This window comes from Streptomyces sp. NPDC048288, from assembly GCF_043201555.1.
Lineage (GTDB): Bacteria > Actinomycetota > Actinomycetes > Streptomycetales > Streptomycetaceae > Streptomyces.
In genome coordinates this window covers 57,672-173,014 of record NZ_JBICZD010000006.1, presented here as the reverse complement: position 1 = coordinate 173,014, position 115,343 = coordinate 57,672, and the positions used below count along the sequence as shown (strand labels likewise).

Annotated in this window: 97 protein-coding genes and 1 pseudogene (2 of these 98 cut by a window edge); 53 read left to right on the top strand and 45 right to left on the bottom strand. The window is 71.7% G+C overall.

What is annotated here, in order from left to right:
• Nucleotides 1-573 carry the 3' end of an AlkA N-terminal domain-containing protein gene (locus tag ACGFZS_RS22725; protein ID WP_393654811.1) on the top strand. The gene continues 894 nt to the left of window position 1, outside the view, so 573 of the gene's 1,467 nt are visible here — the last part of the coding sequence; the start codon falls outside the window, past its left edge; its stop codon occupies nt 571-573.
• A gap of 10 nt (nt 574-583) precedes the next feature.
• A complete protein-coding gene (locus tag ACGFZS_RS22720) occupies nt 584-1,066 on the top strand; it encodes a methylated-DNA--[protein]-cysteine S-methyltransferase (protein WP_393653659.1) in 483 nt (160 codons plus the stop codon).
• Between the two features lie 239 nt (nt 1,067-1,305).
• On the opposite strand, the gene ACGFZS_RS22715 is transcribed toward ACGFZS_RS22720, so the two are convergent.
• Nucleotides 1,306-1,740, bottom strand: a complete 435-nt coding sequence (locus ACGFZS_RS22715; protein WP_393653657.1) for an Rrf2 family transcriptional regulator — start codon at nt 1,738-1,740, stop codon at nt 1,306-1,308.
• A gap of 129 nt (nt 1,741-1,869) precedes the next feature.
• Here ACGFZS_RS22715 and ACGFZS_RS22710 point away from each other — a divergent pair, with 129 nt between their 5' ends.
• Complete coding sequence (locus ACGFZS_RS22710; protein ID WP_393653654.1) at nt 1,870-2,625, top strand: SDR family NAD(P)-dependent oxidoreductase; 756 nt, start codon at nt 1,870-1,872, stop codon at nt 2,623-2,625.
• 193 nt (nt 2,626-2,818) lie between these two features.
• Here the strand turns inward: ACGFZS_RS22710 and ACGFZS_RS22705 are convergent, their stop codons facing one another.
• The 3 genes from ACGFZS_RS22705 to ACGFZS_RS22695 form a co-directional block, all read right to left on the bottom strand.
• Nucleotides 2,819-3,562 (bottom strand): NAD-dependent deacetylase, encoded by a 744-nt coding sequence (locus ACGFZS_RS22705; RefSeq protein WP_393796676.1) that lies wholly within the window; start codon nt 3,560-3,562, stop codon nt 2,819-2,821.
• 96 nt (nt 3,563-3,658) lie between these two features.
• Nucleotides 3,659-4,153, bottom strand: coding sequence for an NUDIX domain-containing protein (locus ACGFZS_RS22700; RefSeq protein WP_393796675.1), 495 nt, complete (start codon nt 4,151-4,153; stop codon nt 3,659-3,661).
• Nucleotides 4,150-5,283 (bottom strand): ADP-ribosylglycohydrolase family protein, encoded by a 1,134-nt coding sequence (locus tag ACGFZS_RS22695; RefSeq protein ID WP_393796674.1) that lies wholly within the window; start codon nt 5,281-5,283, stop codon nt 4,150-4,152. The genes ACGFZS_RS22700 and ACGFZS_RS22695 overlap by 4 nt, the downstream gene beginning before the upstream one ends.
• 159 nt (nt 5,284-5,442) lie before the next feature.
• On the opposite strand from ACGFZS_RS22695, the gene ACGFZS_RS22690 reads away from it, so the two are divergent.
• Nucleotides 5,443-6,561 carry a glycerate kinase gene (locus tag ACGFZS_RS22690; RefSeq protein WP_393797005.1) on the top strand — a complete coding sequence of 373 codons (1,119 nt, stop codon included), beginning with the start codon at nt 5,443-5,445 and terminating at the stop codon, nt 6,559-6,561.
• A gap of 236 nt (nt 6,562-6,797) precedes the next feature.
• Here the strand turns inward: ACGFZS_RS22690 and pssA are convergent, their stop codons facing one another.
• The 9 genes from pssA to ACGFZS_RS22645 all read right to left on the bottom strand — a co-directional run bounded on the left by pssA (nt 6,798) and on the right by ACGFZS_RS22645 (nt 17,767).
• Complete coding sequence (gene pssA / locus ACGFZS_RS22685) at nt 6,798-7,622, bottom strand: CDP-diacylglycerol--serine O-phosphatidyltransferase (protein ID WP_355719360.1); 825 nt, start codon at nt 7,620-7,622, stop codon at nt 6,798-6,800.
• A gap of 22 nt (nt 7,623-7,644) precedes the next feature.
• Nucleotides 7,645-8,301, bottom strand: a complete 657-nt coding sequence (locus ACGFZS_RS22680; protein ID WP_365684803.1) for a phosphatidylserine decarboxylase — start codon at nt 8,299-8,301, stop codon at nt 7,645-7,647.
• 170 nt (nt 8,302-8,471) lie between these two features.
• A complete protein-coding gene (locus ACGFZS_RS22675) occupies nt 8,472-9,677 on the bottom strand; it encodes an acyl-CoA dehydrogenase family protein (RefSeq protein ID WP_393796673.1) in 1,206 nt (401 codons plus the stop codon).
• Nucleotides 9,678-9,680: 3 nt separating this feature from the next.
• The gene (locus tag ACGFZS_RS22670) at nt 9,681-10,193 is read right to left on the bottom strand and encodes a MaoC family dehydratase (RefSeq protein WP_393796672.1); all 513 of its coding nucleotides are present in this window, start codon (nt 10,191-10,193) and stop codon (nt 9,681-9,683) included.
• A 15-nt stretch (nt 10,194-10,208) separates the two neighbouring features.
• Nucleotides 10,209-11,174, bottom strand: coding sequence for an aldolase/citrate lyase family protein (locus ACGFZS_RS22665; RefSeq protein WP_390976747.1), 966 nt, complete (start codon nt 11,172-11,174; stop codon nt 10,209-10,211).
• A complete protein-coding gene (locus ACGFZS_RS22660) occupies nt 11,171-13,219 on the bottom strand; it encodes a protein meaA (protein WP_393796671.1) in 2,049 nt (682 codons plus the stop codon). Before ACGFZS_RS22660 ends, ACGFZS_RS22665 begins: the two co-directional genes overlap by 4 nt.
• A 17-nt stretch (nt 13,220-13,236) precedes the next feature.
• On the bottom strand, nt 13,237-14,580 hold the full coding sequence (gene ccrA / locus ACGFZS_RS22655) for a crotonyl-CoA carboxylase/reductase (protein WP_393796670.1): 1,344 nt from the start codon (nt 14,578-14,580) through the stop codon (nt 13,237-13,239).
• A 408-nt stretch (nt 14,581-14,988) separates the two neighbouring features.
• Complete coding sequence (locus ACGFZS_RS22650) at nt 14,989-15,801, bottom strand: TetR family transcriptional regulator (RefSeq protein ID WP_355719357.1); 813 nt, start codon at nt 15,799-15,801, stop codon at nt 14,989-14,991.
• Between the two features lie 160 nt (nt 15,802-15,961).
• Nucleotides 15,962-17,767 carry a 3-hydroxyacyl-CoA dehydrogenase family protein gene (locus ACGFZS_RS22645; protein WP_393796669.1) on the bottom strand — a complete coding sequence of 602 codons (1,806 nt, stop codon included), beginning with the start codon at nt 17,765-17,767 and terminating at the stop codon, nt 15,962-15,964.
• Nucleotides 17,768-18,145: 378 nt separating this feature from the next.
• On the opposite strand from ACGFZS_RS22645, the gene ACGFZS_RS22640 reads away from it, so the two are divergent.
• Nucleotides 18,146-18,721 (top strand): adenylosuccinate lyase, encoded by a 576-nt coding sequence (locus ACGFZS_RS22640; RefSeq protein WP_393796668.1) that lies wholly within the window; start codon nt 18,146-18,148, stop codon nt 18,719-18,721.
• Here the strand turns inward: ACGFZS_RS22640 and ACGFZS_RS22635 are convergent.
• The 3 genes from ACGFZS_RS22635 to ACGFZS_RS22625 all read right to left on the bottom strand — a co-directional run bounded on the left by ACGFZS_RS22635 (nt 18,708) and on the right by ACGFZS_RS22625 (nt 22,071).
• Complete coding sequence (locus ACGFZS_RS22635; protein ID WP_393796667.1) at nt 18,708-19,241, bottom strand: GNAT family N-acetyltransferase; 534 nt, start codon at nt 19,239-19,241, stop codon at nt 18,708-18,710. The genes ACGFZS_RS22640 and ACGFZS_RS22635 overlap by 14 nt on opposite strands.
• A 71-nt stretch (nt 19,242-19,312) precedes the next feature.
• Nucleotides 19,313-20,881 carry an alpha/beta hydrolase gene (locus ACGFZS_RS22630; protein ID WP_393796666.1) on the bottom strand — a complete coding sequence of 523 codons (1,569 nt, stop codon included), beginning with the start codon at nt 20,879-20,881 and terminating at the stop codon, nt 19,313-19,315.
• A gap of 152 nt (nt 20,882-21,033) precedes the next feature.
• A complete protein-coding gene (locus tag ACGFZS_RS22625) occupies nt 21,034-22,071 on the bottom strand; it encodes an Rv2578c family radical SAM protein (protein WP_393796665.1) in 1,038 nt (345 codons plus the stop codon).
• A 192-nt stretch (nt 22,072-22,263) separates the two neighbouring features.
• Here ACGFZS_RS22625 and ACGFZS_RS22620 point away from each other — a divergent pair, with 192 nt between their 5' ends.
• The 11 genes from ACGFZS_RS22620 to ACGFZS_RS22570 all read left to right on the top strand — a co-directional run bounded on the left by ACGFZS_RS22620 (nt 22,264) and on the right by ACGFZS_RS22570 (nt 36,747).
• The gene (locus ACGFZS_RS22620) at nt 22,264-22,707 is read left to right on the top strand and encodes an SRPBCC family protein (protein WP_393796664.1); all 444 of its coding nucleotides are present in this window, start codon (nt 22,264-22,266) and stop codon (nt 22,705-22,707) included.
• Nucleotides 22,708-22,854: 147 nt separating this feature from the next.
• Entirely contained in the window at nt 22,855-25,245 is a 2,391-nt protein-coding gene (locus tag ACGFZS_RS22615; RefSeq protein ID WP_393796663.1) for an MFS transporter, read from the top strand.
• Nucleotides 25,246-25,419: 174 nt separating this feature from the next.
• On the top strand, nt 25,420-27,879 hold the full coding sequence (locus ACGFZS_RS22610; RefSeq protein ID WP_393796662.1) for a SpoIIE family protein phosphatase: 2,460 nt from the start codon (nt 25,420-25,422) through the stop codon (nt 27,877-27,879).
• A gap of 139 nt (nt 27,880-28,018) precedes the next feature.
• Nucleotides 28,019-28,744, top strand: a complete 726-nt coding sequence (locus ACGFZS_RS22605; RefSeq protein ID WP_393796661.1) for a class I SAM-dependent methyltransferase — start codon at nt 28,019-28,021, stop codon at nt 28,742-28,744.
• Between the two features lie 148 nt (nt 28,745-28,892).
• Entirely contained in the window at nt 28,893-29,726 is an 834-nt protein-coding gene (locus ACGFZS_RS22600; RefSeq protein ID WP_393796660.1) for a M55 family metallopeptidase, read from the top strand.
• The gene (locus ACGFZS_RS22595) at nt 29,719-31,023 is read left to right on the top strand and encodes a M20/M25/M40 family metallo-hydrolase (protein WP_393653606.1); all 1,305 of its coding nucleotides are present in this window, start codon (nt 29,719-29,721) and stop codon (nt 31,021-31,023) included. The genes ACGFZS_RS22600 and ACGFZS_RS22595 overlap by 8 nt, the downstream gene beginning before the upstream one ends.
• Before the next feature lie 8 nt (nt 31,024-31,031).
• A complete protein-coding gene (locus ACGFZS_RS22590; RefSeq protein ID WP_393796659.1) occupies nt 31,032-32,963 on the top strand; it encodes an LpqB family beta-propeller domain-containing protein in 1,932 nt (643 codons plus the stop codon).
• Nucleotides 32,960-33,883, top strand: coding sequence for an LD-carboxypeptidase (locus tag ACGFZS_RS22585; RefSeq protein ID WP_393653602.1), 924 nt, complete (start codon nt 32,960-32,962; stop codon nt 33,881-33,883). Before ACGFZS_RS22590 ends, ACGFZS_RS22585 begins: the two co-directional genes overlap by 4 nt.
• A gap of 60 nt (nt 33,884-33,943) precedes the next feature.
• The gene (locus tag ACGFZS_RS22580; RefSeq protein WP_355719286.1) at nt 33,944-34,189 is read left to right on the top strand and encodes a DUF1049 domain-containing protein; all 246 of its coding nucleotides are present in this window, start codon (nt 33,944-33,946) and stop codon (nt 34,187-34,189) included.
• A 20-nt stretch (nt 34,190-34,209) separates the two neighbouring features.
• A complete protein-coding gene (locus ACGFZS_RS22575) occupies nt 34,210-34,773 on the top strand; it encodes a GNAT family N-acetyltransferase (protein WP_393796658.1) in 564 nt (187 codons plus the stop codon).
• A 57-nt stretch (nt 34,774-34,830) separates the two neighbouring features.
• Nucleotides 34,831-36,747 carry a DUF5107 domain-containing protein gene (locus ACGFZS_RS22570; RefSeq protein WP_393796657.1) on the top strand — a complete coding sequence of 639 codons (1,917 nt, stop codon included), beginning with the start codon at nt 34,831-34,833 and terminating at the stop codon, nt 36,745-36,747.
• Here the strand turns inward: ACGFZS_RS22570 and ACGFZS_RS22565 are convergent, their stop codons facing one another.
• Nucleotides 36,748-37,098, bottom strand: coding sequence for a VOC family protein (locus tag ACGFZS_RS22565; protein WP_393653595.1), 351 nt, complete (start codon nt 37,096-37,098; stop codon nt 36,748-36,750).
• Nucleotides 37,099-37,234: 136 nt separating this feature from the next.
• Here ACGFZS_RS22565 and ACGFZS_RS22560 point away from each other — a divergent pair, with 136 nt between their 5' ends.
• Genes ACGFZS_RS22560 through ACGFZS_RS22550 form a run of 3 tightly spaced genes read left to right on the top strand, consistent with a single transcriptional unit; the run spans nt 37,235 to nt 41,148 of the window.
• Nucleotides 37,235-38,578, top strand: coding sequence for an NAD(P)/FAD-dependent oxidoreductase (locus ACGFZS_RS22560; protein WP_393796656.1), 1,344 nt, complete (start codon nt 37,235-37,237; stop codon nt 38,576-38,578).
• On the top strand, nt 38,575-40,422 hold the full coding sequence (locus ACGFZS_RS22555; protein ID WP_393796655.1) for a transketolase: 1,848 nt from the start codon (nt 38,575-38,577) through the stop codon (nt 40,420-40,422). Before ACGFZS_RS22560 ends, ACGFZS_RS22555 begins: the two co-directional genes overlap by 4 nt.
• Nucleotides 40,423-40,449: 27 nt before the next feature.
• Nucleotides 40,450-41,148 (top strand): GvpL/GvpF family gas vesicle protein, encoded by a 699-nt coding sequence (locus ACGFZS_RS22550; protein WP_393796654.1) that lies wholly within the window; start codon nt 40,450-40,452, stop codon nt 41,146-41,148.
• A gap of 25 nt (nt 41,149-41,173) precedes the next feature.
• Here ACGFZS_RS22550 and ACGFZS_RS22545 read toward each other — a convergent pair whose 3' ends face one another.
• The 3 genes from ACGFZS_RS22545 to ACGFZS_RS22535 form a co-directional block, all read right to left on the bottom strand.
• The gene (locus ACGFZS_RS22545) at nt 41,174-41,344 is read right to left on the bottom strand and encodes a hydrophobic protein (RefSeq protein WP_393796653.1); all 171 of its coding nucleotides are present in this window, start codon (nt 41,342-41,344) and stop codon (nt 41,174-41,176) included.
• Between the two features lie 48 nt (nt 41,345-41,392).
• Entirely contained in the window at nt 41,393-42,208 is an 816-nt protein-coding gene (locus tag ACGFZS_RS22540; RefSeq protein WP_393796652.1) for a class I SAM-dependent methyltransferase, read from the bottom strand.
• A 129-nt stretch (nt 42,209-42,337) separates the two neighbouring features.
• A complete protein-coding gene (locus tag ACGFZS_RS22535; RefSeq protein WP_393796651.1) occupies nt 42,338-43,825 on the bottom strand; it encodes a bifunctional phosphatase PAP2/diacylglycerol kinase family protein in 1,488 nt (495 codons plus the stop codon).
• A gap of 73 nt (nt 43,826-43,898) precedes the next feature.
• Here ACGFZS_RS22535 and ACGFZS_RS22530 point away from each other — a divergent pair, with 73 nt between their 5' ends.
• From ACGFZS_RS22530 to ACGFZS_RS22520, 3 genes are all read left to right on the top strand, one after another.
• Nucleotides 43,899-44,558 carry a histidine phosphatase family protein gene (locus ACGFZS_RS22530; protein WP_393796650.1) on the top strand — a complete coding sequence of 220 codons (660 nt, stop codon included), beginning with the start codon at nt 43,899-43,901 and terminating at the stop codon, nt 44,556-44,558.
• A gap of 205 nt (nt 44,559-44,763) precedes the next feature.
• Complete coding sequence (locus ACGFZS_RS22525) at nt 44,764-46,383, top strand: ABC-F family ATP-binding cassette domain-containing protein (protein WP_393796649.1); 1,620 nt, start codon at nt 44,764-44,766, stop codon at nt 46,381-46,383.
• 82 nt (nt 46,384-46,465) lie between these two features.
• The gene (locus ACGFZS_RS22520) at nt 46,466-46,723 is read left to right on the top strand and encodes a DUF6158 family protein (RefSeq protein ID WP_365684859.1); all 258 of its coding nucleotides are present in this window, start codon (nt 46,466-46,468) and stop codon (nt 46,721-46,723) included.
• Between the two features lie 40 nt (nt 46,724-46,763).
• Here the strand turns inward: ACGFZS_RS22520 and ACGFZS_RS22515 are convergent, their stop codons facing one another.
• Nucleotides 46,764-47,144 carry a DUF2795 domain-containing protein gene (locus tag ACGFZS_RS22515; RefSeq protein ID WP_393796648.1) on the bottom strand — a complete coding sequence of 127 codons (381 nt, stop codon included), beginning with the start codon at nt 47,142-47,144 and terminating at the stop codon, nt 46,764-46,766.
• Between the two features lie 197 nt (nt 47,145-47,341).
• On the opposite strand from ACGFZS_RS22515, the gene ACGFZS_RS22510 reads away from it, so the two are divergent.
• The 3 genes from ACGFZS_RS22510 (at nt 47,342) to ACGFZS_RS22500 (ending at nt 50,728) form a co-directional block, all read left to right on the top strand.
• Nucleotides 47,342-48,238 (top strand): hypothetical protein, encoded by an 897-nt coding sequence (locus ACGFZS_RS22510; protein WP_393796647.1) that lies wholly within the window; start codon nt 47,342-47,344, stop codon nt 48,236-48,238.
• Between the two features lie 82 nt (nt 48,239-48,320).
• Entirely contained in the window at nt 48,321-49,634 is a 1,314-nt protein-coding gene (locus tag ACGFZS_RS22505; protein WP_393796646.1) for an aminotransferase class I/II-fold pyridoxal phosphate-dependent enzyme, read from the top strand.
• Entirely contained in the window at nt 49,631-50,728 is a 1,098-nt protein-coding gene (locus ACGFZS_RS22500; RefSeq protein ID WP_393796645.1) for an MBL fold metallo-hydrolase, read from the top strand. Before ACGFZS_RS22505 ends, ACGFZS_RS22500 begins: the two co-directional genes overlap by 4 nt.
• An 80-nt stretch (nt 50,729-50,808) precedes the next feature.
• Here ACGFZS_RS22500 and ACGFZS_RS22495 read toward each other — a convergent pair whose 3' ends face one another.
• Both ACGFZS_RS22495 and ACGFZS_RS22490 read right to left on the bottom strand, forming a co-directional pair.
• A complete protein-coding gene (locus tag ACGFZS_RS22495) occupies nt 50,809-51,453 on the bottom strand; it encodes a DedA family protein (protein ID WP_393797004.1) in 645 nt (214 codons plus the stop codon).
• A gap of 5 nt (nt 51,454-51,458) precedes the next feature.
• On the bottom strand, nt 51,459-52,232 hold the full coding sequence (locus tag ACGFZS_RS22490; protein ID WP_393796644.1) for an MBL fold metallo-hydrolase: 774 nt from the start codon (nt 52,230-52,232) through the stop codon (nt 51,459-51,461).
• Nucleotides 52,233-52,316: 84 nt separating this feature from the next.
• Here ACGFZS_RS22490 and ACGFZS_RS22485 point away from each other — a divergent pair, with 84 nt between their 5' ends.
• From ACGFZS_RS22485 to dnaK, 6 genes are all read left to right on the top strand, one after another.
• On the top strand, nt 52,317-52,748 hold the full coding sequence (locus ACGFZS_RS22485; RefSeq protein WP_359214787.1) for a hypothetical protein: 432 nt from the start codon (nt 52,317-52,319) through the stop codon (nt 52,746-52,748).
• Between the two features lie 142 nt (nt 52,749-52,890).
• The gene (locus tag ACGFZS_RS22480) at nt 52,891-54,930 is read left to right on the top strand and encodes an alkaline phosphatase family protein (protein WP_393797003.1); all 2,040 of its coding nucleotides are present in this window, start codon (nt 52,891-52,893) and stop codon (nt 54,928-54,930) included.
• A 183-nt stretch (nt 54,931-55,113) separates the two neighbouring features.
• Nucleotides 55,114-56,175, top strand: a complete 1,062-nt coding sequence (locus ACGFZS_RS22475) for a MoxR family ATPase (RefSeq protein WP_365684871.1) — start codon at nt 55,114-55,116, stop codon at nt 56,173-56,175.
• The gene (locus tag ACGFZS_RS22470; protein ID WP_393796643.1) at nt 56,172-57,998 is read left to right on the top strand and encodes a hypothetical protein; all 1,827 of its coding nucleotides are present in this window, start codon (nt 56,172-56,174) and stop codon (nt 57,996-57,998) included. Before ACGFZS_RS22475 ends, ACGFZS_RS22470 begins: the two co-directional genes overlap by 4 nt.
• A gap of 79 nt (nt 57,999-58,077) precedes the next feature.
• Nucleotides 58,078-58,503, top strand: a complete 426-nt coding sequence (locus ACGFZS_RS22465; RefSeq protein ID WP_355719228.1) for an OsmC family protein — start codon at nt 58,078-58,080, stop codon at nt 58,501-58,503.
• 135 nt (nt 58,504-58,638) lie between these two features.
• On the top strand, nt 58,639-60,486 hold the full coding sequence (dnaK, locus tag ACGFZS_RS22460) for a molecular chaperone DnaK (protein ID WP_393796642.1): 1,848 nt from the start codon (nt 58,639-58,641) through the stop codon (nt 60,484-60,486).
• A gap of 6 nt (nt 60,487-60,492) precedes the next feature.
• Here the strand turns inward: dnaK and narI are convergent, their stop codons facing one another.
• From narI to ACGFZS_RS22425, 7 genes are all read right to left on the bottom strand, one after another.
• A complete protein-coding gene (narI, locus tag ACGFZS_RS22455) occupies nt 60,493-61,215 on the bottom strand; it encodes a respiratory nitrate reductase subunit gamma (RefSeq protein WP_393796641.1) in 723 nt (240 codons plus the stop codon).
• A complete protein-coding gene (gene narJ, locus ACGFZS_RS22450) occupies nt 61,212-61,706 on the bottom strand; it encodes a nitrate reductase molybdenum cofactor assembly chaperone (RefSeq protein ID WP_355719220.1) in 495 nt (164 codons plus the stop codon). Before narJ ends, narI begins: the two co-directional genes overlap by 4 nt.
• The gene (gene narH / locus ACGFZS_RS22445; RefSeq protein WP_393796640.1) at nt 61,706-63,310 is read right to left on the bottom strand and encodes a nitrate reductase subunit beta; all 1,605 of its coding nucleotides are present in this window, start codon (nt 63,308-63,310) and stop codon (nt 61,706-61,708) included. Before narH ends, narJ begins: the two co-directional genes overlap by 1 nt.
• Nucleotides 63,310-66,996, bottom strand: coding sequence for a nitrate reductase subunit alpha (locus tag ACGFZS_RS22440; RefSeq protein WP_393796639.1), 3,687 nt, complete (start codon nt 66,994-66,996; stop codon nt 63,310-63,312). Before ACGFZS_RS22440 ends, narH begins: the two co-directional genes overlap by 1 nt.
• Nucleotides 66,997-67,074: 78 nt before the next feature.
• Nucleotides 67,075-67,890, bottom strand: a complete 816-nt coding sequence (locus ACGFZS_RS22435) for an SAM-dependent methyltransferase (RefSeq protein ID WP_393796638.1) — start codon at nt 67,888-67,890, stop codon at nt 67,075-67,077.
• A 17-nt stretch (nt 67,891-67,907) separates the two neighbouring features.
• Nucleotides 67,908-68,771, bottom strand: coding sequence for a helix-turn-helix domain-containing protein (locus ACGFZS_RS22430; protein ID WP_393796637.1), 864 nt, complete (start codon nt 68,769-68,771; stop codon nt 67,908-67,910).
• A 110-nt stretch (nt 68,772-68,881) separates the two neighbouring features.
• Entirely contained in the window at nt 68,882-69,745 is an 864-nt protein-coding gene (locus ACGFZS_RS22425; RefSeq protein ID WP_365684890.1) for a helix-turn-helix transcriptional regulator, read from the bottom strand.
• A 134-nt stretch (nt 69,746-69,879) separates the two neighbouring features.
• On the opposite strand from ACGFZS_RS22425, the gene ACGFZS_RS22420 reads away from it, so the two are divergent.
• Nucleotides 69,880-70,185: a 4a-hydroxytetrahydrobiopterin dehydratase gene (locus tag ACGFZS_RS22420; protein WP_365684892.1), complete on the top strand. Its 306-nt coding sequence runs from the start codon at nt 69,880-69,882 to the stop codon at nt 70,183-70,185.
• A gap of 728 nt (nt 70,186-70,913) precedes the next feature.
• Nucleotides 70,914-71,561: pseudogene (locus tag ACGFZS_RS22415) on the top strand (class I SAM-dependent methyltransferase); the annotation flags it as partial.
• Here ACGFZS_RS22415 and ACGFZS_RS22410 read toward each other — a convergent pair.
• Entirely contained in the window at nt 71,539-72,006 is a 468-nt protein-coding gene (locus ACGFZS_RS22410) for a hypothetical protein (RefSeq protein ID WP_393796636.1), read from the bottom strand. The pseudogene ACGFZS_RS22415 and the gene ACGFZS_RS22410 overlap by 23 nt on opposite strands.
• Nucleotides 72,003-72,482, bottom strand: coding sequence for a hypothetical protein (locus tag ACGFZS_RS22405; RefSeq protein ID WP_393796635.1), 480 nt, complete (start codon nt 72,480-72,482; stop codon nt 72,003-72,005). The genes ACGFZS_RS22410 and ACGFZS_RS22405 overlap by 4 nt, the downstream gene beginning before the upstream one ends.
• 63 nt (nt 72,483-72,545) lie before the next feature.
• Here ACGFZS_RS22405 and ACGFZS_RS22400 point away from each other — a divergent pair, with 63 nt between their 5' ends.
• Together ACGFZS_RS22400 and ACGFZS_RS22395 are read left to right on the top strand one after the other, a co-directional pair.
• Nucleotides 72,546-73,493: a helix-turn-helix transcriptional regulator gene (locus tag ACGFZS_RS22400; RefSeq protein WP_393796634.1), complete on the top strand. Its 948-nt coding sequence runs from the start codon at nt 72,546-72,548 to the stop codon at nt 73,491-73,493.
• 37 nt (nt 73,494-73,530) lie between these two features.
• Nucleotides 73,531-75,405, top strand: coding sequence for a rhamnogalacturonan lyase (locus tag ACGFZS_RS22395; protein ID WP_393796633.1), 1,875 nt, complete (start codon nt 73,531-73,533; stop codon nt 75,403-75,405).
• Between the two features lie 44 nt (nt 75,406-75,449).
• On the opposite strand, the gene ACGFZS_RS22390 is transcribed toward ACGFZS_RS22395, so the two are convergent.
• Together ACGFZS_RS22390 and ACGFZS_RS22385 are read right to left on the bottom strand one after the other, a co-directional pair.
• Nucleotides 75,450-78,107, bottom strand: a complete 2,658-nt coding sequence (locus tag ACGFZS_RS22390) for a cellulose binding domain-containing protein (protein WP_393796632.1) — start codon at nt 78,105-78,107, stop codon at nt 75,450-75,452.
• A gap of 282 nt (nt 78,108-78,389) precedes the next feature.
• Nucleotides 78,390-81,326 carry a glycoside hydrolase family 48 protein gene (locus ACGFZS_RS22385; protein ID WP_393796631.1) on the bottom strand — a complete coding sequence of 979 codons (2,937 nt, stop codon included), beginning with the start codon at nt 81,324-81,326 and terminating at the stop codon, nt 78,390-78,392.
• 262 nt (nt 81,327-81,588) lie between these two features.
• Here ACGFZS_RS22385 and ACGFZS_RS22380 point away from each other — a divergent pair, with 262 nt between their 5' ends.
• Together ACGFZS_RS22380 and ACGFZS_RS22375 are read left to right on the top strand one after the other, a co-directional pair.
• Nucleotides 81,589-83,064: a cellulose binding domain-containing protein gene (locus ACGFZS_RS22380; protein WP_393796630.1), complete on the top strand. Its 1,476-nt coding sequence runs from the start codon at nt 81,589-81,591 to the stop codon at nt 83,062-83,064.
• Nucleotides 83,065-83,125: 61 nt separating this feature from the next.
• On the top strand, nt 83,126-84,841 hold the full coding sequence (locus ACGFZS_RS22375; protein ID WP_393796629.1) for a glycoside hydrolase family 6 protein: 1,716 nt from the start codon (nt 83,126-83,128) through the stop codon (nt 84,839-84,841).
• A gap of 92 nt (nt 84,842-84,933) precedes the next feature.
• Here the strand turns inward: ACGFZS_RS22375 and ACGFZS_RS22370 are convergent, their stop codons facing one another.
• Entirely contained in the window at nt 84,934-85,698 is a 765-nt protein-coding gene (locus ACGFZS_RS22370; protein WP_393796628.1) for a phytanoyl-CoA dioxygenase family protein, read from the bottom strand.
• Between the two features lie 123 nt (nt 85,699-85,821).
• Between ACGFZS_RS22370 and ACGFZS_RS22365 the strand changes: the two genes are divergently transcribed.
• Both ACGFZS_RS22365 and ACGFZS_RS22360 read left to right on the top strand, forming a co-directional pair.
• Nucleotides 85,822-86,730 (top strand): class I SAM-dependent methyltransferase, encoded by a 909-nt coding sequence (locus ACGFZS_RS22365; RefSeq protein ID WP_393796627.1) that lies wholly within the window; start codon nt 85,822-85,824, stop codon nt 86,728-86,730.
• A gap of 376 nt (nt 86,731-87,106) precedes the next feature.
• On the top strand, nt 87,107-87,805 hold the full coding sequence (locus ACGFZS_RS22360) for an SDR family oxidoreductase (protein ID WP_393796626.1): 699 nt from the start codon (nt 87,107-87,109) through the stop codon (nt 87,803-87,805).
• Nucleotides 87,806-87,886: 81 nt separating this feature from the next.
• Here the strand turns inward: ACGFZS_RS22360 and ACGFZS_RS22355 are convergent, their stop codons facing one another.
• Entirely contained in the window at nt 87,887-88,579 is a 693-nt protein-coding gene (locus ACGFZS_RS22355; protein ID WP_359214861.1) for a glycoside hydrolase family 75 protein, read from the bottom strand.
• A 228-nt stretch (nt 88,580-88,807) separates the two neighbouring features.
• Between ACGFZS_RS22355 and ACGFZS_RS22350 the strand changes: the two genes are divergently transcribed.
• Complete coding sequence (locus ACGFZS_RS22350; RefSeq protein ID WP_393653522.1) at nt 88,808-89,419, top strand: hypothetical protein; 612 nt, start codon at nt 88,808-88,810, stop codon at nt 89,417-89,419.
• 86 nt (nt 89,420-89,505) lie between these two features.
• Here ACGFZS_RS22350 and ACGFZS_RS22345 read toward each other — a convergent pair whose 3' ends face one another.
• Nucleotides 89,506-90,342 carry an aldo/keto reductase gene (locus ACGFZS_RS22345; protein WP_393796625.1) on the bottom strand — a complete coding sequence of 279 codons (837 nt, stop codon included), beginning with the start codon at nt 90,340-90,342 and terminating at the stop codon, nt 89,506-89,508.
• 332 nt (nt 90,343-90,674) lie between these two features.
• Here ACGFZS_RS22345 and ACGFZS_RS22340 point away from each other — a divergent pair, with 332 nt between their 5' ends.
• The 9 genes from ACGFZS_RS22340 (at nt 90,675) to ACGFZS_RS22300 (ending at nt 102,571) form a co-directional block, all read left to right on the top strand.
• Nucleotides 90,675-90,815, top strand: a complete 141-nt coding sequence (locus ACGFZS_RS22340; RefSeq protein ID WP_355717636.1) for a pyrroloquinoline quinone precursor peptide PqqA — start codon at nt 90,675-90,677, stop codon at nt 90,813-90,815.
• Between the two features lie 8 nt (nt 90,816-90,823).
• Nucleotides 90,824-91,579, top strand: coding sequence for a pyrroloquinoline-quinone synthase PqqC (pqqC, locus tag ACGFZS_RS22335; protein ID WP_393796624.1), 756 nt, complete (start codon nt 90,824-90,826; stop codon nt 91,577-91,579).
• On the top strand, nt 91,576-91,830 hold the full coding sequence (pqqD, locus tag ACGFZS_RS22330) for a pyrroloquinoline quinone biosynthesis peptide chaperone PqqD (RefSeq protein ID WP_393653514.1): 255 nt from the start codon (nt 91,576-91,578) through the stop codon (nt 91,828-91,830). Before pqqC ends, pqqD begins: the two co-directional genes overlap by 4 nt.
• A gap of 149 nt (nt 91,831-91,979) precedes the next feature.
• Entirely contained in the window at nt 91,980-93,047 is a 1,068-nt protein-coding gene (pqqE, locus tag ACGFZS_RS22325; protein ID WP_393797002.1) for a pyrroloquinoline quinone biosynthesis protein PqqE, read from the top strand.
• Entirely contained in the window at nt 93,044-94,246 is a 1,203-nt protein-coding gene (locus ACGFZS_RS22320) for a glycoside hydrolase family 105 protein (protein WP_393796623.1), read from the top strand. Before pqqE ends, ACGFZS_RS22320 begins: the two co-directional genes overlap by 4 nt.
• Nucleotides 94,243-95,031 (top strand): heparin lyase I family protein, encoded by a 789-nt coding sequence (locus ACGFZS_RS22315; protein WP_365695521.1) that lies wholly within the window; start codon nt 94,243-94,245, stop codon nt 95,029-95,031. The genes ACGFZS_RS22320 and ACGFZS_RS22315 overlap by 4 nt, the downstream gene beginning before the upstream one ends.
• 11 nt (nt 95,032-95,042) lie before the next feature.
• Nucleotides 95,043-98,276 (top strand): glycosyl hydrolase family 28 protein, encoded by a 3,234-nt coding sequence (locus tag ACGFZS_RS22310; RefSeq protein ID WP_393796622.1) that lies wholly within the window; start codon nt 95,043-95,045, stop codon nt 98,274-98,276.
• Complete coding sequence (locus ACGFZS_RS22305) at nt 98,273-100,525, top strand: alpha-galactosidase (protein WP_393796621.1); 2,253 nt, start codon at nt 98,273-98,275, stop codon at nt 100,523-100,525. Before ACGFZS_RS22310 ends, ACGFZS_RS22305 begins: the two co-directional genes overlap by 4 nt.
• Before the next feature lie 15 nt (nt 100,526-100,540).
• Complete coding sequence (locus ACGFZS_RS22300; RefSeq protein WP_393796620.1) at nt 100,541-102,571, top strand: PQQ-dependent sugar dehydrogenase; 2,031 nt, start codon at nt 100,541-100,543, stop codon at nt 102,569-102,571.
• Between the two features lie 7 nt (nt 102,572-102,578).
• On the opposite strand, the gene ACGFZS_RS22295 is transcribed toward ACGFZS_RS22300, so the two are convergent.
• On the bottom strand, nt 102,579-104,405 hold the full coding sequence (locus tag ACGFZS_RS22295; protein WP_393796619.1) for an AMP-dependent synthetase/ligase: 1,827 nt from the start codon (nt 104,403-104,405) through the stop codon (nt 102,579-102,581).
• A gap of 261 nt (nt 104,406-104,666) precedes the next feature.
• Complete coding sequence (locus tag ACGFZS_RS22290; protein WP_393796618.1) at nt 104,667-106,166, bottom strand: MFS transporter; 1,500 nt, start codon at nt 106,164-106,166, stop codon at nt 104,667-104,669.
• A gap of 113 nt (nt 106,167-106,279) precedes the next feature.
• On the opposite strand from ACGFZS_RS22290, the gene ACGFZS_RS22285 reads away from it, so the two are divergent.
• Entirely contained in the window at nt 106,280-107,257 is a 978-nt protein-coding gene (locus ACGFZS_RS22285; protein WP_393797001.1) for an Lrp/AsnC family transcriptional regulator, read from the top strand.
• Between the two features lie 60 nt (nt 107,258-107,317).
• Here ACGFZS_RS22285 and ACGFZS_RS22280 read toward each other — a convergent pair whose 3' ends face one another.
• Entirely contained in the window at nt 107,318-108,181 is an 864-nt protein-coding gene (locus ACGFZS_RS22280; protein WP_393796617.1) for a LysR substrate-binding domain-containing protein, read from the bottom strand.
• Between the two features lie 162 nt (nt 108,182-108,343).
• On the opposite strand from ACGFZS_RS22280, the gene ACGFZS_RS22275 reads away from it, so the two are divergent.
• The gene (locus ACGFZS_RS22275) at nt 108,344-109,366 is read left to right on the top strand and encodes a bile acid:sodium symporter family protein (protein WP_393797000.1); all 1,023 of its coding nucleotides are present in this window, start codon (nt 108,344-108,346) and stop codon (nt 109,364-109,366) included.
• 86 nt (nt 109,367-109,452) lie between these two features.
• Nucleotides 109,453-109,980, top strand: a complete 528-nt coding sequence (locus ACGFZS_RS22270; RefSeq protein WP_393796616.1) for an isochorismatase family protein — start codon at nt 109,453-109,455, stop codon at nt 109,978-109,980.
• A 4-nt stretch (nt 109,981-109,984) separates the two neighbouring features.
• Here the strand turns inward: ACGFZS_RS22270 and ACGFZS_RS22265 are convergent, their stop codons facing one another.
• Nucleotides 109,985-110,704, bottom strand: coding sequence for an SDR family oxidoreductase (locus ACGFZS_RS22265; RefSeq protein ID WP_393796615.1), 720 nt, complete (start codon nt 110,702-110,704; stop codon nt 109,985-109,987).
• Between the two features lie 142 nt (nt 110,705-110,846).
• Between ACGFZS_RS22265 and ACGFZS_RS22260 the strand changes: the two genes are divergently transcribed.
• The gene (locus tag ACGFZS_RS22260) at nt 110,847-111,671 is read left to right on the top strand and encodes a LysR family transcriptional regulator (RefSeq protein WP_393796614.1); all 825 of its coding nucleotides are present in this window, start codon (nt 110,847-110,849) and stop codon (nt 111,669-111,671) included.
• A 71-nt stretch (nt 111,672-111,742) separates the two neighbouring features.
• On the opposite strand, the gene fdhD is transcribed toward ACGFZS_RS22260, so the two are convergent.
• The 4 genes in view from fdhD to ACGFZS_RS22240 are tightly spaced (at most 7 nt apart) and all read right to left on the bottom strand, a layout consistent with a single transcriptional unit that may run on beyond the window.
• A complete protein-coding gene (gene fdhD / locus ACGFZS_RS22255; RefSeq protein WP_359214905.1) occupies nt 111,743-112,591 on the bottom strand; it encodes a formate dehydrogenase accessory sulfurtransferase FdhD in 849 nt (282 codons plus the stop codon).
• A gap of 7 nt (nt 112,592-112,598) precedes the next feature.
• Nucleotides 112,599-113,459: a 2Fe-2S iron-sulfur cluster-binding protein gene (locus ACGFZS_RS22250; RefSeq protein ID WP_393796613.1), complete on the bottom strand. Its 861-nt coding sequence runs from the start codon at nt 113,457-113,459 to the stop codon at nt 112,599-112,601.
• A complete protein-coding gene (locus ACGFZS_RS22245; RefSeq protein WP_393796999.1) occupies nt 113,456-115,273 on the bottom strand; it encodes an NADH-ubiquinone oxidoreductase-F iron-sulfur binding region domain-containing protein in 1,818 nt (605 codons plus the stop codon). Before ACGFZS_RS22245 ends, ACGFZS_RS22250 begins: the two co-directional genes overlap by 4 nt.
• 5 nt (nt 115,274-115,278) lie before the next feature.
• Nucleotides 115,279-115,343: the final stretch of a molybdopterin oxidoreductase family protein gene (locus ACGFZS_RS22240; RefSeq protein ID WP_393796998.1), read on the bottom strand. 1,855 nt of this gene lie beyond the right edge of the window; the window shows 65 of its 1,920 coding nt (coding positions 1,856-1,920); its start codon lies beyond the right edge, outside the window; it ends in the stop codon at nt 115,279-115,281.

The window sequence follows — 115,343 nt, the reverse complement described above, 5'->3', positions numbered from 1 at the left end:
CTGGTGGACAAGGCGCCGGGGCGGCGGGTGCCGCGCACGGTCGACGAGGCCGAGTTCGCGGTCCGGGCCGTGCTCGGCCAGCAGGTCTCCACGGCCGCCGCCCGCACCCACGCGGCCCGCCTGGTGACTGCCCACGGCACCCCCGTGGACGACCCCGAGGGCGGCCTCACCCACCTCTTCCCGACCCCCGAGGCGCTCGCGCAGGTGTCCCCGGACTCGCTGGCGATGCCCCGCACCCGCCGCACCACCTTCACCACGTTGGTCGACCAACTGGCGGACGGAACACTCCACCTGGGCGTGGAGAGCGACTGGGCGGAGGCCCGCGCCAAGCTCCTCGCCCTGCCCGGCTTCGGCCCCTGGACCGTCGACGTCATCGCCATGCGCGCGCTCGGCGACCCCGACGCGTTCCTCCCCACCGACCTCGGTATCCGCCGCGCCGCCCAGGAACTCGGCCTGCCCGGCACCCCGGCCGCCCTCACCGCCCGCGCGGCGGCCTGGCGCCCGTGGCGCGCGTACGCCGTCCAGTACCTGTGGGCGACCGACAGCCACCCGATCAACTTCCTGCCCGTGTAAGGATCTTGTCGTGAAGAACCACACCGTGACCGACAGTCCGTACGGTCCCCTCACCCTGGTGGCCGAGGACGGCACCCTCTGCGGCCTCTACATGGTCGAGCAGCGCCACCGCCCACCGGAGGAGACCTTCGGCTCCCGCGACGACGACCTGTTCACCGAGACCGAGGAGCAGCTCTCCGCCTACTTCGCGGGCGAGTTGAAGGAGTTCACCCTCGAACTGCGCCTGAACGGCACCTCGTTCCAGCGCAGCGTCTGGGAGCAGCTGCTGCTGATCCCCTACGGGGAGACCCGGTCGTACGGTGAACTCGCCGAGGCCCTGGGCAATCCGCAGGCCTCCCGCGCCGTCGGCCTCGCCAACGGCAAGAACCCGATCGGCATCATCGTCCCCTGCCACCGCGTGATCGGCGCCAACGGCAGCCTCACCGGCTACGGCGGCGGCCTGCCCCGCAAGAAGCGCCTGCTGGACTTCGAACAGGGCGCGGGCCTCTTCTAGTGGGCCCCCGCTTCGGGAGGACGGACAGCACCCCAGAAGGCCCAGAACCACACCGTCCACACCACCGTCGCATTCTTCGCCCACAGCCTCGACAGCCGCTCACGCCGCCAACGCGACGGTGTTGAGCTCGTGGGACACGGTCTCCTCCAGCAGCCGTCTTCGGCGGGGCTGGTTGCCGGGCTGTTCGCCGGCCTCGGCATGGACGGAGATCCTGGTGATGTCAGGGCGTGACGGGGAGGCTATCGCGGTGTCGCGAGTACGTCCCGGAGGACGTTCTCGAGCGTGACGCGGGCCAGCTCGTGTCTCAGGGTCTCCTCGATGCCCTCGTAGATGCCCTGCATCGCCGGCTGGATGCCGTAGCCCACCACGCATTCCTGGTCCGGGGTGGCGCGGTGCATCGCGAACAGCGGGCCGGGTTCCACTGCCTCGTACACGTCGAGCAGGGTCATCGCCCCCAGTTCGCGCGTCAGCGACCAGCCCGCGCCCACACCCCGCCGGGACTCCACGAGCCCGGCCCCGCGCAGCTCGCCGAGCAGCCGCCTGATCACCACGGGGTTGGTGTTCGCGCTGGTCGCGATCTGCTCGGAGGTGGCCACCTCATGGCCTTGGCGCTGGTAGAGACCGATCCAGGCCAGCGCGTGGGCGGCAAGGGTCAGCCTGCTGTTGGCACTCATGTACCCCTCCTCACGGCCGCAACGCTTTATGTTACGACGGCTCAGTCGTAACAGTGATAGTTGCAACCAGCTGTCGTAACAATTAATGTTACGACTGTTGCGAAGGGTCGATCAACGAGGTGAGGAAGAATGAGCAAGCCACTCACGGGCAAGGCCGCCCTGGTCACCGGGGGGTCGCGCGGACTGGGAGCCGCGACCGTACGACTGCTGGCCGAGCAGGGCGCCGACGTCGCCTTCACGTATGTCAGCTCCGAGAAGCGGGCGCAGGCCGTCGTCGACGACGTGCGCCTCAAGGGAGCGAAGGCCATCGCCCTCCAGTCCGACCAGGCAGACATGAGTCAGGCGTCGGCGCTGATCGACGACGTGCTCGCGCACTTCGGCGGCCTGGACATCCTCGTCAACAACGCGGCGATCTCGGTGGAGCAGGGCCGCACGGTGGACGACCCGGACGCCGACACCGCCGCACTGGACCGGATGCACGCCACCAACTACCTCGGCGTGATCGCCGTCATCCGGGCCGCCTCCCGAGTGCTGCGCGCGGGCGGCCGCATCATCACGGTGAGTTCCGGACTGGGCTCCCGGGTCGGTGTCCCGGGCCTCGCCGACTACTCGGCGACCAAGTCGGGGATCGAGAGGTACACCATGGGGGTCGCACGGGACCTCGGGCCCCGGGACATCACGGCCAACGTCGTGGAAGCCGGACTGATGGAGGGCGGCATGGAAGGGCCGGACCCCGAGACCCTGAAGTCCCTGGTCGGCTCGCTGTCCCTGCAACGCGTGGGTCACCCCGAAGAGATCGCTGCGGCGATCGCCTTCCTGGCGAGCCCCGCCGCGTCGTACGTCACGGGTGCGGTGCTGGACGCCCACGGTGGCTACAACGCCTGAACCGGAACCCCCGCCGCGCGCCCCGAAGGAAATCGCGCCTTCGGGGCGCGCACCGGCAACGACCCGCACGTGCGTGGACAGGCCACCGAGAAGCCCGGATCGTGATCGTGTCACGAGCTCCATGGGAGAGGCGGCCCGACGAGGAGAACTCGCGGAGGCAGGGCTCGCTGGTCCGGGTCATGGAATGCTGATGTCACCGAGACGCGTCACTCTTGGCGCTCACCTTGCACAGCAGCTTCGGCAGCGCGGTGCCGATGGGCTCGCGGATCACCTCGTCCGCGAGTTCGTCGTACGGCGTCGGCTCGGCGTTGACGATGACCAGCCGGGCGCCGTGGTCGGCGGCGACGCCCGCGAGGCCCGCGGCGGGCTGCACCTGGAGGCTGCTGCCGACGGCGATGAACACCTGGCAGGCCTTGGTGATGGCGACGGCCTCCCCGAGCACCACCGGATCCAGCCGCTCGCCGAAGAAGACGGTCGCCGACTTGAGGATGCCGCCGCACTCCAGGCACGGCGGGTCCGCCTCGCCGGCCTCGACGCGGGCCAGGGCGTCCCCCATCGGACCGCGCGCGTGGCACACGGTGCACAGGAAACTCCGCGCGCTGCCGTGGAGTTCGAGCACCTTGCGGGCGGGCAGCCCGGCGAGCTGGTGCAGCCCGTCCACGTTCTGCGTGATGACCCGCACCGGAACCCCGGACCTCTCCAGCTCGGCCACCGCCCGGTGCGCGGCGTTCGGCTCCGCCAGCAGCGTGCGGTTCTTCCGCCGCAGCTGCCACGAGCGCCGCCGGATCTCCGGATCGCTCATGTAGTACTCGTACGTCACGAGCTTCTCGGCCTCGGGATCCTTGCGCCACACGCCGTTCGGGCCTCGGTAGTCCGGGATCCCGGAGTCGGTCGAGATACCGGCGCCGCTGAGCAGGGCGACGAGGGGCTTGGTCATGTGTTCGAGGGTAGGGCGGGGTGAGGGTGGGCGGCGAACGGATATCGCCGCCCTGGGAGCGTCACTCGAAGGAGTGAGCCCGGTCCGGGCGGCGGCTCAGCCCACGCGGTCGCCGTTCTCCAGTTCCGCGGCGCCCGAGCCCTCGGCCAGCACGTCCAGGGCGACCAGGACGCGTCGGCCGAGCGCGCCCGGGAGGTGGTCGTGGATCTCCTCGCGGGGCACCAGCCGCCAGGACAGCAGCTCCTCCTCCTGGAGCCTGATCGCCCCGAGGTCGGTGTCGGTGAGGACGCCGCCGTCGTAGACGTAGGCCACGATGGGCGGCCGGCCGGTGCCGTGCACCCAGTCCACCGTGAGCAGCCGGCCCGGCTCCCGGTCCAGGCCGATCTCCTCCAGGGTCTCCCGGCGGGCGCCCTGGCGCGGGGTCTCCCCGTCGTCGGACTCGATGGTGCCGCCCGGCAGCGCCCAGCCCTCCCGGTAGTTGGGCTCGACGAGCAGCACCCGCCCCTCGGCGTCCCGGAAGAGCGCGGCGGCCCCGGCGAGGATGCGGGGGAGACTCGCGATGTACGCGGCGTAGGTGTCGGTGGTGGTCACTCAGGAAGGGTAACCAGCCCGCGCCCCGCGCCCGTCCGGGCGAGCCGCGCGGTGCGCTCCGCCAGGTCGCTGACGCGGGCCCCGTCGAAGCCGAAGACCGCGCTGTGAACCGTGTCCTCCAGCGGGTCCCGCCAGTGCGCCGGGATGCCCGCCGCGCCGGTCAGCACGCCGGCCACCGAGCCCGCCGTCGCGCCGTTGGAGTCGGTGTCCAGGCCACCGCGCACGGTGAGCGTGACGGTCCGGGTGAAGTCGCCGTCGCCGTGCAGGAGGCCCGCGGTGAGCACGGCCGCGTTCGGGACCGTGTGGATCCAGCCGAGGCCGGCCGTCTCCTCGGCGAGGGTGTCGAGGGTGTCCGCCCAGCCCGTCCGGGCCTCGTACAGGGAGACCACCCGGCGTACGGTCCGGGCCAGACGGCAGCTCGCCGGTACGACGGTGAGCGCGGTGTCGATCGCGTCCCGCACGGTCGGCGCGGTGAACGCCGCCGAGATCAGCGCGGCCGCCCACATCGCCCCGTACACCCCGTTCCCGGAGTGCGAGAGCACCGCGTCCCGGCGGGCCAGGGCCGCGGCCCGGCGCGGGTCGGCCGGGCAGGTCCAGCCGTAGACGTCGGCGCGGATCAGCGCCCCGATCCACTCCTGGAAGGGGTTGTCGCAGGTGGCGGTGAGCGGTGGCTTCAGCCCGTTGGCGAGGTTGCGGTAGGCGGCCCGCTCCGCCGTGAACGTCTGCAGGTACGGCAGCCGGAGCAGCCACAGCTCGCCGACCTGCTCGGTGCTGAAGCCGAAGCCGTGGGTCTCCAGGAGGTGCAGGCCGAGGACGGCGTAGTCGACGTCGTCGTCCCGGCAGCTGCCGTGGATCCGGCCGCGTACGCACTGGCGCCACTCGGGGCGCAGGGCGAGGGCGTCGGTCTCGCCGGCGGGCTCGGGGAGGTAGTCGGTGAGGGGGAGGGCGCCGGCCCGCCGCAGATAGCCGTCGATGCGCTCGCGCGTCCACACCTCGCCGCGCTCGACCGGTTTGCCGAGCATGTTGCCCGCGATCCGGCCGAGCCAGCCGCCGAGCACCCGGTCGGAGAGCTCCCGGTCCGCGAGTCCGGACCCCAGGTCGCCCGTCGCTCCTGACCTCAGGTTGCCCATGGCTGTGGTCTACCCGTTTTCCCAGGCGGTTCCCAGCCCTTTCCCAGGCTTCGGGCGGGGAATGACGGGGAGGGCGTCCTCCGGTTAAGGTCACAGCGGCGCGACTGGCCTTGATGTGCGCGAGGCCCGGAGAGCAAGGGGATACAGGTGACACAGCGCGTGCTCATCGCCGCGGACAAGTTCAAGGGCTCGCTGACGGCCGTACAGGTCGCCGAGCGGGTCACGGCGGGGCTGCGGCGGGTGGTGCCCGGCCTCGACGTGGAGGCGCTGCCCGTCGCGGACGGCGGGGACGGCACGGTGGCCGCGGCGGTCGCGGCCGGGTTCGAGCGCCACGAGAGAGACGTGGCCGGGCCGCTGGGGCAGGAGGTCACCGCCGCGTTCGCGCTGCGCGGCGACACCGCGGTCGTGGAGATGGCCGAGGCGAGCGGGCTGCAGCGGCTGCCCCGCGGTGTCTTCGCGCCCCTCACGGCCTCCACCTACGGCTCCGGAGAGCTGCTGCGGGCCGCGCTGGACGCGGGTGCCCGCACGATCGTCTTCGGTGTCGGGGGCAGCGCCACCACCGACGGCGGCGCCGGCATGCTGTCGGCGCTCGGGGCGCGCTTCCTGGACGAGGACGGCGAACCGGTCCCGCCGGGCGGCGGCGGCCTCGCCGACCTGGCCCGCGCGGACCTGTCCGGCCTCGACCCGCGGCTCGCCTCCGTCGACCTGATCCTCGCCAGCGACGTCGACAACCCGCTGACCGGCCCGAAGGGCGCGGCGGCGGTCTACGGCCCGCAGAAGGGCGCCTCGCCCGACGACGTGGAGCTCCTGGACACCGCGCTGGCCACCTTCGCGAAGGTCCTGGAGGCCGAGGTCGGCCCGCGGGCCGCCGGGTACGCGTCCTCGCCGGGCGCCGGCGCGGCCGGCGGCATCGGCTACGGCGCGCTCCTCCTCGGCGCCCGCTTCCGCGCCGGGATCGAGGTCATGCTCGACGTGCTGGGCTTCGCGCCCGCGCTGGAGCGGGCCACGCTGGTGATCACCGGTGAGGGCTCGCTGGACGAGCAGACGCTGCACGGGAAGGCACCGGCCGGGGTCGCCGCGGCCGCCCGTGCCGCCGACAAGGAGGTCGTGGCGGTCTGCGGCCGCCTCGCCCTGCAGCCGGAGGCGATCGGCAGGGCCGGGATCCGGCGGGCGTACCCGCTGACCGAGATCGAGCCGGACGTGGTGCAGTGCATCGCCGACGCCGGCCCGATCCTGGAACGGGTGGCCGAGCAGATCGCGCGGGACTTCCTCTGCTGAGGGCGCTCTGCTGAGGGCGGCCCGGACCGGCGTCAGGACGCCCGTCGAGTCACGGCAGTAGCTGCCGCTCGTGCGGCCCCACACCTTGTGCTTGCCGTGGAGCCACTGGAAGGCGATGTCGCGCACGATCGTCGCGGGGCGCTCCCGGACCACGGAGTGTCCCGCGCCCTTGAACGCGAAACGGGTGTGGCCCGAGCCTCGGAGGCTCGGGCCACACCCGTTTCGCGTGGCGGGGGTCAGGGCAGCTGGGCCGCCCGCGCCTCGCGGCGGTTGTCGCGGATGTTGTTCACCCGGCGGGCCGTGGCGAACAGCGGGATCACCGCGCCCATCACCAGCTGCAGCGCGCAGCCGGTCTGGAGGAGCAGCTGGCCGGCCGGGGCGTCGAAGGCCCAGGCCGCCAGGAGACCCATGGACAGGACGATCCAGGAGAGCATCGCGCCGGCGAGCGGGCCGCGCGGCTTCGGGTACTCGACCCGGCTCACCATCAGCCAGGCGGTGCCGAGGATCGCGAGCAGCGTCGCGAAGAACGGAAGCTCCAGCAGCACGATGGAGACGACCGTCAGCGCGCCGAAGGGGCTCGGCATGCCCTGGAACATGCCGTTCGGCGGGGTCACGCAGGAGAACCGCGCGAGTCTCAGCACCACGGCCAGCAGCACGACGACGGCTCCGACCGCGGCCACCTTCTGGTACGCGTCGTCCGCCACCATGCCGTAGACGAGGACGAAGTACGCCGGGGCCAGGCCGAAGCTGACCAGGTCGGAGAGGTTGTCCAGCTCCGCGCCCATGGGGGAGGAGCGCAGCTTCCTCGCCACCAGGCCGTCGAACAGGTCGAAGACGGCCGCGCAGAGCATGAGGATGACCGCGGTCGCGGCGCTGTGGCGCGCCATGCCCGCGGACTGGTCGTCCCCGGTGAGGTGCGGGATCAGGATCCCGGTGGTGGTGAAGTACACCGCCATGAAGCCGCAGGTCGCGTTGCCGAGCGTCAGGGTGTCCGCTATCGACAGGCGGAGAGAGAGCGGCATCTCCTCCTCGTCGTCGCCGATCTCGTCGGCCTCGGGCACCCAGCCCGCCTGGGTCTCAGGATCAATCACGGTCAATGCGAGTCACCCCAGCCACGGTCTTCTGGCCGACCTCGACCGCGACCTCCACGCCCTCCGGCAGGTAGATGTCGACGCGCGAGCCGAAGCGGATCAGCCCGATGCGGTCGCCCTGCTCGACCTTCGTGCCCTGCGGGACGTAGGGCACGATGCGACGGGCCACCGCGCCGGCGATCTGGATCATCTCGATGTCGCCGAGTTCGGTGTCGAAATGCCAGACTACGCGCTCGTTGTTCTCGCTCTCCTTGTTGAAGGCGGGAACGAAGCCACCGGGGATGTGCTCCACCGACGTCACCGTGCCCGACAGGGGCGCGCGGTTGACGTGGACGTTGAGCGGGCTCATGAAGATCGCGACGCGGGTCCGTCCGTCCTTCCACGGCATGATGCTCTGCACCACACCGTCGGCGGGCGAGATGACACGGCCCTGGGCGATCTCACGCTCGGGGTCGCGGAAGAACCACAGCATGCCCGCCGCGAGCGCGGTGGCGGGCACGGCGACGGCCTTGGCGGCACCGGAGCGACGGGCGCGGAGCAGGCTGACGGCTGCGGTGGCGACGGTCGGGAGAAGCCACGGCGATGCTCCGCGCGCGAGGCGTACGCCGGCCAGGCTGTCTCGATGTGCAGAGGTTTGGCTGTGGGGCATGGATGACCTTCGTAGCGGATGATGCCGCGCTCTAAAGGGGGACGGCGGCTTTCCGGGGATCGTACCGGTCGCGGGCTACAACTGGGCAAGCCAGGAAGCCGAGTCGGCGGCCGAAGACCGTTGACGGGGTGTGATCTTCTTCTCGAAGAAAACACCCCGTACCCGGACAATCAGCCCTGGAATCGATACTCTTCGAGCAACCTGCGCCCGATGATCATTTTCTGGATCTCGGCGGTACCTTCGCCGATCAGCAGCATCGGCGCCTCGCGGTAGAGACGCTCGATCTCGTACTCCTTGGAGAAGCCGTAGCCGCCGTGGATCCGGAAGGCATCCTCCACGACCTCCTTGCAGTACTCGGAGGCGAGGTACTTCGCCATCCCCGCCTCCAGGTCGTTTCGCTCCCCGGAGTCCTTTTTGCGTGCGGCGTTGACCATCATGGCATGCGCGGCCTCGACCTTGGTGGCCATCTCCGCCAGCTTGAACTGGATGGCCTGGTGCTGGGCGATCGCCTTGCCGAAAGTGTGACGCTGCTGGGCGTACTGGACGCCGAGCTCGAACGCGCGCTGGGCGACACCGCAGCCACGGGCCGCCACGTTGACGCGGCCGACCTCGACTCCGTCCATCATTTGGTAAAAACCTCGGCCCGTGACGCCGCCGAGCACCCGATTGGCCGGAATCCGCAGCCCGTCCATGATCAGCTCGGTGGTGTCGACGCCCTTGTAGCCCATCTTGTCGATCTTGCCCGGAATGGTGAGGCCGGGCCGGACCTCGCCGAAGCCGGGCTCCTTCTCGACCAGGAAGGTCGTCATCGACTTGTGGGGGGCCGTGCCCTCGGGGTGTCCTTCGTCACTACGGACGAGGACGGCCACGAGCGACGACGTGCCGCCGTTCGTCAGCCACATCTTCTGGCCGTTCAGGACGTACTCCTCGCCGTCCTTCACCGCCTTCGACGTGATCGCCGACACGTCCGAGCCGAGACCCGGCTCCGACATCGAGAACGCGCCCCGGATGTCGCCGGCCGCCATGCGCGGCAGGAAGTGGTCCTTCTGCTCCTGCGTGCCGTGCTGCTTGAGCATGTACGCCACGATGAAGTGCGTGTTGATGATCCCGGAGACGGACATCCAGCCCCGGGCGATCTCCTCGACGCACAGGGCGTAGGTGAGGAGGGACTCGCCCAGGCCGCCGTACTCCTCGGGGATCATCAGGCCGAAGAGGCCGAGCTCCTTGAGGCCGTCGACGATCGCTTGCGGGTACTCGTCGCGGTGCTCCAGCTCGGTGGCGACCGGGATGATCTCCTTGTCCACGAAGTCGCGGACGGTGGAGAGGATCTCCTGCTGGACGTCGGTCAGACCGGCGGTCTGGGCGAGACGGGCCATCGCTTACTTCCCCTGTTCGTTCAGCTCGGGGCGGCCCGGCTGCTCGCCGCCGCGCTCCTTGATGTACGTCTCGGTCGGCACCATCACCTTGCGGCGGAAGATGCACACGAGCGTGCCGTCCTGCTTGTAGCCCTTGGTCTCGACGTAGACGATCCCGCGGTCGTTCTTGGACTTGGACGGCCACTTGTCGAGCACGGTGGTCTGGCCGTAGATCGTGTCGCCGTGGAAGGTCGGCGCCACGTGCTTGAGCGACTCGATCTCCAGGTTGGCGATCGCCTTGCCCGAGACGTCCGGCACGGACATGCCGAGCAGCAGCGAGTAGATGTAGTTCCCGACCACCACGTTCTTGCCGAAGTCCGTCGTCTTCTCGGCGTAGTTGGTGTCCATGTGGAGCGGGTGGTGGTTCATCGTGAGGAGACAGAACAGGTGGTCGTCGTACTCCGTGACCGTCTTTCCGGGCCAGTGCTTGTACGTCGCCCCGACCTCGAACTCCTCGTACGTCCGTCCGAACTGCATCGCGCTCAGGGCTCCTTAGCTGACGGGGGTCTCGAACTTCGACGTGCGCTGCATGCCGGCGGCCCGGCCCTTGCCGGAGATGACCAGGGCCATCTTGCGGCTGGCCTCGTCGATCATCTCGTCGCCGAGCATCGCGGAGCCCTTCTTGCCACCCGCCTCGGACGTGTAGTAGTCGTACGCGTCCAGGATCAGTTCGGCGTGGTCGTAGTCCTCCTGCGACGGCGAGAAGATCTCGTTGGACGCCTCGACCTGGCCCGGGTGCAGCACCCACTTGCCGTCGAAGCCGAGCGCGGCGGCGCGCTGCGCGACCTCGCGGTAGCCGTCGATGTTGCGGATCTGCAGATAGGGGCCGTCGATCGCCTGGAGGTTGTTGGCGCGGGCGGCCATCAGGATCTTCATCAGGATGTAGTGGTAGGCGTCCGCCGGGTAGCCGGGCGGCTGCTCGCCCACGACCAGCGACTTCATGTTGATGGACGCCATGAAGTCGGCCGGGCCGAAGATGATCGTCTCGACGCGCGGGGAGGCCGTCGCGATCTCGTTGACGTTGTTCAGGCCCTGCGCGTTCTCGATCTGCGCCTCGATGCCGATCTTGCCGACCTCGAAGCCCATCGTCTTCTCGATCTGGGTCAGCAACAGGTCCAGGGCGACCACCTGCTGGGCCGTCTGCACCTTCGGCAGCATGATGCAGTCCAGGTTCTGGCCGGCGCCCTCGACGACCGTGACGACATCGCGGTACGTCCACTCGGTCGTCCAGTCGTTGACGCGCACCACGCGCGTCTTGCCGGTCCAGTCGCCCTCGTTGAGGAACTTGACGATGGTGTGCCGCGCCCCGGGCTTGGCGAGCGGCGCGCACGCGTCCTCCAGGTCCAGGAAGACCTGGTCCGCCGGGAGACCCTGCGCCTTCTCCAGGAAGCGGGGGTTCGAGCCGGGCACGGCCAGGCAGGAGCGCCGCGGGCGGAGCCGGTTGACGGGCGTGGTCATGCGGGGACCTCCAGGGGGTCGAGCTTGTTCGCTTTCCGGATCTCGTCGACGATGCGGCCGATGATTCCGGTGATGTCGAAGTCCTTCGGGGTGAACACCGCGGCCACTCCGGCTTCCCGCAGCTGCTCGGCATCCCCGTTCGGGATGATGCCACCGGCGATCACGGGTATATCTGTGGCACCGGCCACACGGAGTCGTTCCAGGACATCCGGGACCAGCTGCGCGTGCGACCCGGAGAGGATCGACAGGCCGACCGCGTGCACGTCCTCGGCCAGCGCCGCGTCCACGATCTGCTCGGGGGTGAGCCGGATGCCCTGGTACACCACCTCGAAGCCGGCGTCCCGCGCGCGGACGGCGATCTGCTCGGCGCCGTTGGAGTGCCCGTCCAGGCCCGGCTTGCCGACGAGAAACCTCAGCTTGCCGCTGCCCAGGTCGCGGGCGGTGGCGTCCACCCTGGCCCGTACCTCGGCGAGCGCCGAGCCCGGCTCGACGGGGACCGCGATCGGGGCCGAGGAGACCCCGGTGGGCGCCCGGAACTCGCCGAACACCTCGCGCAGCGCCCCGGCCCACTCGCCGGTCGTCACGCCCGCACGGGCGCACTCCAGGGTGGCCTCCATGAGGTTGCCGGTGCCCTTGGCGGCCTCCTTCAGCCGCTCCAGGGCCTTGCAGGGCCGCGGGTGGTTGAACGGCGGCTGGTAGCGCGTGTCGCGCCAGCGCCCGATCGCCGCCACGACCCTCGCCTCGACCGCCGGGTCCACCGTCTGGATCGCGGTGTCCAGGTCCGCGGTGAGCGGGTTCGGCTCGGTCGTCTCGAAGATGTTGACGCCGACGATCTTCTCCTGGCCGGACTCGATCCGGGCCCGGCGCTCGGCGTGCGAGGAGACCAGCTGCGACTTCAGGTAGCCCGACTCGACGGCGGCCATCGCGCCGCCCATCTCCTGGATCCGGTCGATCTCCGCGAGGGAGTCCTCGACCAGCTGGGCGACCTTCTTCTCGACGACGTGCGAGCCCTCGAAGATGTCCTCGTACTCCAGCAGGTCGCTCTCGTGCGCCAGCACCTGCTGGATGCGCAGCGACCACTGCTGGTCCCAGGGCGTCGGCAGGCCGAGCGCCTCGTTCCAGGCCGGGAGCTGCACGGCACGCGCGCGTGCGTCCTTGGAGAGCGTCACGGCGAGCATCTCAAGGACGATCCGCTGGACGTTGTTCTCCGGCTGCGCCTCCGTCAGGCCGAGCGAGTTGACCTGGACGCCGTACCGGAACCGGCGCTGCTTGGCGTTCTCGATGCCGTAGCGCTCACGGGTGATCTGGTCCCAGATGCGGCCGAACGCCCGCATCTTGCACATCTCCTCGACGAAGCGGACGCCCGCGTTCACGAAGAAGGAGATACGGGCGACGACATCGCCCATCCGCTCCTGCGGCACCTGACCGCTGTCGCGCACGGCGTCGAGGACCGCGATGGCGGTGGACATCGCGTACGCGATCTCCTGGACCGGCGTGGCGCCCGCCTCCTGCAGGTGGTAGCTGCAGATGTTGATCGGGTTCCACTTCGGCATGTGGGAGACCGTGTACGCGATCATGTCCGTCGTCAGGCGGAGCGAGGGCCCCGGCGGGAAGACGTGCGTCCCCCGGGACAGGTACTCCTTGACGATGTCGTTCTGGGTCGTGCCCTGGAGCCTGGTGATGTCCGCGCCCTGCTCCTCCGCGACGACCTGGTAGAGCGCCAGCAGCCACATGGCGGTGGCGTTGATCGTCATCGAGGTGTTCATCTGCTCCAGGGGGATGTCCTGGAACAGCCGGCGCATGTCACCGAGGTGCGAGACGGGCACGCCCACCCGGCCGACCTCGCCGCGGGCGAGGATGTGGTCGGGGTCGTAGCCGGTCTGCGTCGGGAGGTCGAACGCCACCGACAGACCTGTCTGGCCCTTGGCTAGGTTGCGCCGGTACAGCTCGTTGGACGCCTCGGCCGTGGAGTGGCCGGCATACGTGCGCATGAGCCACGGCCGGTCCTTCTCGCGTGCCCCGTCGGCGATCTGACGCTCAGTCATCTATGACCTCGGGTGTCTCAGATGTTGCGGAAGCGGTTGATGGCGTCGAGGTGCTTGGCCCGCATCTCCTCGTCGCGCACCCCGAGACCCTCCCCGGGGGCGAGGCAGAGCACGCCGACCTTGCCCTGGTGGAGGTTGCGGTGCACGTCGTAGGCGGCCTGGCCGGTCTCCTCCAGGGAGTAGGTCCTCGACAGCGTCGGGTGGATCTTGCCCTTCGCGATCAGCCGGTTGGCCTCCCAGGCCTCGCGGTAGTTGGCGAAGTGCGAGCCGATGATCCGCTTCAGGGACATCCACAGGTAGCGGTTGTCGTACTCGTGCATGTAGCCCGAGGTGGAGGCGCAGGTGGTGATGGTGCCGCCCTTGCGGGTGACGAAGACCGAGGCGCCGAAGGTCTCGCGGCCGGGGTGCTCGAAGACGATGTCGATGTCCTCGCCGCCGGTGAACTCGCGGATGCGCTTGCCGAAGCGCTTCCACTCGCGCGGGTCCTGCTCCCGCTCGTTCTTCCAGAACTTGTAGTCCTCGGCGTTGCGGTCGATGATCGCCTCGGCGCCCATGGCCCGGCAGATGTCCGCCTTCTGCGGCGAGGACACCACACAGATGGGGTTGGCGCCGCCGGCCAGCGCGAACTGTGTGGCGTACGAGCCGAGTCCGCCGCTCGCGCCCCAGATCAGCACGTTGTCGCCCTGCTTCATGCCGGCGCCGTTGCGGGAGACCAGCTGCCGGTAGGCGGTGGAGTTGACCAGGCCCGGGGCGGCGGCCTCCTCCCAGCTGAGGTGGTTCGGCTTCGGCATCAGCTGGTTGGACTTGACCAGCGCGATCTCGGCGAGCCCGCCGAAGTTGGTCTCGAAGCCCCAGATCCGCTGCTCGGGGTCGAGCATCGTGTCGTTGTGCCCGTCGCTGGACTCCAGCTCCACGCTGAGGCAGTGCGCGACGACCTCGTCACCGGGCTTCCAGGCGTTGACGCCCGGGCCGGTGCGCAGGACGACGCCCGCGAGGTCGGAGCCGATGATGTGGTACGGCAGGTCGTGCCGCTTGGTCAGCTCGCTGAGGCGGCCGTAACGCTCCAGGAAGCCGAAGGTCGACAGCGGCTCGAAGATCGACGTCCACACCGAGTTGTAGTTGACACTCGATGCCATGACGGCGACCAGGGCCTCGCCCGGGCCGAGTTCGGGCAGCGCCACGTCGTCGAGGTGGATGGACTTGCGCGGGTCCTTGTCGCGGGTCTCCAGACCGGCGAACATCTCCGTCTCGTCCTTGTGCACGGTGATCGCGCGGTACGACTCGGGGAGCGGCAGGGCGGCGAAGTCGGCCGGCGTCGAGTCCGGTGACTGGATCGCGTCCAGAATGGCCTGAGTGGTCACGGTGTTGCCTCCGGCGATGCTTGCGCCCCTTGAGGGAAGGGGCGCTGAGGGTTACGTCGGTGCTGCTGAGGGTTTCGGGAGAGATGCCGTCGGTTCGGCGGGGTGGTGCAGTGGCAGCGCTTTGTGGCGCGGGAGGTTGCCTGTGACGCAGGCGTCCGGCGGGGGAGCTGGTGGGCTCACCGGGACAGGCCGGACTCCATCAACGTATGACACCGCGTGTCAGGCCGCAAGGCACTGAGTGCCAGGACTTCGCCTCAGATGAAATCTTTACGTAACAAATGAGCGATGATCGATCGAACGGCTTCGGAAGAGTGCCTGAAAAGGTGCTCTGACATGCCAAAACGGCCACCCGGGCGGGTGGCCGTCATCACAGCGGCGGAGTGTCCGAGGACACTCCGGGAAGGGGGCTCAGCGCTCCTTGAGCGCCTGTTCGATGGTCCGCATGACCTCGTCCAGCGGGGCGTCGGTACGGGCCACGGTCACCAGTACCTCCCCCTGCGAGGCGACCGAGGCCGACGCGGGCCGGCGGGGCTCGGTCTCCCGGCCCGCGCCGATCCCGTTCCCGAAGGTCTTCCGCACGATCGCGAAGGCATGGTCCAGCTGCGTCTCCACGTCCCCCTGCCCGCCCGCCCGCAGCCAGCGCCGCAGCACATGGTTGTGGGCGGTGACCACCGCCGACGCCGCGACCTCGGCCAGCAGCGGGTCGTCGTTGGCGTCGTCCGCGTGGGCGTGCTCGTCGAAGTGGCCCAGGAGATAGCGGGTGAAGAGGCGCTCGTAGCGGGCCACCGAGGCGATCTCGGCCTCGCGGAGGGTGGGTACCTCGCGCGTGAGCTTGTAGCGGGCGACCGAGATCTCCGGCCGGGCCGCGTACATCTTCATGACTTCCTTGATGCCGCGGCACACGGTGTCGAGCGGGTGCTCGTGCGCCGGGGCCGCGTTCAGCACCGCCTCGGCGCGGATCAGGGTGTCGTCGTGGTCGGGGAAGATCGCCTCTTCCTTGGAGCGGAAGTGCCGGAAGAACGTGCGGCGGGCGACCCCGGCCGCGGCCGCGATCTCGTCGACGGTGGTCGCCTCGTACCCCTTGGTCGCGAAGAGCTCCATCGCGGCGGCCGCCAGTTCCCGGCGCATCTTGAGCCGCTGGGCCGCCGCGCGGCTGCCTGCGGCACTCTCCGGCGCGTCGGGCGTGGCTGGTGTTCGTGAGGACCTGGCGGGCTGGGACATGACCCGAACGTACTGCATGTGCGCAGCTTGATGCGCATGTCCGGGGTTTCCCCCGCCCGCGAGGGGCAGGGGAGCGCCGGGCCGGGTGGGCGGGAGCCGGCTGCCCGGGTCGAGCAGTCCGCCCCAGTCGTTCTCGTCCCGGAACCAGTCGCCGACGCCGTCAGCGGCGGGCATATTCGCGGAAGCCACGGCCGGTCTTGCGGCCGAGGCAGCCTGCGGCCACCAGGTGCTCCAGGAGCGGCGCGGGCGCCAGGCCCGGGTCGCGGAACTCCCGGTGCAGCACCTTCTCGATGGCGAGCGAGACGTCCAGGCCGACCACGTCGAGGAGTTCGAACGGCCCCATCGGGTAGCCGCCGCCGAGCTTCATCGCCGCGTCGATGTCGTCCAGCGACGCGTAGTGCTCCTCGACCATCTTGATCGCGTTGTTCAGGTACGGGAACAGCAGCGCGTTCACGATGAAACCGGCCCGGTCGCCGCAGTCGACCGCGTGCTTGCGGATCTTCGCGCAGACCTCGCGGACGGTCGCGTGGACGTCCTCGGCGGTCAGCACGGTACGGACCACCTCGACCAGCTTCATGGCCGGCGCCGGGTTGAAGAAGTGCATGCCGATCACGTCCTGGGGACGCGAGGTGGCGCGGGCGCAGGCGACGACCGGCAGCGAGGAGGTGGTGGTGGCCAGGACCGCGCCCGGCTTGCAGACCTTGTCCAGGGTGGCGAACAGCTGCTGCTTGACCTCCAGGTCCTCGGCGACGGCCTCGACGGCCAGGTCGACGTCGGAGAAGGCGTCGTACGAGCCCGCCGGGGTGATCAGGTCCAGGGTCTGCGCGGCGGCCTCGGCGGTCATCCGGCCCTTGCCGACCGAGCGGTCCAGGGACTTGCCGATGCGGGCCTTGGCGGCCTGGGCCTTCTCCTCGCTGCGGGCGGCGAGGACGACCTCGTACCCGGCCTTGGCGAAGACCTCGGCGATGCCGGAGGCCATGGTGCCGGAGCCGGCGACACCGACCGAGCGGACCGTACGGCCCGGGGTGAGGGCGGAGCCGTCCAGCGGGGTCTGGGCGTCACGGACGACGCTCGCGCTGCCCGGGGCCTCGTAGCTGTAGAAGCCGCGGCCCGACTTGCGGCCGGTCAGGCCCGCCTCGCTGAGCTGCTTGAGGATGGGGGCCGGGGCGTGCAGCCGGTCACGGGACTCGGCGTACATGGCCTCCAGGACCGTGCGCGCGGTGTCGATGCCGATCAGGTCGAGCAGCGCCAGCGGGCCCATGGGCAGGCCGCAGCCGAGCCGCATGGCCGCGTCGATGTCCTCGCGGGAGGCGTACTTCGCCTCGTACATCGCGGCGGCCTGGTTGAGGTAGCCGAACAGCAGCCCGTCCGCGACGAACCCGGGGCGGTCGCCGACCGCGACCGGCTCCTTGCCCAGTTCGAGGGCGAGGTCCGTGACGGTGGCGACGGCGCTCGGCGCGGTGAGCACCGAGGAGACCACCTCGACCAGCTTCATCGCCGGGGCCGGGTTGAAGAAGTGCAGGCCGAGGACGCGCTCGGGGCGCGCCGAGTCGGCGGCCAGCCGGGTCACGGAGAGCGCGTTGGTGCCGGTGGCGAGGATGGTCTCCGGGCGGACGATGCCGTCCAGCTCGCGGAAGATCTGGTGCTTGATGTCGTACGACTCCGGGGCCACCTCGATGACCAGGTCGGCGTCGGCCGCGGCCGTGAGGTCGGTGCCCATGCGGACCCGGGCGAGGACGTCGGCGCGCTCCTGCTCGGTGAGCCGGCCGCGCTCCACGGACCGGGCCGTGGAGGCCTCCAGGGCGGCGAGGGAGCGGGCGGCCTGGGCCTCGCTGACGTCGATGCCGATCACGTCGCGGCCGGCCGTCGCGAGGACCTCGGTGATACCGGTGCCCATGGTGCCGAGGCCGACGACGGCGACGGTCCTGAGCGGGGACAGGGAAGGGTCGGACTGGGGAGTGGCCATCGCGGGACTCCAGGAATGAGGGTGACGACTGGAAACGCGCCCGGGTGCGCCGAGGGGCGCACCGGGTGCACGGAGAGCTGCGTGAATGCGGGTGGTGCCGGGCTGCGAGCGCACACGCCCGGTGCTGCCGCCGCGGGCGCGCACACGCCCGGGAGCGGCGGATTCCGACCGGCCCTGTCCCGGAGCCGTGCCGTACTGCGGTACCGAGGTACCGAACCGACCTGATGCTCACCGCGGTTGCGTCACCAAACCGATGTGAGCGTGATGCGAGTGGGTGACTCGCTCGATTGAGCTTAACCGGCGGGTAACGAGCGCGCCAGCCCCCCGACTTTGTGATGTACGTCCCCCCGTCCCCGCGACCCCTCTACGCTGGGCTTCGTGGACGAAGAGTTGCGATCACTCACGGAGCGTCTGCGCCAGGAGTCGCAGGGAACGGCCGCCTACGAACGGCTCCTGGCCACCGAGGACCACGACGAGTTGGCGGAGGTGCTCACCGCGGCCGGACAGCCCCTGTGGGCCAGGGAGTTGGCGGCGTACCGGCTGGGAACGGCCGGCGACCGGCGGGCCTTCGAGACCCTGGTCCTCCTCCTGAACCACCGCGACCCACCCCGCTGCGCCTCCGCCGCCTACGCCCTCTCCCGCCTCCAGGACCCCCGGACCGCCCGCGCGGCCGCCGCCCTCGCCACCAACGAACTCCGCGTCGCCTACGCCCTGCACCCGGTCCGTCTCCTGGTCGAACTCCGCGCCCCGGAGTCCGTCCCGGCCCTCATCACCACCCTGGAACGCCGGCTGCGCCCCCACGACCCCTACCGCCGGGTCGCCCTCGCCTGCGTTGAAGGCCTCGGCACCCTGGCCGACCCCCGCGCCCGCCGCGTCCTGAGCGAGGCGCTGGCCCACCCCACCCTCGCCCAGGCGGCGGTCCAGGCCCTGGCCCACATCCCTAGGCCGCGCTGACGCCCAGCTCCCTGACGTACCGCACCTCGGGCACGGCCACCCCGTCGACCTCGTACGGCTCCTCGGTGCCGTCGGCCCGGAAGCCCGCGAGTTCGTAGAAGCGCCGGGCGCGCGCGTTCCCCTTCAGTACCCACAGGTACAGGCGCGCGTGCCGGGCGCACTGTTCGAGGACCGTGGCCAGCAGCGTCCGCCCGGCCCCCGTCCCGACGTGTGCCGGGTCGACGTAGATCGCGTACAACTCGGCCGCGCCGGTGCGCACTTCGCCGTCCCGGTACGGCCCGTGCGCCGCCCACCCGACGATCGTGCCGGCCTTCTCGACGACCAGGTCCGTCACCCCGTCCTCGCCGTCCCGGAAGCGGGCCCGCCGCCGCTCGGCGTCCCGCTCGACGCTGAGCCCGTCCAGGAACGGCTGCGGCATGAGCCCCGCGTACGCGTACTGCCAGCCCCGGACACGTATCTCGGAGACCCGGTCGCAGTCGTCGAGGGCCATCGGGCGGATGCGGAGGGAGTCGTCGTTCATGACGGCACCCTAGACAGCGGACGGCCCCGGCAGCCCCGGTTTTCCGGGGTGCCGGGGCCGTCGGCGGGCTGTCAGCCGCGGAAGCCCAGCAGTCCGTGCAGGGTCGAGCCACGTGACGACGTGGAAGCCGCCTTGGTGGTCAGGGGCTTCGGGTCGGGGCTCTTCCGGCAGACCGCGTCGGCGGTGCCGGTGCCGCGCGGGACCGTGCCGTCGGTCAGGTAGGCGGCGAGGTACTTGTCCAGGCAGGTGTTGCCGCTGAGGGTGACGCCGTGGTTGCCGCCGCCCTGTTCGACGACCAGGCTGGAGCGGGCCAGCAGGCGGTGGACGGTGACGCCGCCCTGGTAGGGGGTGGCCGCGTCGTCCGTGGCCTGGAAGAGGAGGGATGCGGGGAGCTTGCCGTTGGCGATGTTCGTCGGCTTCAGCGACGTCGTCGGCCAGTAGACGCACGCCGCGTTGTACCAGGCGTTGTTCCAGGTCATGAACGGCGCCTTCTGGTAGGCCGCCCAGTTGTCCTTGCTCCACTGGTTCCAGTCGCGCGGCCAGGCGGAGTCCCGGCACTGGACGGCCGCGTAGACGCTGTAGCCGTTCTCGCCCGAGGCGTCCACTGCGGCGAAGTTCTTGTACGCCTCGACCAGCGCCGTCGCCTTCCTGCCGTTGACGTACGACGAGAACGCCTCGGCCAGGTAGGGCCAGTAGCCGTTGTAGTAGCCGCCCGGGATGAAGGTGTCCTCCAGTTCGGAGGCGCCCACCTTGCCGCCGGCCGGTTTCTTCGCCAGCGCGGCCCGCATCGCGTACCACTTGGCCTCGACCTGCTCCGGGTCGGTGCCCAGCTTGTAGGTCGCGTGGTACTTGGCGATCCACGCCATCAGGGCGCGGTGGCGGTCGTTGAAGGCGTAGTTCTGGCTCAGGTTGTCCTCGTACCAGACACCCGTCGGGTCCACGATGGAGTCCAGGACCAGGCGGTGGATCCGGTCCGGGTGCAGCTTGGCGTAGACCGCGCCCAGGTAGGTGCCGTAGGAGTAGCCGAAGTAGCTGATCCGGCGGGCTCCGAGGGCCAGGCGGACGGATTCGAGGTCCTGTGCGGCGCTGACCGTGTCGAGGTACGGCAGCAGGCTCGCGTACTTCTTGCCGCAGGCCGCCGCGAACGACTTCACCCGCTTGAGGTTCGCCTGTTCCAGGGCGGGCGTGGCCGGGACCGAGTCGGGGCGCACCGGCTTGAAGTAGCCGGGGGCGCAGTCGATCGCGGGGCTGCTGCGGCCGACCCCGCGCGGGTCGAAGCCGATGATGTCGTAGCGGGCGGCCACCTTCCTGGGCAGCGCGGAGGCCACGAATCCGGCCAGGCCCAGCCCGCTGCCGCCGGGGCCGCCGGGGTTGACCAGCAGCGGACCCTGCGAGGTGGTCGCGGTGTGCGGGACGCGGGTGAGGGCGAGGGTGATCTGCTTCCCGGCCGGGTCGCGGTGGTCGAGGGGCACCTTGACCGAGCCGCACTGCAGCGTCGGGTAGTCGGTGGTGCCGCACTTCTTCCAGGTCACCGGGGACACCTGGAGGGGGGCTCGGGTGGTGGCGCTCGCGGGCAGCGCGGTGACCGACCCGGCCACGACAGCGGCGGCGGCGCACAGCACGGCTGCGCGTGTTCGCATGGGGTCCTCCCAGGACGGAGGGATCGCGGACCGCACGTGTCACGGTCCTCGCCGCATCGTCCCGGAGTCGGGCCCCGGAAGAACGTGTTCAGACGATTATTGACCCAATTGGGCCGAGGGTTGCGCTCGAACGCCCTCCCGGGCGACCGCGCTCAGAGCAGCGTCAGCTGGGTCGGCTCCGCCGGTTCGGGCTCGTCCGCCGCCGGCGCCGGGACGCGGCGGGGCGTGCCCCCGCTGCCGGGGCCGATGCCGTACTCCTGGGCCAGTTCGTGCACCTGACGGGTGATCCGGCGCTGGTACCACTTGGGCGCGTAGGCGCCCTCCGCGTACAGCCGCTCGTAGCGCCGCACGAGGTGCGGGTGGTGGGCCGCCAGCCAGCTCATGAACCACTCGCGGGCGCCGGGGCGCAGGTGCAGCACCAGGGGCGTCACGGAGGTGGCCCCGGCCGCCGCGATCGCCCGCACGGTGGCCCGGAGTTGGGCCGGGTGGTCGCCCAGGAAGGGGATCACCGGCGCCATCAGGACCCCGCAGCCGAGGCCGGCCCCGGCGAGGGCGCGGACGACCTCCAGGCGGCGCTCGGGGGCCGGGGTGCCCGGCTCCACCGTGCGCCACAGCTCGGGGTCGACGAATCCGACCGAGACCGAGATGCCGACGTCCGTGACGTCCGCCGCCCGGCGCAGCAGGTCGAGGTCGCGCAGGATCAGGGTGCCCTTGGTGAGGATCGAGAACGGGTTCGCGTGGTCGGCGAGGGCGGAGATGATCCCCGGCATCAGCCGGTAGCGGCCCTCCGCGCGCTGGTAGCAGTCGACGTTGGTGCCCATCGCGATGTGGTCGCCGAGCCAGCGCCGCGAGCCCAGCTGGCGGCGGAGCAGCTCCGGCGCGTTCGTCTTGACCACGATCTGGGTGTCGAAGCCGATCCCGGTGTCCAGGTCCAGATAGCTGTGGGTCTTGCGGGCGAAGCAGTACACGCAGGCGTGCGTGCAGCCCCGGTACGGGTTCACCGTCCATTCGAACGGCATCCGCGAGGCGCCCGGCACCCGGTTGATGATCGACCGCGCCCGCACCTCGTGGAAGGTGATCCCACGGAACTCGGGCGTGTCGAAGGTGCGGGTCGTCACCGCGTCCGCACCGAACAGCGCGGTGGTGGCCCGGCCGTGTCCGGCCTCCTCGGTGAGGTTCTCCCAGCGCATTGACGCCTCCTCGGTAGCACTGCCCACACAATAGAACACATGTTCCCATGATCGTGCGAACGATCTGTGGAGACCGCGCGGACGCCGATTCCGATCCCTTTTCCGATCGCTTGGGGACCCCGATTTGGGCGGCCGGACCCCGGGGTGGTTGGCTTGGCGCAACCCCGAGAACTCAGGTGCTGGAGGAAAGCGATGGCGCAGGTCGAGGCCACTACGGAGCGGGTCGTCGCCGCGGACGCGGAGAAGGTGTTCGACACCGTCGCCGACTACAGCGGTACGCGCGCGAACCTGCTCACCGAGCACTTCAGCGAGTACGAGGTGCGCGAGGGCGGCGACGGCGAGGGCACCCTCGTCCACTGGAAGCTCCAGGCCACCAGCAAGCGTGTGCGGGACTGCCTCCTGGAGGTCAGCGAGCCCACCGACGGCGAGCTGGTCGAGAAGGACCGCAACTCCTCCATGGTCACCACCTGGCGCGTCACCCCGGCCGGCGAGGGCAAGTCCCGGGTCGTCGTCCACACCACCTGGCAGGGCGCCGGCGGCATCGGCGGCTTCTTCGAGAAGACCTTCGCGCCCAAGGGCCTCGGCCGCATCTACGACGGGATCCTCGACAGGCTCGCCGCCGAGGTCGAGAAGTAACCTCGCGATGAACAGGGGGCGTTGGCCCCCTCACCGGTTCGAGTGGATCTCCACGTCGTACGGAGTCGTACCGTAACTCGTCGCGCTTGCTCGTAGTTGTCGCCTTACGGCGGGAATTGTGCGCAGGTGCGACGAGGGGAACGGTACATGGGCGGAACGACGCTGGTGGAGTACGAGGAACCGGCCATGGCGCCTTCGGACGCCCCGGTGCCGGTACCCGCCCCGGCACCCGAACTCGGGCCGCGCCGCACCTGGTTGGTGTTCTGCGGGCTGATGCTCGCCCTGCTCCTCGCCGCGCTGGACCAGATGATCGTGGCCACCGCGCTGCCGAAGGTCGTCGGCGAGCTGCACGGCCTCGACAAGATGTCCTGGGCGATCACCGCCTATCTGCTCACCGCCACCGTCGGCCTCCCCGTCTACGGCAAGCTCGGCGACCTCATCGGCCGCAAGGGCGTCTTCCAGTTCGCGATCCTCGTCTTCGTCGTCGGCTCCGGGCTCGCCGGACGCGCCCAGAACATGGACCAGCTGATCGCCTTCCGCGCCGTCCAGGGCATCGGTGCCGGCGGGCTGATGATCGGCGTGCAGGCGATCATCGCGGACATCGTGCCGCCCCGGCGGCGCGGCCGCTTCATGGGCCTGATCGGCGCCGCCTTCGGCCTCGCCTCCGTCGCCGGGCCGCTGCTCGGCGGCTACTTCACCGACCACCTCTCCTGGCGCTGGTGCTTCTACGTCAACGTCCCCTTCGGGCTGGTCACCCTGGCCGTCATCACCGCCGTACTGAAACTCCCCAAACCCCGGGCCCGCGGCCGCTTCGACATCCCGGGCGCCCTGCTGCTCGCCGCCGCCTCGACCTGCCTGGTCCTGCTGACCAGCTGGGGCGGCACGGAGTACGACTGGGGCTCGCGCGTCATCCTCGGGCTCGGGGCCGGCGCGCTGGCCGCCACCGTGCTCTTCCTGATCGCCGAGCACCGGGCGGCCGAACCCCTCATCCCGCTGCGGCTGTTCCGGGACTCCGTCTTCAACGTCACCGGACTGGTCGGACTGGTCGTCGGCGTCGCCCTGTTCGGCGCCGCCAGCTATCTGCCGACCTTCCTCCAGATGGTCGACGGCGCCTCCGCGACCGAGTCCGGACTGCTGATGCTGCCCATGATGGGCGGGATCGTCGGCGCCTCGATCATCGCCGGGCAGCTCATCAGCCACACCGGGCACTACCGGATCTACCCGGTGCTCGGCGGCGGACTGTCCGTCGTCGGCATGTGGCTGCTCTCCCGGCTCGAAGTCGGCACGCCCCGCTGGCAGTACAGCATCTGGATGGCCGTGCTCGGCGCCGGGATCGGCCTGGTGATGCCGGTGCTCGTCCTCGCCGTCCAGAACTCCGTCCCGCCCGCCGACCTCGGCACCGCCACCAGCGCCAACAACTACTTCCGGCAGATCGGCGGCAGCGTCGGCGCCGCCGTCTTCGGGACCCTCTTCGCCGGCCGGCTCACCGACGCCCTGCACCGACACCTCCCCGCCCGGGCCGGCGCCCGCCTGCCCGACCCCGAGTCCCTCACCCCGCAGCTCGTCCACGCGCTGCCCCCGGCGCTGCGCGACGCCTACATCCGCGCCTACGCCGACGCGATGCCCCGGATCTTCCTCTACTTGGTCCCGGTGCTCGTCCTCGGCCTGCTCGTGGCCTGCTTCCTCAAGGAGAAACCGCTGGTGTCCCACCCCACCGCCGAAACCGGGTCCATGCCCGTGAACGCACCGATCCCGCAAGCCCGTTCGCCGCACCTGGGCGCCGGGATCCCCGTCTGCGGCACCGTGCAGCACCCCGACGGGACCGTGGTGCCGCGCGCCGCGCTCACCCTCATCGACGCCGTCGGCCGCCAGATCGGCCGGGGCGCCAGCGCCGAGGACGGCCGCTACGCGCTGGCCACGCCCGGCTCCGGGTCCTACGTCCTGATCGCCGCCGCCGGCGGGCACCAGCCGCAGGCCGTCACCGTGACCGTCGGCGAACGGCCCGTCGAACTGGACGTGGTCCTGGGCGGCGCCGGACGCCTCGCGGGCAGCGTGCTCACCGCCGACGGCACCCCCGTACGGGACGCCACCGTCACCCTCACCAACGTGCACGGCGAGGTCGTCGCCAGCACCCGCAGCGGACGCGAGGGCGGCTATGTCATCAGCGAGCTGGTGGCCGGCGAGTACACCCTCGCCGCCAGCGCCCCCGCCTTCCGTCCGGCCGCCCTCCCGGTCACCGTCCAGGCCTCCCGGGAGACCCGGCAGGACGTCGAACTCGCGGGCGGCGCCGTGCTGAAGGGCACCGTCCGGGCCGGCGGCGGGCGGCCCGTGGAGGACGCCCGGGTGACGCTGCTGGACGCCGCCGGGAACGTGGTGGACACCCTGACCACCGGCGCCGACGGAACGTTCCGGTTCGTCGACCTCTCCTCCGGCGAGTACACCGTCATCGCCGCCGGCTACCCGCCGGTCGCCACGGTTCTCCAGGTCGCGGGCGGCGGCCGCACCGAACGGGATCTCCAGCTCGGCCACGAGGACTGACCGAGGACGGAACGGGAGGCGAGTGCGCACGGTCGCGGGGCGCGGACCCGCGCGCCGGTGCGATCCGGTGAAACCAATTCCAGGATTGCCACACATCGCAACCGGCCCCCACCGTACGGTAGTGGCGGGCGGCACAGATCTTTTGCGGAGCCGTGGGGAGAGAGGGCCTGGGCCATGGACCATGGCAGCGAGCGGGACACACCTCCCAGCCTCGGTGCTGGGGACGGCGCGGCAGGCCGCATCCCCCTGGCCGTGGTCGTCGTCGACCGCGAAGGCCAGGTCTCCCACTGGAGCACCGGCGCCCGGCGGCTCTTCGGCGCCGCCAGGGAGGAGGCCGTCGGCCGCTCCGTGCTCGATCTGCTGCCCGTCTCCGGGGCGCTCCCCGAAGAGGACGAGATCACCCCGTACGGGGCCTACGCCGCGTACGACGGACTCGGCCCCGACCTGGAGTCCTCCCTCGACGGACGGCTGAACTTCCCGGCCGCGGGCCGCGCCCGGCTCACCGACCCCGGCCGCGACCGCGACCGCGACCGCGTCGATGTGCTCTGGTGGGCGTATCCGCTGGTCGGTCCGGGCGACGAGCGGCTGCTGGTACTCGCCGCCGACACCGAACGGCTGCGCCGGACCGGCCAGGACGAGGACATGGCCTTCGAGCGCGTCGCGCCCGGATTCGCCCTGCACACCGACTTCCCGGGCGCCGAGGAACTCGCCCGCCGGCTCCCCGAGATCCTGCCCAGCATGAGCGTCGACGAGAGCGCCCGGATCGTCGCCCAGGTCCTCGAACTCGGCTACCCGATCCTGGAGTTCAGCCAGAACGACCGGGTGCCGGTCACCCCCGACTGGGGCGTCGCCCGGCGCACCGAGCGCAAGGCCCGCCGGGAGCGCGCCGCCGCCGTGGCCGCCCAGGGGCTGCCGCTGCCCGACGAACTCGCCGAGGACGAGGGCGAGGACCTGGAGTACGTCGCCGTACGCGAGCGCCTCGAATTCCTCAACGAGGTCAGCGGGAAGATCGGCACCTCGCTCGACCTGTCCCGGACCATCGTCGAGGTCAGCAGAGCCGTCGTACCCCGCTTCACCGACGTCGCCGGCACCTACCTCCGCGAACAGGTCGTCGCCGGCGAGGGGTTCCCGGACGGGGTGCCCGACACCACCACCATGTGGCACCGGGTCGCCCTCGAACACACCGACGAACCCGGCCGCTGGGACGACGTCGTCCCGGTCGGCGAGGCCATGCCCTTTCCGGCGCACACCCCGTTCTTCCAGTGCATGACCAGCGGCGAACCGGTCCTGGTACCCCGGATCAGCGAGGAGATGGGCCACGCCATCGCCTCCCAGTTCGAGAAGCGCGACATCCGGCCGCTGATCACCGGCCGCTCGATGCTGGTCGTCCCGCTCAAGGCACGCAATGTCGTGCTCGGCTTCATGATCCTGCTGCGCCACCCCGAGCGCGAGCTCTTCAACGACATGGACCGGGTCACCGGCGCCGAACTCGCCGCCCGCGCCGGGCTCGTGCTCGACAACGCCCGCATGTACACCTTCCAGGAGAGCGTCGCCGAGACCCTCCAGGACAGCATGCTGCCGCACATCCCGCCGCGCATGGCGGGCTGCGACATCGCCACCCGCTATCTGCCCGGCACCCTGCTCGGACGGGTCGGCGGCGACTGGTTCGACTCCGTGAAACTCCCGGGCGCCCGCACCGCCCTGGTCGTCGGCGACGTCATGGGTCACGGCCTCAACTCGGCCGCGATGATGGGCCAGTTGCGCACGGCCGTCCAGACCATGGCGGCCCTGGACCTGCCGCCCGCCCAGCTCCTGCGCAACCTCGACGACCTGGCCCAGCGCCTCGGCGACGGCTATCTCGCCACCTGCCTCTACGCGGTCTACGACCCGATCGAGAGCGAACTGCACCTCGCCAACGCCGGCCACATCCCACCCGTGCTGGTGCGGGCCGTCGACGCGCGCAGCGAACTCCTCGACCTGCCCACCGGGGCGCCCATCGGCGTCGGCGGGGTCGCCTTCGAGTCGCTCAGGGTGCGCGTGGAACCCGGCGACCGCCTGGTCATGTGCACCGACGGGCTCGTCGAGATGCGCGGCGAGGACATCGGCGTCGGCCTCGCCACCCTCTGCGAGTCCGCCGCCCACCCGGCCGCCTCCATGGACGACGCCTGCGACACCATCATCCGCGCCCTCAACACCCGCGGCGGCCGCAAGGACGACGTCGCCCTGCTGATGGCCCGGCTCAACGGCATCGAGCCCGAGGACGTCGCCGAATGGCGGCTCGCCCTCGACCCGGCCGAGGTCCGCCGCGCCCGCGTCGTCGTCCGCGAACAGCTGCACGACTGGGACCTGGCCCGGCTCACCGAACCCGCCGAACTGATGGTCAGCGAACTCGTCACCAACGCCATACGGCACTCCCACAGCCGCCCGGTCCAGCTCCGGCTGATCCGCGGCGAGACCCTGCTGTGCGAGGTCGATGACGACGACCACATCCTGCCCACCCTGCTCGGCACGGACCCCGGCGCCGAGACCGGACGCGGACTGCGTGTGGTCAGCACCCTCGCCCGGGAGTGGGGCACCAGCCGTACGTCGGCCGGGAAGACGGTGTGGTTCGAACTCACCTCACGGCGCCGCTGATCACGGGAGGGGGCGCGTTCCCACGAAAGTGGGGTGAAGGAACGCGCCGGGCGCTTGTGGCCGAAACCTGCGCAGGGTAGACCGTACTGGCCCGTCACTTACGGCGGGTCATATGCGGCTGCACCCTGGGGAGTTGGACATGAGCGTGACGAGTCGATACCGGGATGCCTGGGAGGGGTTCTGGCGCGAGGCGCCGGACGAGCCGGGGGCGGTGTTCTGGGACGCCGAACCGGACGTGACCGCCGCGGTCCACGTCTCCCTCTTCGAGCCCCACCTCACCGATCCCGGCCTGCCCCTGGTCGACCTGGGCTGCGGCAACGGCACCCAGACCCGCTTCCTCGCCAACCGCTTCCCGCGCGTCCTGGGCGTCGACATCGCCGAGGCCGCCCTGGAGCACGCCCGTCACGCCGACCCCGCCGAGGCGGTCCGCTACCGGGTCCTCGACGCGGCGGAGAAGACCGAGGCCGAGGCGCTGCACGCCGAGCTCGGCGACGCCAACGTCTATATGCGGGGCGTCCTGCACCAGTGCGAGCCCGACGACCGGCAGCCGCTGACCGACGCCATAGCCACCCTGGTCGGCGCCCGCGGCCGGGTCTTCCTCGTCGAACTCTCCGAGGCCGCCCGGCCCGTCCTCGGCGGCCTCGCCCAGAGCCCGGCCGGCCCGCCGCCCAAGCTCGCCCCGATCTTCCGGCACGGCATAGCCCCCGGCGAGGTCGCCGACGACGCCGTACCGGAGTACCTGCGCAACGCCGGCCTGAGCGTCCTCGCGAGCGGCGAACTCCCCTTGACCACCACCGAGTTCACTCCGGACGGGGAACCGATCGTGCTGCCCTCCAAGTGGGTGCTGGCCGGCCGGGAGAACTGACCGGACGGGCGCCGGGGTCTGCCGGTCCCCGGTACGGCAGACCCTCGCGCCCGGCCCGCCGCACGGGTCCAAACCGTCACCTGGACGGTCGCAGACCCGCCTGTCGCACCATGGCCGCCCCGGCCCGCGACGCGTAACGTGGCGGACCATGAAGATCCTCATCAGCGCCGACATGGAGGGCGCCACCGGGGTGACCTGGCCCGGCGACGTACTGCCCGGGACACCGCAGTGGGAGCGGTGCCGGCCGATGTTCACCTCCGACGTCAACGCCGCCGTCCTCGGCTTCTTCGACGGCGGCGCCGACGAGGTCCTCATCAACGAGGCCCACTGGAGCATGCGCAACCTGCTCCTTGAGCAGCTCGACGAACGCGCCGAGATGATCACCGGCCGCCACAAGACCCTCTCCATGGTCGAGGGCGTGCAGCACGGCGACATCGACGGCATCGCGTTCATCGGCTACCACACCGGCGCCGGCATGGAGGGCGTCCTCGCCCACACCTACCTCCCCAACTCCGTCACCGGCGTCTGGCTCAACGACGTCCGCGCCAGCGAGGGCCTGCTCAACGCGCATGTCGTCGCCGAGTACGGCGTCCCCGTCGTCCTGTTCACCGGCGACGACCTGGCCTGCGAGGACGCCCTCGGCTACGCGCCCGAGGCCCTCAAGGTCGCCGTCAAGGACCATGTGTCGAGGTACGCGGCGGTGTGCCGGACACCCGCACGGACCGCCGGCGACATCCGCGCCGCCGCCAAGGACGCGGCCCGGCTCGCGGTACGGCACGAGCCCGTGAGCGGCGGGCCGTTCACCGTCGCCCTGGAGTTCGACGCCGAGCACCTCGCCCTCTCCGCCACCGTCGTCCCCGGCGTCGAGCGGACCGGCGAGCGCAAGGTCGCGTACACCAGCGCGACCATGTACGAAGGCATCCGCACCTTCAAGGCGGTCACCACGATCGTCTCGGCCGCGGTGGAGGAGCAGTATGGCTGACGAGCAGGCACTCGACGAGGTCGTCCGGTTCACGTCCGACCTGATCCGGATCGACACCAGCAACTTCGGCGACGGCGCCTGCCGGGAGCGGCCCGCCGCCGAGTACGCGGCCGGGCAGCTGGCCGGGGCGGGCCTGGAACCGGTCCTGCTGGAGCGCACCGAGGGCCGCACCAACGTCGTCGCGCGGATCGCCGGCACCGATCCGGGCGCGGACGCGCTGCTGGTCCACGGCCATCTCGACGTGGTGCCCGCGCAGGCCGCCGACTGGAGCGTCGACCCCTTCTCGGGGGAGGTCCGCGACGGGGTGGTGTGGGGCCGGGGCGCCGTCGACATGAAGAACATGGACGCGATGATCCTGGCCGTGGTGCGGTCCTGGGCCCGGGAGGGGGTCCGGCCGCGCCGGGACGTCGTCGTCGCGTTCACCGCCGACGAGGAGGCCAGCGCCGTCGACGGCTCCGGCTTCCTCGCCGACCACCACCCCGAGCTGTTCGAGGGCTGCACCGAGGGCGTCAGCGAGTCCGGTGCCTTCACCTTCCACGACGGCACCGGGCGCCGGCTGTACCCCATCGCCGCCGGGGAACGCGGCACCGGCTGGGTCAAGCTGACCGCGCGCGGCCGGGCCGGACACGGCTCGAAGGTCAACAAGGAGAACGCGGTCACCCGCCTCGCCGCCGCCGTCACCCGCATCGGCGAGCACGAGTGGCCCCTCCGCCTCACCCCGACCGTCCGGGCGGCCCTCACCGAACTCGCCGCGCTCTACGGCATCGAGGCCAGGCTGGACCAGGCCGACGTGCTCTTGGAGAAGCTCGGCCCGGCCGCCAAGCTGGTCGAGGCCACCGTCCGCAACAGCGCCAACCCGAGCATGCTGAACGCCGGTTACAAGGTCAACGTCATCCCCGGCGAGGCCGTCGCCTTCGTCGACGGGCGCTTTCTCCCCGGCACCGAGGACGAGTTCCGCGCCACCCTGGACCAGCTCACCGGCCCCGACGTCGACTGGGAGTTCCACCACCACGGGGTCGCCCTGGAGGCACCGCTGGACACCCCGACGTACGCCCGGATGCGCGCCGCCGTCGAGGAGTTCGCCCCCGAGGGGCAGGTGGTGCCGTACTGCATGTCCGGCGGCACCGACGCCAAGCAGTTCTCCCGGCTCGGCATCACCGGCTACGGCTTCGCCCCGCTGAAGCTGCCCGAGGGCCTGGACTACCAGGCGCTCTTCCACGGCGTCGACGAACGCGTCCCCGTCGAGGCCCTGCACTTCGGGGTCCGGGTCCTCGACCGCTTCCTGCGCACGGCCTAGGAGACCCGGTGGAGACGAAGCCGTACGGCTCCTGGCCCTCGCCCGTCGACGCGGCCCTGGCCGCCGCCCACGACGGCCACCCGGAGTGGGTGGGCTTCGTCGGCGACGAGACCTGGTGGACCGAACCCCGCCCGGCGGAGGGCGGCCGCCGGACCCTGGTGCGCGGGACCACCGGCGCGTCCGCGCTGCCCGCGCCGTGGAACGTCCGCAGCCGGGTCATCGAGTACGGCGGACACCCCTGGGCCGGTGCCGTGCGCGCCGACGGACGGCGGCTCCTCGTCTTCGTCCACTTCGACGACCAGCGGCTGTACGCGTACGAGCCCGGCGGCGAGCCCCGCCCGCTCACCCCGCCCGGACCACGCTGGGCCCAGCCGCAGTTGCCGCCCGACCGGGACGAAGTCTGGTGCGTGCTGGAGGAGTTCACCGGCGACGGCCCCGACGAGGTGCGCCGGGTGCTCGCCGCCGTACCGCTGGACGGGTCGGCCGCCGGGGACCGGGCCGCCGTACGCGAACTCACCGACGACCGGCACCGGTTCGTGACCGGACCCCGGATCTCGCACGACGGCCGCCGGGCCGCCTGGCTGGCCTGGGACCACCCCCGGATGCCGTGGGACGGCACGGAGCTGCTCGTCGGCGAGGTGGGCGAGGACGGCGTCCTGCACGCGGTCCGTACGGTGGCGGGCGGCCCGCAGGAGGCCGTCGCCCAGGTGGAGTGGTCGGCCGACGACCGGCTGCTGTACGCGAGCGACCGCAGCGGCTGGTGGAACCTCTACCGGGACGGCACCCCGCTCTGCCCGCGCGAGGAGGAGTTCGCCGGGCCGCTCTGGAAGCTCGGCCAGCGCTGGTTCGCCCCGCTGGACAACGGGCTGATCGCCGTCGTCCACGGCCGTGGCCCGACCGCGCTCGGGATACTGGACCCGGAATCCGGCGAGGTCGCCGACGCCGCCGGGCCGTGGACCGAGTTCGCGCCCACCCTCGCGGTGCACGGCAGCCGCGTCCTCGCGGTCGGCGCGAGCCCGCGCACCGCCTACGAGGTGATCGAACTCGACACCGCGAGCGGCCGCGCCCGGGTCGTCGGCGCCCCGCACCAGGACGCGGTCGACCCCGCCCACTACCCCGAACCGCAGGTCCGCACCTTCGCCGGACCCGGCGGCCGCGAGGTGCACGCACACGTCTACCCGCCCCACCACCCGGGCCACACCGCGCCCGCCGGCGAGCTGCCCCCGTACGTCGTCTGGGCGCACGGCGGCCCCACCAGCCGGGTGCCCCTCGTCCTCGACCTGGCGATCGCCTACTTCACCTCCCGGGGCATCGGGGTCGCCGAGGTCAACTACGGCGGCTCGACCGGGTACGGACGGGAGTACCGGAACCGGCTGCGCGGGCAGTGGGGCGTGGTCGACGTCGAGGACTGCGCGGCCGTCGCGCTCGCCCTCGCCGCCGAGGGCACCGCCGACCGGGCCCGGCTCGCGATCCGGGGCGGCAGCGCCGGCGGCTGGACCGCCGCCGCCTCCCTGACCGGCACCGACGTCTACGCCTGCGGCACCATCGCCTACCCCGTCCTGGACCTGTCCACCTGGGGTCCGGGGGAGACCCACGACTTCGAGTCCCGCTACCTGGAATCCCTGATCGGGCCGCACGCCGAGGTGCCCGAGCGCTACACCGAGCGGTCGCCCGTCGCGCACGCCGACCGGCTCACCGTGCCCTTCCTGCTGCTCCAGGGCCTGGACGACGTGATCTGCCCGCCCGCGCAGTGCGAACGCCTCCTCGCCCGGCTCGACGGACGGCGCGTGCCGCACGCGTACCTGACCTTCGAGGGCGAGGGCCACGGCTTCCGCCGGGCCGAGACCCTGGTGCGCGCGCTGGAGGCCGAGCTCGCCCTGTACGCTCAGGCGTTCGGGCTGGACGTGCCCGGGATCCCCGAGCTGGAGCTGGTGAAGTGACCGAACCGACACGGCCGGCGCGGCTCGCGGCCGGAGCGCGGGTCGCCGTGGTGGCACCCAGCGGGCCGGTGGTGGAGGAACGGCTCCAGGCGGGCCTGGACATCCTGCGCGGCTGGGACCTCGACCCGGTGGTGGCACCCCATGTGCTCGCCAGGGACGGGCGGCTCGGGTACCTCGCGGGCTCCGACGCCGACCGTGCCGCCGACCTCCAGCGGGCCTGGTGCGACCCGTCGGTCTCCGCCGTGCTCTGCGCCCGCGGCGGCTACGGCGCCCAGCGCCTGGTCGACCTGCTCGACTGGGAGGCCATGCGGGCGGCCGGGCCGAAGGTGTTCGTCGGCTTCAGCGACGCCACCGTGCTGCACGAGGCGTTCGCGACCCGGCTCGGGCTCGCCACCCTGTACGGACCGGTGGCCGCGGGCGCCGACTTCGTCAAGAGCGCCGAGGCGCAGGAGCACCTGCGGGCCACCCTGTTCGCCCCGGAGACGGTCCGCACGATCACCGGCCGGGGCACGGCCCTGGTGCCCGGCCGGGCCCGGGGCGTCACCGTCGGCGGCTGCCTGCGGCTGCTCGCCACCGGCCTCGGCACCCCGCACACCCACCCCGGCGCCCGCGGCGGACTGCTCCTCCTGGAGGACGTCGGCGAGCAGCCGTACAGCCTCGACCGCAGCATCACGCAGCTGCTGCGGTCCGGCCGGCTGGACGGCGTCGCCGGGATCCTGCTCGGCTCCTGGGACCGGTGCGGGCCGTACGAGGACGTACGGGCGATGCTCGCCGACCGGCTCGGCGGCCTGGGTGTGCCGGTGCTGGAGGAGTTCGGTTTCGGCCACTGCGAGGCCGCCCTGACCATGCCGCTGGGTGTACCGGCGGAGCTGGACGCGGACGCGGGCACGCTGACCCTGCTGGAGCCGGCGCTGCGCTGAGGCCGCCGATGACGGGTCGCTCGCCGTGCGGGGCGGGGGCCCCGGGCGCACTCTGGTCGTATGAGCCCGAAGACCTCGGAGAGCCGGGAGCGGACCGGTGGGCGGCGCGGGGTGCTGATGACCCCCGGCCGGATCGCGGTGCTCGTGCTGGGGATCCTCGGCCTCGTCTTCATCTTCGGGAACACCCGGGCGACCCGGATCCGGCTGCTGGTCCCCGTGGTCACCACACCCCTGTGGATCGCGCTGCTCGCCACCGGTCTCATCGGCGCCCTGTGCGGCTCCTATTTCACGCGCCGCCGCCGGTGACCCGGCGTTAGGGTGGCCGGATGCCGCACATCGCCTCCCGCTACCTCGCCGAGGGCCCCCGTGTGGGCATCCGCCCCTACACCTACGAGGACGGGGCCGAGTTCATCGCCCGGGCCAGGGAGAGCAAGGACCTGCACCAGCCGTGGCTGTTCCCGCCCACCACGGACGCGGCCTACGCCGGCTACGCGGGACGGCTGATCGAGGACCGCAGCAAGGCCGGGTTCCTGGTGTGCGAGAAGGACGCCGGCGAACACGGGGGTGCCCTCGCCGGGTTCATCAACATCAACAACATCGTCGAGGGCGGCTTCCAGTGCGGTGCCCTCGGCTACGGCGTCTTCGCGCACGCGGCCGGGCGCGGGCTGATGCGGGAGGCGATGGGGCTGGTCGTCGGCCACGCCTTCGGCCCGATGCGGCTGCACCGGCTGGAGATCAACGTCCAGCCCGGCAACACCGCGTCCATCGCGCTCGCGCGCGGCGCCGGGTTCCGGCTGGAGGGCTTCTCGCCCGACATGATCTACATCGACGGCGCCTGGCGGGACCACGAACGGTGGGCGATCACCGCGGAGATGCGCGCCGCCGACTGACCTTTGCGCAATCCTGACCGGCAGCGCCCCTGGCCGACTCACCCCGCTGCGGGTTCCATGGTGATCGTGACGAGGATCCGACGTGAGGTACTGACCCTGCCCGCGGCGGAGTTGGGCCCGGACAACCCGCTGCCCCCGCTCCGCCCCCTCGAAGAACTCCACCGGGTCGACGACCGCGACCGGGAGGACCTGCCACCGGACACCGCCCGGCAGATCGGCTACGAACCGCTGCGCAGCCTCCTGCCGGTACGCATCCGTGACGGCTACGGCAGAACCCGGGCACCCCGGGCCCTCGACGCCCTCGTCATCGAGAACGACCGGCTGCGCGCCACCGTCCTGCCCGGCCTCGGCGGCCGGGTCGCCTCCCTCGTCCACCTGCCCACCGGCCGCGAACTCCTCTACCGCAACCCGGTGTTCCAGCCCGCCGACCTCGCCCTCAACGGCGCCTGGTACGCAGGCGGCATCGAATGGAACATCGGCGCCACCGGGCACACCGCCCTCTCCTGCGCCCCGCTGCACGCGGCCCGCGTCCCCGCCCCCGACGGCGGAGAGATGCTCCGCCTCTGGGAGTGGGAGCGACTGCGCGACCTGCCCTTCCAGGTCGACCTCTGGCTCCCGGAGGGCTCCGACTTCCTCTACGCCGGCGTCCGCGTCCGCAACCCGCACGAACACCCGGTACCGGCCTACTGGTGGTCCAACACGGCCGTACCGGAGGACCGCCGGGTCGTGGTCCCGGCCACGCAGGCCTGGGAGTTCGGGCCCGAGCGACGGCTGCGGAGGGCGCCCGTTCCGTCGTACGACACCCAACCCCCCTACGCCACCGACTGGTTCTACGACATCCCGGACGGCCGGCGCCGCTGGATCGCCGCGCTGGACACCGACGGGCACGGGCTGGTGCAGACCTCGACCGGTGAACTGCGCGGCCGCAAGCAGTTCGTGTGGGGCTCGGGTCCCGGTGGCCGGCGCTGGCAGGAGTGGCTCACCGCACCCGGCAGCGGCGGCTACCGCGAGATCCAGGCCGGTCTCGCCCGCACCCAGCTGGAGCACGTCCGTATCGAGGCGGAGAGCGAGGTGTCCTGGCTGGAGGCGTACGGGCCGCTGGCGGCGGCGCCGGAGCGGGTCGAGGAGGAGCTGGAACTCGCCCTGCCCCGGGCCGGGTTCGAGGCCGCCCGGGCCGCCTGGCAGCCGTACGCCGACACCGAACCCGGCGAGATCCTCGCCACCGGATCCGGCTGGGGCGCGCTCGAAGTGCTGCGCGGCGACTGGAAGTTGCCCGGCACCCCGTTCGCCGGGTCGACCCTGGGCGAGGAGCAGGCGCCCTGGGCGGAGCTGCTGCGCACCGGCACCCTGCCCGAGCCCCGCCGGGTCCGGCCGCCCGGCCCGACCCTGGTCGCCCCGCACTGGCGGGACATGCTGGAGACGGCCCCCGCCACCCCGCACACCGAGTACCACCTCGGCATCGCCCAGTGGCACGCCGGCGACCGGGCCCAGGCCGTCCGCAGCTGGGAGCGCGCCCTCCCGCTCGCTCCGTCCCTGTGGCCGCTGCTGCGCTGTCTCGCCGTCGCCGACCAGGAGTACGGGCACCACGAGCGGGCCGCCGAACGGTACGCCGACGCCTTCGACGACCTGTGCCGGGAGCGCCGCGACGACGGTGAGGCCTGGACGGCGGCCTGCGCGGCGCTCGGCCGTGAGGCCCTCGAAGCGCTGCTGCGGGTACGGCGGGTCGCGGACGCCCGCGTGGTGTGGGAGGCGCTGCTGCCCGCGACCCGGGAGCGGGGCCGCTTCCGGCTCCTGGAGGCCGAGTTGCTGCTCGCGGAAGGGCGGCGGGCCGAGGCCGCGGCGGTGTTCGAGGCCGGGTTCGAGGTCGCCGACCTGCGGGAGGGGACCGATCCGGTCGGCCGGGTGTGGCAGCGGCTCGGTGACGAGCCGCTGCCCGGTCGCTACGACTTCCGGATGCGGCCGCGGACCCCCTGATCAGTCGTGGTTCTGGTCGACGTACTCGAAGATCGAGCCGTCCGGGTGCATCGCGAGCAGGGTGCGGCCGACGGGGGTGGGCACCGGACCCAGGAGGATCCGGGCGCCGAGCCCGTCGAGCAGGCGGTGGGCCTCCTCCACGTCCTTCACCGCGATCGTCGCGGCCACCTTGCGCAGCACCTCCAGCTCCGCCTCCGGGCCGCTCATCACCAGGAAGGAGCCGACCGCGGCGACCTGGACCCCGCCCCGTTCGAAACGGAGGGCTCTGCCGCCGGTGAGGCGTTCGTAGAACGGGATCGCGGTCTCGATGTCGTCGACGCAGATGCGCAGGGAGGCGCCCAGAATCTCCATGCGACGAGCCTAGTTGGGGCGGCCCGGGGGAGCGCCGTTTTCGTTGCGGTCGTTGTTCCGGCGGGCGGTGTTTGAAGGGGCCGCCTACGGTTACCTGGGAGGGCCCTGGACCTCGTCGTGTTTCCGGAGGCGTGCTGTGAGTCGTCGACCCCGGATTGTGATCGTCGGCGCCGGGTTCGCCGGGTATCGGGCGGCGCGGACGCTTGGACGGCTTGCTCGGGAGCGGGCCGAGATCGTCGTGCTCAACCCGACCGACTACTTTCTGTATCTGCCGCTGCTGCCGCAGGTGGCCGCAGGGATCCTGGAGCCCCGGCGGATCGCCGTGCCGCTCTCCGGTCAGCTGCGCGGGGTGCGGGTGGTGCTCGGGGAGGCGGATCGGGTCGATCTCGACCGGCAGGCGGTGCACTACACGGACCCCGAGGGGGCCGGTGGCAGTCTGGGCTACGAGCGGCTGGTGCTGTCCGTCGGGAGTGTCAACAAACTGTTGCCGGTTCCCGGGGTCGCGGAGCACGCGCACGGCTTCCGGGGGCTGCCCGAGGCGCTGTATCTGCGGGACCACGTGATCCGGCAGATCGAGCTGGCCGCCGTCGCCGCTGATCCGGGGCTCGCCGCCGCGCGGTGCACCTTCGTGGTGGTCGGTGCCGGGTACACCGGGACCGAGGTCGCCGCCCAGCTGCGGATGCTCACCGTCGACCTGGCCCGCCGGATCCGGCTGCCGCACGGAGTGCGGCCGCGCTGGCTGCTGCTGGACACGGCGCCCCGGGTGCTGCCGGGGATGGACGAGAGGCTGTCCCGGACGGCCGACCGGGTGCTGCGCCGACGGGGCGTGGAGGTGCGGACGGGGACCTCCGTGAAGGAGGCCACCCGGGACGGGGTGCTGCTCTCCGACGGGGAGTTCGTCGCGTCCCGGACCCTGGTGTGGTGTGTGGGGGTGCGGCCCGATCCGCTGGTGGAGGGGACCGGGCGGCCGCTGGAACAGGGGCGGCTGATCGTCGATCCGTACCTCCAGGTGCCCGGCTGCCCCGAGGTGTTCGCCTGCGGGGACGCGGCCGCCGTCCCCGACCTGACGCGTCCCGGGGCGTTCACGCCGATGACCGCCCAGCACGCCTGGCGGCAGGGGCGGGTGGCCGCGGAGAACGTGGCCGCCTCGCTCGGCGTCGGACGGCACCGGCGCCCCTACCGCCATCGTGACCTGGGGTTCGTCGTCGACCTCGGGGGCGTCCAGGCCGCCGCCGACCCGCTCGGGGTACCGCTGTCCGGGCTGCCCGCCGGGCTGGTGACCCGCGGCTACCACCTGGCGGCGATGCCCTCGGGCCGGGTCCGGGTCGCCGCCGACTGGCTGCTGGACGCCGTGCTGCCGCGCCAGGGCGTCCAGCTGGGCCTCGTACGGTCCTGGTCGGTGCCCCTGGACACGGCCTCGCCCGAGCTGCCCGCGGCCCCCCGATCCGTCACCGACACTCCCTCGGAAGGAGCCTCATGAACACCGCCGAACTCGTCGAACTCGCCCAGCAGTTGCGCGTGGACAGCGTGCGGGCGGCCGCCGCGGCCGAGTCCGGGCATCCGACCTCGTCGATGTCGGCCGCCGACCTGATGGCGGTGCTGTTCGCCCACCATCTGCGCTACGACTTCGACCGTCCCGCCCACCCCGGCAACGACCGCCTCATCCTCTCCAAGGGCCATGCCTCGCCGCTGCTGTACGCCGCGTACAAGGCGGTCGGTGCCCTGGAGGACGCCGAACTGCTCACCTTCCGCAAGCTCGGCAGCCACCTGGAGGGGCACCCGACCCCGCGCCGGCTGCCGTGGGTGGAGACCGCCACCGGCTCGCTCGGCCAGGGACTGCCCGTCGGCGTCGGCGTCGCGCTGTCCGGGAAACGGCTGGAGCACGGCCGCTACCGGGTCTGGGTGCTGTGCGGGGACAGCGAGCTGGCGGAGGGCTCCGTGTGGGAGGCCGCCGAGCACGCCGGGTACGAGCACCTCGACAACCTCACCGCGATCGTGGACGTCAACCGGCTCGGCCAGCGCGGCCCCACCCGGCACGGCCACGACCTCGACGCCTACGCCCGCCGCTTCCAGGCCTTCGGCTGGCACACCGTGCGGATCGACGGCCATGACGTGGACGCCGTCGACCGGGCCTACGGCGAGGCCGTGGCCACCGCGGGACAGCCCACCGTGATCCTCGCCCGCACCCGCAAGGGCCGGGGCGTCGCCGCCGTCGAGGACCGCGAGGGCATGCACGGCAAGCCGCTGCCGAACCCGCAGGAGGCCATCGCCGAACTGGGCGGCCCGCGGGACCTCAAGGTCCATGTGAAGGAGCCGCCGGCCGCCCGCGCGCTGCACTCCGTGCCCACCGGCCCGCTCGAACTGCCCCGCTACGACAGGGGGGACAAGGTCGCCACCCGCGACGCCTTCGGCAAGGCGCTGGTCGCGCTCGGCCACGCCCGCGCCGACGTGCTCGCGCTGGACGGCGAGGTCGGCGACTCCACCCGTACCGAGCTCTTCGGGAAGGAACACCCCGACCGCTACTTCGAGTTCTACATCGCCGAACAGCAACTCGTCGCCGCCGCAGTCGGCCTGGCCACCCGCGGCTGGGTGCCGTACGCGGCCACCTTCGCCGCCTTCCTCACCCGGGCCCACGACTTCGTGCGCATGGCCTCGATCAGCGGCAGCGGCATCAACCTGGTCGGCTCGCACGCGGGCGTGGCCATCGGACAGGACGGGCCCTCCCAGATGGGCCTGGAGGACCTCGCGATGTTCCGCTCGCTGTACGGCTCGACCGTGCTGTACCCGTGCGACGCCAACCAGACCGCCCGGCTCGTCGCGACCATGGCGGGGCTCGACGGCATCCGCTATCTGCGCACCTCGCGCGGGGCGGGCCCGGTGATCTACGGCGCGGACGAGGAGTTCCCGGTCGGCGGCAGCAAGGTGCTGCGTGCCTCCGAGGAGGACCGGCTGACCGTGGTCGCCGCGGGGGTCACCCTGCACGAGGCGCTGAAGGCCGCCGACGTGCTCGCCGAGGAGGGCATCCCGGTCCGGGTCGTCGACCTGTACTCCGTCAAGCCCGTCGACCGGCAGACCCTGCGCCGCGCCGCCGAGGAGACCGGCTGTCTGCTCACCGTCGAGGACCACCACGAGGAGGGCGGGCTCGGCGACGCGGTCGCGGAGGCGTTCGCCGACGGCAGGCCGGTACCGCGCCTGGTCCGGCTCGCCGTACGGACCATGCCGGGCTCGGCCGCGCCCGACCAGCAGCTGCACGCCGCCGGCATCGACGCCGATGCGATCGCGGCGGCCGGACGGCTGCTGGTCGAGGAGGCGATCGTGCGCTGACGGGCGACGTGACCTGAAGGAGGAGCGATGACCGCACAGGGCGGACTCCGGTACGTGTACGCCGTCTGCCGCCCCTTCGCGGCGGCCCTCCAGGCCCAGTGCACCGGCGTGGCCGGCACCCCGCCGGGCCTGCTCAGGCACCACGGCCTGGTCGCCGTCGTGAGTACGGTCCCGGAGCGGGACTTCGCCGCGGAGCCGCTGCGCGCACGGCTGGCGGACCCGGACTGGCTGGCCGCGACCACCCGCGCCCACCAGGGGGTGGTCGACGCGCTCACCACGGTCACCACGCCCCTGCCGCTGGGGCTCGCCACGGTCTTCCGGGACGACAGTGCCGTACGGGTCATGATGGAGGCCCGCGAGGCCGAGTTCCTGCGCACCCTCGACCGCCTCGACGGACGGGTCGAGTGGGGCGTGGCCCTGTACGCCGACCCGCCCGATAACCCGCCCGGGAACGCGCCCCGGCCCGCCGAGGAATTCGCCCGCATTCTGCACGAGCGGCTTTCCCGACGGGCCGAGGATTCCCGGCTGCACCGTCCGCATGAGGCGCCGTATTCCGGTACTACCGGGCGGAACCTGCTCGACGCGGCGTATCTGGTGCCGCGTGCGGATTCCGAGGAATTCGTGGAGCTGGTCGACCGAGCGAAGGGCGAGAGACAGGGAATTCGCGTGGAACTCACCGGACCCTGGGCGGCCTACTCGTTCACGGAACCGGGCGAGCCGGACTGACCGGCCCGGAGCGGCGCAGGTCGCCTCACCACCGGTACCAGCGGCCCCGGCCGCCCGCGCTGGTCGTACCGCGCGCCAGGAATCCGAGGAGCCACAGCACCAGTACGGCGAGCGCGAGCCACCAGAGTACGTTCACCGCGAATCCGGCACCGAAGAGAATCACGACCAGAAGCAGGACGAGAAGAATGGCAACCATAATGTGAACCTCCTGCGGATCGGGTTTCCCGAAATCCGCGGATCAGGCTCACTTACGGCAGAGAATCTCTCCGTGCAGGACGGCGAACCAGCCGTCCTCCCGCCCCGCCCACTCCCGCCAGGCCGCCGAGATCTCCGCCAGCTGCCCGGTGGTCGCGTGGCCGCCCTCCGTGGCCAGCCCGGCGTAGGAGGAGGCGACCGTGCGGTCCGCCCACAGCCCGCCCCACCACGCCCGCTCCTCATCCGTGCTGTACGTCCAGGTCCCGGAGGTGGCCGTGATGTCGGTCAGCCCCGCCGCCAGCGCCCAGGACCGCAGCCGCCGCCCGGCGTCCGGCTCGCCGCCGTTGGCCCGGGCCACCCGCCGGTACAGCTCCAGCCAGTCGTCCAGACCCGGTACCGCCGGGTACCAGGTCATCGCCGCGTAGTCCGCGTCGCGTACGGCGATGAAACCGCCGGGCTTGGTGACCCGTCGCATCTCGCGCAGCGCCTGCACCGGGTCGCCCACGTGCTGCAGCACCTGGTGGGCGTGGACCACGCAGAAGGTGTCGTCCGGGTAGTCCAGCGCGTGCACGTCGGCGACCGCGAAGTCCACGTTCGTCAGGCCGCGCCCGGCGGCGGTGGCGCGGGCCTGCTCCAGGATGCCCGGCGCGTGGTCCACACCGGTGACCCGGCCCTCGGGGACCAGGGCCGCCAGGTCCGCGGTGATCGTCCCCGGGCCGCAGCCGATGTCCAGGATCCGCATGTGGGGCTTGAGCGAACCCAGCAGATAGCCGGCCGAGTTGGCGGCGGTCCGTGAGGTGTGCGAACGCAGCACCGACTCGTGGTGCCCGTGCGTGTAGACGGCGGTCTCCTGTGGCTTCGACATGGCTCAACCCCTTCGCGTCACACCGGCGGACGGGGCCGGACGACCCCGTCCCGCGGTAGCCGCAACGCTACGCCCGCATGCCGAATAATGAGACCAGCGTTTTACGATATGGACTGACGGTCGGTCACCTCAGGGCAGCGGCCGGTACACGGTGAGCGCCTCCGGCAGCTTCTCCACCGTCATCTCGCCCTTCACATCGGTGACTTCACCGTCGAAGGCGAGCGGGGTCCCGGCCGCGAGGCCGGTCAGACGCAGCCTTCCCACCTTCACCTCGGCGAGTGCGGGGGACCGGGGCAGCGGACCCGCGAGGGCGGCGGAGAGGAGCCGGAGCGCCGGGTGCCGGCCGCCGTGCACCACCCGGACGTCGAGCAGGCCGTCCGCCAGGTCGGTGCGGCGGCCCGGGGTCAGGCCCATCCGGTGGTAGACGCAGTTCCCGACGAACAGCAGCCACAACGGGCGTGTCTCGCCGCCGAGTTCGACCCGCAGCGGATGCCGGTCCGTGCGCAGCACGCGCAGCGCGGCCAGTACCTCGGCGGGCCGGCCGCCGATGCGGTGCGCCCAGCGCTCCCGCTCCCGCACCAGCTCCGGGTAGACGCCCAGGCTGAGCGTGTTGAGGAAGACACCCTCCCGGTCCCGGGAGGCGAAGCGGCCGACGTCCACCCGGACCGCCTCGCCCTCGCGCACCGCACGGCCCAGATCCCGGCCGTCCTCCACGCTCAGGTCGTAGGCGAAGTGGTTGAGGGTGCCGCCGGGCAGCACCGCCAGCGGCAGCCCGCGGCGCAGCGCGACCCCGGCGGCCGCGTTCACCGTGCCGTCGCCGCCGCACACCCCGAGCGCCCGGGCCCGGGTCGCCGCCTTCTCCAACTCGGCGCGCACATCAGCGGGTTCGCACTCCACCAGCTCCGCGTCCGGCAGCTCGTCGCGCAGCGCCCGCACCCGGTCGGCGCTGCCCGAGGCCCGGTTGGCCACGACCACCAGACCCGCCCCGCCGGGCAGCGCCGGGGCGCTCGCGCGGGGCCGGGGCGGCGGACCGGTCTGCGCCCGGGTCGGCACCAGCGCCCGTACGGCGAACGCGGCGCCCGCGCCCAGCACCGCGCCCGCGAGCACGTCGCTCGGGAAGTGCACACCCGTGTAGACCCGGGACATGGCGACGGAGAACGCCACCGGAGCCACCACCGCGCCCCAGGCCGGGGACTCCAGGGCGACACCGGTCGCGAAGGCGGCCGCCGACGCGGCGTGCCCGGAGGGGAAGGACGTGGTGATCGGCTGCCGCTTCAGGTGCCGTACCGCCGGCACCGGGTCCAGGAGCGGCCGGGGGCGGCGCACCGAACGCTTGCCGACGGTGTTGATGGTCAGGGAGGCCAGGGCGAGCGAGGCCAGGCCGCGGACGGCGGCCCGGCGGGCGCGCGGGGTACGGGACGCGGCCACCGCGGCGGCCGCGGCGCACCACAGCACCCCGTGGTTGGCGCTCCGGCTCAGCCGGGGCAGCACCGGCTCGGCGAACGGCCAGTGCCGTTCGGCGGCCACCTCGAACAACCGGCTGTCGAGGGCGAGCAGCCGGTCGCGCAGCGCGTGCCGGCCGGGCTTCGGGACGGTCAGGTCGAAGTCTGGGCTCATGCGGGTGCGGTTACCCTGAAGTGGCCGTTTCCTGCCGGAAACGCGGTGCGGTCGAGTGAGAGGAACCCTTCGGATGCGCCTGCTCCTCATACGTCACGGGCAGACCCCGACCAATGTCGAGTTCCTCCTCGACACCGCCGTACCCGGCCCCGGGCTCACCGCGCTCGGCGAGCGGCAGGCCGCGGCGCTGCCCGCGGCGCTCGCCGAGGAGGACATCGAGGCCCTCTACGTCTCCACCCTGATCCGCACCCACCGCACCGCCGCCCCGCTGGCCGCCGCCCGCGGCCTCGACCCGATCGTCCGCGACGGCATCCGCGAGGTCTCCGCGGGCGACCTGGAGATGCTGCCCGGCCACTCCGAGCACGGCGAGGAGTACATGCGGACCGTGTTCGCCTGGGCCGGCGGCGACACGGGGCCGCGCATGCCCGGCGGCGAGACCGGGGCCGAGGTCCTGGCCCGCTACGACGAGGTGGTCGCCGAGGCGGCCGGGAGCGGTGCCGGGACGGTCGCCATGATCAGCCACGGCGCGGTCATCCGCCTCTGGACGGCGGCCCGCGCGGCCAACGTCGACGTCCCCTACGCCGCCTCCCGCCCCCTCGACAACACGGGCGTCGTGATCCTGGACGGCACCCCGGAGGACGGCTGGAAGGCGCTGTCCTGGGAGGGCGCGGTGGTGGAGCCGACGGGGGTGAGCGGGCCGACTGGGGAGCCGCTGGAGTCTCCGGCCGAGTAATCCCGCGTCACCGGGGCGATGTCTTCGGCCGCGGGCGCGTCGTGGTTGCTCGCGCAGTTCCCCGCGCCCCTTTGGGGCGCGTTGCTGTAGCGCCCCTTCAGGGGCGCGGGGAACTGCGCGACCAGCCCCCACCGGGCCGCGGCCGAGGACGGCGGGTCGATAACGGTTTGCCCCATGCCGGGCGGGCCCCGCAGAATCGCTGACCATGGGACATCTGGAAGCCGCGCATCTCGAGTACTACCTCCCCGACGGGAGGGCGCTGCTGGGCGACGTGTCCTTCCGGGTGGGCGAGGGCGCGGCCGTCGCGCTGGTCGGCCCCAACGGCGCCGGCAAGACCACCCTGCTCCGGCTGATCTCGGGCGAGCTGAAGCCGCACGGCGGCACCGTCACCGTGAGCGGCGGCCTCGGCGTGATGCGCCAGTTCGTGGGCTCCGTACGGGACGAGACGACCGTACGAGACCTGCTCGTGTCGGTCGCGCCGCCCCGGATCCGGGAGGCCGCGGGGACCGTCGACCAGGCCGAGCACGCCCTCATGACCGTCGACGACGAGGCCGCCCAGCTGCGGTACGCGCAGGCCCTCGCCGACTGGGCCGAGGTACGCGGCTACGAGCACGAGACCCTCTGGGACATGTGCACGACGGCCGCGCTCGGCGTGCCGTACGAGAAGGCCCAGTGGCGCCAGGTGCGCACCCTCTCCGGCGGTGAGCAGAAGCGGCTGGTGCTGGAGGCCCTGTTCCGGGGCGCCGACGAGGTGCTGCTGCTCGACGAGCCGGACAACTACCTCGACGTCCCCGGCAAGCGCTGGCTGGAACAGCAGCTGAAGGAGACCCGCAAGACGGTCCTGTTCGTCTCCCACGACCGTGAGCTCCTCGCCCGCGCCGCCGAGAAGATCGTCTCCGTGGAGCCCTCACCGACCGGCGCCGACGCCTGGGTGCACGGTGCCGGCTTCGCCACCTACCACGAGGCCCGGCGCGAACGCTTCGCCCGCTTCGAGGAGTTGCGCCGCCGCTGGGACGAGAAGCACGCCCAGCTGAAGAAGCTGGTGCTGAACCTCCGGCAGGCGGCCGCCGTCTCGCACGAGATGGCCTCCCGGTACGCGGCCGCGCAGACCCGGCTGCGCAAGTTCGAGGAGGCCGGCCCGCCGCCCGAGCCGCCGCGCGAGCAGGACATCAGGATGCGCATCAAGGGCGGCCGTACCGGCGTCCGGGCCGTCACCTGCGCGGGACTCGAACTGACCGGCCTGATGAAACCCTTCGACCTGGAGGTCTTCTACGGCGAACGGGTCGCCGTGCTCGGTTCCAACGGCTCCGGCAAGTCGCACTTCCTGCGGCTGCTGGCCGGCGAGGACGTGACGCACACGGGCCAGTGGAAGCTGGGCGCGCGGGTGGTGCCCGGGCACTTCGCCCAGACCCACGCCCACCCCGAGCTGCGGGGCCGTACGCTCCTGGACATCCTCTGGGCGGAACACTCCCAGGACCGCGGCGCGGCGATGTCCCGGCTCCGCCGCTACGAGCTCACCCAGCAGGCCGAACAGACCTTCGATCGACTGTCGGGCGGGCAGCAGGCCAGGTTCCAGATCCTGCTGCTGGAGCTGCAGGGCGTCACGGCACTCCTCCTCGACGAGCCCACCGACAACCTCGACCTGGAGTCCGCCGAAGCGCTCCAGGAGGGTCTGGAGGCCTTCGACGGCACGGTGCTCGCCGTCACCCACGACCGCTGGTTCGCCCGCTCCTTCGACCGCTACCTGGTCTTCGGCAGCGACGGCCGGGTCCGCGAGACCCCGGAGCCGGTGTGGGACGAGCGCCGGGTGGAGCGCGTCCGGTAGGGAGGCTCGCGGGCCCGGATGTTCGTACAGTGGATGCAGGGATCCGGACCGCCGGGACGGACACGACGAGCGGGGTACCACCATGACAGGAGTCGACCCCAGCCGGCTGGACGACCAGCAGCTCATGAAGGAGCTGGAGAACATCCACCGGACGCGCCACGACACCCTGCTGTACGGCTCCAACGACGCGCTGCGCGCCCACAACGAGCGCATGGCCCAGCTGGAGGGCGAGTATCTGCGCCGCCATCCGCGCCGCCTCGTCGCGGCCGGCCGCACCCGGGAGGGCGCCCGCGAGCGCTGCTGCGCCGAGACGGCGACACCGGGGGCCTCCGCGAGCTGAGGCCCCCGGCGGCGCGGGGGTATCTCGTCGGCGTCCCGGCTCACTCCTCGCCGAGCACCGCCTCGGCGAGCGCGAACAGGCTGTCGTAACGCTTCGCGCGCGGCAGCCGGGACACCCGCCGGACCAGGGCGTCGGGCGCGTTGCCGCGGCGCAGTACGTCGGCCAGCTCCCTGGGCTGTGCCGGGAAGTCGTGCCGGGTCAGGGACCGGGCCAGCTCCAGCCGCACCGTCGCCGGTGACGGCTGCGCGCTGGTCCACGGCCGGATCGGGGCGCGGTACACCTCCGGATCGTCCTCGGCGGGCGGCTCGGGGTCGTTCCAGTCCTCCGTGCGGGTCGGATGCCTGGACCTGAGCAGTTCCCGCAGCTCGTGCTTCATCTCGTCGTCCCGGTGGACGCTCAGCCGGGCACTGCCTCGCTGCATGTCTCCCTCCAGGTGCTTCGGGGGTGCCGGACGCGTACCCGGAGAGCGGGGGCCGACACGGGGATCGGTCACCCGAAAGTGCGGGCGTGTCCCGCGAATGGGGGTCGGCCGCGCGCGGCACGGTGCGGGGCGGGCTGTGATGGCTGCGGGGCACGAGCCGCCTGTCCCGCAGCCGTACGTCTCAAGGAGCCCACCTCATGCGCCGCACCGTTCGCGCCCTGTCCGTCGCCGTCCTGGCGGGTGCCGCGTGCGGCGCCGCCGGCCCGGCCGCCGCCCGGCCCGGGACCACCGTCACCATCTCCGTGACCTGCGGGGACCGGGCCGAGGTCTATACGGAAGGCGGTACGACGAGTGCCGCCGGTCGGGACCCGGCCCCGGCCCCCGACGGGGCCTGCCCGGCGGCGGGCGGGGAGCAGCCGCAGCAGCCCGGGACCGTGCCGTTCACGGTCGCGGGGGGCGACGACGCCGGCGCGCTGCCGCCGGTCGTGGGCGGCGGCGATCTCCCGCCGGGCCTGGACAGCGCCCTGCCACCGGGCGACGGCGGCGGCACCGCTCCGCGCGGCGACGCGGGTACGGCTCCGCGCGGGGACGGTGGTGTGGCTCCGCATGGCGACGGCGGTGTGGCTCCGCATGGCGACGGCGGTGTGCCTCCGCGGGGCGACGAGGGGACGGGCGCCCACTACGGGGACGACGACGGCGGGGCCTCGCGGGGCGACGAGGGCACGGGCGGCCACCACGGGGACGACGGCACTACCTCCCGGGGCGACGACGGCACGGCCTCGCACGGGGACGGTGGCACCGGGGGCCATGGGGACGACGACACGGTGCCGTGGAAGAACGACGAGCGGCCCTGCGCGGCGGAGGGGCAGACGCAGAAGTCGTGCGGCGGGGACGAGCAGGAGTGCGACGGAACGCGCGGCGGCGGGGACACGTCCTGCGCCCCGCCGGGCGTGCAGCACGGGGTGGAGGCCGGGGAAGGGGGCGCCTTCACCGAGTCGGTGCCCGCCCTGGCCGCCGGCGCGCTGCTGATCGCGGCCGCGTGCGGCGGCGCCGCGTACCGCCTGTGGGGCGGTAGGTTCCGCGCGGACGGCTGACCCGGCCCCGCAGCCGGCGACGGAGCACGGCCCGGACCGGACAGCGGCACACGGCGGCACCACGGACTGCGCGGAGGCGGACATGCGGCGGACGGACCCCGAGGGCGACGGACCGGCCCGGCACCCGCTTCCACAGCGCCACGGCCCTGCCCACCACTCCCTTCCGCAGGGCCACGGCCCGGTCCGCTACGGCCCGCCCCTGCCCGACGACGGCCTGCCCGTGCTGCCCGAACTCTCCGCCGCGCTGGCCGCCGCCGCGCACCGGGGCGAGGAGGAGCCGGTCGGCGGCGGACCGGCGCTGCTGGAGGCCGCCTGCGGCTACTGGGAGCGCCGCGGGCTGCCCGTCGGGCCCGACCGGGTCACCGCGGGACCCGGCGCCCCCGCCCTGCTGCTCGCGCTCACCGCCGCGCTCGGCGGCGACGTCCTGGTGCCGCGGCCCTGCGCCGCCTGGTGGGCGCCGTACGCCCGACTGCTGGGCCGCCCGGTCTTCCATGTGGCGACCCCGGCCGAGTCCGGGGGCGTACCCGACCCGTACGCCCTGCTGGAGACCGTGCGCCGGGTCCGGGACGAGGGCGGTGACCCCCGGCTGCTCGTGCTGTCCGTCGCCGACGACCCCACCGCCACCGTCGCCCCGCCCGAACTGCTGCACGAGACCGTGGAGGCCGCCACCGGCGAGGGACTGCACCTGGTCAGCGACGAGACCTGGCGCGACACCCTGCACGCCGCGCACGCCACCGTGCTGCTCAGCCCCGCCGAGATGGTCCCGGACCGGGTCACCGTCGTCACCGACCTGGCGGGCGCGCTGCTGCCGGCCGGCTGGCCCGCCGCCGTCGCCCGGTTCCCGGCGGGCGACACCGGTACGGCCCTGCACGCGCGCGTGCTCGACGTCCTCACCGCCCTCGGCGCCCGCCTCGCCGGACCGGTCGCGGCGGCCGCCGCGCACGCGCTCGACGAACCCGGGCCCGTCACCGCCCGCCGCGAGGCCGCCGTACGCCTGCACGCGCGCGTGGCCGCCGCCGTGCACGGCGCGGTGGTCGCCGCGGGCGGTCTGGCCCGGCCCCCGCAGGCCGGCCGGCACCTCTACGCCGACCTGGAGCCGTTGCGCGCCGCGCTCGGTGCCCAGGGGGTCGGCGACGCACAGGAGTTGGAGGAGTTCCTCACCGCCCGGCTCGGCATGCCCGCGCCCGGCGGCCACCGTTTCGGCGACGACCTCCAGGCGTTGCGCGTACGGCTCGCCACCGGCCCGCTGCTGGGCGACACCGACACCGAACGCCTGGAATGCCTCACGTCCCCCGCACCGTTGGAACTGCCACACGTGCAACGCGCGTTGATGTCCTTGGGGTCGGCACTCGACGACCTCCGCGACGACGCTCAGCGATGGGAGCCTCCTCGATGACGCAGCAGACGCATGAGTCAGGGTCCGCCACGGCGACCGCCACGACGACCCGGGACGCGGTGACCCCCGCCGCCCCGACTCCCTCCGCGCCTCCGTTCCCGCCGCTCGCCGACCCCCGCCCGCTGGGTGAACTCCGGGTCTGGCCACGGACCTTCCACGACCGCCTGACCGCCCCCCTGCCCGGCCTCAAGGCCATGGCCCGCTTCGCCCGTGAGGGCTCCGTCCGCCCCGGCCGCGAGGGCCTCGCCGACGTCCCCCGACTCCCCTACGCCCCCGGCCCGTTGCCGCGCGTCGACCCCGACACCGTCGCCGTCACCTGGGCGGGACACGCCAGTTGGGTCGTCCGGACAGGCGGCCTGACCGTCCTCACCGACCCCGTCTGGTCCCGCCGCATCATCGGCACCCCCGCCCGCGTCACCCCGGTCGGCGTCCCCTGGGAGACGCTGCCGCACATCGACGCGGTCGTCATCAGCCACAACCACTACGACCACCTGGACGCCCCCACCCTGCGCCGGCTCCCGCGCGACACCCCCGTCTTCGCCCCGGCCGGACTCGGCCGCTGGTTCCGGCGCCGCCGCTTCACCACCGTCACCGAGCTGGACTGGTGGGAGGCGGCCGAACTCTCCGGAGTCCGCTTCGACTTCGTCCCCGCCCACCACTGGTCCAAGCGCAGCCTCACCGACACCTGCCACAGCCTCTGGGGCGGCTGGGTCCTCACCGCCCCCGACGGCGGCCGCCTCTACTTCGCCGGCGACACCGGCTACGGCCACTGGTTCTCCCGCATCGGCCGCCGCTACCCCGGCATCGACCTCGCCCTCATGCCCATCGGCGCCTACGACCCCCGCTGGTGGCTCAGCGACGTCCACCTCGACCCGGAGGAGGCGGTCCGCGCGACGGAGGATCTGGGGGCGCGGCGGATGGCCCCCATGCACTGGGGCACCTTCATCCTCTCGGCAGAACCGGTCCTCGAACCCCTCACCCGGGTACGCGCGGCCTGGCAGCGCGCGGGCCGGGACCGGGAGGACCTGTGGGACCTGCCGGTGGGAGCGTCGAGGGTCATGCAGAGGTCCTCGCTGGAAAACACGGTCGACTAGAGCGCCCCGACAGCGGCGCGGGGCTGTATCGACATGCGGCTGCCGCCGCGTGGGCGCGACCAGCCACGACACACCCGCAGTCACCCACGCACCGCACCACCCCGAACTCGGCGCACCACACTCGGCGCCACACTGATCACCACCGTCAGCCCCACCGCCACCACAACCCCCTCCCACGGCTCCGGAAACAGCGACCCGCCCAGAATCCCGATCACCTGGTACGTGGCCGCCCACGCCAGACACGCGGGCCCGTTCCCCCGCGCGAACCGCCTGAGCGGCCACTCCGCCAGCAGACACGCCAGCATCACCGGAATCCGCCCGGCCGGCACCAGCCGGGACAGCACCAGCACGGCGACCCCGTGCTCCGCCAGTTTCGACTGCGCCTGCGACAGCCGCTCCTCCGGCGCCCGCGCCCGGATCGCCGCCAGCCACCGCGACCCGTTCTTCGACCCCATCCCGCGCCGCCCCAGCCAGTACAGCGCCGCGTCCCCGAGGAAGGCGGCCAGCGACGCCGTCACGAACACCAGGGCCAGCGCGAACGGCGCCGTCTGGTGAAACGCCACCACCGCCGCCGAACTCACCAGCGCCCCCGTCGGCACCACCGGCAGCAACGCCCCGATCAGCACCAGCAGAAACAGCGTCGGATACCCGATCGCCTGCTGCGTCGACTCGGTCGACGACGAGGTCGCCGCCGTGGACCCGGCGGCGGCCGCCAGCACCAGCAGCGGTCTCACCGTGCGACCTCCAGCCGCACACCCTCCCCGTGGCCGAGCCGGTGCACCGCCACCTGCGGCGCGTACTCCGCCGCGAGGCGCACGAACTCCTCGCCCGGCGCATGGAACTCGTGCGGGCGCACCGCGTCCATGCCGATCGGCCAGTACGTCCCGTAGTGCACCGGTACCGCACTGCGCGGCGCCAGGGCGGCCAGCGCCCGTGCCGCCCGTCCGGCGTCCAGGTGTTCCTCCCCGAGATACGGCCCCCACCCGCCGACCGGCAGCAGGGCCACGTCCACCGGGCCCACCGCCCCGGCCATCTCGTCGAACAGCCCGGTGTCCCCGGCGAAGTACGTCCGGGCCGCGCCCTCCACGACGTACCCGAGGGCGGGGGAGCGGTGCGGGCCGACCGGCAGCCGGCGCCCGTCGTGCCGCGCGGGGACGGCCCGTACGACGAGGGGGCCGACGTGTATCTCGTCGCCGACGCCCATCTCGGTGATCCGCAGCTGACGGAGCCTGCGGAGCGCGGGCACCGCCCGTGGTGCGCCCCGGGGCACGAGCAGGCGCGTGCCCGGGGCGAGCCCGGCGAGCGAGGGGACGTGCAGATGGTCGGCGTGCAGGTGGGAGACGAGCGCGAGGTCGGCGCGGCGGGCCTCGGAGGGCGGCGGGGCGCCCCGGCGCCGACGCAGATGCGCGAGCCGGCGCGCGAACAGAGGATCGGTGAGCACGCGTACGCCCGAATCCTCGATCGTGCAGGTGGCGTGACCCCACCAGGTGATCTCCACCGGCACCTTCTTTGCCTCCTTCGCGCGACTCCCCGAAGCCTACGTGCAGGAGTAGGGTCGGCGGCGAAACCCGGAGGTGAGGGGGACGCCATGGGACAGCTGCGGGGTGCCTCCGGCGGGCTCGGGCCGGTGCGGGTGACCGCCATCGCGAGTCTGACGCCCCTGGAGGAACTGGAGATCGACCCCTTCCTGGTCGACTCCCGCAGCCAGCACGCGATGTGCGCGCGCTGGGCCGTGGAGCACGGGTACGTCATCGCCCGTGAACTCCTGGTCCGCGGCCTGCGGCACGACCACAGCGCCCTGTGGGCAGGGGTCCGGCCCGGCCTCGACGTCTTCGTCGCCCCCAGCAGACGGGTCCTGGAGAGCGCGCTGTCGTCGGTGGAGGAGTTCACGGCCGAGTGCGCGAGACGCGGGGTGCGGGTGGAGACGGTGGGCCGGGCCGAGCCCTGCTACGACGCCCAGATGAAGGCCAGGGTCCACCGCAGGCTGTCGATGCCGACGGCCGGCTACGACGGGAGATGAGCCCGCTCGCGCCCCGCGGCCGTACGACGCCGTATGACAGTGTTGACGGCAGCAGACCCGCGGCCGGTGCGGGTCGCGGACGTGAGGTCGGTGGCGCGTGCGGTGGCGGCGGGTCGTCAGTCAGCTCGGGCGGAGCGTCGCGGTGTGGGCGGTGTCGACCGTCACCATGCTGGTCCTCGCCGGGATCCTGCCCGACTTCCAGCTCCAGTCCCCCGACGGTGACAGCGCCACCCGCATCGCGGTGACGGCCGCCCTCGGCGCCGGTGTCTTCGGTGTACTCTCCGCCGTCGTATGGCCCCTTCTCGTACGGCTGCTGCTGCTCGTGCCCGCGCTCGTCCTCGGTCTGCTGGTCTTCTTCCTCAACGGCTCCCTGCTGCTCGTCGCCCTGCGCGTCAACCCCTCCGGGCAGAGCGAGGCGGCGCCGGAGACCGCCGTGATCGTCGCCGCCGTGATGTCCGCCGTAGCCTCCGCCACCGGCGGTGCGCTCGCCGTCCGCGACGACGACGCCTACCGGCGCCGGCTCTCCCGCCTCGCCACCCGCCGCCGCAAGTTCCACCCGCCGTGCCCGGCGGCCCCCGGCACCGTCTTCCTCCAGCTCGACGGCGTCGGCCACGACGTCCTCACCGCCGCCGTCGCCAAGGGCCTGATGCCGACCGTGGCCGGCTGGCTGGGCGCGGGGAGGGAGGGGAAGGACCGGCCCGCCCACCGGCCCAGCCACCGGCTCACCCCCTGGCGCACCGACTGGTCCAGCCAGACCGGCGCCAGCCAGCTCGGCATCCTGCACGGCTCGAACTTCGACGTGCCCGCCTTCCGCTGGTACGAGAAGGAGCACCGGGAGGTGATGGTCTGCAACCGGCCGTCCAGCGCCGCCGAACTCCAGCGCCGGGCCGTCGAGCGGACCGCCGACGGCGGCCTGCTCACCCTGGACGGCGCCAGCCGCGGCAACCTCTTCAGCGGCGGCGCCGACGAACAGGCCCTCGTGCTGTCCATCGCCACCCGGCGCCGGGGCCGGGAGAACCGTTCCCGCGCCGGTTACTTCGCCTACTTCTCCGACCCCGCCAACGCCGTACGCACCGCGCTCTCCTTCTTCGCCGAGGTCGGCCGCGAGATCCGCGAGTCCACCACGGCCCGGATGCGCAAGCAGCGGCCACGCGTCGGACGCGGCGGCCTCTACCCCTTCGTCCGGGCCTTCGCGACCGTCGTCGAACGGGACGTCGTCGTCGCCGCGGTCATGGGCGACCTGCTCGTCGGCCGCAGCGCCGTCTACGCCGACCTCGTCGCCTACGACGAGGTGGCCCACCACTCGGGACCGCGCAGCCGGGACACCGAGAAGGTGCTGCAACGCCTGGACCGCGCCCTCGCCCTGATCGAGAAGGCCGCCGAGCACGCCCCGAGGCAGTACAGGATCGTCGTCCTCTCCGACCACGGCCAGAGCCCCGGCGAGACCTTCCACACCCGCTACGGCCTCACCCTCGGCGACCTGGTCCGGGCCGGCTGCGGGCTGCACGTACCGCGGCGGGCCGAGCGGACCCACAGCGGCACGGAGGCCCGGGCCGCCGTCCGCGCGGCCCTGCGCCGGCCGGTCGAGGAGGGCGGCGAGAAGCACCGGCCGACCCGCGGCTCCGAGCCGGTCGTGCTCGCCTCCGGCAACCTCGGCCTGGTCTCCTTCCCGGACGTGCCGCACCGGATGACCAAGGAGGAGATCGACGCCCGCCACCCGGCGCTGCTCACCACCCTCGCCAACCATCCCGGCGTCGGGTTCCTGCTGGTGCGCAGCGAGGAGCACGGCGGGGTGGTGCTCGGCGCGTACGGGGCGGAGATACCGCTCGACCGGCTCGACGCCTGTCCGGGGCCGCTGGGCGTGTTCGGCGCGGGCGCCCCCGATGCCGTCCGGCGGACCCACGCCTTCCCGCACACCGCCGACATCATGGTCAACTCGTGGTACGACCCGGACTCCGGTGAAGTGCTGGCCTTCGAGGAGCAGATCGGGTCGCACGGGGGGTTGGGGGGCGCGCAGGGGCGGCCGTTCCTGTTGTCGCCGGTCGACTTCTCGGCGCCGACGGGGGAGGGGGAAGAGCTGGTCGGTGCGGAGGCCGTGCATCGGGTGCTGCGTCGGTGGCTCCGGGAGGTGGACGGGCCGCAGGTTCCGGTGGCCGAGGAAGAGGACGAGAAGGCCGCGTAGTTCGTTCGCTGCGGGCCGGTGGGGGCTGGGCGCGCCCACGCGGCGGAGCCGCATATTGACACAGCCCCGCGCCCCTGACGGGGCGCTTCGCCCAGCCGCGGATAAATGGGCTGCGTTCCTCCTGCCCGCGACACAGACTGTTCGAGTCGTCACGCCTCCGAACGCTTCCCAAGGAGACGCCTCTTGCAGGCAGCCGTCACTGTCACGCCCTCCCGTCTTCCCGAGCTGCTGCTCGGTCTCGCCACCGTGCGGCCCGTGTTCATCTGGGGCGCGCCCGGTATCGGAAAGTCCTCGCTGGTGCGGGAGTTCGCCGAGTCGCTCGGGCTGGAGTGCGTGAGTCTGCTCGGTACGCAGCTCGCGCCCGAGGACCTGATCGGCGTCCCGCAGATCCGGGACGGGCGGTCGGTCTTCTGCCCGCCGGAGGTGATCGCCCGGGACGAGCCGTACTGTCTGTTCCTGGACGAGCTGAACGCGGCCACGCCGGATGTGCAGAAGGCGTTCTACTCGCTGATCCTGGACCGGCGGGTCGGCAACTACGAGCTGCCGAAGGGGTCGATCGTGATCGGCGCCGGCAACCGGGCCACCGACAACGCGCTGGCCCGGCCCATCGCCTCCGCGCTCGTCAACCGGCTGGCCCACGTCCATCTGGAGGCCTCCGCGCACGACTGGCTCGCCTGGGCCGGTGCCCACGGGATCCACCCGTGGATCGTGGACCACCTCACCGACCGGCCGGACCACCTGTGGTCCAAGCCGCCGAAGACCGAGGAGCCGTTCTCCACCCCGCGGTCCTGGCACATGCTCTCCGACGCCCTGCACTCCTTCGGGCACGGCCTCGACGAGGGGACGCTGAAGGTCCTCGCGCACGGCACGCTGACGCCCGCGCACGCGACCGCCTTCTGCGGCTACGTCAAGATCGTGCGCAGCCGGTTCGGGATCGAGGCCATCCTCAAGGGGGACGCGGGCTGGCCGCACCGGATCGAGGACCGCGACCTGCTGTACTACCTCGCCGAGTCGTTCCGGGGGCGGCTGGTCAAGGACCTGCCCGCCGCCAAGGAGCACATGTCGGCGAACGGCCGGCAGACCGCGTACCGGGCCAAGTCGCTGCTGGTGCAGCTCGCCGAGATCTCCGTCGAGGTCGCCCAGACCGTCATCGCCTCCGACGCCGACGGCAACCCCGTGCTGCCCGCCTGGTTCCTGGTCGAGGCGGCCCGGGACATGCCCCGCCTGGTCGAGGCCCGGCGATGAGCCGGGCCGCCGCCGGCAAAGGGCAGAAGAAGGAGCAGAGGAAAGAGCAGAAGAAGGACCCGGCCGCGGAGAACTTCGCGGCCGGGGTCGAGCTGCTGCGCGCCAACCCGGCGCTGCGGGCCGTCGAGTTCACCATCTGCCGGCACGAGAAGTGCGAACTCGCGCCCCGCGACGGGCTGGTGCGCGCCGACTCGGACGGCGTGCTGCACGCGCACGCCACCCGGCGTGCCGAACCGGCCGAGTGGGCCTGGGCGTTGGCCCACTGCACCCTCCATCTCGGCTTCGGGCACCTCCCGGCCGCCACCGGGCCGCGCAGCCAGCCCGACCGCTACGAACTGGCCGCCCGCTGCACCGTCGTCAACCGGTTCCTGGGGACCTTCCCGGTCGGCGAGGCGCCGGACCATCTGCCCGCGTCCTACCCGGAGGGCGACGAGGAGCGGCTCGCCGCCGGCTGGCGGCGCCTCGGCTCCGTCCCGGCCGCCTACGAACGCGGTGGCACGGGCGGCGGCGAACCGGACCAGCTCCTGCTCTCCTGGAGCAAGTGGGCCGGCCAGACCCCCGACTGGCAGCTGGCGTTCGCACACGCGCTGACCCGCACCATGTCCCGCGCCATGGACCTGGCCGGCGGCCGCCGCACCTCCATGTCCGGCCCGCCGACCCCGCTGCGCCCCTGGGAGCGGGCGCTGAACTGGTTCGTCTCCTCCTATCCGCTGCTCGGCGGTATCGCGGCCGGCATCAAGCTGGTCGCCGACGCCGAACTGGCCCGCGCCCACGACATCGCGATCGCCGCCGTCAACCCGGAGGCGGGCGAGATCTACGTCAACCCGCTGCGCACCCTGGACGACGAGGAGTGGCGGTTCGTCCTCGCCCACGAGATGCTGCACGCCGCCCTGCGCCACGGCGACCGCCTCGGCGGCCGTGATCACTTCCTCTTCAACATCGCCTGCGACTACGTCATCAACGGCTGGCTGGTCGAGATGCGCGTCGGCACCATGCCCGAAGGTCTGCTGTACGACCCGGAGTTGAAGGACCTCTCGGCCGAGGAGGTGTACGACCGGATCGCCGTCGACCTGCGCCGGATGCGCCGGCTGGCCACCCTGCGCGGCAAGGGGCGCGGTGATGTGCTGGGCGCCCCGATCAGGCCGCCCGGCGCGTATGTCGACCTCGACGAGTTCTACCGCCGGGGGCTGGGCAACGGTCTGGAACTGCACCGGACGCAGGAGCGGGGCTTCCTGCCCGGCGGGCTGGTCGAGGAGATCCGGGCGCTCAGCCATCCGCCGCTGCCCTGGGACGCGCGACTCGCCCGCTGGTTCGACGAGTTCGTACCCAGCCCGGTGGCCGTACGGTCGTACGCCCGCCCCTCCCGCCGGCAGTCCTCCACCCCGGACATCCCGCGCGCGGGCCGGTACTTTCCGCCCGAGGAAGTGGCCCGCTGCACCTTCGGGGTGGTCCTCGACACCTCCGGCTCCATGGACCGCACCCTGCTCGGCAAGGCCCTCGGCGCGATCGCCTCCTACGCCGGGGCGCGTGACGTCCCGGCCGCCCGGGTCGTCTTCTGCGACGCGGCCCCGTACGACGCCGGTTACCTGCCGGCGACCGAGATCGCGGGCCGGGTCCGGGTGCACGGCCGCGGCGGCACCGTCCTCCAGCCCGGCATCGACCTGCTGCAGCGCGCGGACGACTTCCCGCCGAACGCACCGGTCTTGGTGATCACCGACGGCTGGTGCGACGTCCTGCGGGTGCGACGCGAGCACGCGTATCTGATCCCGGACGGTCGTCGCCTGCCGTTCACTCCCCGTGGGCCGGTCTTCCGGGTGCGGTGAGCCCGGATGTGATCGGATGGGAGGCAGCGAATCCGGTTCGATCGCCCGCAGTCGCCTGCATACGCCGAAAGGAACAACCGTGGCCACCACGCGCACCGCACACACCGTCTGGGAAGGCAGTCTCCTGGAGGGCAACGGTGTCATCACCTTCGACTCCTCCGGTATCGGCCAGCAGCCGGTCACCTGGGCCTCGCGCTCGCAGGAGGCGAACGGCAAGACCAGCCCCGAGGAGCTGATCGCGGCCGCCCACTCCAGCTGCTTCTCCATGGCCCTCTCGCACGCCCTGGCCGGCGCCGGTACCCCGCCCACCAAGCTGGTGACCAGCGCCGACGTCGGCTTCCAGCCGGGCGAGGGCATCACCGGGATCCACCTGACCGTCGAGGGCACGGTTCCCGGCCTGGACCAGGAGGGCTTCGTCGCCGCCGCGGAGGAGGCCAAGAAGAACTGCCCGGTCAGCCAGGCCCTGGCCGGCACCACCATCACCCTGGACGCCAAGCTCGCCTGACCGCCGTCCCCCTTCGGACGCCGCGCCCCGTCATCGGGGCGCGGCTTCGTTGTTCACCGGGTACCCGGCATTGACAACGGCCCGCTCAGGTTTTGATCTGGAGTCGGGGAAGTGCCCGGGCGGAAGGGGACGGACATGGCACGTGCGGTCGGGATCGATCTCGGTACGACGAACTCGGTGGTGGCCGTCCTGGAGGGCGGTGAGCCCACCGTCGTCGCCAACGCCGAGGGGGCGCGCACCACCCCGTCGGTGGTGGCCTTCGCTAAGAACGGCGAGGTGCTGGTCGGCGAGGTCGCCAAGCGGCAGGCGGTGACCAACGTGGACCGCACGGCCCGCTCGGTGAAACGGCACATGGGCGACCCGGACTGGCGGTTCCCGGAGAGCGGGTCCGTCGGCGGCGCCCGGCTGCGGGCCCAGGAACTGTCGGCGCGGGTGCTGCAGAAACTCAAGCGGGACACCGAGGCCTACCTCGGCGAGGACGTCACCGACGCGGTGATCACCGTCCCCGCCTACTTCGACGACGCGCAGCGGCAGGCCACCAAGGAGGCCGGGGAGATCGCCGGTCTGAAGGTGCTGCGGATCATCAACGAGCCGACCGCCGCGGCCCTCGCCTACGGCCTGGACCGGGGCGAGGAGCAGACCGTGCTCGTCTTCGACCTCGGCGGCGGCACCTTCGACGTCTCCCTCCTGGAGATCGGCGACGGCGTGATCGAGGTCAAGGCGACCAACGGCGACACGCGTCTGGGCGGCGACGACTGGGACCAGCGGGTCGTCGAGCACCTCGTCACACGCTTCAAGGGGCAGTACGGCGTCGATCTCGGCAACGACAGGATGGCGCTGCAACGGCTGCGCGAGGGTGCCGAGAAGGCCAAGATCGAGCTGTCCTCGTCGACGGAGACGTCGGTCAACCTGCCGTACATCACCGCGTCCGCCGAGGGGCCGCTGCACCTGGAGGAGAAGCTGACGCGGGCTCAGTTCCAGGAGCTGACGGCGGACTTGCTGGACCGTTGCAAGAAGCCCTTCCACCAGGCCGTCAAGGACGCGGGCGTGCGGCTGTCCGCGATCGACCACGTCATCCTGGTCGGCGGCTCGACCCGGATGCCGGCCGTCACCGACCTGGTGAAGGAACTCACCGGCAAGGACCCGCACAAGGGCGTCAACCCGGACGAGGTCGTCGCGGTGGGCGCGGCCCTGCAGGCGGGTGTGATCCGCGGCGACGTCAAGGACGTGCTGCTCCTCGACGTCACCCCGCTGTCCCTGGGCATCGAGACCAAGGGCGGCATCATGACCAAGCTGATCGAGCGCAACACCACGATCCCCACCCGGCGTTCGGAGATCTTCACCACCGCCGCCGACAACCAGCCCTCGGTCGGCATCCAGGTCTACCAGGGCGAACGGGAGATCGCCGCGTACAACAAGAAGCTCGGCGTCTTCGACCTCACCGGTCTGCCGCCGGCGCCGCGCGGTGTCCCGCAGATCGAGGTCGCCTTCGACATCGACGCCAACGGGATCATGCACGTCTCGGCGAAGGACCTCGCCACCGGCCGCGAGCAGAAGATGACCGTGACCGGCGGCTCCGCGCTCCCCAAGGACGACATCGACCGCATGATGCGGGAGGCCGAGCAGTACGCCGAGCAGGACCGCGAACGCCGTGAGGCCGCGGAGACCCGCAACCAGGCCGAGCAACTCGTCTATCAGACCGAGAAGTTCGTCCGCGAGAACGAGGAGCGGGTGCCGCCCGAGGTCAGGGCCGACGTGGACGGCGCGGTGGCCGAGCTGAAGGCGCTGCTGGAGCGGAACGCCGACACCGCCGAACTCCGGGCCGGGGTGGAGAAGCTGGCCACGGTGAGCCAGCGGATGGGCCAGGCCATGTACGCGTCAGCCTCCGGCGGTTCGGCCGGGGAACAGCGGGCCCCCGAAGCCGACGAGGAGGGCGTGGTGGACGCGGAGATCGTGGACGACGAGAGGGGTACGGCCGGCTGAGGCGGGTCAGCGGCGGGTTGTTTCCCAGCCTCGGCGGTCCGGCCTGGGGCCCAGTTGTTTGGGGTCTCTTGTTCGGTAGACCACGTACGGGCGGAAGAGGTACGGGAGTGGGGCGCTGAACATGTGGACGAGGCGGGTGTAGGGGACCAGGGCGATGAGGATCATGCCGATGACGGCGTGGATCTGGTAGAGGACCGGGACGTCCGTCATGAGGGCCGTCCGGGGCTGGAGGGTGAAGAGGCTGCGGGCCCAGGGGGCGATGGTCTCGCGGTAGTCGTAGCCGTCGCCGGAGGCGTGGGTGAGTTTCGCGGTCATGCCCAGCACGATGGCGGCGACCAGGACGAGGTACATGATCTTGTCGTTGGTCGTGGTGGCGCGCAGGACGGGGGCGCGGGTGCGGCGGCGGTAGAGGAGGAGGGCCAGGCCCGCCACCGTGAGGGCGCCCGCGAACGTGCCGCCGTAGAGGGAGAACAGGTGGTAGGTGTGTTCGCTGACGCCGGCGGCGGCCGTCCAGGACGGGGGGACGAACAGGCCGACGAGGTGTCCGGCGAGGACGAAGAGGATGCCGTAGTGGAAGGCCGGGGAGGCGATGTTGAGGAGCTTCGACTCGTAGACCTGGGAGGAGCGGGTGGTCCACCCGTACTTGTCGTAGCGGTAGCGCCAGACCAGGCCCGCCACGAGGAGGGCGAAGGCGATGTAGGGCAGGGCGCCCCACAGGAGGGTGGTCATCGGCGCGCTCCGGTGGGGGCCGGCGGCAGCGTCGCGCAGACCGCGTCCAGGACGGACGCGTAGGGCGTGCCGAAGTCCGTGAGCCGGCAGCGGAGCTGCTCCAGGCAGTCGCGGTGCTCGGTGAGCAGGTCGGTGTTGCCGGTGCGGGCCGTGAACTCCAGGACCGCGGGCAGGAAGTCCGGCAGTTCCTCACCGGTGAACTCCATGCCGTACGCCTTGTAGAGGTCCTTGAACCGGACCAGGGACATGCCCCGGCGGCGGGTGTCACCGTCCTGCCACCAGCTGAGGTAGAGGCTGTGCCGGTTCTTGAAGTCGAAGACCTGCACGTAGTGCGCGGCCAGCTCCTGCGGTGGGGTCACCGTCGCGTGGTCGGTGAACTCCCGCAGTTGCGGGGCGGCTTCGCGCAGCAGCGGCAGCCGGGCGACGAAGTCGTCGTCCGGGTACGTGAGACAGAGCGCCGCCGCCTGGTAGAACACCGCGTCCGAGGGCATCAGTCCTCCTTCGCCTCGTCGGGAGTGTCGGAGGTCTGCCGTCTGCGCAGCACGTGGAAGTTCTCCACCGACACCAGAGGGAGCAGTTTCCGGCCCGAGTCCTGGCCGAAGGGTCCGTCGCCGCCCATACCCGGGCCGCCGTCGTAGTCCAGGCTGCACCCGTCGGGCAGCGCGGACTCCTCCAGGCGGCGGGCGTCGCCGACCGCCGCCGTGGGGATGACATAGCGGTCCTCGTACTTGGCGATCGCGAGCAGCCGGTACATCGCCTCGATCTCCTCCGGCGCCATCCCCACGGCGGCGCCGATCGCCGCGTCCGGCTCCTCGCCGAGGTTGAGCGCCCGCATGTGGGAGCGCATCGCGGCCAGCTTCTCCAGGGACGCCCGCACCGGGACGGTGTCACCGGCGGTGAACATCTCCGCGAGGTACTCCAGGGGGATGCGCAGGGTGTCGATCGCGGCGAAGAGGTTCCCGGCGTCCTCGCCGTCGTGGCCGGTCTCCGAGAGCGCCTCCACGACCGGGGACAGCGGCGGGATATACCAGACCATCGGCAGGGTGCGGTACTCCGGATGCAGCGGCAGCGCCACCCGGTACCCGCTGATCAGCCGGTGCACGGGGGAGCGGCGGGCCGCCTCCATCCAGTCGTACGGGATGCCCGCCGCCTCGCAGGACACCTGCACCCCCGGATCCTCCGGGTCGAGGAAGACCCCCAGCTGGGCCTCGTACAGCGCCTTCTCGTCCTTGGTCTCGGCCGCCGCCGTCACCTTGTCGGCGTCGTAGAGGACCACCCCGAGATAGCGCAGCCGGCCCACGCAGGTCTCCGAGCAGACCGTCGGCAGGCCCACCTCCAGGCGCGGGTAGCAGAGCGTGCACTTCTCGGCCTTGCCGGTGGCGTGGTTGAAGTAGACCTTCTTGTACGGGCATCCGGTCACGCACATCCGCCAGCCCCGGCACTGGTCCTGGTCGACCAGGACGATGCCGTCCTCCGCCCGCTTGTACATCGCCCCGGACGGGCAGGACGCCACGCAGGACGGGTTCAGGCAGTGCTCGCAGATCCGGGGAAGGTAGAACATGAAGGTCTGCTCGAACTCGAACTTCACCTTGTCGGCGGCCTGTTGCCGGGTGCGTTCGACCATCGGGTCCAGGTCGCCGTAGGCGGGGGCGCCGGCCAGGTTGTCGTCCCAGTTCGAGGACCACTCGATCTTCATCGGCTTGCCGTCGAGCTGCGAGACCGGGCGGGCCACCGGGTAGTCGTCGCCGAGCGGGGCGTCGGTGAGGTTCTTGTAGTCGTACGTCCAGGGCTCGTAGTAGTCCTTGATCTCCGGCAGCCTGGGGTTGGAGAAGATCCCGGCGAGCTTGTGCAGCCGCCCGCCCGCCTTGAGCTTCAGCGCCCCGCGCCGGTTCAGCTCCCAGCCGCCGCGCCAGGTCTCCTGGTCCTCGTAGCGGCGCGGATAGCCCTGGCCGGGCCGGGTCTCGACGTTGTTGAACCAGACGTACTCCATGCCCCGCCGGTTGGTCCACGCCTGCTTGCAGGTGACCGAACAGGTGTGGCAGCCGATGCACTTGTCGAGGTTCATCACCATCGCGATCTGGGCCATGGGACGCATCAGTACTCGACCTCCTGGCCGCGACGGCGGATCACCGTCACCTCGTCACGCTGGTTGCCCGTGGGGCCCAGGTAGTTGAAGGCCCAGGACAGCTGGGCGTAACCGCCGATCAGGTGGGACGGCTTGAGGATGAGGCGGGTGAGGGTGTTGTGGATGCCGCCGCGCCTGCCGGTGGTCTCCGTCTTCGGGACGGCCACCGTGCGTTCCTGCGCGTGGTGCATGTACACCGTGCCGGCCGGCATCCGGTGCGAGACCACCGCCCGGGCCGTCACCACGCCGTTGCGGTTGACCGCCTCGACCCAGTCGTTGTCCCGCACCCCGATGGCGTCCGCGTCCTGCGGGGACATCCAGATGTTCTGGCCGCCCCGGGAGAGCGCGAGCATGAACAGGTTGTCCTGGTACTCGGAGTGGATCGACCACTTGTTGTGCGGGGTGAGGTAACGGACCGTCACCTCCCGCTGCCCGTCGGGGCCGAGCCGCGGTTCCCCGAAGAGCCGGTGCATGTCGAGCGGCGGCCGGTAGATCGGCAGCGCCTCGCCGAGTTCGTGCATCCAGTCGTGGTCGAGGAAGAAGTGCTGGCGGCCGGTGAGGGTGTGCCAGGGCTTGAGCTGCTCGGTGTTGAGGGTGAACGCCGTGTAGCGCCGGCCGCCGGACTCGCTGCCCGACCACTCCGGCGAGGTGATCACCGGGACCGGGGCCGCCTGGGTGTCGGCGTAGGTGACCCGCTTGCCCTCGTGCTCGGCGGCGAGGTGCGCCATCCGCTGCCCGGTGCGCCGCTCCAGCGTGCGGAAACCCTGGGTGGCGAGCCGGCCGTTGGTGGTGCCGGACAGCGCCAGGATGGCGTCGGCCGCCTTCACCGCCGTGTCGAGGGACGGGCGGCCCTGGTAGCCGACGCCGTTCGACTCCCGCAGCCGCGCCACCTCTTCGTCCGGCTTCAGGGTGATCCCTTTCGCGGGCAGGCCCAGTTGCTCCACCAGCGGCCCCAGCGCCGCGAACTTGGCGCCGATCGCGGTGTAGTCCCGCTCGACCACGGTCAGGTTCGGCATGGTCTCGCCCGGGACCGGATCGCACTGGCCGCGCTTCCAGTCCCGCACCACCCCGCCGGGCTGGGCGATCTCCCCCGGGGTGTCGTGCTGCAGCGGCGTGGCCACCAGGTCCCGGCGCACCCCGAGATGGTCCACGGCCAGCTCGCTCAGCCGCTCCGCGAGCGCCTTGAAGGTGTCGAAGTCGGTTCGCGCCTGCCAGGGCGGGTCCACGGCCGGGGTGAAGGAGTGCACGTAGGGGTGCATGTCCGTCGACGACAGGTCGTGCTTCTCGTACCAGGTGGCGGCGGGCAGCACGACGTCCGACAGCAGGGTCGAGGAGGTCTGCCGGAAGTCCAGGGAGAGAAGGAGATCGAGCTTGCCCTCGGGTGCCTCCTCGCGCCACGTCACGTCCCGGGGGCGCTCGTCCGGGGCCGCCTCCTCGGCGCGCAGCGAGGAGTGCGTGCCCAGCAGGTGCTTGGTGAAGTACTCAGCGCCCTTCGCCGACGAGCCGAGGAGGTTGGCCCGCCAGAGGGTCAGCACGCGCGGCCAGTTCGCCGGCGCGTCCGGGTCCTCGCACGCGAACTTCAGCGTCCCCGCGCGGAGTTCGGCCACCGCCTTGGCCACCGGGTCGCCGAACGCCTCACCCAGTTCCAGGGGGTTGCGGTCGAAGGTCGGGTACGAGGGCATCCAGCCCGTGCGGGCCGACAGCGCGAGGCAGTCGGCGCCGGTCAGGCCGGCGAACCGGCCCTCGCCGAGCGGCGAGGCCAGGACGTCGGCGCCGAAACGGTCGTAGCGCCACTGGTCGGTGTTGAGGAACCAGTAGGCCGTGCCGATCATCTGGCGCGGTGGCCGGGACCAGTCGTTGGCCGAGGCCAGCGAGGCCCAGCCGGTCACCGGGCGGCACTTCTCCTGGCCGACGTAGTGCGCCCAGCCGCCGCCGTTGCGGCCCTGGCAGCCGGTCAGCTGGAGGAGGGACAGGAAGGCGCGGTAGATGGTCTCCGAGTGGAACCAGTGGTTGGTGCCGGCGCCCATCAGGATCATGCAGCGGCCCTTGGAGCGCTCGGCGGTCCGCGCGAACTCCCGTGCGATCTTGACGCACTTGGCGGCCGGGACCGAGGTGTGCCGCTCCTGCCAGGCGGGGGTGCCCGGAGTGCTCGCGTCCTCGTAGTGGGTGGGCCAGCCGCTGCCCGGCAGGCCGTGCCGCCACACCCCGTACTGCGCGAGCAGCAGGTCGTAGACGGTCGTCACCAGGGGGCCGTCCGGCCCGCCCAGCCGGGTCGCGGGCACCCCGCGCCGCAGCACCTCGCCACGCCCCTGGCCGTGCTCGCCGCCCTCCGTGTCGAAGCGCGGCAGCAGCACCTCGACCCCGCTCGCGACCTCACTGCCGTACAGACTCAACTGCGGTTCGATGGGGCCGAGTTCGAGGTTCCAGCGGCCCTCGCCTGTGTTGGTCCAGCGGAAGCCGAGGGAGCCGTTGGGGACGACCGCGCGGCCGGAGGCGGCGTCCAGGACGACCGTCTTCCACTCGGCGCCCTCGCCCGCCTGCCCGAGGTCGGTGGCGCGCAGGAACTTGCCGGGCACGTGGGCGCCGTCCCGTTCGGTCAGGGTCACCAGGAACGGCAGGTCGGTGAACTTCCGTACGTAGTCCGTGAAGAACGGCGTCTCGCGGTCGACGAAGAACTCCTTGAGGACGACGTGGCCCATCGCGAGGGCCAGCGCGCCGTCCGTGCCGGGGTGCGGGTGCAGCCACTCGTCGGCGAACTTGGCGTTGTCCGCGTAGTCGGGGGCGACCACGACCACCTTCTGGCCGCGGTAGCGGGCCTCCGCCATCCAGTGCGCGTCCGGGGTGCGGGTCACCGGGACGTTCGAGCCCCACATCATCAGATAGGCCGCGTCCCACCAGTCGCCGGACTCCGGCACGTCCGTCTGGTCGCCGAAGACCTGCGGGGAGGCCACCGGAAGGTCCGCGTACCAGTCGTAGAAGGAGAGCATCGGGGCGCCGATGAGGGAGTGGTAGCGGGCGCCCGCCGCGTGCGACACCATCGACATCGCGGGGATGGGGGAGAAGCCGGCGATACGGTCCGGGCCGTGGGCCTTGATGGTGTGCACCTGGGCGGCGGCGACGATCTCCACCGCCTCGTCCCAGGTCGCCCGCACCAGGCCGCCCTTGCCGCGCGCCCGCTGGTAACGGCGGCGGCGCTCGGGGTCGTTCTGGATGTCCGCCCAGGCGGCCACGGGATCCCGCAGCCGGCTCTTCGCCTCCCGGTACATCTCAAGGAGCACGCCCCGGACGTACGGGTAGCGCACCCGGGTCGGCGAGTACGTGTACCAGGAGAACGCGGCCCCGCGCGGGCAGCCGCGGGGCTCGTACTCGGGGCGGTCGGGGCCGACCGACGGGTAGTCCGTCTCCTGGGTCTCCCAGGTGATGATCCCGTCCTTGACGTACACCTTCCAGCGACAGGAACCCGTGCAGTTCACCCCGTGGGTGGACCGCACGACCTTGTCGTGGCTCCAGCGGTCCCGGTAGAAGGCGTCCGCCTCCCGGCCGCCGGTCAGGGCCACACTGTGCAGGTCGGGTGCGGGCGTGCCGGGCCGGAAGAACCGGGCGGCGCCCAGCAGCGCCGCGCCCGGCTCCTTGGGCGGTGTCTCGGTGTCGGTCACCTGCGCTCCCTTGCTCACCCTTCGCTTCGACGCTAGGGGCGGGCGCGGGAACGCACCTGTTCAGGGCACCCGGACGGGTCAGACCTTGCGGGCGACCCCGCCGTACACCGGCACGATGCCCTCCTGCTGGAGCGCCACGTCCTGTGGGTCCGGGCGCCAGCCGGAGACCGGGATCACGCCGGGGCCGAGCAGTTCCAGGCCGTCGAAGAAGCGGGAGAACGCGGGCAGCGAACGCGGGTGGAAGGGGGTGCCGCTGCGCCGGAAGTTCTCGGCCGCCTGCGCGATCGCCTCGGGGCTCAGGTCCGGGGTGACCTGGGAGAGGATCAGATGGCTGCCGGGGGCGAGCGCGTCGACGTACCGCTTCAGCAGGCCGTACACGTCGTCGCCGGCCGGGTCGTCGTCGAGGTAGTGGGTCAGCGCCACCAGCGACAGCGCGACCGGCTCCTTGAAGTCCAGCGACTCGGCGGCCCGGGCCAGCAGGGTGTCGACGTCCCGGACGTCGGCGTGCACATACGCGGTGCTGCCCTCGGGCGTGCCCCGCAGCAGGGCCTCGGCGTGCCGCAGCACGATCGGGTCGTTGTCCGCGTAGACCACCTTCGACTCCGCCGCCACGCCCTGCGCCACCTGGTGCAGGTTGGGCTCGGTGGGGATGCCGGTGCCGATGTCCAGGAACTGGCGGGTGCCGGACTCGGCGGCGGTCCGCACGGCCCGCTGCATGAACCGGCGGTTGGCGCGCGCCCCGCGCAGCACCGTGCCGTCCACGGCGAGGATCTTCCGGGCGAGTTCCTCGTCCACCGGGTAGTTGTCCTTGCCGCCCAGCCACCAGTCGTACACCCGTGCCGGATGCGGCCGGCTCGTGTCGATCGAGGTCGGGGCGGGCTCGGGTGCGGTCACAGTCTGTGCTCCTCGGATCAGAGTTTGTCGCGGTACTCGCGCAGCAGGTCCTCGGTCCGCTGGGCCGAGGCGGCCCGGGCCGTCATGTGGTCCAGGACCTCCAGATGGGCCCCGACCTCGTCCCGCGAGTCCAGGTACAGGGCGCCGGTCAGGTACTCGGTGAAGACCATGTCCGGCAGTTCGGGCTCGGCGAACCGGAAGAGGGTGAACGGCGCGTACGTCCCCGGGTGCGGGCCGCTCGCGAACTCGGCTATCTGCAGGGTGATCCGGTCGCGTTCGACGTAGGAGAGCAGCTTGTCCACCTGCTCGCGCATCACGCCGCAGTCGATGCTGACCGGGCGCCGCAGCACCGTCTCGTCCATGATCACCCACAGGTGGGGCGGATCGTCCTGCTCCAGCAGCCGCTGCCGGGTCATGCGCAGCGCCACATGCCGCTCGACGGCCGTCGGGTCGGCGTGCCCGATCGTCCCGGCCTCCATCACGGCCCGCGCGTACGCCTCGGTCTGCAACAGGCCGGGGAAGAAGTGCGGTTCGTACGACCGCACCACCCGGGCCGCGCCCTCCAGGCTCACATACAGGCTGAACCAGTCCGGCAGCACATCGTGGAACCGCTGCCACCAGCCCGGCTGGTTGGCCTCCTCGGCCAGCCGCACGAACGCGCCCTGCTCCTCCTCGGCCACCCCGTACGTCTCCAGCAGCACCTGTACGTACGGGATCTTCAGCGAGACCTCGGCCATCTCCATGCGCCGGACGGTCGCCTGGGCCACCCGCAGTACCCGGGCCGCCTCGTCCCGGCCCAGACCCGCCGCCTCGCGCAGCTCCTGGAGCCGCTTGCCGAGCACGACCTGACCCACCGTGGGCGCAGCACGCCGCTCACTCACGCCACGCCTCCCCTACGTGCACAAGTACGCGTGCAGTCTGACACGCGATGCCGCCGTCGCACACGTTGTCGAGGCAGACTCCTGTGTCTACGCGCGGAGCACCCTTTGCGTCAACCCACCAGCGCGTGCAGGTACTTGGCCGTCGCCGGGTCCGCCGGCAGGAACGTCTCGATGGCCAGCTCGGCGACCGTCACGTCCATCGGTGTGTTGAACGTCGAGATCGACGACACGAACGACAGCACCCGCCCCTCGTGCTCGATCCGCAGCGGCAGCGCGAACCAGGCGACGGGTTCGGCGGGTCGCCCGTCGCCCTCGCCGCCCCCGTCGCCCTCGCCGTCCTCCGGCCCCGGCGGCGCCGGATAGGCGGCGACCTCCTCGTACAACTCCCGCAGCGCGGCGGAGCGGTGCAGCGCGATCTGCCGTTCCATCTGCTCCAGCAGATGCCCGCGCCACGCGCGCAGGTTCCGGATCCGCGGCGCCAGGCCGTCCGGGTGCAGGGTCAGCCGCATCGCGTTCGGCGCGGGCGCGAGCAGCGACTCCGGTACGCCCTCCAGGAGCAGCGCGATGCCCCGGTTGGCGGCGACCACCGTGTACGTGGCGTCCACGACCAGCGCCGGATACGGCTCGTAGCCCCGGATCAGCCGCTCCATACCGTCCCGCAGCGCGGCCAGCGCCGGGTCGTCCAGCGGGGTCTCCGGGTAGTGCGGGGCGTAACCGGCCGCCAGCAGCAGCGCGTTGCGCTCCCGGACCGGGACGTCCAGGTGTTCGGCCAGCCGCAGCACCATCTCCTCGCTCGGCCGGGAACGGCCCGTCTCGACGAAGCTGATGTGCCGGGCCGAGGAGTCGGCACGCAGTGCCAGCTCCAGCTGGCTCACCCGCCGCCGCTCCCGCCACGCGCGCAGCAGCGGGCCGACGCCTTTGCCGTCGGGGGCGGTCGGGGAGGAGGCGGCGGGACCGGACGCGGCGGTGGTCATGGACGCGACGGTAGTCGAGGTGCGGTGTCTTCGGCGACGCGCTGGTGACGGCGTGCGCAGGACGCCCGGAGGGCCCGTCCATGGCAGGCTGGCCCCGTATACGCCCCCGCCGGACCAGGGAAGGAAGCCGCACCATGGCCGTCGCACCGCTGTCGCAGCAGGAGATCGAGGACCGGCTGACGGAGCTGCCGGGGTGGTCGCTGGACGGCGACCGGCTCGCCCGCGCCTACCGCCTCGACTCGCACTTCGCCGCCACCGCGCTCGTCGTGCACATCGCCCGCATCCAGGACGAACTCGACCACCACTCCGACCTCACCCTCGGCTACCACACCGTCACCCTCACCGTGAACACCCACAGCGTCGGCGGCGCCGTCACCCCGCTGGACTTCGAACTCGCCCGCAGGGTGGAGGACATCGCCCCAGGTCACGGCGCACACTGAGCCGTGTGCTCGACTACGACAAGGAAGCCGAGGCCTACGACGCGTCGCGCGGCGGCGAGGCCCGCGCCGAGGCAGCCGCCGAAGCCGTCCTCGGCCTGATCCCCGGCGGCCCCACTGACCGTGGCGGCCCGGCAGGCCCTGGCGGCCCCACCGGCCCAGGGGGCCCTGGCAGCTTCGCGGGCCCAGGGAGCCCTGGTAGCTCCGCAGGCCCAGGTGGCCCCTGCAGCTCTGCGGGCCCTGGTAGCTCCGCAAGCCCAGGGAGCTCTGGTAGCTCTGTGGGCCCTGGCACCTTCGCGGGCTCCGGCGGCTCCGTAAGCCCCGTAGGCTCCGGCGGCTTCGCAGGCTCCGCGGGCCTTGGCGGCTCCGCGGGCCCAGGGAGCCCTGGCAGCTCTGCGAGCTCCGGCGGCTCCGCAAGCCCCGCAGGCTCCGGGAGTCTTGGCAACTCTGCGGGCCCAGGGGACCCTGGCAGCTCCGCAGGGCCTGGCACCTTCGCAGGCCCAGGAAGCCCCGGCGGCTCCGCAAGTCCACGGAGCCCCGACGGCGTCGCAAGCCCCGCAGACTCTGGCAGTTCCGCAAGCTCCGGGAGCCTTGGCAGCTTCGCAGGCTCAGGGAGCCCCGGCGGCTCCGCAAGCCCAGGGAGTCCCGGCAGCCCCGCAGGCCCCGGTAGCCTTGGCACCCCCGCAAGCCCAGCGAGTCCTGGCAGCCCCGTAGGCTCCGCTGGCCCCGATCGTCGCGGCCGTCTCCTCGATCTCGCCTGCGGCACTGGCATCGTCACCCGTCGCCTCGCCGCGGCACGCCCTGCTCTCCAGGTCGTCGGAGCGGACCGGGCACCCGCGATGGCGCGGCGGGCGGCGGCACGGCTGCCGGGTGCGATCGCGTTGGCGGACGGCCGTCAACTTCCCTTTGCCGACGGCACGTTCGACGCGGTGACCACCGTCTGGCTGCTCCACCTCATAGCGGACGCCGGCGAGGTCCGGGCGGTCGTCTCGGAGTGCGCGCGGGTGCTGCGCCCCGGCGGGGTGTATGTCACGACCGTGGACAAGGCGGCCGCACACGACGTCGGGAGCGACATCGACGCGGTCCTCGCGCCGCGCCCGCGCCGCCCGGTCAGTGACGCGGCCGACGCCGTGACGGCACACGCGGCCGCCCACGGCCTGCTCCCCGCCGGGCAGGCCGTCTTCACCGGTCGCGGCCAGGGCCGCAGCCCCCGCTCCACCATCGCCGACCTGCGGCGCGGCTGGTTCACGGTGCTGCGGCCCGGCGACCCCCGCGTCGAGGAGTTCGCCGCGCGGCTGGCGGCCCTGCCCGACCAGGACCGCCGCCGCCCCGACCCCCGCTTCGCCGTCCGGGCGTTCAGGAAACCGGCGGCCGGCTGAAGTCCATCGTCCAGTTGGTCACCCAGGTCTCCCCGCCGTCCACCGAGAACGCCTGCTCCCAGCGCGCGCCGGTGGGGGAGACCCCCGACCACACGAACCGCACCCTGACGTCCTTGCCGTCGTGCGTGTCGTCGCCGTAGAACTCCCCCCGGTCGCCCTCGAACCGCCCGACGACCGGCGGGAACAGCTTGCCGCTCCGGTTCGCCGCCCAGTTCAGCGACCACTCCCGGGTCTCCCGGTCGAAGAGCCGCAGGGTGGCGCCCTGCGCGCCCAGGGCCGGCATGTCGATCTCGTCGATGTTCGCGGCACCGTCGAACAGCGGCCGGCAGTGGCAGACGGCGGGGAACTCCGTCCAGTCGCCGTCCGGGGCCAGGAAGTCGGTCCGGCGGCGGTTGCGCACCTCCCAGTCGCCGTGCAGGAAGTCGAAGTCGTGCGGGCTGCTCATCGGTGGTCTCCTGTGGTTCCCTCGGGCAGTGAGTCGGCCAAGTAGGCGTCCAGGTCCGGGACTTGGGGCGCGAGCAGATGCCGTACCCAGGCGTCCCGTTCGTGCTGGATCGGCGGCAGCTCCCAGACGCAGCCGATCCACGGCAGGTCGGGCCTGATGAAGTGGGTCGGGTCCGTGTCCGGGCAGCCGAGCACCGGCTGGCCCGCCGAAGCGCCCTTGAAGTGCAGCACGTTGTCCCAGACCCAGCTGTAGGCGTTGAGGTAGGCGCCGGTGTCCCCGCCCCGGTGCAGGACCACGAAGGTCGCGGGCGGGGTGCCGTCCGGCTCCGGCAGCAGCTCGGGCAGGATCGCGTAGGCGGCCTCCGCCACCTCGGGCGCGATGCCCGCGGGGTCGGAGGTGACGTGGTAGCGCTTGACGCGCCGGCCGGCCACCTCGATCGGGGGCGGCACGGTCAGCAGCTTTTCCGTGAAGCTCATGGACCGGACGCTAGGCCCGCTCCACTGACATCTTCTGTCAGTGGAAACCGGCATCCTGGGGCGATGAAGTCCAGCCGGCTCGTCTCGATCCTCCTCCTGCTCCAGACCCGGGGCCGGATGACCGCCGCCCAGCTCGCCGAGGAGCTGGAGGTGTCCGTTCGCACGGTCTACCGGGATGTCGAGGCGCTGGGCGCGGCCGGCGTCCCGCTGTACGGCGACGCGGGCCACGCGGGCGGCTACCGCCTCCTCGACGGCTGGCGCACCCGCCTCACCGGCCTCACCACGGGGGAGGCCGAGGCCCTCTTCCTGGCCGGCGCCCCCGGCCCCGCCGCCGACCTCGGGCTCGGCCCGGTCCTTGCCGCCGCCCAGCTCAAGGTCCGCGCCGCCCTGCCGCCGGAGCTGCGCGCCCACGCCGACCGGATCAGCGGCCGCTTCCACCTCGACGCCCCCGGCTGGTACGCGGACGGCGAGGAGGCGCCGTACCTCCCGGCGGTCGCCGACGCGGTGTGGAACAGCCGTGTCCTGCACGTCCGTTACCGCCGCTGGGCCGAACCGACCGACGTGGACCGCCGCCTGGAACCGTACGGACTCGTCCTGAAGGCCGGCCGCTGGTACGTCGTCGCGGGCCCCGGCCCGCGCACCTTCCGCGTCGACCAGATCCTCGAACTCACCTCCCCGGGCGAGGAGTTCACCCGCCCTGACGACTTCGACCTGGCCGCGTACTGGGCGGCCTACCAACGCGACTTCCAGGACCGGCTGTTCAGCGCCGAGGCCCTGGTCCGGCTGGCGCCAGGGGTGACCCTGCCGCGAGCGACACCGGTCGGGGCGGCCGACGCCTGGACACTCGCCCGGGTCCCCGTCGAGTCGGCCGACCGCGCCGTAGCCGAATTCCTCCGCCTGGGCACGGACATCGAGGTCCTGGCCCCGCCCGAGCTGCGCGAACACATCGCCCGGACGGTCGCCGAACTGGCCGAAAGATACGGCAACGCCGAGCCGGACGGCGGCCACTGAGAGGGGAATCCGTCCGCCCCGCCCGGGAGGTACCCCCGTGCAGCACCCGCATCGCAGACGCCGTTCCGCCGCGCTGTCGGCACTGACCGCCGCGGCCGCCCTGATCGCCGCCGGCCTGACCGCCCTCACCACGACGACCCCCGCCGAAGCGGCCACCGCCCGCCAGGTCGAAGCCCTGGACCGGGGCGTGGTCAGCGTCCACACCGACGCCGGCAACCTGGTCAGCTGGCGCTGGCTGGGCACCGACCCCGACGACGTCTCCTTCAACGTCTACCGCGCCGGCACCAAGGTCAACTCGACCCCGGTCACGGGCTCCACGAACTACTTCCACTCCGGCGCCCCGGCCCAGGCCGACTACACCGTCCGCGCGATCGTGAACGGCGTCGAACAGGCCGACTCGGTCCACGCGATCCAGTTCCGCACCGGCTACAAGGACGTCCCGATCACCCCGCCCGCCGGCGGCACCACCCCCGACGGCGTCTCCTACTCCTACGAGGCCAACGACGCCTCCGTCGGCGACCTCGACGGCGACGGCCAGCTGGACTTCGTCCTCAAGTGGCAGCCCACCAACGCCAAGGACAACTCCCAGTCCGGCTACACCGGCGACACCATCCTCGACGGCATCAAACTCGACGGCACCCGCCTGTGGCGCGTCGACCTGGGCCGGAACATCCGCTCCGGCGCCCACTACACCCAGTTCCAGGTCTACGACTACGACGGCGACGGCAAGGCCGAGGTCGCCATGAAGACGGCGGACGGCACGGTCGACGGCACCGGCGCCGTGATCGGCAGCGCCTCGGCCGACTACCGCAACTCCAGCGGCTACATCCTCTCCGGCCCCGAGTACCTGACCATGTTCAACGGCCAGACCGGCAGGGCGATGGGCACCGTCGACTACGTCCCCGCACGCGGCACGGTCTCCTCCTGGGGCGACTCCTACGGCAACCGCGTCGACCGCTTCCTCGCCGGCACCGCCTACCTGGACGGCGCCCGCCCCTCCCTGATCATGGCGCGCGGCTACTACACCCGCACGGTCATCGCCGCCTGGGACTGGCGGAACGGCGCCTTCACCCGCCGCTGGACCTTCGACACCAACTCCTCCACCAACACCGGCAAGGGCTACGACGGCCAGGGCAACCACCAGCTCGCCGTCGCGGACGTCGACGGCGACGGCAAGGACGAGATCGTGTACGGCTCGATGGCCGTCGACGACAACGGCTACGGCCTGTGGACCACCAAGAACGGCCACGGCGACGCCCTGCACGTCGGCGACCTCGACCCCGCCCGCCCCGGCCTGGAGGAGTTCAAGGTCGACGAGGACAGCTCCAAGCCGTCCTCCTGGATGGCCGACGCCAGGACCGGCGAGATCCTCTGGTCCACCGACCCCAACGGCGACAACGGCCGCGGTGTCTCCGGCGACATCTGGGCGGGCAGCGCGGGCGCCGAGTCCTGGTCCTCCCACGCCGACGGCGTCCGCAACCCGCAGGGCACCATCGTCGCCACCCGCAAGCCCTCCAGCACCAACTTCCTCTCCTGGTGGGACGGCGACCCGGTCCGCGAACTCCTCGACGACACCCACATCGACAAGTACGGCACCTCCGCCGACACCCGTCTGCTGACCGGCTCGGGTGTCCACTCCAACAACAGCACCAAGGCGACCCCGTCCCTCTCCGGCGACATCCTCGGCGACTGGCGCGAGGAGGTCGTCTGGCCCACGACCGACAACACCGCCCTCCGCATCTACTCCACCCCCTACGAGACCACCACCAAAATCACCACCCTCCTCCACGACACCCAGTACCGCACCGCCCTGGCCTGGCAGAACACGGCCTACAACCAGCCCCCGCACCCGAGCTTCTTCATCGGCGACGGGATGACGACGGCACCTCGGCCGTCGGTGTACACACCCTGAAACGAAAGAGGGCGCGTGCCCGGTGCGGCACGCGCCCTCGGTTGTCAGGCGGCCGTGCAGGTCTGGTCGCCCAGCTTGAATGCGGTGGGTTGGGTGTTGGTGCCGGTCCAGGTGCCGGTGAAGCCGAAGGACACCGAGGAGCCGGCGGCCACCGTGCCGTTCCAGCTGACGTTCTTGGCGGTCACGGCCGCGCCGGACTGGGTCCAGTCGGCGTTCCAGAGCTGCCCGACGGTCTGGCCGTTCGGGAAGGACCAGCCGAGGGACCAGCCTGTCCAGGAGGTGGCGCCGGTGTTGGTGAGCCGGACGTCCGCCTGGAAGCCGCCCGTCCACTGGTTGGTGATGGTGTAGGCGACCGTGCAGGCGCCGGTCGGGGTCGGGTCCGTGCCTCCGCCGCCGCCTCCGCCTCCGCCGGTGTCCGAGGTGTCGCCGTAGATCACGCCACGGCCGTTCGTAGAGACGTACACCCGCCCGTACACCCGTGGGTCACCGGTGATGGCCGCGCCCGTCCAGCCCCACTGGTGGGCGTCGTCGTTGACGCGGGTCCAGGTGGAACCCTGGTCCGTGGAGCGGAAGATGCCCCGGACACCGCCGATCTCGGCGCTGGTGTACAGGGTTTGGTACGAGGCTCCCGGCGCCGCCTTGCCGAAGCCGATCGTGTCGGCCTGGTCGACATTCGCGAGCTTGGTGAAGGTCGTGCCGCCGTTCGTCGAGTGCCAGAGGCCGTAGGCGCCGCCCGTCGCACCGCCCGCCAGCCATACGTCGCCCTTCGTCCCCGGCAGCGCCTTGAACCGCACGCTGTCCCCGCTCGGCAATCCGGTCGCGGCGGACGCCGTGAAGGTCGCGCCGCCGTCCGAACTGACATAGAACGTGCCTGACTTGAAGCCGTAGAAGGTCTTGGGGTCCACGCGGTCGGACTCCACGACCGCGCCCGCCGGGATGCCGCTCGACGCCGACCAGGACGAGCCGAAGCCCGTGGTGTACTGCACGCCGGCGCCCGCCGGGCTCCACACGAACCGGCTTCCGTCGGCGCCCGCGGCGACCGTGCCGCCACCGCTCACCCCCGAAGGATCCGTCCCCGCGAACCAGTTGGCCCCGTTGTCCGTCGAGAACGCGATGTGCGGCCCGGAGTCCAGATTGCCCACCCGGACCACCGTGTTCGGGTTCGACTCCGCGAAGTCCAGGCTCGTGGTCGTCGTGAACGTCGGGGACGTGTACATCATCGACGGGACCTTGGTGAGGTCCGTGTGCCGGAAGCCGCCGATGTCACCCAGGGCGCTGAAGAGCTGGGCCCCGCCGGACGGGGGAGCGGCCAGGTCGTTCACCGAGGTCTCCTCCAGCCCCCGCACCATGGGCTTCACCGTGAACTGGCCGCCGCTGTCCCACTTCGTGAGGTCCTCGGTGCCGTACAGCGTCGCCCCCGTCCCGTACATCATCCGGTCCGAGTTGAACGGGTCGATCTCCAGCGACTCCGTCATCCACCCCAGTTTCGGAGTCTGTTCGGGCGGCGACGGGTTCGCGCCGAAGGTCAGCCAGGGGGAGGACGAGACGTCGATCGTGTAGCGGTTCGAGCGGTTCGGGTACGACGTGTAGTCCCAGGCCTTCGTCCAGGTCGCCCCGCTGTCCGTGGAGCGGAAGAGCTGGGTGTCCGGCCACCAGGAGCTGTAGGCCGTCGCCATCACCGTCCCGGGATGCTGCCGGTCCACCGTCAGGCCGCTGAACCCGTAGTAGGTGTCGGCCTCCGTGACCGGGCTGATGTTCGTCCAGGCGCCGGTCGCCGTCGCGTACCGCCAGAGCTGGCCCTTGCCGCCGTCGTACGGGCCGCCCTTGTCGCTGTAGGCGAGGTAGAGGTAGCCGTTCTTCGCGTCCAGGACGCCCTTGTGGGCGAGGTACCCGGTGGGCTGGCCGGCCAGCCGGGTCCAGGTCGTGCCCGCGTCCGTCGAGCGGTACACCGCGTTGTCCTTGTCGGCGACCCCGACGTAGATCGTCTTCGTCGCCGTGCCCGCCGTGCCCGTCGACTCGTCGAAGGTGACCCACACGATGCCCTGGTTGTCCGAGGCGTAGCCGGTGGTGTCGGTCGAATCCTGCACGTAGTTACCGACGTTGGGGAAGTTCGTGACCTGCGACCAGGTCACCCCCGAGTCCGTCGACCGCCACAGCCCCTTGCCGCTCGGCGCGCCCAGGTACAGCACGCTGTCCTTGTTCGGGTCGATCGCCAGCCGCTCGCCCATGCCCCGGCCCGGCATGTTGCCGCCCAGCTTGAAGGGCAGATCGGTCTTCTGCCAGCTGGCGCCCCGGTCGGCGGAGCGCAGCACCGCGCCGTTCGTCGGGTCCCAGCTGTTGGTGTACGTCCCGACGGCCGCGTACACCTTGTCCGGGGCGACCGCGTCGGAGGCCAGGCTCACCACACCCGTGTGCCCCCACTCGTCCCAGCCGACCGAGTCCAGCAGCGGCGTCCAGGTCTTCGTCGACTCCGACCAGCGGTAGGCCCCGCCGATGTCGGTGCGGGCGTAGGCCAGGTTCTTCTCGGTGCGGTTGAAGACGATCCCGGGGACGAATCCACCGCCGTCGATCCGGGCGTTGTTCCAGGTGTAGGTGTCGGCGGCGAGCGCCGCCCGAGGGGCGGCGGCGAGCGCGGGCGGGGTGCCCGCGAGCAGACCGGCCGCGAGAGCCAGCACGGCCGTGAGAATGCGGGTTCTTCGCACGGGGTTCCTTTCCGGAGGGGCAAGCGCTTTCTGCCGGGTGTGAGAGATGCCGGGCGACCCCCTGTGCGGGCGGGGATCGCCCGGCGGTCGGCCCCACCGTCAGGTGGCGGGACCACGCACGCGGAACTCTTTCGGACGGCTCCTCGGGAGAGACGGTGCCCACAGCGCCCCGTCAGGGGCGCGGGACTGCGTTTGATATGCGGCTACCGCCGCGCGGGCGCGACCAGCCACAACGGACCCGCAGCCAAACCACGGCCCCACCCGCGGAGCGCCCGGCGGGGGCTATTCGAGAAGCTCCGCGTACGACCCCATGGCCAGGGCGATGTCCGCCTGGGCCCAGAACCGGTGATACGTGAAGACGGGCGCGGCCCCGCCCGCCAGATAGCTCTGGATCTTCGACCAGGCAGGGTCGTTCTTGTAGAAGGACCGCAGCGAGGCGAACGTCGACGACGAGTTGACCGCGTCCCCGTTCGGCATGGTCCCGCTCCACCCGCTCGGGACGTACACGGCGTCCCCGAACCGGTTGTAGTCGGCCCGCGTCTCCGGCACCGCGATCCCCAGGCTGTCCTGGTAGTGACCCCACATGCCGTCGAGCAGCGCCTTGGCCGTCGACTTCGCCGTCGCGTCACCGGACTTGGCGGCGTAGTACGTCAACGTCTTGGCGTACGCGGCCGCCACGCCCACGTCGTTCGTGTAGTCGGCGACGGTGACATGAAGTCCGCTGTTGGAGCCGGGACTCGACGCGTTCCAGGTGTCGGGCTGCCCCGACCACTGGAGCGTCGACGGGATGAGATACGTGCCGTCGGGGTTGATCGTGGTCTTGGACAGCGCCCACGCCACCCACTTGTCGAGGATCGCCTTGGCCGTCGCGTTCCCGGTCTGCTGGTAGTACTCGGCGACCCGCTCCATCGACCAGGCCTGGAAGCCGAACCACTGGTTGGACGGCGGGTCGTGGTACACCGGCTCCCAGTCGTAGTACATGCCGTAGAACGTCGACGTACCGGACGGCGGGCTCGCGTACCGCCCCTGCCAGCTGTTGGTCGCGCCACCGGCGATCGCACCCTCGGACGACTGCAGCCAGCGGTAGAACTCCAGCTGCCGGGTCAGGGACGTGCCCCAATCGGTCGCCCCGGTGGCCGACTTGGGCTTCAGGTCGGCGTACGAGCTGAGCGCGTACGCGGCGAGCGGGTTCTGATAGCCGCCGTGCACATGGCTCGACCCGATCCGCCAGGCCCAGCCCGCGCTGGTGTCGGTCGCCCCGCCCCACGCGTAGTACCAGGACAGCAGATAGTCCGAGGCGTCCTTGCCGGTGCCGGCCGCGCAGGTCGTCGGGCCCACACAGTTGCCGATCTTCTTGAAGTACTTGTCGTACATGGCGTAGCGCAGATAGTCGCCCATCTTCGCCGCCTTGCCGACGGTGGCGGAGACGTCGCCGCCCTTGCCCTGCTCCTTCGCCCACACGTCCGCCCAGTACGCGGCCTGCACCGCACGCGCGTCGGCGTCCGGGGCGTCCGTGTACTTCCACTGCTTGGCGTAGGACGAGTCGCCCGTGAACAGGTCCAGGTAGCCGTTGGTGCCGCCGTACTTGAAGGCGTCGCAGGTCGGCTGCGGAACCGTCTCCCACACCGACTCCTGCGCACCGCGCTGGAAGGTGTTGATGTACGACGGCCCGTCGGCCGTCGGCCCCGCCTCGCAGCCGCCGCCCGGCGTGTCACCGTAGCCGTACACGTTGTCGACGTCCTGCAGCCAGTGCATGCCGTAGACGTCGTCCGTGCCGTACGCGGACTTCAGCTCGGCGGCGATCGGGTCCGAGCCCACCGACACCGAGGTGTCCAGCTTCGCCGGGTACTCGTTCGGGGTGTCCAACTCGGGGGCGTAGGTGGCCGGTTTGGACGCGTTGTAGAAGGAGTTGGTCGGCTGGTCGGCGTGGGTCGGGATCATGTACTTCTCCATGAGGGCCCACGCGCCGTTGAACTTGGACCAGTCACCGGTGACCTTGCCGTACATGGCCTGCAGCCAGAGAAGGTAGCTGTAGGCCTCGGAGGTGGTCTCGTGGCCCTGGTCGGGGGCCTCGACGATCAGCGTCTCGACCGAGTGGTAGGGGATGCCCTCGGGGGAGAAGTAGCCGTTCGCCGGGTTGGTGATCTTCCCGTAGAGATCCAGGAAGCGTGCGTCGTACGCCTTCGACGCGGCCAGTTCCGTCACGGTGACCGTCGCGCCGGTGTAGCCGGTCGCGGACGCCGTGAAGGTCGCGGTGCCGGTGCCGGAGGAGTCCGCCGCGATGGTCACGTTCTGCGCGGTGCTCCAGTTGGACGGCGTGAACGTCAGCGACGAACCGGCGCTCACCGATAGGCCGGTGTTGCCGCTCGCGCGGGCCACGGACACCGTCACACTGGCGCTCGGCTGCTTCGACAGGCTCACCCCGAAGGTGCCCGTCGCACCCTGCTGGATGCCCAGCTGGGTCGGCGAGGCCACCAGCGCGGGACCCGAGGCGACCGTGATGCCCACCGGTGTCGAGGACGCGGACGCGCCGAGGCTGTCGTACGCCTTCGCCACCAGAGAATGACTGCCCACGGTCAAACTGGAGACCGAGAGCGAGTACGGCGACGACGTGTCGGTCCCCAGCAGGGTGGTGTCGTCGTAGAACTCCATCTTGCTGATCGTCGCGCCGTCGGCCGCCGCCGCGGTCGCCGCCAGCGGCACCGCGTCGCCCTGGGTGTACACCGCGCCCGCGGCCGGGCTGGTCAGCACGGTGACCGGGGGCTGGTGCGCGCCGGCGCAGGTGGTGCCGTTGACCGCGAAGCTCGTCGGGGCCGCGTTGCTTCCGGTGTACGAGAACTGCGCGCCCGTCGACACGGCGGCGCCCGCCGCGATCGTGCCGTTGTACGACGCGTTCTGCACCGTGATCGAGGTGCCGGACTGGGACCAGGTGCCGTTCCAGCCGTTCGACAGCTTCTGGTTGCCCGTGTACGCGTACGTCAGCGTCCAGCCGCTGATCGCGTCCGTACCGCGGTTGGTGATCGTGAGGTCGGCGGTGAAGCCGGTGCCCCAGTCGTTGGTCTTGTAGTCGACGCTGCACTGGACCGTCGCCGCCTGGGCGGGAGTCGTTCCGGTGGCGAGCATCGACAGCGGCAGGGCGAGGGCGGCGACGACCGCCGTCCACAACCGGCGCACGGCTCTGCGCCGTCGCCCGGTACCTCCGGGATGTGCGGGATGCATGTGCTGGTTCCTCCTTGCGCCTGCGGCTCGGGGGAGAAGTCAAGGCTTGAACCAGTGGGAGCGCTCCCATAGTGGAGACGTGGCATGGTGCGGTCAAGGCAGTTGAAGAGTCGAAAAGATTCGACGGAGCCCCCTGGAGAAAAGTCAAGCAACTCCCCTGTTCTTTGCAGTCGCTTGGCGCTACCTTCCTTCGCACCAGTGGGAGCGATTCCGTTCAGTCGACGCGTCCGTCACGACGCGCCCGAGCTGCAAGGAGTCGCTCATGCGACACCCCCCGCGTTCAGTTCTTTTAGCCGTCACCGGTGCGGTCGCCCTCGTCGGGTCCGCGCTGGTACCGGTGGTGTCGGCGTCCGGTGCGACGCCGGCGTGCACGGTGCAGTACACGGTCACCAGCCAGTGGGACACCGGCTTCCAGGGCTCCGTGACCATCACCAACAACATGGCCGCCATGACCAGTTGGAGCCTGGGCTTCGACTTCGCGAACGGCCAGAAGGTCACCCAGGGCTGGAGCGCCAAGTGGTCCCAGTCCGGTACGACGGTCACCGCGGCGAACGAGAGCTGGAACGGCTCCCTCGCCACCGGCGCGAGCGTCAGCGCCGGGTTCCTCGGCTCCTGGTCGGGGAGCAACGCCGTACCGACGGCCTTCAGGCTCAACGGCACGACCTGCAACGTGGACACGGAGCCGACTCCGACTCCGACGCCCACCGAGCCGCCCGCCACCGGGTCGGCCCCGGCCCTGCACGTCTCCGGCGCCAAGCTGGTGGACGCCGAGGGCACCGCCCACCGGCTGCTCGGCGTGAACCGCTCCGGCGGCGAGTTCATGTGCGTGCAGGGCTACGGGATCTGGGACGGCCCGGTCGACGACGCGGCGATCAAGGCGATCGCCGACTGGAAGGCCAATGCCGTCCGCATCCCGCTCAACGAGGAGTGCTGGCTCGGCCTGTCCAACGTCAAGTCCGAGTACGGCGGCGCCAATTACATCAACGCCGTCAAGGACCTGGTGGCCCGCGTCGAGTCGTTCGGCATGACACCGATCCTGGAACTCCACTGGTCCTACGGCCAGTACACCGGCAACTCGGCCGGCTGCTCCGACGTGCACGCCACCTGCCAGAAGCCGATGCCGGACGCCCAGTACACCCCGTCGTTCTGGTCCTCGGTGGCCGGTACCTTCAAGGACGACCCGGCGGCCGTGTTCGACCTGTTCAACGAGCCGTACCCGGACCGGGCGACCTCGACGACCACCCAGGCCTGGGAGTGCTGGCGCGACGGCGGCACCTGCTCCGGGATCGGCTACCAGGTCGCCGGCATGCAGGACCTGGTGGACGGCATCCGGGGCGCCGGCGCGAAGAACGTCATCATGATCGGCGGGCTCGCGTACTCCAACGACCTCAGCCAGTGGCTGACGTACAGGCCCACCGACCCGGCCGGCAATCTCGTCGCCGCGTACCACGTCTACAACTTCAACACCTGCGCCAGTGAGAGCTGCTGGAACTCCACCCTGGCCCCGGTCGCGGCCCAAGTGCCGCTGGTCGCCGGGGAGATCGGCGAGAACACCTGCTCGCACGCCTTCGTGGACCAGGTCATGAAGTGGTTCGACGACCGCGGTCTCTCCTACCTGGGCTGGACCTGGAACACCTGGGACTGCTCCTCCGGCCCCTCCCTGATCTCCGACTACAGCGGTACGCCCACGGCGTACGGCGCCGGACTGCGCGACCACCTGCGGGCGATCAACCCGTAGGCACGCCCACCGAGGAAGTCCCACCCGAGAAGTTCCATCGAAGAAGAAGGAACCCGCACTCATGAGTCGTACCAGAACAGCGGTACTCGCCGCCCTGGCGCTCGTCGCCGGGGTGTCCGGGCCCGCGGTCGCCGTGACCCCGTCCTCCGAGGCGGCGATCTCCGCGATCCCCTGCACCGTCGACTACAAGATCCAGAACGACTGGGGCTCCGGCTTCACCGCCGCCGTCACCGTCACCAACAACTCGGCGGCGAAGTCGAGTTGGGCGGTGAAGTGGTCGTACGCCGGGAACCAGCAGGTGACCAGCTACTGGAACAGCAAGATCGCGCAGAGCGGCACCGCCGTGACCGCGAGCAACGAGACCTACAACGGCACCCTGGCGACCGGCGGTTCGGTCAGCTTCGGGTTCAACGGGTCGTACACCGGGACGAACGCGATCCCGACCGCCTTCACCCTCGACGGCGTCACCTGCAACGTCGACGACGGCAGCGGCAGCGGCGGGGGCAACGGCGGCGGCTCCGGGACCCGTGTCGACAACCCGTACTCCGGCGCCAAGGTGTACGTGAACCCGGAGTGGTCGGCGAAGGCCGCCGCCGAGACGGGCGGCAGCCGGATCTCCAACCAGCCCACCGGCGTCTGGCTCGACCGGATCGCCGCGATCAACGGCACCAGCACCAGCATGGGGCTGCGCGCCCACCTCGACGCGGCGCTCGCCCAGAAGGGCAGCGGCGAGGAAGTCGTCCAGCTGGTCGTCTACGACCTTCCGGGCCGGGACTGCGCGGCCCTCGCCTCCAACGGCGAACTCGGCGCGACGGAGATCGACAAGTACAAGACGCAGTTCATCGACCCGATCGCGGCGATCCTCTCCGACAGCAAGTACGCCTCGCTGCGGATCGTCACCACCATCGAGATCGACTCGCTGCCCAACCTGGTCACCAACACCGGCAGCCGGGCCACCGCCACCGCCAACTGCGACACCATGCTCGCCAACGGCAACTACGTGAAGGGCGTCGGCTACGCGCTCGCCAAGCTCGGCGCGATCCCCAACGTCTACAACTACCTCGACGCCGGCCACCACGGCTGGCTCGGCTGGGACGACAACTTCGCCCCGGCGGCCACCCTGTTCAAGCAGGCGGCCACCAGCGAGGGCGCGACCGTCGACGACGTGGCCGGCTTCATCACCAACACGGCCAACTACAGCGCCCTGAAGGAGAACAACTTCACCATCAACGACTCGGTGAACGGCACCTCCGTCCGCCAGTCCAAGTGGGTCGACTGGAACCGCTACGTCGACGAACTCTCCTTCGCGCAGGCCTTCCGCACCCAGCTGGTCTCGGTCGGCTTCAACTCCGGCATCGGCATGCTGATCGACACCTCCCGCAACGGCTGGGGCGGCAGCGCCCGTCCGGCCGGCCCCGGCCCGACGACCAGCGTGGACGCGTACGTCGACGGCGGCCGCTACGACCGCCGGATCCACGTCGGCAACTGGTGCAACCAGGCCGGAGCCGGCCTCGGCGAGCGCCCGCAGTCCAGCCCGGCGACCGGGATCGACGCGTATGTGTGGATGAAGCCGCCGGGGGAGTCCGACGGGTCCAGCAGCGCCATCCCGAACGACGAGGGCAAGGGGTTCGACCAGATGTGCGACCCGACGTACACGGGCAACGCCCGCAACGGGAACAGCATGTCGGGTGCGCTGCCGAACGCGCCGCTGTCGGGGCACTGGTTCTCGGCGCAGTTCCAGCAGCTGATGGCGAACGCGTACCCGCCGTTGTCGTAAGCGCCGAGTGAGGTCGGATTGAGGCTGCGGGACGGTTTGTGGCTGGTCGCGCAGTTCCCCGCGCCCCTATGGGGCGCGGGATTCCGCCGGGGTCAGTCCTTCAGGCCCCGGCGGACCGCGATCTCTACCGGTGAGTGGTTGCCGTCCGGGCGGTCCAGCTCCAGTGGTGCGTTCAGGTACAGCGGGGGCTGGGCCAGGAAGCGGGGGCGGGTGCCGTGGTGCGGCTGGGCGGCGTGGACCAGGAAGGGGTGGCAGAGGTAGACGTCGCCCGGGTGTCCGGTGGCGTACGCGAGCGGGCGGTGCGCGGAGGCCGCGTCGACCTTCTGGCCGAGCTGGTGGAGGGTGGCGCCCTGCTCGCCGTACGGCTCCAGGATCCGTGGCACGTCCAGGTGCGAGCCGACCCGGATGCGGGTCGGCGCGTCCTCCTCGGTCACCTCGCTGAACAGGAACAGCATCAGCAGGGCCCGCTCACGGGACCACAGGTTGGCGTACCAGTCGCTGGCGCCCTCCGGCATGAAGCTGGTGTCGATGTGCCAGCCCGCGTCGTCCGGCTCCTCCTCGTGCGGGAACCGCAGCGGGAAGGCGCCCAGCGAATAGCGTGGATCCCAGCGGCGCTCACCGACCAGCAGGTCGAACGCGTCGTGCAGGGCCTGGGAGTTGGGGGCGGCGGCGAACGGGCCGTCCGCCTTGCCGCCCACCCAGACCACCGGATCCTTCCAGGTGCCCGGGTCCTCGGGGTCGTATCCCGTCTCCCGCCAGAGCAGCCGGGCGCACCCCTCGGCGACGCGCGCCGGGAACGCGCCCTTGATCTTCACGAAACCGTCGGTCAGGAAGCGCTCGACCAGCTCGTCGTCCATGCGGCCATCGTGGCCCCGCCGCCTTGCCGTACGCATCCGGTTTTTTGCCGCACCGGCAACAGGACTGGCCTCCGGCCGGTGCGTCGGCGCACGCTGGCGGCATCCGGACGAGAGGCTGAGCCCATGGCGCACGACCACCACCAGCACGACGAGAACCAGACCCGCAAGCACACCCACGATCACTCCCACACGGACATCGACTGGGCCGAGATGGCCGGCCACCTGGAGTCGCAGGCGGAGCTCTTCGCCCCCCTCTACGAGAACGCCCTGGGCTGGCTCGGCAAGGAGGTCACCGAGCCGGGACTGATCGTCGACCTGGGCAGCGGGCCCGGGGTGGTGTCGTGTCTGTTCGCCGAGGTCTTCCCGGGGGCGCGGGTGCTGGCCGTGGACGGCAGCGAGCCGCTCCTCGACCGGGCCAGGGCCCGTGCCGAGCGTCTGGGCGTGGCCGACCGCTTCGGTGTGCTCGCCGGTGAACTTCCGGGCGTGCTAAACGAGTTGGACTACCCGGCGGATCTGCTCTGGGCCGGGCACAGCCTGCACCACCTCGGCGACCAGCGGGCCGCGCTCACCGCCTTCGCCGAGCGGCTGGCCCCCGGCGGCACGCTGGCCATCCTGGAGGGCGGCCTGCCCAGCCGTTTCCTGCCCCGGGACATCGGCATCGGCCGGCCCGGGCTGCAGGCGCGGCTGGACGCGCTGCTGGAGGGGTGGTTCGAGCAGATGCGCACCGACCTGCCCGGCTCGGTCACCGAGGCCGAGGACTGGCCCGCGCTGCTCGGCTCCGCCGGGCTCAAGTACACCCGCAGCCGCAGCTTCCTCATTGACCTGCCCGCCCCGGCCTCCGACCGGGCCCGTGCCTACGCCACCGAGATCTTCTCCCGGCTGCGGGACACGGTCGGCGAGGACCTCGACGCCGAGGATCGCACCACCCTGGACCGGCTCCTCGACCCGTCCGACCCGGCGAGCCTGCAGCGCAGGTCGGACCTGTTCGTCCTCGGGGCCCGGACGGTGCACACGGCCGTGCGGCCCGCTTGACCGGTCGGCTGCAGGTGCCGTGGTGGCCGTCGTGCGGCTGCGGCGCCGTCGTGGCTGGTCGCGCCCACGCGGCGGTAGCCGCACAGGCAATACAGCACCGCTCCCCTTTGGGGTGCTCCTAAGCAGCGGCGTGCGTACACGCTCACCCGTCCCCCGTGCACCGAACGCGTCCCGCACTCCTCGAAGTGTTCGGCGAGGGACCGTACCCGGCGGCGCACCCGGGAATCGCCACCGCGACGAAGCCCGCCGATCCACGCCACCTGCGCCGACTGCCGCATGCCTGCCCTCCGTGCCGTACCGCGACGCCTGCGGTGCTTGACATCGAGAGCGCTCGAAGTGATGGACTCCGTCGATCACCGAGCAACAGGGGGACCTCATGACCGACTCTCCGGTCGCACTCATCACCGGCGGCGGCAGCGGTATCGGCGCCGCCGTCGCCCGCCAACTGCTCGACGCCGGGCACCGGGTGGCGGTGACCGGCCGGGGCGAGCGGCGGTTGCGCGCCTTCGCCGAAGAACTCGGCTCCCCGGAAGGGTTTTTGACGATCGTCGGCAACGCCGCCGAGTACGCCGACGTCGAGGCGGCCGTCGACGGCACGCTCAAGGCGTTCGGCCGGCTGGACACCGTGGTGGCCAACGCCGGTTTCGCCACCCATGACACCGTCGCCGAGGGCGACCCGGCGGGCTGGGCCGAGATGGTCCTCACCAACGTCCTCGGGCCCGCCCTGCTGATCCGTGCCTCGGTCGACCCACTGAAGGAGACCCGGGGCCGGATCGTCCTGGTGGGCAGCGTCGCCGGGTTCGTGAACACGCCCGGCAACCTGTACGGCGCCACCAAGTGGGCGGTCACCGGGCTGGCGGAGAACACCCGCCGTCAGGTCACCGACTTCGGCATCGGCGTCACCCTGGTCGCGCCGGGCCGGGTGGAGACCCCGTTCTGGGACGGCAACGGCCTGCCGCCCGGTCACCTGCTGACCGCCGACCAGATCGCCGACTCGGTGGTGTGGGCGATCCGGCAGCCCGCCGGCGTGGATGTCAACACCATCGTCGTACGACCGCTGGGACAGCCCAACTGACCTGCCCCGACGGCCCGGTACCGTGCGGTACCGGGCCGCCCGCCCTCCCCGGGCCGGTGGGCGGCGGGGGAACCGCCGCGGTCAGTTGTTGGCGAGGAACTGCTTCGCCAGCGAGTCACCGAGGGACACCGCCGCGCTGTGGCTCTCGATGGGGGAGACCTTGGAGTTCTTGAAGAGGATGTAGGTGACGCCGGAGTCGGCGCCGCCGGTCGCCGGGTCGGGGTCGATGCCGAGCGCCTTGGCGGTGGCGTACGAGGCCTCGCCGATGATCTTCGTGGGGCCGGTGTCGCCGACCACCGCGTACTCGACCTTGTTGTTGTAGATGACGGCCACCACGCCGCCGCCCTTGATGCCGGCGCCGGAGTAGTTCCAGATGCTGCTGGAGCTGGGGACCACGACATACGGCAGCGACTCGGCCTTGAGCGCCTTGCCGTCGGACTGGTGGAACGCGGTGTCGTCCTGGTACCAGGGGTCGCGGTCCTCGTTGCAGTTGGTGGTGCGCTGGCCGTCGCAGTCGATGTCCATGTCGGCCTTCCAGAAGACCGCGCCGTTCTTGCCGCAGACCGGGACCGTGGCCGAGGTCTCGTCGTCGGTCTTGTACTTGCCGTTCGATATCTGGGAGCAGGACGTCACCTTGGCGAGCAGGTCCGCCGCGCTGACCGAGCCCTCCTGGGCGGACTTGGGGGTGGCGCCGGACGCGCTCGCGGGGAGCACTCCGGCGGCCAGCAGTGCGGCCCCGGAGGCCGCGGCAAGGGTCAGTGTTCGGATGCGCACTGTGGGGGGTCCCCTTCTGTTAGGAAAGTTTCCTGACCGGGTGCCGTACAAGGTGGACCCGGCTGCATGTCCGCGTCAACCCCTGGGCTGTGAACTCGGGTTTTTGTCGTGCATTGCGACGGTATGGCGCCAGGGCAACACTGGTGGGGCAGGACATTCCGAACATTTACACAGGAGCTGTGTGGGTGTGGGGAAGTGGCTCCGGTGGCTCCTGGGAGGCGAGGGGTCATGTTCGTACGGACGGTGTACGTCACCGGCGATCCGGCGCGGGTCGAAGCCGCCGTCAGGGCGCTGAACAGCGAAGGGCGCAGTCTGCTGGAGGAACGTCCCGAGTACCGGGGCGCGGGCGTCTTCGTCGACCGCGACCTGGGCAAACTGCTCGCGGTGAGCTGGTGGGGTTCCGAGGAGGCCCGGCGCAACAGCGACCAGGTGATGAGCGAGCGGCGCGGGCCGATGCTGGAGCCGTTCGCGGGCACCGTCTCCGTGGAGAACTACGAGGTGGCCGTCTTCCACTCGGTGCAGCCGCCGCGGGCGGGCGGCGGAATGCGGTCCACCAGGGTGGAGTTCGACCCGGCCGACGCCGATCTGTTCGCCGAGACGTTCCGCTCCTCGGCGATACCCCGGCTGGAGGCGTTGCCCGGTTTCGCGCGGTGCTCCGTCTTCCTCGACCGGCGGCGCGGCCGGGGCATGGTCGGCTCGCTCTTCGTGGACCGCGCCTCGATGGCCGCCTCGCGCGGCGGCCAGGCGGCCGCCCGGCGCGCGGACGCCGCCAAGGCGCATGTGACCGTGGTCGGCCTGGAGGAGTTCGAGGTCGTGCACGCGGACGTGCACCCCGACTGACCCGCCCCGCCCCCCCGAGCCGGGAACGCGAACGGCCGTCCCGCCGCCGACGCGGCGGGACGGCCGTTCGCCGGGCGGACTCCCGCTCAGCCGACGTCGAAGGTGGCCGGGTCCGGGCCCAGCCGCCGGTCCTCGTTGAGCGCGCTGATCGCCGCGAGGTCCTCGGTGTCCAGGCTGAAGTCGAACACCTGGATGTTCTCCTTGATCCGGGACGGCGTCACGGACTTCGGGATCACGACGTTGCCGAGCTGGATGTGCCAGCGCAGCACGACCTGGGCCGGGGTGCGGTTGTGCTTCTGCGCGATCGCGACGACCGCCGGCACCTCCAGGAGGCCCTTGCCCGAACCCAGCGGCGACCAGGCCTCGGTGGCGATGCCCTGCTCGTCGTGGAACTCCCGGGCCGCGTGCTGCTGCAGATGCGGGTGCAGCTCGATCTGGTTGACGGCCGGGATGACCGAGGTCTCCGCGAGCAGCCGCTCCAGGTGGTCCGGAAGGAAGTTGGAGACACCGATCGCCTTGACCCGGCCGTCGGCGTACAGCTTCTCGAACGCCTTGTACGAGTCGACGTACTTGCCCCGGGCCGGCAGCGGCCAGTGGATGAGGTAGAGGTCCAGGTAGTCCAGACCCAGCTTCGCCAGCGACGCGTCGAAGGCGCGCAGGGTGGCGTCGTACCCGTGGTCGGCGTTCCAGAGCTTGGTGGTGACGAAGACGTCCTCGCGCGGGACGCCGGAGGCGGCGATCGCCTTGCCGGTGCCCTCTTCGTTGCCGTAGATCGCCGCTGTGTCGATGCTGCGGTACCCGGCCTCCAGCGCCGTGGCGACAGCCCGCTCGGCCTCGTCGTCCGGCACCTGCCACACGCCGAAGCCCAGCTGGGGCATCTCGACGCCGTTGTTGAGGATTTTCGGGGGGACCTTGCTGCTCACGAGCTCTCGATCCTTAGGTTGTCGACAGGTGGTACTCCCATCGTCAACGATCACCGGGCAGGATGCATTCCTGACCGTGGAATCCGCCGGAACTGACCGATGGGTCAGTGCCTGTCGGCGGAGATTGGCCGGAAATGCATCCGACCTTATCGGTCCGGACCATTGACCGCGGCCCGTTCCTGCCGGGACTCTGGTTCGCACCGTCGGACGTATCGCTGAACCCGGTACAGAGATGTGAACCGCTCTCTGGGTTTTCCAGCAGATCCCTGTGAACGCGGCCCCCTGTCTGCGCTCTGAGACCCCCCAACCTCAGGAAAGCAGGTACGCACACCATGAACGAGACGACCTCCGAGGACCGTCAGCCGGAACCCACCGTTCTACAGACATCGGATGAAAAGGTCTGGCGAAGCCCTGGTTACCAGGTGGTGGAGACCGCCCTGGAAGTGACCGGCTACGCCCTCGGCGACCGCTGATCCGCACCATGACCGTCACCACCGTCCATGCCGGGACGGCCGCCGACCCCTGGCCGGTCCCCGAGTTCACCGAACGACTGCGCGCCGTCACCGCCGACCGCTACCACGACCGGCACCCCTTCAACCTGCGCATGCACCGGGGCGAACTGACCCCGGCGGAGCTGCGCCGCTGGATCACCAACCGCTTCCACTACCAGCGGCACATCCCCGTCAAGGACGCCCTGATCCTCGCCAAGTTCGACCGGCCCGAACCGCGCCGCGCCTGGCTGCGGCGCATCCGCGACCACGACGGCACCGCCGACGGCGAGGGCGGCATCGAGCGCTGGCTGCGCCTCGGCGAGGCGGCCGGCCTCGGCCGCGACCAACTCTGGGACAGCTCCCGGGTGCTGCCCGGGGTGCGCTTCGCGGTCGAGGGGTACGTCACCTTCTGCCGGCTGCGCCCCGCGCTGGACGCGGTCGCCGCCTCCCTCACGGAGCTGTCCGCGCCCGGCCTGATGCGCACCCGCGTCGCCGCCTTCGAACACCACTACCCGTGGATCGACCCGGCCGGCCTCGCCTACTTCCGCACCCGCGTCGACCAGGGCGCCCGGGACGGCGAGGAGGCCCTCGCCCTGGTCCTGGAGTGGGCCCGCACCCGCGCGGAACAGCAGCGCGCGCTCGCCGCGCTCGCCTACAAGTGCGAGGTGCTCTGGGCCCTCCTGGACGCCGTGGACCGGGGGGACACCCGGGGCTGGAGCGACACCCCGGACGGAGGCGGGCCATGACCTGGCGGCCCGTCCTCGCCCGCACGGCCGTCCTGCGCCACGACCGGGTGCGCGGCACCGACCTGTTGCTGCTGCCCGAGCGTGTGGTCGTACTGCACGGCCGGGCGGGCGGGGTGCTCCGGCTCTGCGACGGCAGCCGGGCGGTGCCGGACATCGTCGCCGAACTGGCCACGGCGTTCCCGGGCGCCCCGGTCGCCACCGAAGTCCCCGAGTTCCTCTCGGCGTTGAGGAGGGAGGGCTGGCTGCGATGACAGCCGCCGCGGAACCGCCTGAACCACGCGAACCCCCCGCCCTGCCGGCGGGGCGCGAACCACCGGAGCCGCCGGCGGCGCGCAAACCATCGGAGCCGTCGGCGGGGCGTGAACGACCGGAGCCGCCCGGACTGTCTGCGCCTCCCGGACTGTCTGCGCCCCCCGAGCCGCCCTGGGCGTTGCTCGCCGAGCTCACCCATGCCTGTCCGCTGCGCTGCGGCTATTGTTCGAACCCCGTCCGACTGATCAGTCGGTCAGCCGAGCTGACGTCCGGGGAATGGGCGGAGGTGTTCCGGAGCGCCGGTGAGCTGGGTGTCGTCCAGACCCATCTGTCCGGCGGCGAGCCGCTGCTCCGGCGCGATCTTCCGGAACTGGTGGCCGCCGCCGACAGCGCGGGCCTGCACACCCAGCTGGTCACCAGCGGGGTCGGGCTCGGCGAGCGGCGGCTGGCCGGGCTGGTCGGCGCCGGACTGCGCGGGGTGCAGCTGTCCGTGCAGCACGCGGAGCCGACGGCCGCCGAACGCATCGCGGGCGCCCGCTCGTTCGCGGCCAAGGAGCGTGCCGCCCGGCTGATCCGGGCGACGGGACTGCCGTTCGGGCTGAACGTCGTCCTGCACCGGGGCAACCTCGACGCCGTCGACGACCTGATCGCGCTCGGGGTGTCCTGGGGCGCGGACCGGATCGAGCTGGCCAACACCCAGTACCACGGCTGGGCCGCCCGCAACCGGGCCGCCCTGCTGCCGCTGCCCGGCCAGGTGGAGCGGGCCAGGGCGACGGTCCTGCGCTGGCGCGAACGGCTCGACGAACCTGAGCTGATCTGGGTCGCCCCCGATCTCCTCACCGGCACCGCGAAGCCCTGCATGGGCGGCTGGGGCCGGATCTCGCTCACCGTGACCCCCGACGGCACGGTCCTGCCCTGCCCGGCCGCGGCCACCCTGCCCGGCCTCGACCCACCGAACGTACGGGAGCGTGAACTCGCCTGGATCTGGCGGGAGTCGAAGGCCTTCAACGCCTACCGGGGCGAGTCCTGGATGCGCGAGCCCTGCCGGGGCTGCGCCCTGCGCACCACCGACTTCGGCGGCTGCCGCTGCCAGGCGTACGCGCTCACCGGCGACGCCCGCAACACCGACCCGGCCTGCCGGCACGCCCCCGCCCACCACCTCGTACCCCTGCGGCGGACCTCCGCTGCCGCCGCCCACCGAGAAGGAGGACCATGAAACGCCTGCGAGCCGCCGCGCTCACGGCCGTCGCACTCACCACCGCCACCCTGGCCGTGCTCCCCGCGGCCGTACCCACGCCCGCCGTCGCCGCACCCGCCGTCTCCGCCGCGCCCCGACCGGCCGCCGCCCCCGACTGGTCCACCGCGGTCGTCGACTCCACCATGGCCCGCTACACCCCGGCCACCATCGGCGGCTGGTCCTACCCCGTCGGCCTCTACCTCTACGGCCAGTACCTCACCTACAAGCGCACCCACGACCCCCGCTACCTCACCTACATCAAGAGCTACGTCGACCGGTTCGTGAAGAGCGACGGCTCGATCGACCAGTCCTTCAACAGCCTGGACAGCATGCAGGCCGGCCGCCTCCTGGTGATCCTGCACCACGAGACCGGCCAGGACCGCTACCGCAAGGCGGCGAAGAAGATCCGCGACCGCCTGGACACCTACCCGCGCACCGCCGACGGCGGCTTCTGGCACGCGGACAACTCCAGCCGCGCGCACCAACTCTGGGCGGACGGCGTCTACATGGTGAACCCGTTCCTCGTCGAGTACGGCAAGGAGTTCGGGGACGGCGCGTACACCGACGACGAGGCGGCCAAGCAGCTCGCCGTCTACGGCGGCCACCTCCAGGTCGCGAACGGCCTGCTCAAGCACGCCTACGACGAGTCGAGGACGGCGAGCTGGGCGGATCCGGCGACCGGGCTCGCGCCCGAGCACTGGTGCCGTGCCGTCGGCTGGTACGCGATGGCGATCGTGAACGTGCTGGACGCGGTCCCGGCGAACCAGCCCCGGCGTCCCCAACTCCTCTCGATCTTCCGCAAGTTGGCGGCGGGCCTGGAGAAGTACCAGGACCCGGCGACCGGCCGCTGGTTCCAGGTGATCGACAAGGGCGGCCGGAGCGACAACTGGACCGAGACCTCCTGCTCCAGCATGTTCACCTACGCCCTCTCGCGCGGCGCCCAGCAGCACTACCTCGATGCGCACTACGCGGACGTGGCCCGCCGGGGCTACCAGGGCGTGCTCGCGAAGCTGTCGGTCGGCGCGGACGGCCGCACCGAGCTGGCCGACATCTCCGTCGGCACCAATGTCGGCGACTACGCGTACTACGTCGCCCGCACCCGGGCCACCAACGACTTCCACGGCCTCGGGGCCTTCCTGATCATGAACGAGCAACTGCGAGGAGATGTAGTGTCATGAGCACAACATCCAGAAGGGCGGTGCTCGGGGCCGCGCTCGCCGGTGCCGCGGGAGCGGCCGTCGGGCTGCCCGCGACCACCGCACACGCCGCGTCCTGGCAGCTCAAGTGGCAGCCGTCGGCGAGCGGTGACGGACTCGGCGCCTTCGAGACCGTCGAGGACGACCGCGCCGACTCCCACCCCGCCGGACACCCGCACATCTTCGCCACGGGCAACAACTGGCGCTTCAACATGCACACGGTCGACCGCGACACCTCGACCGACCGCCAGCGCCAGGAGGTCACCGGTCTGCGCACGAGTTCCAGCGGCTATCTCAAGTGGAACGAGGGCCAGACCTGGCGGGTCACCTACTCGATGTACATCCCGAGCTCGCTGAAGGCGACCACCACCTTCACGCACATCATGCAGATGAAGCAGCCCGGCAGCGGCACCTCGCCGATCGTCGTGCAGTCCCTGCGGCGGGTGAACGGCAAGCAGACCATCGAGCTGAAACTCGCCATCGACGACATCCTGGTCGGCCGCACCGACCTGGACCCGCTGCACGACAGCTGGACCGACGTCGACTTCCAGATCAAGGTCGGCAACGGCTCGGCGGGTTCGGTCCGCTGGATCCTCAAGTCCGGCGGCTCGACCGTGATCGACGCCTCCAAGACCGGCGTCGACACCTTCCTGGCCGACCGGGTCCGCCCGAAGTGGGGCATCTACCGCTCCCTCGGCGACACCTCCGGCTCCCTGCAGGACACCTACCTCCTGCTCACCAACCTCCGCGGCTACCAACTGGTGTGAGGCACCGTCATATGAAACCCCCCACCGCTCCACGGCACCGCGCTGCCGCGATCGTCCTCTTCGTCCTCGCCGCCGTGCTGGGACTCTCCCACCCGGCGGCCCTCGCCGCCCCGCCCACCGCCCCGCACCCCGCCGCCGTCTTCGACGTGCGGGACTACGGCGCCAAGGGCGACGGCTCCGCCAACGACTCCCCGGCCATCGACAAGGCCGTCACGGCGGCGAACGCGGCGGGCGGCGGCACGGTCCGCTTCACCGCCGGCACCTACAAGTCGAAGAACACCGTCCACATGAAGAGCCATGTGACGCTCCAGCTGGACAAGGGCGCCACCCTCCAGGGCTCCAGCGCCGACACCTACGACAAGGCCGAGTCCAACCCGTACGACGCCTACCAGGACTACGGCCACAGCCACTTCCACGACGCGATGATCTACGGCGACAAGCTCACCGACATCGGGTTCGTCGGCCAGGGCGTCATCGACGGCGCCGGCAACCTGATCACCGGCAACCCGAAGACCGGCGAGGCCGACAAGATCATCTCGCTGACGAGGTGCGACGGCCTGCGCATCGGCGACGGTCTCACGCTCCGCCGGGGCGGTCACTTCGCGGCCCTGATCAACGGCTGCAAGAACGTGACCTCCGACCACCTGACCATCGACACCGCGAGCGACCGCGACGGCTGGAACGTCATCTCCACGACGAACGCCACGATCACCAACGCCACCATCCACGCCAACGACGACGCCCTGGTCTTCAAGAGCGACTACGCGCTCGGCGCCAAGCTCCCCAACGGGCATGTCCGGGTGAGCGATTCGACGCTGGGCGCCAAGTGCTGCAACGCCCTGATGTTCGGCTCCGAGACCTGCGGCGACTTCTCGGACTACCAGTTCGAGAACATCCGCATCGACGGCGCCGACAAGTCCGGCCTCGGCATGGTCTCGATGGACGGCGCGAAGATCTCCGACGTCCACTACCGCGACATCACGATGACCAACGTCCACTCGCCGATCATGGAGAAGATCGGCACGAGGAAACGCTGCGGGAACAGCCCGGGTGTCGGATCGATCAGTGACGTCACGTACGACGACATCACCGCCACCGGCAACAGCCCCTCCTTCAGCCCGACCCTGTGGGGCGAGAGCGGCCACCGCATCAGCGGGATCACCTTCGACCACGTCAACATCACCGTCCCCGGCGGCAACGGCACCATGTCCACCGGCGTGCCCAGCAACGACCCGAACGACTACAACCCCAAGGCCATCGGCACCCGGCCCGCCTACGGCTGGTACCTGCACAACGCCGACCACGTGCAATTCACCGACAGCGGCGTGAAGTTCGCCTCGGACGACGGCCGGCCGGCGCTCATCGCCAACGCGGCGAGCGACCTCCGCCTCACCCGGTTCACCGCGCAGAAGGGCGGCGACTCGCCGTACGACATCGGCCTCCAGGACGTCACCGGAGCCTGCCTGACGGACAGTCACAACACCTCCGGCGGCGCACTGCGCGTCTCCGGCGGCCAGGACTGCACGGCGGCCGCGACCCCGCTCGACCTGGAGAACCCCCGCCAGGACTTCCTCCGCAACTCGGCCGGCGGCCTCTTCCTGCACTGGGGCGAGCGCACCGCGCCCGCGCACACCAGCTGCACCGCCTGGGAGAACGACGTCACCAGCGGCGGCTGGACCCCGGACTACTGGGTGAACGAGGCGCAGAAGCTGCACGCCCAGTACCTGGTCCTCGCCACCTTCCACAGCCGCCTCGGCTACGCCCGCCCCTGGCCGTCCAAGATCCCCGGCTCCTGCGCCACCAAGCGGGACTTCCTCGGCGAGCTGATCACCGCCGCCAAGGCCAAGGGCCTGAAGGTCATCCTCTACATGACCAACGACCCCCAGTGGCACGACGAGGGCGGCCACGAGTGGCTCGACTCGGCCGCCTACTCCGCCTACAAGGGCAAGAACGTCGACCTGACCACCAACGACGGCTTCGGGCAGTTCAGTTACGACAACTTCTTCGAGGTCATGGACCGCTACCCCGACCTCGGCGGCTTCTGGATCGACAACGACAACGCGTACTGGGAGAGCCACGACCTCTACCAGCAGATATACCAGAAGCGCCCGAACTACACCCTCAGCAACAACAACGAAGACACGCCGATCATGGACATGATCAGCAACGAGCAGAAGACCGGCATGACCCCGGCCTACGACTACCCGCAGGCCGTCTACACCGCCCAACCCCGCCTCACCGAGGCCGACTTCAAGCTGCCCGCCACCGGCGCCTGGTGGTACGACGGCTCCAACCCGTCCGTCGACCGCGCGCTCACCCTCGGCCGGCTCATCACCAACGCGGGCTCCTCGGTGAAGGCGCTGATGGCGGAGACCGCCCAGGTCAACGGCAAGTTCCCGAGCAACCAGGCCGCCTTCAACACCTTCGCGAACAGCTACCTCGACCCCATCTGGGAGTCCCTGGGCGCCACCGAGGGCGGCGGTTACATGTACGGCGGCCTCAAGCCCGGCTTCTGGAACGACGGCGCCCACGGCGTCACGACCGTCGCCAAGGCCGATCCGAACCGCCAGTACATCCACGTCCTGACCCCGCCCAGCACCACCACCCTGCGCATCCGCGACAACGGCTACCGCATCGCCGCCGTCACCGACCTCCGCACCGGCAAGGCGGTTTCCTGGTCGCAGTCGGGTGGCGTCCTGACCCTGACCGGCCTCGGCGACTGGGACCCGTACGACACCGTCTTCAAGGTCATCACCGCGGGCCGCCAGGGCATCCTCTCGGGCGTCAAGGTGACCGCGAGCGCCGCCGCGAGCGGTCACGCCGGTTCGGCCGCCGGTGACGGCGACTACCTCACCTACTGGGACAACAACAAGACGCTGCCCGTGAACCTCACCTTCGACCTCGGCTCGGCCAAGAAGGCGCAGTACATCGGGCTCAACCAGCGCGAGGACTCCGTCGCCTACGCCCGCTCGGACACCGAGCAGTCGGCGCGGATCAAGGACTACAAGGTGTACGTCAGCGACGACGGCACGAACTGGGGGAGCCCGGTCAAGACCGGACAGCTGCCCAGCCGCCGCGGCATCCAGGGCATCGACCTGACCGCCGCCACCGCCCGCTACGTCCGCCTCGAAGTCGACAGCACCTGGGCCGCCGCCACCGACTCCACCCGCTACAAGCGGCTGCGGATCGACGAGGCGTGGATCGGGACGTCGTACGCCACACCCGCGAACGGGGGACAGTCATGAAACGCGTCAGATCGCTCACGGCCGCGGTGGCCGGTCTGCTCGTGGCGGCCGCCGTGCCGCTCCTGAGCACCGCAGCCCAGCCGGCCGCCGCCTCCGACAACGGCCAGGCGGCGCGCCCCGCCATGGGCTGGAGCAGCTGGAGCTTCGTGCGCCGCCAGCCCACCGAGGCGAAGATCGAGGCCCAGGCCGACGCGCTGGCGTCCAGCGGCCTGAAGGACCACGGCTTCGTGTACGTCAACCTCGACGACTTCTGGCAGAAGTGCGACAGCAACGGTTTCGCCGTCGACTCCTACGGCCGCTGGACCGCCGACACCGCCAAGTTCCCGTCCGGCATCAAGGCGGTCGCCGACTACGTCCACTCCAAGGGCCTCAAGTTCGGCTTCTACGTCACGCCCGGCATCGCGAAGAACGCCGTCCTGAAGAACACGCCGATCGAGGGCACGTCGTACCACGCGAAGGACATCGCGGACACCTCGAAGACGGAGAAGAACTACAACTGCAAGAACATGTACTACATCGACTACGGGAAGCCGGGGGCCCAGGAGTTCGTCAACTCCTGGGCGAAGCAGTTCGCTTCCTGGGGCGTCGACTACCTGAAGATCGACGGTGTCGGCAGCCAGGACGTCCCCGACGTCCAGGCCTGGGACAAGGCGTTGCGGGCGAGCGGACGGCCCATCACCTTCGCCCTCTCCAACAACCTCCCCATCGCCGACGCCACCACCTGGCGCGGGCTCGCCAACAGCTGGCGCACCCAGGGTGATGTGGAGTGCTACTGCGGCCCCGGTGACAATGGCAGCGGCTACCCGCTGACCGACTGGTCCCATGTCTCCAAGCGGTTCGACTCGGCGGCCTCCTGGCAGCCGTACGCCGGACCCGGCGGCTGGAACGACCTGGACTCGCTGGAGATCGGCAACGGCGACCAGGTGGGCCTCACCGCCGACCAGCGCCGCTCCCACTTCACGCTCTGGTCGATGGCGGCGGCCCCGCTGCTGCTCGGCACCGACCTCACCCACCTCGACTCCGTCGACAAGGCCATGCTCACCAACGACCGGCTGATCGGCGTCGACCAGGACGGCGTCGCCGCGAAACGGATCGTGAGCAGCGGGGTCAAACAGGTGTGGAGCAAGAAGGAGAGCGACGGCCAGTACGTCGTCGCCCTCTTCAACACCGGGACCTCCGGCAACTCCACGGTCTCGGTGGACTGGTCCCAGGTGGGCTTCACCGGCTCCGGTGATGTCACCGACCTGTGGTCAGGCTCCCACAAGGGCGTGATCGCGAACTCCTACAGCGCCACCCTGCGCCCGGGCGAGACCCGCCTGATCCGCGTCAAGCCCGTCAACTCCGCGAAGTCCGCCGCCGCTTCACCGGGCTTCGCCGTCGCCCCCTACGAGTACCTCGGCTGGGGCAGCCCGCAGAACCCGACCTCGGTGATGTCGGCGACCGGCGTCAAGTGGTTCACCCTCGCCTTCGTCCTCTCCGACGGCACCTGCAACCCCAAGTGGGACGGCTCGCGCCCGCTCACCGGCGGCGACGACCAGGCGAAGATCAACGCGATCCGGGCGGCCGGCGGAGACGTGGTCGTGTCGGTCGGCGGCTGGAGCGGAAACAAGCTGGGGGAGAAGTGCTCCAGCGCCGCCGCGCTCGCCGGCGCGTACCAGAAGGTGATCAACGCCTACGGGCTGAAGGCCCTCGACATCGACATCGAGAACACCGAGTGGTCCAACGCGACCGTACGGCAGCGGGTCGTCGACGCGCTCAAGACGGTCAAGGCGAACAACCCGGGCCTGAAGACGGTCATCACCTTCGGCACGACGACCAGCGGCCCCGACTCCACCGGCGCCGACATGATCAAGCGAGCCGCCAACTCCGGTCTGGCGAACGACGTCTGGTGCATCATGCCGTTCGACTTCGGTGGCGGGTCCACGAACATGGGCACGCTCACCACCCAGGCCATGGAAGGCCTCAAGGCCAAGGTCAAGTCGGCCTACGGCTACAGCGACGCCAGCGCCTACGCCCACATCGGCCTGTCCTCGATGAACGGCAGGACGGACGACTCCGGTGAACGGGTCCGCGTCGCCGACTTCACGACCATGCTCGGCTACGCCCAGCAGCACCACATCGGCCGCCTCACCTACTGGTCCGTCAACCGCGACCGGGCCTGCGGCTCGGGCACCGACGGCGACGCCTGCAGCGGTGTGTCGCAGCAGCCGTACGACTACCTCAAGGTCTTCGCCCAGTACACGGGCTGACAGGGAGCAACCCCCATGAATCTCAGGAGAGTTCTGCCCTACGGGCTGGCCGCGGTGCTCGCGCTGCCGCTGGCCGGACTGAGCCAGGGCACCGCCCTGGCCGCCACCGACTACCAGGCCGAGGACGCCACCATCGCGCAGGGCACGGTCGCCACCAACCACACCGGCTACACCGGCACCGGCTTCGTCGACTACACCAACATCAAGGGTTCGTACGTGGAGTTCACGGTGAGCGCGGCCGCCACCGGCACCTCGTCGCTCACCCTGCGCTTCGCCAACGGCACCGCCACCGACCGCCCGATGGACATCTCCGTCAACGGCACGGTCGTCGCCTCCGCCGTCTCCTTCCCGGCCACCGCCGACTGGAACACCTGGGTGACCAAGTCGGTCAACGTGCCGCTGACCGCGGGCAGCAACAAGATCCGGGCGACCGCCACCACCGCCGACGGCGGCCCCAACCTGGACCGGATCAGCGTCGGCGCGGCGGCCGACACCCAGGCCCCCACCCGGCCCGGCCAGCCGTCCTGCTCCGAAATCGGCGAGAACGGCCTCACCCTCGGCTGGGGCGCGGCCACGGACGACGTGGGCGTGGCGGCGTACGACCTCTACGAGCACGGCAACAAGATCGGTGAGGCGACCGGGAGTTCGACGTCCAAGACCCTCACCGGGCTCACCCCGAACACCACCTACGACCTCACCGTCATCGCCCGGGACGCGGCCGGCAACACCTCGCTGGCCAGCCCGGTCGTGGACTGCACGACGAAACCGAGCAGCGACACCACACCGCCGACCGCGCCCGGCACTCTCACCTCGGCCGGTATCACCGCGAACACCGTCGACCTCGCCTGGGGCGCGTCCACCGACGACCGCGCGGTGACCGCGTACGACATCCGCAGCGGGGACACCGTCTACCAGACGGTCACCGGCGCCACGACCACCACCCTCACCGGTCTCGCCTGCGACAGCCCCTACACCCTGGACGTCGTCGCCCGGGACGCGGCCGGGAACGTCTCCGCGCCGAGCAACACCGTCACCTTCACCACCAAGGCCTGTGCCACCGACGGCGGGGTCCCGTCCTCCATCGCCACGCTCTCCACCGGCTGGACGATCCCCTGGGGCACCTACTGGATGCCCGACGGCAAGACCGCGCTGGTCACCGAGCGGGACGACTTCCGGGTCTGGAAGGTGACCAAGGACGGCACGAGGACCCAGGTGGGGACCGTCCCGAACGCCGTCACCACCAACGGCGAGGGCGGGCTGCTCGGCGTCGCCGTCGACCCCAAGTGGGAGACCGACCACTACGTCTACTTCATGCACACCGCCTCCGAGGGCAACCGGGTCGTGCGCATGACCTACGACGGCACCAAGCTCAGCGACTACAAGATCCTGCTCCAGGGCATCAAGAAGAACCGCTACCACAACGGCGGACGGCTGCTCTTCGGCCCCGACGGCTATCTCTACGTCTCGACCGGCGAGGCCCAGACCCCCGATCTCGCCCAGGACAAGAACTCCCTGAACGGCAAGATCCTGCGGATGACGACCGACGGCAAGGCGGCCCCCGGCAACCCGTTCGGGAACTACGTCTACAGCCTCGGCCACCGCAACCCCCAGGGCCTCGCCTTCGACCGCAACGGACGGCTGTGGGAGGCCGAGTTCGGCAACAGCTCCAAGGACGAACTGAACCTCATCAAGCCGGGCGCCAACTACGGCTGGCCGACCTGCGAGGGCACCTGCTCGGTCGCGGGCATGACCAACCCCAAGGCGACCTGGAACGTCTCCGAGGCGTCCCCGAGCGGGATCGCCATCGTCCGCAACGTCGTCTACATGGCGTCCCTGCGCGGCGAGCGGCTGTGGCGGATCCCGATCAACGGCAACGCGGAGACGGTCGGCACGCCGACGGCGTACTACGTGGGCACCTACGGGCGGCTGCGGACCGTGACCAAGGTGCCGGGCGCCGACCAGCTGTGGCTGTCCACCACCAACTGCGACAACAACGGCAACCAGGCGGACGGATCCGACAAGATCTTCCGGATCGACATCAAGTGACGGATCGTCAGGCCCGGTAGAGGGCCTCGACCTCGTTGGCGTAGGCGTTCTCGATCGCCTTGCGCTTCAGCTTCAACGACGGGGTCAGCAGCCCGTGTTCCTCGGTGAACGGCTGGGCGAGGATACGGAACGTACGGATCGACTCGGCCTGTGAGACCAGGGTGTTGGCGGCCACCACCGCCCGCCGCACCTCGGTCTCCAGGTCGGCGTCCCGCACCAGCTGGGCCGCGGACATCTGCGGCTTGCCGCGCATGGTCAGCCAGTGCTCGACGGCCTCGGTGTCGAGGGTGACCAGGGCGGCGATGTAGGGGCGGTCGTTGCCGACGACGATGCACTGGTTGACCAGCGGATGGTCGCGGACCCGCTCCTCCAGGACACCGGGGGAGACGCTCTTGCCGCCGGAGGTCACCAGGATCTCCTTCTTGCGGCCGGTGATGGTGAGATAGCCGTCCTCGTCCAGGGAGCCCAGGTCACCGGTGGCCAGCCAGCCGTCGTGCAGGGTGGCGTCGGTGGCCTTCTGGTTGTTCAGGTAGCCCTGGAAGACGTTGCCGCCGTTCAGCCAGATCTCGCCGTCGTCCGCGATGTGCACGGTGGTGCCCGGGATGGCCTGGCCGACCGTGCCGTAGCGGGTGCGCTCGGGCGGGTTCGCGGTCGCGGCGGCCGTCGACTCGGTGAGGCCGTAACCCTCGTAGATGTGCACCCCCGCCCCGGCGAAGAACAGCCCGAGCCTGCGGTCCATCCCCGAGCCGCCGGACATGGCGTTGCGGATCCGGCCGCCCATCGCGGTGCGGACCTTGGAGTAGACGAGCTTGTCGAAGAGCTGGTGCTGCATGCGCAGCCCGGCCGACGGTCCCGGGCCGGTGCCCCAGGCCTTCGCCTCGACCGCGTCCGCGTACTTCACCGCGATCTCCACGGCCTTCTCGAAGGGCCCGCCCTTGCCCTCCTTCTCCGCCTTCCGGCGCGCCGCGTTGAACACCTTCTCGAAGATGTACGGCACGGCCAGGATGAACGTCGGCCGGAACGCGGCCAGGTCGGGCAGCAGCGCCGCCGCGTGCAGCTGCGGCTGGTGGCCGAAGCGGACACCGTGCCGGATCGCGGCCACCTCCACCATGCGCCCGAAGACGTGCGCGAGCGGCAGGAAGAGCAGGGTGGAGACCTCCTCGCCCTTCTTCGCGCGGAACACCGACTCCCAGCGGGCGACGACCGTGTCCGACTCGAACATGAAGTTCCCGTGCGACAGGACACAGCCCTTGGGGCGGCCCGTGGTGCCCGAGGTGTAGATGATCGTGGCGATCGAATCCGGGGTGACCGCCTGCCGGTGCCGGTGCACGATCTCGTCCTCAAGGTGCGCGCCGGCGTCGTACAGCTCCTGCACCGCGCCCGAGTCCAGCTGCCACAGCTGGCGCAGCTGCGGCAGCCGGTCGATGACGGTGGCGATCGTCATCGCGTGGTCCTCGTGCTCGACGATCGCGGCCGTGCACTCGGCGTCGTACAGCATCCAGAAGCACTGCTCGGCCGACGAGGTCGGATAGACCGGCACCACCTGGGCGCCGATCGTCCACAGCGCGAAGTCGAAGAGCGTCCACTCGTAGCGGGTGCGGGACATGATCGCGACCCGGTCGCCGAACCGGATGCCCCGCGCGAGGAGGCCCTTGGCGAGGGCCAGGACCTCGTCGCGGAACTCGGCGGAGGTCACGTCACGCCACTGGCCGAGCTCGTCCTTGCGGCCCAGTGCGATGTGCAGCGGGTCCTTCTGGGCATGCTCGAACACACAGTCGGCCAGACCCCCGACCGGCGGCGCCGACGCCAACGGCGGGTTGGTGAACTCGCGCAAACCCCGCTCCCCGCTTCTCGCTCCACAGTGACGGTAGTGACGCTCCGCAGCACAGCGCCGTGAAAGCTACCCCACCGGAAGACCCTTCGGGAGGGGGTGCGAAAACGAGCATTGCTCTCGTATGGTCGCGCCCACGCCTGGAAAATACGCTCACATGGGGAAGGGTCGGACAGAATCCCTTACGGTTCAGTAAGTTTCGGCTCCGTAATCTCCACTGAATCTGTACGACCCGATTACGGCCCCCAGCCGGTTACCGACCGGTCAGGAGCCTGGTGTCGACGTGCTCTTCTGAGACAGCGTCGAGGGGGCGGATTCTGTCACTCCGCCCGCCGCCCCGGGTGCCCTCACCAGCACCAGGACCAGCGCGCCCGCCACCGTTCCGGCGGCCCCCAGCACCAGCAGACCGGTGTTCAGCCCCGAGGCGAACGCGGTGCGCAGGGTGTGTTCGGCGACCGTCCCGCGCAGCGCCCCGGCGCCGCCGCCCGCGAGCGTGTGCGCGGCGTCGTGCGGCAGCGTGTCGCTCATCCGGGAGGTGAGCACGGTCCCGAAGACGGCGACCGCGAGCGCGTACCCCAGCTGCCGGACCGTGTTCACCGCCCCGCCCGCCATTCCCGACCGCTCCGCCGGCACCGCCGCCAGCGCCGCCCCCGCGACCGTCGGCGACACGAACCCGGTCCCGACACCCACCAGCACGAACCCCGGCACCAGCGCCGTCCAGCCGGAGCCCGGACCCAGCACCGCCTGGCAGAAGTTCCCCGAGCCGATCAGCAGCAGTCCGCCGCCGACCGTCAGCCGGGCCGGCACCCCGTGCAGCAGCCGCCCCACCAGCACCGCGGTCACCATCGCCGCCACCGTCAGCGGCAGCAGCGTCAACCCACCGCGCACCGGGGTCATCCCGAGCAGCGTCTGCATCCAGATCGACACGTACGGCAGCGATCCGAACGCCACCCCGCTGAACGCCAGCGCCCCGAGCATCACCCCGGTGAACGACCGCTCGCGCAGCAGCGACAGGTCCAGCAGCGGATGCGCCGCCCGCCGCTCCACGACGACGAACGCCAGCAGACCGGCGGCCGCCGCCGCGAACGCCCCGAGCGCCGCCGACGCCGTCCAGCCGTCCTCCCCGGCCCGCACCACGCCGTACGTCAGCCCGCCCGCGAACACCGCGAACGCCACCGTCCCCGCCCAGTCCACCCGCATTCCCCGCGGCCCCCGCGACTCCGGTACGACCCGCAGCGTCAGCCATATCGCCACCACGCTCACCGGCAGGTTCACCAGGAAGATCCAGCGCCAGCCGGGCCCCGCCGTCAGCAGTCCGCCCACCACAGGACCGACCGCCGCGGCCGCCCCGCTCACCGCACCCCACACCCCGAGCGCGGCCGAGCGCTGCCGGCCCTGGTAGACCGAGGCGATCAGCGGCAGCGTCGTCGCGAACATCGCCGCCGCGCCCACCCCCTGCACCGCGCGCGCCGCCACCAGCGTGCCCGGCCCGGACGCCAGCCCGCACAGCAGACTCGCCGCCGCGAACACCACGACACCGGCCACATGCACCCGCCGCCGGCCGAGGATGTCGGCGGCGGCCCCCGCGCCGAGCAGCAACGCGGCCAGGGCCAGGGCGTAGCCGTCCACCACCCACTGGAGATCGGTGAGCGACGCGTGCAGCGCCGTCGCCATGTCCGGCAGCGCCACCACCACGATCGTCACGTCCAGCAGCAACATGAACGTCCCCAGGCACACCGCGGTCAGCGGCCCCCATGTGCGCATCTCCGTGCTCCTTCGCTTCGTCGACCGACCTTCGCTCCGTAGGATGGCCGCACCGCGGCCGATCGGAGCGGAGAAGAGCGGCCGCAAGGCGAAATCCGACGGGGGTTGCCGTGCTGGAGCTGAAATCCGACACGACGGATCTGCTGGACGTACAGCTGCTCTGCGCGCTGGAGGTGGACGGCCGCGCCTCCTTCAGCCGGATCGCGGCGGTGCTCGGTGTCTCCGACCAGACGATCGCCCGCCGCTACCGGCGGCTGTGCGCCGAGGCCGGGCTGCGGGTCGTCGCGGTCCGGGACGCCGAACGGCTCGGCCAGGACCAGTGGATGCTCCGGCTGCGCTGCGCGCCCGACAGCGCCACCGTGATCGCCGACGCGCTCGCCAAACGCCCCGACACCGCCTGGATCGGGCTGGCCTCCGGCGGCACCGAGATCGCCTGCATGACCCGGCCGCGCAGCCCCGGCGACCACGACGACCTGCTGCTCGGCAAGCTGCCCCGGACACCGACCGTGGTGGAGATCCGGGCGCAGCAGCTGCTGCACCGCTTCTACGGCGGACCGACCGGGTGGGTGCAGAAGTTCCGGGCGCTGTCCGAGGAGCAGGTGGCCGCGTTGCGGGCGGCCGCGCCGGACGCCGAAGGACCCGCGCGGCTGGAGCCGGAGGACGGGCCGCTGCTCGCCGCGCTGGAGCGGGACGGCCGGGCGACCTACCCGGAGCTGCAGCGGGCCACGGGGCGGTCCGAGTCCGCGGTGAAGCGGCGGCTGGCCGCGCTGATCGGTTCCGGGGCGGTGTACATCGATGTCGAGTACCGGTCCGAGGTGCTCGGGTATCCCAAGGCGGCGCTGCTGTGGATCACGACGGCGCCGTCCGCGATGCACTCCGTGGGGGCGGCGTTGGCGGGGCACGACGAGGTGGCGTTCGCCGCGGCGACGGCGGGGCCGTCCCATGTCGTCGTGACGGCGGTGCTGCGGGACACCGCGCATCTGTACGCGTACCTGAGCGGGCCGTTGGGGCGGTTGGAGGGGGTGCGGCATGTGGAGGCGATGCCGTTTTTGCGGAGGGTGAAGCAGTTGACGTATGTGGGGTCGTATTGAGGGTGCGGGGCGGTGGGGGTTGAGCGCGCAGTTCCCCGCGCCCCTGACGGGGCGCTGTCGCTAGGGGCGTCTCAATTGGGTGCCGCTGGTCAGGATTGCCGCTGCCAGTGCGTCTGCCGCCGTCTGTGCTGGTGAGCGTCTGTTGCCGTGGACCAGGACGAAGTCGACCTTGTCCAGTTCCGGGAGGCCCGCGCGCTCGGGGACGCGGAAGAGGCCCGGGGGGATCAGGCCCCTTGAGTGGGCCATCACGCCGAGGCCCGCGCGTGCCGCCGCGATCAGGCCGTTGAGGCTGCCGCTGGTGCAGACGATGCGCCAGTCGCGGCCCTGGCGTTCCAGGGCTTCCAGGGCCAGGGCGCGGGTGATGCCGGGTGGGGGATAGACGATGAGCGGGACCGGGCGGTCGGGGTCCAGGCGGAGCCGTTCCGCGCCGATCCACACCAGGTCGTCGTGCCAGACCAGTTCGCCGAGGGGGTCCTCGGCGCGGCGCTTGGCGAGGACCAGGTCGAGTTTTCCGGCGGCGAGCTGCTCGTGCAGGGTGCCCGAGAGCTCCACGGTCAGTTCGAGGTCGACCTCGGGGTGGTCGTAGCGGAAGCTCTCCAGGATCTCGGGCAACCGGGTGAGGACGAAGTCCTCCGACGCGCCGAAGCGCAGTCGGCCGCGCAGCCGGGTGCCGGTGAAGAAGGCCGCCGCCTGCTCCTGCACCTCAAGGATCCGGCGGGCGAAGCCGAGCATCGCCTCGCCGTCCTCGGTCAGCTCCACGGAGTGCGTGTCGCGGGAGAACAGCTGGCGGCCGGCCGCCTCCTCCAGGCGGCGCACGTGCTGGCTCACCGTGGACTGGCGCAGCCCGAGCCGACGGGCGGCCTGGGTGAAGCTGAGCGTCTGAGCGACCGCCAGGAAGGTCCGCAGATGCGAAGGGTCGTACACTCGAACATGTTATCGCGAAACGTGATGGCAGTCAGAGTGGTATGCCAGGTTCCCGATCACAGGGCCGTGGAGGACGATGGAGGGGGCCCTTCCGGCCCTGGCACGAACGTCTGATCGACCCGCAAGTGGAGCACCGTGAAACGCCTGAGCTGGCCCCGTTGGATGCCGATCGACCCGTACGTCCTGCTCCTGCTCGGGACGGTCTGTCTCGCCGCGCTGATCCCCGCCCGGGGTACGGGCGCGGACGTGGCCTCCGGCGCCTCCACGGCCGCGATCGCCTTCCTCTTCTTCCTGTACGGCGCCCGGCTCTCCACCCGCGAGGCCGTCGACGGGCTGCGGCACTGGCGGCTCCACGCCACGGTCCTGGTCTGCACCTTCGTGATCTTCCCGGTGCTGGGCCTGGCCGCCCGCGGACTGGTGCCGGTCCTGCTCACCCATCCGCTCTACCAGGGCTTCCTCTTCCTGACCCTGGTCCCCTCGACGATCCAGTCGTCGATCGCCTTCACCTCGATCGCGCGCGGGAACGTGCCCGCCGCGATCTGCGCCGGGTCCTTCTCCTCGCTCGTGGGCATCGTCCTGACCCCGCTGCTCGCCGCCGCGCTGCTCGGCAACAGCGGGGGCGGGTTCTCCGCCGACTCGATCGTCAAGATCGTGCTCCAGCTGCTGGTGCCGTTCGTCGCGGGGCAGCTGCTGCGCCCCTGGATCGGCGGCTTCGTCGCCCGGCACAAGAGGATCCTCGGCCTGGTCGACCGCGGCTCGATCCTGCTCGTCGTCTACACCGCGTTCAGCGAGGGCATGGTCCGGGGCATCTGGCACCAGGTCAGCGCCGTCCGGCTGGCCGGACTGCTCGCCGTCGAGGCCGTCCTGCTCGCCGTGATGCTCCTGCTGACCTGGTACGGCGCCAAGGCGCTCGGCTTCGGCCGCGGGGACCGCGTCGCCATCCAGTTCGCCGGCTCGAAGAAGTCCCTCGCCTCCGGGCTGCCCATGGCCAGTGTCCTGTTCGGCGCCCATGCCTCACTGGCCGTGCTGCCGCTCATGCTCTTCCACCAGATGCAGCTCATGGTGTGCGCGGTCATCGCCAAGCGCCGCGCCCATGACCCGGAGGCCCAGGAGGAGGTCCTGTCCCCGCCCGCCCCGGCGGCTGAGCCACGGCCGGCGGTCGGCACCGGGACGCCCGGCCGCTGAACCGTCGACCGCCGAACGCGACCAGTTCACGGGCCTGTTGATCCGGATTTCCGGTACGGACGGCTCATGACGGCTAACGTTCCGTCATGACCGCACCCCTGGCGCTCGATCCGGCGCGCACCGCTCTCGTCCTCGTCGACCTGATGGACCGCATCGTCGCGCTGCCCCTGGAGCCCCGCAAGGGCACCGAAGTCCTGCACGCGGCCGAGGAACTGGCCCGCTCCTTCCGCGCGGCCGGCGCCCCCGTGGTGCTGGTGCGCGTCGAGCGTCCCTCGCTCGCCGAGCAGCCGCCGGGCAGCGGACTGGTGGCCGGGCTGAAGGAGGAAGGGGACGTGGAGATCGTCAAGCGTTCCATCGGCGGCTTCCAGGGCACGGGACTCGACGCCCGGCTCCGCGAACTCGGCGTCAGCAGCCTGGTGTTCGGCGGTATCGCCACCAACCTCGGCGTCGAGTCCACCGCCCGCGCCGCCGCCGACCTCGGCTACGACCTGGTCTTCGTCGAGGACGCCATGGCCGCCCTCACCGCCGCCGAGCACGAGGCGTCCGTCCGGCTGGACTTCCCCCGGCTGGGCACGGTCGTGACCGCGGCCGGCGTACGCCTCACCGCAGGCTGACCGCTCAGACCAGCGTCCCGCCGCCGTCCACGACCACCACCGACCCGGTGCTGTACCCCCCACGCATCAGGTACAGATACGCCTCCGCCACATCCGCCGGCTCGCCGACCCGCCCCACCGGCAGCGACTCGGCGGACGACCGGTACAGCCCCTCCCGGTCCGCCTCCGGCAGCTCCCGCCACAGCTCGGTGCGCACCACTCCCGGCGAGACCACGTTGACCCGCAGCGGCGCCAGCTCCACGGCCAGCGCCCGGGTCAGCGACTCCATCGCCCCGCACAGCGCCGACGCGACACTCGAACCGGGCAGCGGCCGCCGCCCCGCCGTACCCGTGGTCAGCACCACCGACCCGCCCGGACGGATCGACCCGGCGCCGTGCTTCACCGCCGTGTACGCGCCCCACAGCCGGGTGTCCAGAAAGCTCCGGGCCGTCGCGATGTCCGTCCCGGCCACGGACCCGAGGAGCAGCGAGTCGCCCGCCGTGTACACCAGGTGGTCGTACGCCCCGACCCGCGCGAAGAAGCCGCGCACCGCGTCCTCGTCCGACGCGTCCAGCACCTGCCCCTCGGCGCCCTCCGGCAGCACCTTCAGCGCCGCGTCCACGTTCTCCGGCCGGCGCGAGGCGACCACCACCCGCGCACCCTCGCGTGCCGCGCCCTCGGCGACCGCGAACCCGATGCCCGCCGTACCCCCGATGACGACGACACGCTGTCCCTGCAGACCCATGGCCGATCTCCTTCCGAAGCTGGTGTTGCGTCCCGTTCGGACGCTTCCAGCCTGCGGTCCGGCGGCCTGGGCCGTCCAAGACCTCTTCGAGCGCCGGCGATACCCTGGAGGCATCGCCACCGTGCCGGAAGGGGCCGCGGTCATGGATCTGGATCTGCGCAAGGTCCGCTATTTCGTGGCGGTCGCCGAACTCCTCCACTTCGGCCGGGCGGCCGAGCGGCTGCACATCGCGCAACCGGTGCTGAGCCGTCAGATCCGGGCACTGGAGAAGGATCTGGGCGCCGACCTGTTCGTCCGGGACAGCCACGGTGTGACCCTGACCGAGGGCGGACACCAACTCCTCGACGACGCGCGGCAGTTGCTGGCGGTCGCCGACGGCACCCGGCGCCGGGTCGTGCAGGCCGCGCGCGGCCGGCAGCGGCTGGTCGTGGGCTTCCGCGCCGGTGTCGTCGTCACCCGGGCGCTGCGCGCCTTCACCGCGGCCCACCCGGACGTCGAGGCCAACGCCCGCCGGGTCGAGTGGGACGACCAGGAGCAGCTGATCCTCGACGGCACCGTCGACATCGCCTACGTACGGCTGCCGGTCAGGGAGAGCGGGCTCGAACTGCGCCCGCTCTACAGCGAGCCCCGGGTGGCCATGCTCCCGGACCGGCACCGGCTCGCCGGGAAGCAGGAGATCTCCCTCGCCGACCTCGACGGCGAACGGTGGCTGCGCTACAACGATCCCCGGCCCGGCGACCTGCCGGTGCGCACCATCGAGGAGAAGTTCGAGTGCGTGGCCGCCGGCACCGCGATCACGATGGTGCCGCGCTCCGCCGCCGAGCAGTACTCCCGCCCGGACATCGTCTACGTCCCGGTCGTCGACGCCGAACCCGACCGCGTGCTGCTGGCCTGGGCGGCCGGCCGGCGCTCCCCGCTGGTCACCGCGTTCGCCGAGGCGGCGGAGGCCGTGCGGGAACCCGACTGAGGCGGGGCCCCTGCGGCGCAGGGGGCGCTCCCCGCCGGTCGGGGCCCCGCCGCCGTGACGCGGGGGACCGGTCAGCCCTGGGCGGCCGCGGCCCGCAGGGCGATGCGGTCCTCGCCCGCGTACACGTTCATGTTGCTGCCCCGCAGGAAGCCGACGAGGGTCAGACCGGTCTCCGCCGCCAGGTCCACCGCCAGCGAGGACGGCGCGGAGACCGCCGCGAGCACCGGGATGCCCGCCATCACGGCCTTCTGCGCCAGCTCGAAGGAGGCCCGGCCGGAGACCAGGAGGAGGGAGCGGGACAGCGGCAGGTCGCCGTTCTGCAGGGCCCTGCCGACCAGTTTGTCGACCGCGTTGTGGCGGCCCACGTCCTCCCGGATGTCCACCAGCTCGCCGTCCTCCGTGAACAGGGCCGCCGCGTGCAGCCCCCCGGTCCGGTCGAAGACCCGCTGCGCCGCGCGGAGCCGGTCGGGGAGGCTCGCGAGCAGCTCGGGCTCCACCCGGACCGGGGGAGTGTCGGCTATCGGCCAGCGAGCCGTCGTACGCACCGCGTCGAGGCTCGCCTTGCCGCACAGCCCGCAGGACGAGGACGTGTAGACGTTCCGCTCCAGGGTGAAGTCGGGGAGCCTGACGCCCGGCGTGGTCCGTACGTCGACCACGTTGTAGGTGTTGGAGCCGTCGACCGTGGCGCCCGCGCAGTACACGATGTTCTGCAGGTCGTCGGCGGCCGCCAGGACCCCCTCGCTCACCAGGAAACCGGCGGCCAGCGCGAAGTCGTCGCCGGGCGTGCGCATGGTGATGGCGAGGGGTTTCCCGTTGAGTCTGATCTCCAGCGGCTCCTCGGCGACGAGCGTGTCCGGCCGGGTGGAGACCGCTCCGTCCCGTATCCGGATCACCTTGCGTCGTTCCGTGACTCGTCCCATGTCCTGATCAGCCCCGGTTCTGTACGTGCTGGTAGCCGAAACGGCCCTTGATGCAGAGATTGCCGTGGGTCACCGGGTTGTCGTGCGGAGAGGTGACCTTCACTATCTCATTGTCCTGCACATGGAGCGTGAGGTTGCAGCCCACACCGCAGTACGCGCACACGGTGGTCGTCTCCGTCTGCCGGGAGGCGTCCCAGGTGCCCGCCGCCCGCATGTCGAACTCCGACTTGAACGACAGCGCCCCGGTGGGGCAGACCTCCACGCAGTTCCCGCAGTAGACACAGGCCGAGTCGGTCAGCGGGGCGTCGTGCTCGACCGCGATCCGGGCGTCGAAGCCGCGCCCGGTGACGGAGATCGCGAAGCTGTTCTGCCACTGGTCGCCGCAGGCGTCCACGCACTTGTAGCAGAGGATGCACTTGTCGTAGTCGCGCACATACAGATCGTTGTCGACCCTGGGTTCCTCGTCGAGCCGGGCCGCGTCGGGGCCGAAGCGGTCCGGTTTCGCCTCGTACTCCTTGATCCACTCGGTCGCCCCCGGGGTCGTCGACAGGTCCACCGAGGAGGCCAGCAGCTCCAGTACGATCTTGCGGCTGTGCCGGACGCGTTCGGTGCCGGTGCCGACCACCATCCCCGGCTCGGCCCTGCGGGAGCAGGCCGGTACGAGGGTCCTCGACCCCTCCACCTCCACCACGCAGACCCGGCAGGCGTTCTTCGGGCGCAGGGTGTCACCCTCGCACAGGGTCGGGATGTCCTTCCCGGCCGCCCGGCAGGCGTCCAGGATCGTCGAGCCCTCCGGGACCCGCGCCTGTTCGCCGTCGATGGTGAACTCCAGCAGCCGGCGCGGGATCCCCAGCGGTGTGACGGTCATTCGTACGCCCCCAGACGGTCGATGGCGGATTCCACGGCGTTCCACGCGGTCTGCCCGAGACCGCAGATCGAGGCGTCCCGCATCGCCCGCCCGACCTCGCGCAGCAGGGCGATGTCCCCGGCCGCCTCGGCTCCGGTGCGCGCGACGATCCGGTGCAGCGCCTCCTCCTGCCGGACCGTCCCGACCCGGCAGGGCACGCACTGCCCGCAGGACTCGTCCCGGAAGAACTCGGCGATGCGCAGCAGGATTCGGGGGAGCGGCACGGTGGCGTCGAAGGCCATCACCACGCCCGAGCCGAGCGTGGTGCCCGCCTCCCGGGTGCCCTCGAAGGTGAGCGGGACGGCGAGTTCGTCCGGTCGTACGAAGCCGCCCGCCGCGCCGCCGAGCAGCACCGCCCGCAAGTCGTCGCGCACTCCGGCCAGTTCGAGGAGCTCGCCGAGGGTGGCGCCGAAGGGGAGTTCGTAGATGCCCGGGCGGGCCACGCTCCCGGACACGCAGAACAGCTTGGGCCCGGTGGACCTCTCCGTCCCGATCGCCGCGTACGCCGGGGCGCCCATGGTCAGGATCGGCAGGACGTTGACCAGCGTCTCCACGTTGTTCTCGACCGTCGGCTTCCCGAACAGCCCCTTCTCCACCGGGAACGGCGGCTTGGAGCGGGGCTCGCCGCGGTACCCCTCGATGGAGTTGAACAGGGCCGTCTCCTCACCGCAGATGTACGCGCCCGCCCCGCGCCGGATCTCGATGTCGAAGGCGAAGCCCTGGCCGAGGACGTCGTCGCCGAGGAAGCCCCGGGCCCGCGCCTGGTCGATCGCGTGCCGGACCCGGCGGACCGCCCGCGGGTACTCACCGCGGATGTAGAGGAGGCCCCGGTGCGCGCCGATCGCGTACGCGGCGATCGTCATCGCCTCGACCAGCGCGTACGGATCGCCCTCCATGATCACCCGGTCCTTGAAGGTGCCCGGTTCGGACTCGTCGGCGTTGCAGACGAGGTAGTGCGGACGGTCGGGCTGGGACGCCGTGGCCTGCCACTTGCGGCCGGTGGGGAAGGCGGCGCCGCCGCGCCCGACCAGGCCCGAGTCGGTGACCTCGCGGATGACCCCGGCGGGGCCGAGGCCGAAGGCGTGGCGCAGGGCGGTGTAGCCGCCGTACGCGCGGTAGTCGTCCAGGGACGCCGGATCGACCACGCCCACCCGCCTCAGCAGGATGAGCCCTTCCCGACCGGCCTGCGGCACCGCCATCGCCGCGGGCGGCTCCTCCGGCGCGGAGTCGGGCGCGGTCGCCGCGAGGACGGCCGCGGTCACGGTCGCCGGCGCCGACACCGCCGTGTGCACCGGGTCGCCCGCCCGGACGGCGAGGGCCGCCGGGGCGCGCTCGCACAGGCCCAGACAGGGGCTGCGCTCCAGGTGCACCCCGGGGCCGAGGCGCTCCTCGACCCCGGCGCACAGGTCCGCGGCCCCGGCCGCCGTGCACGCCAGGTCGGTGCAGACGTGCAGGACGGTCGCGGGGCGGGGCCGCACGGAGAACATCGCGTAGAAGGTGGCGACGCCGTAGGCCTCGGCCGGGGGCACCGTCAGCCGGCGGCACAGGTAGTCGAGGGCGCCCTCGCTGATCCAGCCGATCCGGTCGTTGACCGCGTGCAGCCCCGGCAACAGCAGGTCGCGGCGGTCCCTGGCCTCGCGGCCGCCGCGCGCCCACCGCAGATCCTGATCGGAACGGTCGGCGCCCTCCCAGGAGGACTCCGGAGGGCCCAACAGGGCGTCCACGGCCGCCCGTTCCTCGTCCGTCGGTTTGCTGTCGCCGAAGTGCAGGTCCACCTGTGTCACCTCACGATGGTCGCGACCGGGAGCTTGTCGATACGGATCGCCGACGCCTTGAACTCCGCCG

Coding starts and splice junctions, on each gene's coding strand:
- ACGFZS_RS22715 (WP_393653657.1), bottom strand. CDS start 1,740: ATGAGTGCCAACAGCAGGCTGACCCTTGCCGCCCACGCGCTGGCCTGG.
- ACGFZS_RS22710 (WP_393653654.1), top strand. CDS start 1,870: ATGAGCAAGCCACTCACGGGCAAGGCCGCCCTGGTCACCGGGGGGTCG.
- ACGFZS_RS22705 (WP_393796676.1), bottom strand. CDS start 3,562: ATGACCAAGCCCCTCGTCGCCCTGCTCAGCGGCGCCGGTATCTCGACC.
- ACGFZS_RS22695 (WP_393796674.1), bottom strand. CDS start 5,283: ATGGGCAACCTGAGGTCAGGAGCGACGGGCGACCTGGGGTCCGGACTC.
- ACGFZS_RS22680 (WP_365684803.1), bottom strand. CDS start 8,301: ATGCCCCACAGCCAAACCTCTGCACATCGAGACAGCCTGGCCGGCGTA.
- ACGFZS_RS22675 (WP_393796673.1), bottom strand. CDS start 9,677: ATGGCCCGTCTCGCCCAGACCGCCGGTCTGACCGACGTCCAGCAGGAG.
- ACGFZS_RS22670 (WP_393796672.1), bottom strand. CDS start 10,193: ATGCAGTTCGGACGGACGTACGAGGAGTTCGAGGTCGGGGCGACGTAC.
- ACGFZS_RS22665 (WP_390976747.1), bottom strand. CDS start 11,174: ATGACCACGCCCGTCAACCGGCTCCGCCCGCGGCGCTCCTGCCTGGCC.
- ACGFZS_RS22660 (WP_393796671.1), bottom strand. CDS start 13,219: ATGACTGAGCGTCAGATCGCCGACGGGGCACGCGAGAAGGACCGGCCG.
- ACGFZS_RS22650 (WP_355719357.1), bottom strand. CDS start 15,801: ATGTCCCAGCCCGCCAGGTCCTCACGAACACCAGCCACGCCCGACGCG.
- ACGFZS_RS22645 (WP_393796669.1), bottom strand. CDS start 17,767: ATGGCCACTCCCCAGTCCGACCCTTCCCTGTCCCCGCTCAGGACCGTC.
- ACGFZS_RS22635 (WP_393796667.1), bottom strand. CDS start 19,241: ATGAACGACGACTCCCTCCGCATCCGCCCGATGGCCCTCGACGACTGC.
- ACGFZS_RS22630 (WP_393796666.1), bottom strand. CDS start 20,881: ATGCGAACACGCGCAGCCGTGCTGTGCGCCGCCGCCGCTGTCGTGGCC.
- ACGFZS_RS22625 (WP_393796665.1), bottom strand. CDS start 22,071: ATGCGCTGGGAGAACCTCACCGAGGAGGCCGGACACGGCCGGGCCACC.
- ACGFZS_RS22620 (WP_393796664.1), top strand. CDS start 22,264: ATGGCGCAGGTCGAGGCCACTACGGAGCGGGTCGTCGCCGCGGACGCG.
- ACGFZS_RS22615 (WP_393796663.1), top strand. CDS start 22,855: ATGGGCGGAACGACGCTGGTGGAGTACGAGGAACCGGCCATGGCGCCT.
- ACGFZS_RS22610 (WP_393796662.1), top strand. CDS start 25,420: ATGGACCATGGCAGCGAGCGGGACACACCTCCCAGCCTCGGTGCTGGG.
- ACGFZS_RS22605 (WP_393796661.1), top strand. CDS start 28,019: ATGAGCGTGACGAGTCGATACCGGGATGCCTGGGAGGGGTTCTGGCGC.
- ACGFZS_RS22600 (WP_393796660.1), top strand. CDS start 28,893: ATGAAGATCCTCATCAGCGCCGACATGGAGGGCGCCACCGGGGTGACC.
- ACGFZS_RS22595 (WP_393653606.1), top strand. CDS start 29,719: ATGGCTGACGAGCAGGCACTCGACGAGGTCGTCCGGTTCACGTCCGAC.
- ACGFZS_RS22580 (WP_355719286.1), top strand. CDS start 33,944: ATGAGCCCGAAGACCTCGGAGAGCCGGGAGCGGACCGGTGGGCGGCGC.
- ACGFZS_RS22575 (WP_393796658.1), top strand. CDS start 34,210: ATGCCGCACATCGCCTCCCGCTACCTCGCCGAGGGCCCCCGTGTGGGC.
- ACGFZS_RS22570 (WP_393796657.1), top strand. CDS start 34,831: ATGGTGATCGTGACGAGGATCCGACGTGAGGTACTGACCCTGCCCGCG.
- ACGFZS_RS22565 (WP_393653595.1), bottom strand. CDS start 37,098: ATGGAGATTCTGGGCGCCTCCCTGCGCATCTGCGTCGACGACATCGAG.
- ACGFZS_RS22555 (WP_393796655.1), top strand. CDS start 38,575: ATGAACACCGCCGAACTCGTCGAACTCGCCCAGCAGTTGCGCGTGGAC.
- ACGFZS_RS22550 (WP_393796654.1), top strand. CDS start 40,450: ATGACCGCACAGGGCGGACTCCGGTACGTGTACGCCGTCTGCCGCCCC.
- ACGFZS_RS22545 (WP_393796653.1), bottom strand. CDS start 41,344: ATGGTTGCCATTCTTCTCGTCCTGCTTCTGGTCGTGATTCTCTTCGGT.
- ACGFZS_RS22540 (WP_393796652.1), bottom strand. CDS start 42,208: ATGTCGAAGCCACAGGAGACCGCCGTCTACACGCACGGGCACCACGAG.
- ACGFZS_RS22535 (WP_393796651.1), bottom strand. CDS start 43,825: ATGAGCCCAGACTTCGACCTGACCGTCCCGAAGCCCGGCCGGCACGCG.
- ACGFZS_RS22530 (WP_393796650.1), top strand. CDS start 43,899: ATGCGCCTGCTCCTCATACGTCACGGGCAGACCCCGACCAATGTCGAG.
- ACGFZS_RS22525 (WP_393796649.1), top strand. CDS start 44,764: ATGGGACATCTGGAAGCCGCGCATCTCGAGTACTACCTCCCCGACGGG.
- ACGFZS_RS22520 (WP_365684859.1), top strand. CDS start 46,466: ATGACAGGAGTCGACCCCAGCCGGCTGGACGACCAGCAGCTCATGAAG.
- ACGFZS_RS22515 (WP_393796648.1), bottom strand. CDS start 47,144: ATGCAGCGAGGCAGTGCCCGGCTGAGCGTCCACCGGGACGACGAGATG.
- ACGFZS_RS22510 (WP_393796647.1), top strand. CDS start 47,342: ATGCGCCGCACCGTTCGCGCCCTGTCCGTCGCCGTCCTGGCGGGTGCC.
- ACGFZS_RS22505 (WP_393796646.1), top strand. CDS start 48,321: ATGCGGCGGACGGACCCCGAGGGCGACGGACCGGCCCGGCACCCGCTT.
- ACGFZS_RS22500 (WP_393796645.1), top strand. CDS start 49,631: ATGACGCAGCAGACGCATGAGTCAGGGTCCGCCACGGCGACCGCCACG.
- ACGFZS_RS22485 (WP_359214787.1), top strand. CDS start 52,317: ATGGGACAGCTGCGGGGTGCCTCCGGCGGGCTCGGGCCGGTGCGGGTG.
- ACGFZS_RS22470 (WP_393796643.1), top strand. CDS start 56,172: ATGAGCCGGGCCGCCGCCGGCAAAGGGCAGAAGAAGGAGCAGAGGAAA.
- dnaK (WP_393796642.1), top strand. CDS start 58,639: ATGGCACGTGCGGTCGGGATCGATCTCGGTACGACGAACTCGGTGGTG.
- narI (WP_393796641.1), bottom strand. CDS start 61,215: ATGACCACCCTCCTGTGGGGCGCCCTGCCCTACATCGCCTTCGCCCTC.
- narJ (WP_355719220.1), bottom strand. CDS start 61,706: ATGCCCTCGGACGCGGTGTTCTACCAGGCGGCGGCGCTCTGTCTCACG.
- narH (WP_393796640.1), bottom strand. CDS start 63,310: ATGCGTCCCATGGCCCAGATCGCGATGGTGATGAACCTCGACAAGTGC.
- ACGFZS_RS22425 (WP_365684890.1), bottom strand. CDS start 69,745: ATGACCACCGCCGCGTCCGGTCCCGCCGCCTCCTCCCCGACCGCCCCC.
- ACGFZS_RS22420 (WP_365684892.1), top strand. CDS start 69,880: ATGGCCGTCGCACCGCTGTCGCAGCAGGAGATCGAGGACCGGCTGACG.
- ACGFZS_RS22410 (WP_393796636.1), bottom strand. CDS start 72,006: ATGAGCAGCCCGCACGACTTCGACTTCCTGCACGGCGACTGGGAGGTG.
- ACGFZS_RS22405 (WP_393796635.1), bottom strand. CDS start 72,482: ATGAGCTTCACGGAAAAGCTGCTGACCGTGCCGCCCCCGATCGAGGTG.
- ACGFZS_RS22400 (WP_393796634.1), top strand. CDS start 72,546: ATGAAGTCCAGCCGGCTCGTCTCGATCCTCCTCCTGCTCCAGACCCGG.
- ACGFZS_RS22385 (WP_393796631.1), bottom strand. CDS start 81,326: ATGCATCCCGCACATCCCGGAGGTACCGGGCGACGGCGCAGAGCCGTG.
- ACGFZS_RS22380 (WP_393796630.1), top strand. CDS start 81,589: ATGCGACACCCCCCGCGTTCAGTTCTTTTAGCCGTCACCGGTGCGGTC.
- ACGFZS_RS22375 (WP_393796629.1), top strand. CDS start 83,126: ATGAGTCGTACCAGAACAGCGGTACTCGCCGCCCTGGCGCTCGTCGCC.
- ACGFZS_RS22370 (WP_393796628.1), bottom strand. CDS start 85,698: ATGGACGACGAGCTGGTCGAGCGCTTCCTGACCGACGGTTTCGTGAAG.
- ACGFZS_RS22365 (WP_393796627.1), top strand. CDS start 85,822: ATGGCGCACGACCACCACCAGCACGACGAGAACCAGACCCGCAAGCAC.
- ACGFZS_RS22360 (WP_393796626.1), top strand. CDS start 87,107: ATGACCGACTCTCCGGTCGCACTCATCACCGGCGGCGGCAGCGGTATC.
- ACGFZS_RS22350 (WP_393653522.1), top strand. CDS start 88,808: ATGTTCGTACGGACGGTGTACGTCACCGGCGATCCGGCGCGGGTCGAA.
- ACGFZS_RS22340 (WP_355717636.1), top strand. CDS start 90,675: ATGAACGAGACGACCTCCGAGGACCGTCAGCCGGAACCCACCGTTCTA.
- pqqC (WP_393796624.1), top strand. CDS start 90,824: ATGACCGTCACCACCGTCCATGCCGGGACGGCCGCCGACCCCTGGCCG.
- pqqD (WP_393653514.1), top strand. CDS start 91,576: ATGACCTGGCGGCCCGTCCTCGCCCGCACGGCCGTCCTGCGCCACGAC.
- ACGFZS_RS22320 (WP_393796623.1), top strand. CDS start 93,044: ATGAAACGCCTGCGAGCCGCCGCGCTCACGGCCGTCGCACTCACCACC.
- ACGFZS_RS22315 (WP_365695521.1), top strand. CDS start 94,243: ATGAGCACAACATCCAGAAGGGCGGTGCTCGGGGCCGCGCTCGCCGGT.
- ACGFZS_RS22310 (WP_393796622.1), top strand. CDS start 95,043: ATGAAACCCCCCACCGCTCCACGGCACCGCGCTGCCGCGATCGTCCTC.
- ACGFZS_RS22305 (WP_393796621.1), top strand. CDS start 98,273: ATGAAACGCGTCAGATCGCTCACGGCCGCGGTGGCCGGTCTGCTCGTG.
- ACGFZS_RS22300 (WP_393796620.1), top strand. CDS start 100,541: ATGAATCTCAGGAGAGTTCTGCCCTACGGGCTGGCCGCGGTGCTCGCG.
- ACGFZS_RS22290 (WP_393796618.1), bottom strand. CDS start 106,166: ATGCGCACATGGGGGCCGCTGACCGCGGTGTGCCTGGGGACGTTCATG.
- ACGFZS_RS22275 (WP_393797000.1), top strand. CDS start 108,344: ATGCCGATCGACCCGTACGTCCTGCTCCTGCTCGGGACGGTCTGTCTC.
- ACGFZS_RS22270 (WP_393796616.1), top strand. CDS start 109,453: ATGACCGCACCCCTGGCGCTCGATCCGGCGCGCACCGCTCTCGTCCTC.
- ACGFZS_RS22265 (WP_393796615.1), bottom strand. CDS start 110,704: ATGGGTCTGCAGGGACAGCGTGTCGTCGTCATCGGGGGTACGGCGGGC.
- ACGFZS_RS22260 (WP_393796614.1), top strand. CDS start 110,847: ATGGATCTGGATCTGCGCAAGGTCCGCTATTTCGTGGCGGTCGCCGAA.
- fdhD (WP_359214905.1), bottom strand. CDS start 112,591: ATGGGACGAGTCACGGAACGACGCAAGGTGATCCGGATACGGGACGGA.
- ACGFZS_RS22250 (WP_393796613.1), bottom strand. CDS start 113,459: ATGACCGTCACACCGCTGGGGATCCCGCGCCGGCTGCTGGAGTTCACC.